104 protein-coding genes, 1 pseudogene and 1 riboswitch (1 of these 106 only partly in view) are annotated in these 110,661 nt (G+C 68.7%); of the genes and pseudogenes, 60 read left to right on the forward strand and 45 right to left on the reverse strand.

The genetic code is table 11. The features are described 5' to 3' along the window. From AC1DW3_RS12205 to AC1DW3_RS12215, 3 genes are all read left to right on the forward strand, one after another. Positions 1-813: MORN repeat-containing protein (locus AC1DW3_RS12205; RefSeq protein WP_477931579.1), on the forward strand; the 813-nt coding region annotated here is incomplete at its 5' end. A gap of 51 nt (positions 814-864) precedes the next feature. Further along, on the forward strand, positions 865-1,053 hold the full coding sequence (locus tag AC1DW3_RS12210; RefSeq protein ID WP_477931580.1) for a hypothetical protein: 189 nt from the start codon (positions 865-867) through the stop codon (positions 1,051-1,053). A gap of 184 nt (positions 1,054-1,237) precedes the next feature. Next, a complete protein-coding gene (locus AC1DW3_RS12215; RefSeq protein WP_477931581.1) occupies positions 1,238-3,163 on the forward strand; it encodes a M61 family metallopeptidase in 1,926 nt (641 codons plus the stop codon). Between the two features lie 6 nt (positions 3,164-3,169). On the opposite strand, the gene metW is transcribed toward AC1DW3_RS12215, so the two are convergent. The 3 genes from metW to AC1DW3_RS12230 all read right to left on the reverse strand — a co-directional run bounded on the left by metW (position 3,170) and on the right by AC1DW3_RS12230 (position 6,620). Further along, on the reverse strand, positions 3,170-3,745 hold the full coding sequence (gene metW / locus AC1DW3_RS12220) for a methionine biosynthesis protein MetW (RefSeq protein WP_477931582.1): 576 nt from the start codon (positions 3,743-3,745) through the stop codon (positions 3,170-3,172). Next, the gene (metX, locus tag AC1DW3_RS12225; protein WP_477931583.1) at positions 3,742-4,923 is read right to left on the reverse strand and encodes a homoserine O-succinyltransferase MetX; all 1,182 of its coding nucleotides are present in this window, start codon (positions 4,921-4,923) and stop codon (positions 3,742-3,744) included. The genes metW and metX overlap by 4 nt, the downstream gene beginning before the upstream one ends. A 46-nt stretch (positions 4,924-4,969) precedes the next feature. After that, positions 4,970-5,045, reverse strand: a riboswitch (SAM riboswitch). Between the two features lie 3 nt (positions 5,046-5,048). Beyond that, entirely contained in the window at positions 5,049-6,620 is a 1,572-nt protein-coding gene (locus tag AC1DW3_RS12230; RefSeq protein ID WP_477931584.1) for a methyl-accepting chemotaxis protein, read from the reverse strand. A gap of 129 nt (positions 6,621-6,749) precedes the next feature. Here AC1DW3_RS12230 and AC1DW3_RS12235 point away from each other — a divergent pair, with 129 nt between their 5' ends. The 4 genes and pseudogenes from AC1DW3_RS12235 to AC1DW3_RS12250 all read left to right on the forward strand — a co-directional run bounded on the left by AC1DW3_RS12235 (position 6,750) and on the right by AC1DW3_RS12250 (position 10,438). Continuing rightward, complete coding sequence (locus AC1DW3_RS12235) at positions 6,750-7,379, forward strand: TetR/AcrR family transcriptional regulator (protein WP_477931585.1); 630 nt, start codon at positions 6,750-6,752, stop codon at positions 7,377-7,379. 11 nt (positions 7,380-7,390) lie between these two features. Next, on the forward strand, positions 7,391-8,332 hold the full coding sequence (locus tag AC1DW3_RS12240) for an HlyD family secretion protein (RefSeq protein ID WP_477931586.1): 942 nt from the start codon (positions 7,391-7,393) through the stop codon (positions 8,330-8,332). Next, positions 8,329-9,003, forward strand: a pseudogene (ccmA, locus tag AC1DW3_RS12245) (heme ABC exporter ATP-binding protein CcmA); the annotation flags it as partial. The gene AC1DW3_RS12240 and the pseudogene ccmA, both read left to right, overlap by 4 nt. A 307-nt stretch (positions 9,004-9,310) precedes the next feature. Next, positions 9,311-10,438: an ABC transporter permease gene (locus AC1DW3_RS12250; RefSeq protein WP_477931587.1), complete on the forward strand. Its 1,128-nt coding sequence runs from the start codon at positions 9,311-9,313 to the stop codon at positions 10,436-10,438. Between the two features lies 1 nt (position 10,439). Here the strand turns inward: AC1DW3_RS12250 and AC1DW3_RS12255 are convergent, their stop codons facing one another. Continuing rightward, positions 10,440-11,066: a glutathione S-transferase family protein gene (locus tag AC1DW3_RS12255; protein ID WP_477931588.1), complete on the reverse strand. Its 627-nt coding sequence runs from the start codon at positions 11,064-11,066 to the stop codon at positions 10,440-10,442. A 121-nt stretch (positions 11,067-11,187) separates the two neighbouring features. Between AC1DW3_RS12255 and AC1DW3_RS12260 the strand changes: the two genes are divergently transcribed. Then, positions 11,188-11,823 (forward strand): DUF6515 family protein, encoded by a 636-nt coding sequence (locus tag AC1DW3_RS12260; protein WP_477931589.1) that lies wholly within the window; start codon positions 11,188-11,190, stop codon positions 11,821-11,823. Between the two features lie 150 nt (positions 11,824-11,973). Here AC1DW3_RS12260 and AC1DW3_RS12265 read toward each other — a convergent pair whose 3' ends face one another. Then, positions 11,974-12,954: an XdhC family protein gene (locus AC1DW3_RS12265; RefSeq protein WP_477931590.1), complete on the reverse strand. Its 981-nt coding sequence runs from the start codon at positions 12,952-12,954 to the stop codon at positions 11,974-11,976. A gap of 99 nt (positions 12,955-13,053) precedes the next feature. Here AC1DW3_RS12265 and AC1DW3_RS12270 point away from each other — a divergent pair, with 99 nt between their 5' ends. From AC1DW3_RS12270 to AC1DW3_RS12280, 3 genes are read left to right on the forward strand one after another with little or no spacing between them, the layout of a single operon-like run. Continuing rightward, entirely contained in the window at positions 13,054-13,524 is a 471-nt protein-coding gene (locus tag AC1DW3_RS12270) for a (2Fe-2S)-binding protein (protein ID WP_477931591.1), read from the forward strand. A 1-nt stretch (position 13,525) separates the two neighbouring features. After that, positions 13,526-15,883: a xanthine dehydrogenase family protein molybdopterin-binding subunit gene (locus AC1DW3_RS12275; RefSeq protein WP_477931592.1), complete on the forward strand. Its 2,358-nt coding sequence runs from the start codon at positions 13,526-13,528 to the stop codon at positions 15,881-15,883. Between the two features lie 13 nt (positions 15,884-15,896). Continuing rightward, positions 15,897-16,667 carry an FAD binding domain-containing protein gene (locus AC1DW3_RS12280; RefSeq protein ID WP_477931593.1) on the forward strand — a complete coding sequence of 257 codons (771 nt, stop codon included), beginning with the start codon at positions 15,897-15,899 and terminating at the stop codon, positions 16,665-16,667. On the opposite strand, the gene yidD is transcribed toward AC1DW3_RS12280, so the two are convergent. Next, positions 16,668-17,063, reverse strand: a complete 396-nt coding sequence (gene yidD / locus AC1DW3_RS12285; RefSeq protein WP_477931594.1) for a membrane protein insertion efficiency factor YidD — start codon at positions 17,061-17,063, stop codon at positions 16,668-16,670. It lies immediately after the preceding gene. Continuing rightward, positions 17,063-17,731 (reverse strand): alpha/beta hydrolase family protein, encoded by a 669-nt coding sequence (locus tag AC1DW3_RS12290; protein ID WP_477931595.1) that lies wholly within the window; start codon positions 17,729-17,731, stop codon positions 17,063-17,065. The genes yidD and AC1DW3_RS12290 overlap by 1 nt, the downstream gene beginning before the upstream one ends. 72 nt (positions 17,732-17,803) lie before the next feature. On the opposite strand from AC1DW3_RS12290, the gene AC1DW3_RS12295 reads away from it, so the two are divergent. The 6 genes from AC1DW3_RS12295 to AC1DW3_RS12320 all read left to right on the forward strand — a co-directional run bounded on the left by AC1DW3_RS12295 (position 17,804) and on the right by AC1DW3_RS12320 (position 30,436). Then, the gene (locus AC1DW3_RS12295) at positions 17,804-18,268 is read left to right on the forward strand and encodes a (2Fe-2S)-binding protein (protein WP_477931596.1); all 465 of its coding nucleotides are present in this window, start codon (positions 17,804-17,806) and stop codon (positions 18,266-18,268) included. Beyond that, complete coding sequence (locus AC1DW3_RS12300) at positions 18,265-20,595, forward strand: xanthine dehydrogenase family protein molybdopterin-binding subunit (protein WP_477931597.1); 2,331 nt, start codon at positions 18,265-18,267, stop codon at positions 20,593-20,595. The genes AC1DW3_RS12295 and AC1DW3_RS12300 overlap by 4 nt, the downstream gene beginning before the upstream one ends. Positions 20,596-20,876: 281 nt before the next feature. Then, on the forward strand, positions 20,877-23,858 hold the full coding sequence (locus AC1DW3_RS12305; protein WP_477931598.1) for a TonB-dependent receptor plug domain-containing protein: 2,982 nt from the start codon (positions 20,877-20,879) through the stop codon (positions 23,856-23,858). Positions 23,859-24,094: 236 nt separating this feature from the next. Next, positions 24,095-24,796: a PEP-CTERM sorting domain-containing protein gene (locus AC1DW3_RS12310; RefSeq protein WP_477931599.1), complete on the forward strand. Its 702-nt coding sequence runs from the start codon at positions 24,095-24,097 to the stop codon at positions 24,794-24,796. Between the two features lie 496 nt (positions 24,797-25,292). Beyond that, positions 25,293-28,307, forward strand: a complete 3,015-nt coding sequence (locus AC1DW3_RS12315; RefSeq protein ID WP_477931600.1) for a TonB-dependent receptor domain-containing protein — start codon at positions 25,293-25,295, stop codon at positions 28,305-28,307. Positions 28,308-28,372: 65 nt separating this feature from the next. Then, positions 28,373-30,436 (forward strand): alpha/beta hydrolase family protein, encoded by a 2,064-nt coding sequence (locus tag AC1DW3_RS12320; RefSeq protein WP_477931601.1) that lies wholly within the window; start codon positions 28,373-28,375, stop codon positions 30,434-30,436. A gap of 65 nt (positions 30,437-30,501) precedes the next feature. On the opposite strand, the gene AC1DW3_RS12325 is transcribed toward AC1DW3_RS12320, so the two are convergent. Genes AC1DW3_RS12325 through AC1DW3_RS12350 form a run of 6 tightly spaced genes read right to left on the reverse strand, consistent with a single transcriptional unit; the run spans position 30,502 to position 38,049 of the window. Continuing rightward, positions 30,502-30,633, reverse strand: a complete 132-nt coding sequence (locus AC1DW3_RS12325) for a hypothetical protein (RefSeq protein WP_477931602.1) — start codon at positions 30,631-30,633, stop codon at positions 30,502-30,504. A gap of 44 nt (positions 30,634-30,677) precedes the next feature. Beyond that, positions 30,678-30,947, reverse strand: coding sequence for a hypothetical protein (locus tag AC1DW3_RS12330; protein ID WP_477931603.1), 270 nt, complete (start codon positions 30,945-30,947; stop codon positions 30,678-30,680). A gap of 23 nt (positions 30,948-30,970) precedes the next feature. Continuing rightward, a complete protein-coding gene (locus AC1DW3_RS12335) occupies positions 30,971-31,684 on the reverse strand; it encodes a queuosine precursor transporter (protein WP_477931604.1) in 714 nt (237 codons plus the stop codon). A 28-nt stretch (positions 31,685-31,712) separates the two neighbouring features. After that, a complete protein-coding gene (locus AC1DW3_RS12340) occupies positions 31,713-35,018 on the reverse strand; it encodes a PAS domain S-box protein (RefSeq protein ID WP_477931605.1) in 3,306 nt (1,101 codons plus the stop codon). Positions 35,019-35,020: 2 nt separating this feature from the next. Beyond that, on the reverse strand, positions 35,021-35,824 hold the full coding sequence (pyrF, locus tag AC1DW3_RS12345) for an orotidine-5'-phosphate decarboxylase (RefSeq protein WP_477931606.1): 804 nt from the start codon (positions 35,822-35,824) through the stop codon (positions 35,021-35,023). Then, a complete protein-coding gene (locus AC1DW3_RS12350) occupies positions 35,824-38,049 on the reverse strand; it encodes a putative bifunctional diguanylate cyclase/phosphodiesterase (protein ID WP_477931607.1) in 2,226 nt (741 codons plus the stop codon). Before AC1DW3_RS12350 ends, pyrF begins: the two co-directional genes overlap by 1 nt. Positions 38,050-38,122: 73 nt before the next feature. Here AC1DW3_RS12350 and AC1DW3_RS12355 point away from each other — a divergent pair, with 73 nt between their 5' ends. Continuing rightward, on the forward strand, positions 38,123-38,632 hold the full coding sequence (locus tag AC1DW3_RS12355) for a GNAT family N-acetyltransferase (protein ID WP_477931608.1): 510 nt from the start codon (positions 38,123-38,125) through the stop codon (positions 38,630-38,632). Between the two features lie 115 nt (positions 38,633-38,747). Here the strand turns inward: AC1DW3_RS12355 and purB are convergent, their stop codons facing one another. The 3 genes from purB to AC1DW3_RS12370 all read right to left on the reverse strand — a co-directional run bounded on the left by purB (position 38,748) and on the right by AC1DW3_RS12370 (position 42,645). Continuing rightward, complete coding sequence (purB, locus tag AC1DW3_RS12360; RefSeq protein ID WP_477931609.1) at positions 38,748-40,124, reverse strand: adenylosuccinate lyase; 1,377 nt, start codon at positions 40,122-40,124, stop codon at positions 38,748-38,750. A 308-nt stretch (positions 40,125-40,432) separates the two neighbouring features. Further along, positions 40,433-41,461 (reverse strand): M48 family metallopeptidase, encoded by a 1,029-nt coding sequence (locus AC1DW3_RS12365; RefSeq protein WP_477931610.1) that lies wholly within the window; start codon positions 41,459-41,461, stop codon positions 40,433-40,435. Continuing rightward, positions 41,461-42,645 carry a YjgN family protein gene (locus tag AC1DW3_RS12370; RefSeq protein WP_477931611.1) on the reverse strand — a complete coding sequence of 395 codons (1,185 nt, stop codon included), beginning with the start codon at positions 42,643-42,645 and terminating at the stop codon, positions 41,461-41,463. Before AC1DW3_RS12370 ends, AC1DW3_RS12365 begins: the two co-directional genes overlap by 1 nt. A gap of 193 nt (positions 42,646-42,838) precedes the next feature. Here AC1DW3_RS12370 and AC1DW3_RS12375 point away from each other — a divergent pair, with 193 nt between their 5' ends. Then, positions 42,839-43,489 (forward strand): glutathione S-transferase family protein, encoded by a 651-nt coding sequence (locus AC1DW3_RS12375; protein WP_477931704.1) that lies wholly within the window; start codon positions 42,839-42,841, stop codon positions 43,487-43,489. Between the two features lie 4 nt (positions 43,490-43,493). Here AC1DW3_RS12375 and AC1DW3_RS12380 read toward each other — a convergent pair whose 3' ends face one another. Both AC1DW3_RS12380 and AC1DW3_RS12385 read right to left on the reverse strand, forming a co-directional pair. Beyond that, positions 43,494-44,141 carry a response regulator gene (locus AC1DW3_RS12380; RefSeq protein WP_477931612.1) on the reverse strand — a complete coding sequence of 216 codons (648 nt, stop codon included), beginning with the start codon at positions 44,139-44,141 and terminating at the stop codon, positions 43,494-43,496. Between the two features lie 286 nt (positions 44,142-44,427). After that, positions 44,428-46,089, reverse strand: coding sequence for an FMN-binding glutamate synthase family protein (locus AC1DW3_RS12385; RefSeq protein WP_477931613.1), 1,662 nt, complete (start codon positions 46,087-46,089; stop codon positions 44,428-44,430). Positions 46,090-46,351: 262 nt separating this feature from the next. Here AC1DW3_RS12385 and sppA point away from each other — a divergent pair, with 262 nt between their 5' ends. Next, on the forward strand, positions 46,352-48,220 hold the full coding sequence (gene sppA / locus AC1DW3_RS12390; protein WP_477931614.1) for a signal peptide peptidase SppA: 1,869 nt from the start codon (positions 46,352-46,354) through the stop codon (positions 48,218-48,220). Between the two features lie 9 nt (positions 48,221-48,229). On the opposite strand, the gene AC1DW3_RS12395 is transcribed toward sppA, so the two are convergent. Beyond that, the gene (locus AC1DW3_RS12395; protein ID WP_477931615.1) at positions 48,230-48,637 is read right to left on the reverse strand and encodes a nuclear transport factor 2 family protein; all 408 of its coding nucleotides are present in this window, start codon (positions 48,635-48,637) and stop codon (positions 48,230-48,232) included. Positions 48,638-48,645: 8 nt separating this feature from the next. Next, on the reverse strand, positions 48,646-49,266 hold the full coding sequence (locus tag AC1DW3_RS12400; protein WP_477931616.1) for a glutathione S-transferase family protein: 621 nt from the start codon (positions 49,264-49,266) through the stop codon (positions 48,646-48,648). A gap of 93 nt (positions 49,267-49,359) precedes the next feature. On the opposite strand from AC1DW3_RS12400, the gene AC1DW3_RS12405 reads away from it, so the two are divergent. Genes AC1DW3_RS12405 through AC1DW3_RS12415 form a run of 3 tightly spaced genes read left to right on the forward strand, consistent with a single transcriptional unit; the run spans position 49,360 to position 51,816 of the window. Further along, on the forward strand, positions 49,360-49,797 hold the full coding sequence (locus AC1DW3_RS12405; RefSeq protein WP_477931617.1) for a hypothetical protein: 438 nt from the start codon (positions 49,360-49,362) through the stop codon (positions 49,795-49,797). Further along, complete coding sequence (locus tag AC1DW3_RS12410; RefSeq protein WP_477931618.1) at positions 49,797-51,281, forward strand: hypothetical protein; 1,485 nt, start codon at positions 49,797-49,799, stop codon at positions 51,279-51,281. Before AC1DW3_RS12405 ends, AC1DW3_RS12410 begins: the two co-directional genes overlap by 1 nt. Positions 51,282-51,330: 49 nt before the next feature. Beyond that, positions 51,331-51,816 carry a hypothetical protein gene (locus tag AC1DW3_RS12415; protein WP_477931619.1) on the forward strand — a complete coding sequence of 162 codons (486 nt, stop codon included), beginning with the start codon at positions 51,331-51,333 and terminating at the stop codon, positions 51,814-51,816. A gap of 12 nt (positions 51,817-51,828) precedes the next feature. On the opposite strand, the gene AC1DW3_RS12420 is transcribed toward AC1DW3_RS12415, so the two are convergent. The 6 genes from AC1DW3_RS12420 to bufA2 form a co-directional block, all read right to left on the reverse strand. Then, positions 51,829-52,131, reverse strand: a complete 303-nt coding sequence (locus tag AC1DW3_RS12420) for a putative quinol monooxygenase (RefSeq protein ID WP_477931620.1) — start codon at positions 52,129-52,131, stop codon at positions 51,829-51,831. 11 nt (positions 52,132-52,142) lie between these two features. Further along, positions 52,143-53,513, reverse strand: coding sequence for an amidase (locus tag AC1DW3_RS12425; RefSeq protein WP_477931705.1), 1,371 nt, complete (start codon positions 53,511-53,513; stop codon positions 52,143-52,145). Further along, a complete protein-coding gene (locus AC1DW3_RS12430; RefSeq protein ID WP_477931621.1) occupies positions 53,513-54,043 on the reverse strand; it encodes a peroxiredoxin in 531 nt (176 codons plus the stop codon). Before AC1DW3_RS12430 ends, AC1DW3_RS12425 begins: the two co-directional genes overlap by 1 nt. Before the next feature lie 65 nt (positions 54,044-54,108). Further along, the gene (locus tag AC1DW3_RS12435; RefSeq protein ID WP_477931622.1) at positions 54,109-54,888 is read right to left on the reverse strand and encodes an HvfC/BufC family peptide modification chaperone; all 780 of its coding nucleotides are present in this window, start codon (positions 54,886-54,888) and stop codon (positions 54,109-54,111) included. Next, positions 54,885-55,706 (reverse strand): MNIO family bufferin maturase, encoded by an 822-nt coding sequence (gene bufB, locus AC1DW3_RS12440; protein WP_477931623.1) that lies wholly within the window; start codon positions 55,704-55,706, stop codon positions 54,885-54,887. The genes AC1DW3_RS12435 and bufB overlap by 4 nt, the downstream gene beginning before the upstream one ends. Before the next feature lie 126 nt (positions 55,707-55,832). Next, entirely contained in the window at positions 55,833-56,087 is a 255-nt protein-coding gene (gene bufA2, locus AC1DW3_RS12445) for a BufA2 family periplasmic bufferin-type metallophore (RefSeq protein ID WP_477931624.1), read from the reverse strand. Between the two features lie 226 nt (positions 56,088-56,313). On the opposite strand from bufA2, the gene AC1DW3_RS12450 reads away from it, so the two are divergent. The 4 genes from AC1DW3_RS12450 to AC1DW3_RS12465 are packed head-to-tail and all read left to right on the forward strand — an operon-like array spanning position 56,314 to position 60,952. Then, entirely contained in the window at positions 56,314-57,195 is an 882-nt protein-coding gene (locus AC1DW3_RS12450; protein WP_477931625.1) for an N-acetylmuramic acid 6-phosphate etherase, read from the forward strand. Further along, complete coding sequence (locus tag AC1DW3_RS12455; protein WP_477931626.1) at positions 57,192-58,547, forward strand: MFS transporter; 1,356 nt, start codon at positions 57,192-57,194, stop codon at positions 58,545-58,547. The genes AC1DW3_RS12450 and AC1DW3_RS12455 overlap by 4 nt, the downstream gene beginning before the upstream one ends. Beyond that, positions 58,544-59,677 carry an acyltransferase family protein gene (locus tag AC1DW3_RS12460; RefSeq protein ID WP_477931627.1) on the forward strand — a complete coding sequence of 378 codons (1,134 nt, stop codon included), beginning with the start codon at positions 58,544-58,546 and terminating at the stop codon, positions 59,675-59,677. The genes AC1DW3_RS12455 and AC1DW3_RS12460 overlap by 4 nt, the downstream gene beginning before the upstream one ends. Positions 59,678-59,680: 3 nt before the next feature. After that, on the forward strand, positions 59,681-60,952 hold the full coding sequence (locus tag AC1DW3_RS12465) for a glycoside hydrolase family 10-like protein (RefSeq protein WP_477931628.1): 1,272 nt from the start codon (positions 59,681-59,683) through the stop codon (positions 60,950-60,952). A 9-nt stretch (positions 60,953-60,961) separates the two neighbouring features. On the opposite strand, the gene AC1DW3_RS12470 is transcribed toward AC1DW3_RS12465, so the two are convergent. Further along, a complete protein-coding gene (locus AC1DW3_RS12470; RefSeq protein WP_477931629.1) occupies positions 60,962-62,749 on the reverse strand; it encodes a S8 family peptidase in 1,788 nt (595 codons plus the stop codon). 190 nt (positions 62,750-62,939) lie between these two features. Between AC1DW3_RS12470 and AC1DW3_RS12475 the strand changes: the two genes are divergently transcribed. Continuing rightward, on the forward strand, positions 62,940-64,196 hold the full coding sequence (locus AC1DW3_RS12475; protein WP_477931630.1) for a glycerophosphodiester phosphodiesterase family protein: 1,257 nt from the start codon (positions 62,940-62,942) through the stop codon (positions 64,194-64,196). A 22-nt stretch (positions 64,197-64,218) separates the two neighbouring features. On the opposite strand, the gene AC1DW3_RS12480 is transcribed toward AC1DW3_RS12475, so the two are convergent. Then, a complete protein-coding gene (locus tag AC1DW3_RS12480; RefSeq protein WP_477931631.1) occupies positions 64,219-65,670 on the reverse strand; it encodes a CotH kinase family protein in 1,452 nt (483 codons plus the stop codon). Positions 65,671-65,815: 145 nt separating this feature from the next. Between AC1DW3_RS12480 and AC1DW3_RS12485 the strand changes: the two genes are divergently transcribed. Next, positions 65,816-66,598, forward strand: a complete 783-nt coding sequence (locus AC1DW3_RS12485) for a substrate-binding periplasmic protein (RefSeq protein ID WP_477931632.1) — start codon at positions 65,816-65,818, stop codon at positions 66,596-66,598. Positions 66,599-66,608: 10 nt separating this feature from the next. Here AC1DW3_RS12485 and AC1DW3_RS12490 read toward each other — a convergent pair whose 3' ends face one another. After that, positions 66,609-67,175 (reverse strand): flavodoxin family protein, encoded by a 567-nt coding sequence (locus tag AC1DW3_RS12490; protein ID WP_477931633.1) that lies wholly within the window; start codon positions 67,173-67,175, stop codon positions 66,609-66,611. Between the two features lie 174 nt (positions 67,176-67,349). Here AC1DW3_RS12490 and AC1DW3_RS12495 point away from each other — a divergent pair, with 174 nt between their 5' ends. After that, a complete protein-coding gene (locus tag AC1DW3_RS12495; RefSeq protein ID WP_477931634.1) occupies positions 67,350-68,006 on the forward strand; it encodes a hypothetical protein in 657 nt (218 codons plus the stop codon). A 1-nt stretch (position 68,007) separates the two neighbouring features. On the opposite strand, the gene AC1DW3_RS12500 is transcribed toward AC1DW3_RS12495, so the two are convergent. Together AC1DW3_RS12500 and exaC are read right to left on the reverse strand one after the other, a co-directional pair. Then, positions 68,008-68,385, reverse strand: a complete 378-nt coding sequence (locus AC1DW3_RS12500) for a DUF779 domain-containing protein (RefSeq protein WP_477931635.1) — start codon at positions 68,383-68,385, stop codon at positions 68,008-68,010. A 47-nt stretch (positions 68,386-68,432) separates the two neighbouring features. Further along, positions 68,433-69,956 (reverse strand): acetaldehyde dehydrogenase ExaC, encoded by a 1,524-nt coding sequence (gene exaC / locus AC1DW3_RS12505; protein WP_477931636.1) that lies wholly within the window; start codon positions 69,954-69,956, stop codon positions 68,433-68,435. Positions 69,957-70,358: 402 nt separating this feature from the next. On the opposite strand from exaC, the gene AC1DW3_RS12510 reads away from it, so the two are divergent. Next, positions 70,359-72,107 carry a PQQ-dependent methanol/ethanol family dehydrogenase gene (locus AC1DW3_RS12510; protein ID WP_477931637.1) on the forward strand — a complete coding sequence of 583 codons (1,749 nt, stop codon included), beginning with the start codon at positions 70,359-70,361 and terminating at the stop codon, positions 72,105-72,107. Positions 72,108-72,175: 68 nt separating this feature from the next. Beyond that, positions 72,176-72,487, forward strand: coding sequence for a high-potential iron-sulfur protein (locus tag AC1DW3_RS12515; RefSeq protein WP_477931638.1), 312 nt, complete (start codon positions 72,176-72,178; stop codon positions 72,485-72,487). A gap of 7 nt (positions 72,488-72,494) precedes the next feature. Here AC1DW3_RS12515 and AC1DW3_RS12520 read toward each other — a convergent pair whose 3' ends face one another. From AC1DW3_RS12520 to AC1DW3_RS12545, 6 genes are all read right to left on the reverse strand, one after another. Continuing rightward, the gene (locus AC1DW3_RS12520; RefSeq protein ID WP_477931639.1) at positions 72,495-73,196 is read right to left on the reverse strand and encodes a hypothetical protein; all 702 of its coding nucleotides are present in this window, start codon (positions 73,194-73,196) and stop codon (positions 72,495-72,497) included. A 2-nt stretch (positions 73,197-73,198) separates the two neighbouring features. Continuing rightward, positions 73,199-73,693, reverse strand: coding sequence for a hypothetical protein (locus AC1DW3_RS12525; protein WP_477931640.1), 495 nt, complete (start codon positions 73,691-73,693; stop codon positions 73,199-73,201). After that, positions 73,690-74,301: a hypothetical protein gene (locus AC1DW3_RS12530; protein ID WP_477931641.1), complete on the reverse strand. Its 612-nt coding sequence runs from the start codon at positions 74,299-74,301 to the stop codon at positions 73,690-73,692. Before AC1DW3_RS12530 ends, AC1DW3_RS12525 begins: the two co-directional genes overlap by 4 nt. Further along, a complete protein-coding gene (locus AC1DW3_RS12535; RefSeq protein ID WP_477931642.1) occupies positions 74,289-74,942 on the reverse strand; it encodes a hypothetical protein in 654 nt (217 codons plus the stop codon). The genes AC1DW3_RS12530 and AC1DW3_RS12535 overlap by 13 nt, the downstream gene beginning before the upstream one ends. Continuing rightward, entirely contained in the window at positions 74,939-75,874 is a 936-nt protein-coding gene (gene pqqB, locus AC1DW3_RS12540; protein WP_477931643.1) for a pyrroloquinoline quinone biosynthesis protein PqqB, read from the reverse strand. The genes AC1DW3_RS12535 and pqqB overlap by 4 nt, the downstream gene beginning before the upstream one ends. A 202-nt stretch (positions 75,875-76,076) precedes the next feature. Continuing rightward, on the reverse strand, positions 76,077-78,164 hold the full coding sequence (locus AC1DW3_RS12545) for a sigma-54-dependent Fis family transcriptional regulator (RefSeq protein ID WP_477931644.1): 2,088 nt from the start codon (positions 78,162-78,164) through the stop codon (positions 76,077-76,079). Positions 78,165-78,443: 279 nt separating this feature from the next. Here AC1DW3_RS12545 and pedF point away from each other — a divergent pair, with 279 nt between their 5' ends. The 8 genes from pedF to AC1DW3_RS12585 all read left to right on the forward strand — a co-directional run bounded on the left by pedF (position 78,444) and on the right by AC1DW3_RS12585 (position 88,824). Beyond that, a complete protein-coding gene (gene pedF, locus AC1DW3_RS12550) occupies positions 78,444-78,857 on the forward strand; it encodes a cytochrome c-550 PedF (RefSeq protein WP_477931706.1) in 414 nt (137 codons plus the stop codon). Beyond that, complete coding sequence (locus tag AC1DW3_RS12555) at positions 78,854-79,675, forward strand: substrate-binding periplasmic protein (protein WP_477931645.1); 822 nt, start codon at positions 78,854-78,856, stop codon at positions 79,673-79,675. Before pedF ends, AC1DW3_RS12555 begins: the two co-directional genes overlap by 4 nt. A gap of 27 nt (positions 79,676-79,702) precedes the next feature. After that, positions 79,703-81,823, forward strand: coding sequence for a TonB-dependent receptor family protein (locus tag AC1DW3_RS12560; protein WP_477931646.1), 2,121 nt, complete (start codon positions 79,703-79,705; stop codon positions 81,821-81,823). 10 nt (positions 81,824-81,833) lie between these two features. After that, positions 81,834-82,775, forward strand: coding sequence for a beta-propeller fold lactonase family protein (locus AC1DW3_RS12565; protein ID WP_477931647.1), 942 nt, complete (start codon positions 81,834-81,836; stop codon positions 82,773-82,775). Between the two features lie 23 nt (positions 82,776-82,798). Continuing rightward, a complete protein-coding gene (locus AC1DW3_RS12570) occupies positions 82,799-85,288 on the forward strand; it encodes a TonB-dependent receptor (RefSeq protein ID WP_477931648.1) in 2,490 nt (829 codons plus the stop codon). Between the two features lie 212 nt (positions 85,289-85,500). Then, positions 85,501-86,631 carry a porin gene (locus tag AC1DW3_RS12575; RefSeq protein ID WP_477931649.1) on the forward strand — a complete coding sequence of 377 codons (1,131 nt, stop codon included), beginning with the start codon at positions 85,501-85,503 and terminating at the stop codon, positions 86,629-86,631. Between the two features lie 146 nt (positions 86,632-86,777). Continuing rightward, on the forward strand, positions 86,778-88,052 hold the full coding sequence (locus tag AC1DW3_RS12580) for a phospholipase D-like domain-containing protein (RefSeq protein WP_477931650.1): 1,275 nt from the start codon (positions 86,778-86,780) through the stop codon (positions 88,050-88,052). Between the two features lie 106 nt (positions 88,053-88,158). After that, positions 88,159-88,824, forward strand: coding sequence for a type 1 glutamine amidotransferase domain-containing protein (locus AC1DW3_RS12585; RefSeq protein WP_477931651.1), 666 nt, complete (start codon positions 88,159-88,161; stop codon positions 88,822-88,824). Between the two features lie 28 nt (positions 88,825-88,852). On the opposite strand, the gene AC1DW3_RS12590 is transcribed toward AC1DW3_RS12585, so the two are convergent. Continuing rightward, the gene (locus AC1DW3_RS12590) at positions 88,853-89,413 is read right to left on the reverse strand and encodes a cytochrome b (RefSeq protein ID WP_477931652.1); all 561 of its coding nucleotides are present in this window, start codon (positions 89,411-89,413) and stop codon (positions 88,853-88,855) included. Between the two features lie 295 nt (positions 89,414-89,708). Between AC1DW3_RS12590 and AC1DW3_RS12595 the strand changes: the two genes are divergently transcribed. The 3 genes from AC1DW3_RS12595 (at position 89,709) to AC1DW3_RS12605 (ending at position 91,862) form a co-directional block, all read left to right on the forward strand. Next, positions 89,709-90,158: a hypothetical protein gene (locus tag AC1DW3_RS12595; RefSeq protein ID WP_477931653.1), complete on the forward strand. Its 450-nt coding sequence runs from the start codon at positions 89,709-89,711 to the stop codon at positions 90,156-90,158. Between the two features lie 373 nt (positions 90,159-90,531). Beyond that, entirely contained in the window at positions 90,532-91,137 is a 606-nt protein-coding gene (locus AC1DW3_RS12600) for a hypothetical protein (RefSeq protein WP_477931654.1), read from the forward strand. A gap of 239 nt (positions 91,138-91,376) precedes the next feature. Then, positions 91,377-91,862 (forward strand): DUF1203 domain-containing protein, encoded by a 486-nt coding sequence (locus tag AC1DW3_RS12605; RefSeq protein ID WP_477931655.1) that lies wholly within the window; start codon positions 91,377-91,379, stop codon positions 91,860-91,862. 18 nt (positions 91,863-91,880) lie between these two features. Here the strand turns inward: AC1DW3_RS12605 and AC1DW3_RS12610 are convergent, their stop codons facing one another. Then, positions 91,881-92,600 carry a hypothetical protein gene (locus AC1DW3_RS12610; protein ID WP_477931656.1) on the reverse strand — a complete coding sequence of 240 codons (720 nt, stop codon included), beginning with the start codon at positions 92,598-92,600 and terminating at the stop codon, positions 91,881-91,883. Between AC1DW3_RS12610 and AC1DW3_RS12615 the strand changes: the two genes are divergently transcribed. Beyond that, complete coding sequence (locus AC1DW3_RS12615) at positions 92,599-92,790, forward strand: hypothetical protein (RefSeq protein WP_477931657.1); 192 nt, start codon at positions 92,599-92,601, stop codon at positions 92,788-92,790. The genes AC1DW3_RS12610 and AC1DW3_RS12615 overlap by 2 nt on opposite strands. A 28-nt stretch (positions 92,791-92,818) precedes the next feature. On the opposite strand, the gene AC1DW3_RS12620 is transcribed toward AC1DW3_RS12615, so the two are convergent. Next, complete coding sequence (locus tag AC1DW3_RS12620) at positions 92,819-93,082, reverse strand: hypothetical protein (protein ID WP_477931658.1); 264 nt, start codon at positions 93,080-93,082, stop codon at positions 92,819-92,821. Positions 93,083-93,309: 227 nt separating this feature from the next. On the opposite strand from AC1DW3_RS12620, the gene AC1DW3_RS12625 reads away from it, so the two are divergent. From AC1DW3_RS12625 to AC1DW3_RS12635, 3 genes are all read left to right on the forward strand, one after another. Further along, the gene (locus AC1DW3_RS12625; RefSeq protein ID WP_477931659.1) at positions 93,310-93,756 is read left to right on the forward strand and encodes a hypothetical protein; all 447 of its coding nucleotides are present in this window, start codon (positions 93,310-93,312) and stop codon (positions 93,754-93,756) included. A gap of 153 nt (positions 93,757-93,909) precedes the next feature. Continuing rightward, positions 93,910-94,572, forward strand: a complete 663-nt coding sequence (gene trhA / locus AC1DW3_RS12630; protein WP_477931660.1) for a PAQR family membrane homeostasis protein TrhA — start codon at positions 93,910-93,912, stop codon at positions 94,570-94,572. A gap of 35 nt (positions 94,573-94,607) precedes the next feature. Continuing rightward, positions 94,608-94,913, forward strand: coding sequence for a DUF1330 domain-containing protein (locus AC1DW3_RS12635; protein ID WP_477931661.1), 306 nt, complete (start codon positions 94,608-94,610; stop codon positions 94,911-94,913). Positions 94,914-94,924: 11 nt separating this feature from the next. Here AC1DW3_RS12635 and AC1DW3_RS12640 read toward each other — a convergent pair whose 3' ends face one another. After that, positions 94,925-95,710 carry a hypothetical protein gene (locus tag AC1DW3_RS12640; protein WP_477931662.1) on the reverse strand — a complete coding sequence of 262 codons (786 nt, stop codon included), beginning with the start codon at positions 95,708-95,710 and terminating at the stop codon, positions 94,925-94,927. A gap of 376 nt (positions 95,711-96,086) precedes the next feature. Here AC1DW3_RS12640 and AC1DW3_RS12645 point away from each other — a divergent pair, with 376 nt between their 5' ends. The 4 genes from AC1DW3_RS12645 to AC1DW3_RS12660 all read left to right on the forward strand — a co-directional run bounded on the left by AC1DW3_RS12645 (position 96,087) and on the right by AC1DW3_RS12660 (position 97,936). After that, a complete protein-coding gene (locus tag AC1DW3_RS12645; RefSeq protein ID WP_477931663.1) occupies positions 96,087-96,299 on the forward strand; it encodes a cold-shock protein in 213 nt (70 codons plus the stop codon). Between the two features lie 77 nt (positions 96,300-96,376). Then, positions 96,377-96,592 (forward strand): hypothetical protein, encoded by a 216-nt coding sequence (locus AC1DW3_RS12650; protein ID WP_477931664.1) that lies wholly within the window; start codon positions 96,377-96,379, stop codon positions 96,590-96,592. Positions 96,593-96,682: 90 nt separating this feature from the next. Beyond that, the gene (gene infA / locus AC1DW3_RS12655) at positions 96,683-96,940 is read left to right on the forward strand and encodes a translation initiation factor IF-1 (protein WP_477931665.1); all 258 of its coding nucleotides are present in this window, start codon (positions 96,683-96,685) and stop codon (positions 96,938-96,940) included. Between the two features lie 117 nt (positions 96,941-97,057). Beyond that, positions 97,058-97,936 carry an alpha/beta hydrolase gene (locus AC1DW3_RS12660; RefSeq protein ID WP_477931666.1) on the forward strand — a complete coding sequence of 293 codons (879 nt, stop codon included), beginning with the start codon at positions 97,058-97,060 and terminating at the stop codon, positions 97,934-97,936. Here AC1DW3_RS12660 and AC1DW3_RS12665 read toward each other — a convergent pair. Beyond that, positions 97,914-99,038 (reverse strand): threonine aldolase family protein, encoded by a 1,125-nt coding sequence (locus AC1DW3_RS12665; protein ID WP_477931667.1) that lies wholly within the window; start codon positions 99,036-99,038, stop codon positions 97,914-97,916. The genes AC1DW3_RS12660 and AC1DW3_RS12665 overlap by 23 nt on opposite strands. A 98-nt stretch (positions 99,039-99,136) precedes the next feature. Between AC1DW3_RS12665 and AC1DW3_RS12670 the strand changes: the two genes are divergently transcribed. The 5 genes from AC1DW3_RS12670 to AC1DW3_RS12690 all read left to right on the forward strand — a co-directional run bounded on the left by AC1DW3_RS12670 (position 99,137) and on the right by AC1DW3_RS12690 (position 104,084). Further along, on the forward strand, positions 99,137-99,811 hold the full coding sequence (locus tag AC1DW3_RS12670) for a DUF3348 family protein (protein WP_477931668.1): 675 nt from the start codon (positions 99,137-99,139) through the stop codon (positions 99,809-99,811). Continuing rightward, positions 99,811-102,198, forward strand: coding sequence for a coiled-coil domain-containing protein (locus AC1DW3_RS12675; RefSeq protein ID WP_477931669.1), 2,388 nt, complete (start codon positions 99,811-99,813; stop codon positions 102,196-102,198). The genes AC1DW3_RS12670 and AC1DW3_RS12675 overlap by 1 nt, the downstream gene beginning before the upstream one ends. Next, positions 102,191-102,844: an OmpA family protein gene (locus AC1DW3_RS12680; RefSeq protein WP_477931670.1), complete on the forward strand. Its 654-nt coding sequence runs from the start codon at positions 102,191-102,193 to the stop codon at positions 102,842-102,844. Before AC1DW3_RS12675 ends, AC1DW3_RS12680 begins: the two co-directional genes overlap by 8 nt. Then, a complete protein-coding gene (locus tag AC1DW3_RS12685) occupies positions 102,844-103,356 on the forward strand; it encodes a DUF2894 domain-containing protein (protein ID WP_477931671.1) in 513 nt (170 codons plus the stop codon). Before AC1DW3_RS12680 ends, AC1DW3_RS12685 begins: the two co-directional genes overlap by 1 nt. An 83-nt stretch (positions 103,357-103,439) precedes the next feature. Next, the gene (locus tag AC1DW3_RS12690; RefSeq protein ID WP_477931672.1) at positions 103,440-104,084 is read left to right on the forward strand and encodes a glutathione S-transferase family protein; all 645 of its coding nucleotides are present in this window, start codon (positions 103,440-103,442) and stop codon (positions 104,082-104,084) included. Between the two features lie 525 nt (positions 104,085-104,609). Here AC1DW3_RS12690 and AC1DW3_RS12695 read toward each other — a convergent pair. The 3 genes from AC1DW3_RS12695 to AC1DW3_RS12705 all read right to left on the reverse strand — a co-directional run bounded on the left by AC1DW3_RS12695 (position 104,610) and on the right by AC1DW3_RS12705 (position 107,474). Then, entirely contained in the window at positions 104,610-105,311 is a 702-nt protein-coding gene (locus AC1DW3_RS12695; protein ID WP_477931673.1) for a creatininase family protein, read from the reverse strand. Next, positions 105,308-106,885 carry an ABC transporter substrate-binding protein gene (locus AC1DW3_RS12700; RefSeq protein ID WP_477931674.1) on the reverse strand — a complete coding sequence of 526 codons (1,578 nt, stop codon included), beginning with the start codon at positions 106,883-106,885 and terminating at the stop codon, positions 105,308-105,310. The genes AC1DW3_RS12695 and AC1DW3_RS12700 overlap by 4 nt, the downstream gene beginning before the upstream one ends. Before the next feature lie 172 nt (positions 106,886-107,057). Beyond that, positions 107,058-107,474 (reverse strand): GNAT family N-acetyltransferase, encoded by a 417-nt coding sequence (locus AC1DW3_RS12705; RefSeq protein WP_477931675.1) that lies wholly within the window; start codon positions 107,472-107,474, stop codon positions 107,058-107,060. 134 nt (positions 107,475-107,608) lie between these two features. Between AC1DW3_RS12705 and AC1DW3_RS12710 the strand changes: the two genes are divergently transcribed. The 4 genes in view from AC1DW3_RS12710 to AC1DW3_RS12725 are tightly spaced (at most 7 nt apart) and all read left to right on the forward strand, a layout consistent with a single transcriptional unit that may run on beyond the window. Continuing rightward, a complete protein-coding gene (locus AC1DW3_RS12710; RefSeq protein ID WP_477931676.1) occupies positions 107,609-108,541 on the forward strand; it encodes an N-acetylmuramoyl-L-alanine amidase in 933 nt (310 codons plus the stop codon). Further along, complete coding sequence (locus AC1DW3_RS12715) at positions 108,541-109,554, forward strand: ABC transporter permease (protein WP_477931677.1); 1,014 nt, start codon at positions 108,541-108,543, stop codon at positions 109,552-109,554. Before AC1DW3_RS12710 ends, AC1DW3_RS12715 begins: the two co-directional genes overlap by 1 nt. Positions 109,555-109,561: 7 nt before the next feature. Beyond that, positions 109,562-110,029, forward strand: a complete 468-nt coding sequence (locus AC1DW3_RS12720) for a hypothetical protein (RefSeq protein WP_477931678.1) — start codon at positions 109,562-109,564, stop codon at positions 110,027-110,029. Then, positions 110,026-110,661 carry the 5' portion of an ABC transporter permease subunit gene (locus AC1DW3_RS12725; RefSeq protein ID WP_477931679.1) on the forward strand. It continues 261 nt past the right edge of the window, so the window shows 636 of its 897 coding nt (coding positions 1-636); its start codon is at positions 110,026-110,028; its stop codon lies beyond the right edge, outside the window. The genes AC1DW3_RS12720 and AC1DW3_RS12725 overlap by 4 nt, the downstream gene beginning before the upstream one ends.

Consider the following 110,661-nt stretch of genomic DNA (forward strand, 5'->3'; position numbering starts at 1 on the left):
CCGCCGCGCCAGGCGGCCACGCCGACCACGCCGCCGGCGCAGGCCGCTGCTGCCGTGCCGGTGCCTGCACCCGCACCCGAGCCCAAGCTCTTCGACCGCACCGCCGGCGACACGCGCTATGTCGGCCAGTTCGTCCGCAATGACGACGACACCGTCAGCGGCACCGGCCGCGTCGAATGGAAGAACGGCGATGTCTACGAAGGCCCGTTGCTGCGCAGCCAGCGCCAGGGCGTCGGCGAGATCCGCTGGGCCGGCGGCCAACGCTACAGGGGAGACTGGGTGACCGACCGCGCCACCGGCAAGGGCGTCATGAGCTTCGCCAACGGCAACCTGTACGAGGGCACGCTGGTGGACGGCCAGCCCGAAGGCGAAGGCAAGCTCACCTATGCCTCCGGCGACGTCTACACCGGCCAGATCCGCCAGGGCCTGCCGCATGGCCGCGGCAGCTATGCCTGGATCAGCGGCCAGCGCTTCGAGGGCGACTGGGTCAACGACAAGCCCCAGGGCCAGGGCAAGATGCGCTTCGCCAACGGCAACCAGTACGAGGGCCAGATGGCGGCCGGCCTGCCCCAGGGCAGCGGCCGCATGGTCTTTCCCAACGGCGACGTCTACGAAGGCCAGTTCGAGGCCGGCAAGGCCCACGGCCAGGGCAAATATGCCTGGAAGAGCGGCGAACGCTACGACGGCGCGTGGGCGCGCGGCCTCAAGCACGGCCAGGGCGTCTTCCACTGGCCCAGCGGCGACCGCTGGGAGGGTGTGTTCAAGGATGACGAACGCACCGACGACGGTGTCGTCGTCCGCAAAGGCAGCTGACTGAAGGCTGGCTCCGCTACGCTCACCCCATCTAATTTTTGGAGCTCCACGATGAAAGCCCTGCTCACCGCCCTCGTCACCGCCATCGCCATCGCCGCCCCGGCCGCCGAGGCCCGCGTGGCCCCGCACCACAAGACCAGCCAGGTCAGCAGCGGCGTGCACGCCAAGACCGCCGCCAAGAAGACCGCCAAGGCCAAGCACAAGAAGGCCGCCAAGAAGGGCCACAAGAAGTCGGCCTGATCACGGCCTGACGACGCGCGCGCCGGGAGGGCGCGCGCCACCTCCGCCCGAGGCGAGCCTTTGCATCCGCGCCGTCGCGCCGCGCGATGTCCGGTTCGCCCGCCGCTCTCCGTCTGAATCAGCAGGACGAGGTTCAGGGCAGCGTCGCCGCCCGCCTCTTCGTCTGCCAAGGGGAGCGGAGCGCATGTCAAACCAGGTTTCCAAATGGTCGGCCGGCTGGCTGGCGGCACTGCTGGGCGCCCTCATCGCCTGGACCGGCCCGGGCACGGCAAGCGCCGCGACCGACGACACCTCGCCCCGGCCCGCCATGACCGTTCGCGTCGATGCCAGCAACACGGCGCAATGGATCTTCCAGGTCCACGCCACCATCCCGGCCACGCCGGGGCCGCTGCGCCTGCTCTACCCGCGCTGGCTTCCCGGCCATCACGGCCCGGTGGGCGACGTCGCCCAGCTCGCCGGCCTGACCGTGCGCGTGGGCGGGCAGCGCCTGCTGTGGACGCGTGCGCCCGATGAACTGCAGGGATTCGACGTGCAGGTGCCTGCCGGCGCGCAGGCGGTGGACGTCCACTACCAGTGGCTGGGCCCGAGCAAGGGTGCGCTGAGCGACAGCCTGCTGACGCGCGACGCGCTCGCGCTGACCTGGCCTGCGCTGCTGCTCTATCCCGCCGGCCGGCCGCTTGCCGAGATCGAGGTGGCCAGCCAGGTCAAGCTGCCCGCCGGCTGGCAATGGGGCAGCGCGTTGCGGGCAGCGACGAAGACGGTGGCCGGCGAAGCCTGGGTGGCCTTCCAGACCGAGACGCTGGAGACGCTGCTGGACTCGCCCGTCTACGCAGGCGCCAACTACCGCCGCGTCGAGCTGGACCCGCCCGGCACGGCGCGACCCGCCACGCTGCACCTGTTCCGCAAGCGCGAGGGCGGCACGGCGCCCAGCGACGAGCAGATCGACGCCCACCGCCGCCTGCTGCAGCAGGCCGAGAAGCTGTTCGGCTTCCGACCCTGGCGGCACTACGACCTGCTGCTGGCCGACGGCAAGGGCTTCGGCCATATCGCGCTGGAACACCATGAGTCCAGCGAGAACAGCTACGACGGCAACTACTTCGACGATTGGGCCGCTGCCAGCCGCTCGCGCGACGACCTGGCCCACGAGCTGACGCATGCCTGGAACGGCAAGTTCCGCCGCCCGCTGGGGCTGGAGCAGCGCGACCTGAACTCGCCGACGCGCAACGAACTGCTGTGGGTCTACGAGGGCCTGACGCAGTATTGGGGCCAGGTGCTGGCCGCGCGCAGCGGGCTGGTGACGGTGGAGCAGATGCGCCAGGAACTGGCCTGGGCCGGCGCACGCACGGCGGAGCTGCCCGGCCGCCAGTGGCGCGATCTGCAGGACACGACGAACTCGCCCGCGCTGGCCTCGGACGGCACGCAGAAGTGGTGGGACTGGACGCGCGGCTACGACTACTACTGGGACGCGGCGCTGCTGATCTGGCTGGACGCCGACACGCTGATCCGCGAGCGCAGCGGCGGCCAGCGCTCGCTGGACGACTTTGCACGGCGCTTCCTTGTCGGCCAGGATGGCGACAAGGGTCCCAGCCTCTACGGCTTCGACGATGTCGTGGCGGCCCTGAATGCCGTGCAGCCGCTGGACTGGCGCGCCTTCCTGCGCGCGCGGCTGGACCATCGCCTGCCGGCGACGACGCTCGACGGCCTCGCGCGCAGCGGCTGGGCTGTCGGCTTTGTCGACCAGCGCACGCCGTTGCAGCTCGCTTCACTGAGCGCCAAGAAGCCGGTGTTCTCAATGCGCTACTCGGCAGGCCTGAGCGTGGATGCCGACGGCGGCGTGGCCGCCGTCAACTGGGCCTCACCCGCCTTCGACGCCGGGCTGGCGCCCGACGACAAGCTGCTGGCCGTTCAAGGCATGGCCTACACGCCGGAGCGCGCCGAAGCCGCGTTGAAGGCCAACCGCGGCGGTGACAAGCCCCTGCAGCTGCTGATCCGCCGCGACGACGAGTTCCGCACCGTCACACTGGACGTGCGTACCGGCCCGCGTCACCCGGTGCTGGAGCGTGTGGAGGGACGGCCGGATCTGCTCGAAGCCATCTTCAAGCCGCGGTAAGGGGGATCACTCTCTTTCGAATTTGAAGACCGCCACGCTGGCCATCAGGTTCGGCATCGAGCGCACCACACCCCCATCCTGCAGGCCGAAGCTGTCCAGGATCTTGAGCCGGTTCTTGCGCGCCAGCACGCCGAAGTCGGCAAAGGTACCGACGCGGATATTGGGCGTGTCGTACCACTCGTAGGGCAGGGCTCGCGTCACCGGCATGCGGCCGAACAGCACCTGCAGCCGGTTGGGCCAGTGGGCGAAGTTGGGGAAGCTGACGATGCCGATCTTGCCGACGCGCGCCGTCTCCTTCAGCATGGCCTCGGCATTGCGCAGGTTCTGCAGCGTCTCCAACTGCAGCACGACGTCGAAGCTCTGGTCCTCGAAGATGGCCAGGCCTTCTTCCAGGTTGCGCTGGATGACATTGACGCCGCGCTTCACGCAGGCCAGCAGGTTGGCGTCGTCCAGCTCCACGCCGTAGCCGCTGCAGCCCTTGTGCTTGATGAGGTGCTCGAGCAGCTCGCCGGTGCCGCAGCCCAGGTCGAGCACGCGCGAGCCGGGCGGCACGAGGGCCGCGATGGCCGGGTCGAAGCTCATACCGCCACCCCCTTCAGCTGCAGGCCGGCGGGCCGCTCCAGGCTCGTGGCAACGCGTTCGAAATAGGCCCTCAGCACGCCGTGATAGCGCGGGTCATCGAGCAGGAAGGCGTCGTGGCCATGCGGCGCGTCGATCTCGGCATAGGTCACGTCCAGCCGGTTGTCGAGCAAGGCCTTGACGATCTCGCGCGAGCGGTCGGGCGAGAAGCGCCAGTCGGTCGTGAAGCTGGCGATGAGGAATTTGGCCCGCGCCGTGGCGAAGGCCAGGCTCAGGTCGCCGCCATGCTCGGACGCCGGGTCGAAGTAGTCCAGCGCGCGCGTGATGAGCAGATAGGTGTTGGCGTCGAAGTAGTCGCTGAACTTGTCGCCCTGGTAGCGCAGATAGCTCTCGATCTGGAACTCGATCTCCTGCGTCGAATAGCCCAAGGCACCGTCCTTGCCGCCCTTGAGCTCGCGGCCGAACTTCTCGGCCATCACGTCGTCGCTCAGATAGGTGATGTGGCCGATCATGCGCGCCACGCGCAGGCCGCGCTTGGGCACGACGCCATGGGCATAGAAATGGCCGCCGTGGAAGTCGGGGTCGGTGACGATCGCGCGCCGCGCCACCTCGTTGAAGGCGATGTTCTGCGCCGACAGATTGGGCGCCGTCGCGATGGCGATGCAATGGGCCACGCGCTCGGGGTAGCGCAGCGCCCAGTCCAGCGCCTGCATGCCGCCGAGCGAGCCGCCGAGCACGGCCGCGAGCTTCAGGATGCCGAAGCGCTCGACGAGACGCGCCTGCGCATCGACCCAGTCCTGCACGGTGACGACGGGGAAGTCCGCCCCCCAGGCTTGGCCCGTCGCCGGGTTGATGTGCATGGGGCCGGTGGAGCCGAAGCAGGAGCCGAGGTTGTTGACGCCGATGACGAAGAACTTGTCGGTGTCCAGCGGCTTGCCCGGGCCGATGAGGTTGTCCCACCAACCTTCGCTCCTGGCCTCGCCGGCGTGGGTACCGGCCACATGGTGGCTGGCATTCAGCGCATGGCAGACCAGCACCGCATTGCTGCGCTCGGCATTGAGCTGGCCATAGGTCTCGACCATCAGGTCGTAGGCCGGCAGGCTGGCCCCACTGCGCAGCGGCAGTGGTTCGTCGAAATGAAAACTCTGCGGCGACACGTCACCGACGCTACGGCCCGTCATGGCCTTACTCCAGAAAAACAAAACCCGGCGGCCACTTGCGGGACGCCGGTTGATCTCGGAGCCCTGTTTAGCGGCATTTATTGAGCGCCCGCAATCCGGAACAAATCGGCGCTATGCGGCGGATTCTAGGCGTTCTCGTCGAGCCTGAACTGCGCCACCGCCCCGGTCAGCAGCTGCAGCTGCTGCTTCAGGCTGTCGGCGGCCGCGGCGGACTCCTCCACCAGCGCCGCGTTCTGCTGCGTCATGTGGTCGAGCTGGCTGACGGCGCCGTTGATCTGACCGATGCGTGAGCTCTGGTCGGCCGCACCCGTGGCCACCTCGCCGATCATGTCGCTGACCTTCTGCACGTTGTCGACGATCTCCTGCATGGTGTGGCCGGCATGCTGGACCAGGCGCGCCCCGGTCTCGGTGCGCTCGACGCTGGCGGCGATCAGCGACTTGATCTCGCGCGCCGCGCCGGCCGAGCGCTGGGCCAGCGCTCTCACCTCGCTGGCGACGACGGCAAAGCCGCGCCCCTGCTCACCCGCGCGCGCCGCCTCGACGGCCGCGTTCAGCGCCAGGATGTTGGTCTGGAAGGCGATGCTGTCGATGAGGCCGACGATGTCGCCGATGCGGCGCGAGCCGTCGTTGATCTGGTCCATGGTCGTGACGACCTCGGCCACCTCCTTGCCGCCGCGGCGCGCGACCTCGGCCGCGCCCTCGGCGAGCTGGCGGGCCTTGCCGGCGGCATCGGCGCCATGGCGCACGCCGCTGGTCAGGTCTTCCATCGAGCTGGTCGTCTGCTGCAGGCTGGACGCCGCCTGCTCGGTGCGCTGGCTCAGGTCCTGGTTGCCCGAGGCAACCTCGCTGCTGGCGGTCTCTATGCTCTGCGCCGAGGTCTTCACCTGCCGGACCAGGTCGCGCAGGCTGGCCTGCATCGCGTCGAGGGCGCGCAGCAGCTCCGAGGCCTCGTCGCGGCCGACGATGCGGATGTCGTTGTTCAGGTCGCCCCCGGCAATCGACTGGGCCAAGCTGCCGGCATAGCGCATCGGGCTGGTGATGGTGGACGAGTTGATCAGCGTCAGCGGCACGACCAGCACCATGACGGCGACCAGCACCGCCAGCGAGCGCCAGCCGATGCGGCCGATCTCGGCGCCGAACTCGGCCTCGGTGGCCTTGGCCTGGGCCTCGATCAACGCGGCGATGGTCTCGACGCGTTTCTCGATCTCGCGCATCGCCGCCTTGGGGCGGTTCAGCATGCGGTCGGCCACCTTGGCGGTGTCGAAGCCGCCCGCCTCGATCTGGTTGAGCACCGGCTGGGCCGCCGTGCGGTAGTCCTGCAGGAACTTCAGCGCCTCGGCGGCGGCCGCCTTGTTCTCTGCCTGCTTGCCTTCCTGCAGGCCCTGCAGAGGCTGGGTCAGGCGCTGCGCCGCGGCATCCCAGCGCTGGCGGAACTGCTTGACCTGCTCGGGCTCCTCATAAGCGATGACCATTTGCTTCTCCTCCAGCCGCACATCGGCCAGGGCCTGGCGGATGGCAGCGAGGTGGCGCAGGTCCTGCATCGCATGCGTCGTGACGTCGACATTGAGCGCCATCAGCTGGCGGCCGCCCATCAGGCCGGTCAGGCCCAGGGCCGCGAACATCAGCAGCACCAGCACGATGGCCCCGTGCATGCGGGTGCGGATGGTGAAGCTGCGCATCCAGGTGGCGAGGTCCATGGGCATGTCTCCTAGCTGGGCCGTCAGGGCGCGGCCTCGTTGCCTGCATGCTAGTGAAGCGGCCGGTGATGGCAAGCGACCTTTTGCCGCAACTTGCCGTTACTGAACACTTGACCAATAATTGCCGGCATGCCCCGCCCCAGCCAGGACCAGGACCAGGCCTTGCTCGCCGCCGGCGCCGCCCTCTACCCGGCACTCGGCTGCGCGGGCCTGTCGGTGCGCCGCGTGGCCGAGGCCGCCGGCGTCAACCCGGCCATGGTGCATTACCACTTCGGCAGCAAGGACGCCTTCCTGCGCGCCCTGCTGCAGCAGCACTACGAGGAGATGTTCGGCGCCTTGTCACTGAACAGCCAGGGTGAGGCCGACGTCATGGAGCGCCTGGCCGTCGCCCTGCTGGGCGTGGCGCGCTTTGTGCGCGAGCACCGGCCGCTGATTGCCCGCGTCTGGGCCGATGCCCAGGGTGGCCAGGCGGTGGCCCAGGACTTCCTGCGCACGAATGCGCCGCGCCACCTGGCCGTGCTGCTGGCCCTGCTGCAGGAAGCCGAAGCCCTCGGCCGGCTGCCGCAGCAGCCGCTGCTGACGCGCTTCTCGTTCCTGATGGGCGCCGTCATTGCGCCGCTGATCCTGGTTGGCGGCATGAAGGCCATAGCCGCCGTGCCGCCCGCCTTGCTGGCCGCGGTGGACGACGAAGTGCTGTCTGACGCGGCGCTGCAGCGCCGCATCGAATGGGCCTTGCTGGGCCTGGCAGGTGGTGTGTGATGGAGATGCCGATGAGAGTTGYGTTGTGGATGATCCCCTGCCTGCTGGCCGGCTGCGGTGACAAGCCCCCCGAGGGTTGGACGGGCTATGCCGAGGCCGAGCTGGTCTATATCGCACCGCCGGTGGCCGGGCGACTGACGACGCTGGCCGTGCGCTCCGGCGAGGCGGTCACCACCGGCCAGGCACTGTTCGAGCTGGACGCGACGCCCGAGGTCGCCGCCGACGCGGAGGCCAGCGCACGCGCGAGAAGCGCCCAGGCCCAGGCGCAGGACGCCGACAAGGGCCGGCGCCTGCCCGAGCTGGCCATCACCAAGGCCCAGCTCGACCAGGCCCGCGCCGCCGAGCGCCTGGCCAGCATCGACCTGACGCGCCAGCAGGAGCTGCGGGCCCAGGGCTTCGTCGCCCAGGCCCGCGTGGATGACGCCGCCACCGTGCTGGCCCAGGCCCGCGCCCGCGTGATGGAACTGGATGCCGCGCTGCAGGTCGGCCGCCTGCCCGCGCGCGACGACGAGCGCAACGCCGCCCGCGCCCTCGCGCAGGCGGCCGAGAGCGGCCGCGCGCAGACGGCCTGGCGCGTCGAGCAAAAGCGCCAGAGCGCACCCATGCCGGCCCGCGTGCAGGACGTCTTCATGCGGCCCGGCGAATGGGTAGGGGCCGGACAGCCGGTGCTGGCCCTGCTGCCGCCGGCCAACCGCAAGGCACGCTTCTATGTGCCGCAGTCGGTGGTCGGCTCGCTGAAGCTGGATACGCCGGTCAACCTGCACTGCGACGGCTGCGGCGCGGCCATTCCCGCGCGCATCAGCTTCATCGCGGCCGGCCCGGAATACACGCCGCCGGTCATCTACTCCAACCAGCAGCGCGACAAGCTGGTGTTTCTCGTCGAAGCGCGGCCGGTGAAGGCGGAGGATGCGGAGAGGCTGCATCCGGGGCAGCCCTTGGATGTCACGCAATGACAGAGCTTGCGATCGACGTCCGGGGCCTGAGCAAGTCCTACGGCGGCCGCAAGGTCGTGGACGGCGTCGACATGCAGGTCGCCACCGGCCGCATCGTCGGCTTCCTCGGCCCCAACGGCAGCGGCAAGACGACGTCGCTGCGCATGCTCTGCGGCCTGCTGACGCCCGATGCCGGCGAGGGCAAGGTGCTGGGCCTGGACTTCCGCCGCCAGGCACCCGAGGTCAAGCGCCAGGTCGGCTATATGACGCAGAAGTTCGGTCTCTACGAAGACCTGTCCATCCGCGAGAACCTGGACTTCATCGCGCGCCTGTTCTCGATGGAGAACCGCCGGCAGGCCGTCGATGGCGCGCTGGAGCGCCTGGGGCTGAAGAGCCGCGAGAAACAGCTCGCCGGCGCGCTGTCCGGTGGCTGGAAGCAGCGCCTGGCCCTGGCCGCCTGCCTGCTGCACAAACCCCGGCTGCTGCTGCTGGATGAGCCCACCGCCGGCGTCGATCCCAAGGCGCGGCGCGAGTTCTGGGACCAGATCCACCAGCTCGCGCAGGAGGGCATCACCGTCCTCGTTTCCACGCACTACATGGACGAGGCCGAGCGCTGCGACGAGCTGGTCTATATCGCCTATGGCCGTGTGCTGGCACGCGGCACGGCGGCGTCCATCGTGAAGGAGGCGGGCGCCAGCGATCTCGAAGACGCCTTCGTCAAACTCGTCGGCCAGGCCACCGACAACTTCGCGGAAGCCAGGGCCTAAGTCCGGCGGTTGACCGCTCCCTACTCATCGAAAGTCATGTTCCATCAAAACCTTGCGGCATTGACCGCCTTCACCACTTCGTTGTCCACCGCTGCGCGCCCGCTGGTCTGGCGCTTCGGGCCGCCCGCTGCGTTGCTCCTCCTCGTGGGCACAAGCCCACTTCGTCGTCGCGCCTTGCTGGCAACCCGCTTCGCCAGTCCCTCGGGCGCGCCCAACCACCGGATTTAGGCCGATGCAAGCCCTGGCCCGCATGTTCGCCATCGCGCTGAAGGAAGTGCAGCAGATGCTGCGCGACAAGCTGACCTTCGCGATGGCCGTCGGCGTGCCCATCATGCAGCTGGTGCTGTTCGGCTATGCCATCAACACCGACCCCAAGGGCCTGCCCACGGCCATCGTGTCGCAGGACGCGAGCCCGATGGCGCGCAGCCTGGTGGCCGCGCTGCAGACGAGTGGCTATTTCCATGTCGTCGAGAGCGGCATCGCGGAGTCGCGCGGCGACGCGCTGCTGCAGAACGGCGACATCCAGTTCCTCGTCGTCGTGCCCGACGACTTCGGCGCCCGCGTCGTGCGCGGCGAGAAGCCCGCCGTGCTGATCGCGGCTGACGCCACCGACCCATCCGCCGGCGGCAATGCCATGGCCGCGCTGAGCCAGCTGGGTCAGACGGCGCTGAACCGCGACCTGCGCGGCGCGCTGGCCTCACGGGCGCCTCAAGGGCTGCCCTTCGAGGTGCGCATCCAGCGCCGCTACAACCCGGAAGGCCTGTCCCGCTACAACATCGTGCCCGGCCTGGTCGGCACCATCCTGACGATGACCATGGTCATGCTGACGGCGCTGGCGATGACGCGCGAACGCGAGCGCGGCACGATGGAGAACCTGCTGGCCACGCCGGTGCGGCCCTTCGAGGTGATGGCCGGCAAGATCCTGCCCTATGTCGTGTTGGGCTATGTGCAGTTGGGCGTCATCCTCGGCGCCGCCTTTGCGCTGTTCAACGTGCCCATGGTGGGCAGCGTGAGCTTGCTGCTGGCCATGATCGGCGTCTTCATGCTGGCCAATCTCGGTGTCGGCTTCACCTTCTCGACGCTGGCCAAGAACCAGCTCCAGGCCCTGCAGCTGACCTTCTTCTTCTTTCTGCCGTCCATGCTGCTGTCGGGCTTCATGTTCCCTTTTCGCGGCATGCCGCAATGGGCGCAATATCTGGGCGAGGTGCTGCCGCTGACGCATTTCCTGCGTATCGTGCGCGGCGTCATGCTCAAGGGCTCGGGTGCGGCGGAGCTGCTGCCGGAGGTCTGGCCGATGCTGGCCTTCCTGGCTGTCGCCGGCAGCGTGGCCTTGCTGCGCTACCGGCGAACGCTGGACTGACTCAGAAAACGGGATCCGGCAGCTTTTCCTTGGCCACGACGCGCTGCGTCGCCGGCCGGTCGAAGACGCGCTTCAGATAGGCGCCCAGGGCCGGCCGCGTCTTGGCCGGGTTGGCCTGCATGCGCGTCCAGCGGCACAGCATGAAAGCCAGCGCGTCGACGGCGGTGTACTGCTCGCCGAGGAACCAGTCACCGCCATGGCGGGCCAGTTCGGCCTCCATCTGGTCCAGCATCGGCGCGATCTGCGCCTCGGCGCGCGCCTTGACCTCGTCGGCGTTGGCGGCCATGCGGTCCGGGTAGAAGTAGTGGATCAACATGGCCTGCAGGGTGTTGGTCAGCCAGACCATCCACTTGTAATACTGGGCCCGCTCGGCGCTGCCGGGCGCCGGTGCAAAACCGGGGTGGCAGTCGGCCAGATGCATCAGGATGGCGGCCGTTTCGTACAGCACCAGGTCACCGTCGAGCAGCACCGGGATCACGCCGTTCGGATTCAGCTTCAGATAGGCCGGCGACTTGTGCTCGTTGTTGGCCCGGTCCACCTGGCGCAGCGTGTAGGGGATGCCCATCTCCTCGAGCAGGATGTGGGGGGCGAAGCTGGCGTTGCTGGGGTAGTAAAGCAGTTCGATCATGGCGGCGACAGGCTGTGGACAGGAGGAGGCGCTGAACTTTACGTGGCCGCAACGCCCCCGCAGTGCACCCACGCGAGGCTGCTGGCGTTGGCAATCCACCCCTGACTTCGGGTTGAAGACGATGAAGACTTCCCTGCTCCACTCCACCGCCGCGGCCGCACTCGCGCTGTGCGCCGCCTTCTCAGCCCCATCCGCCCATGCCGACGTGCGCGTCCGCGCCAACATCGGCATGGTGTTCGACAACCGCTACCACCACGACCACTACTACCCGGCCCCGGGCTATGTCGCGCCCCATGTGCCCTATGGCGCCGTCGTCGTCGGTGCCGGCCCGGGCCGCTACTGGTTCCACGGCGGCGTCTGGTACCAGCCCTACGGCCCGCGCTACCGCGTCGTGCTGCCGCCCGTCGGCATCGTCATCCCGCTGCTGCCGCCGGCCTATGTGACGCTGACGCTGGGCGGCCTGCCCTATTACTACGCCAACGGCGTCTACTACCGGGCCGTGCCCGAGGGCTATGCCGTCGTCACGCCGCCGCCCGAGGCCGCCACGGCCCAGGTCATGCCCGCTCCGGCGCCCCCGGCGCCCAGGGCCGAGCCCATCATCTACCCCCGCAACGGCCAGTCGACCGAACAGCTGGAGAACGACCGCCGCGACTGCAACCGCTGGGCGACGACCCAGCCGAATGCGCAGGCCGACAGCAGCGTGTTCAATCGCGCGGTGGAAGCTTGTATGGACGGCCGCGGCTACACGATGAAATAGAAGCCCCTCGTCCGGTCGCGCCTCGCTGCACGCGGGCGAGCCCAGTCGGTCCCCCGAGGGGACGGCGATGCTTGCCGGATTGACCGGCAAGCACATCGCCAGAGCGGGCCGGCTCGGGAGCGGCCCAGCGCTCGGCCCGAAATACCCGACTCAAACGATACAGCCGGCCTCAGGACGAGCGCCGGCCGCGCGGTAGCGCACCGCTGTCATCTCGGCCAGGATGCTCAGCGCAATCTCCGGCGGTGTGCGTGCGCCGATGTCCAGGCCCACCGGGCCGTGCAGGCGGTCCAGCTCCGCCTCGGTCAGCCCGAAGTGTTCTCCCAGCCGTGCGCGGCGCTTGGCCTGGTTGACACGCGAGCCGATGGCGCCGACGTAGAACGCCGCGCCCTTCAAGGCCTCCATCAGCGCGAGGTCGTCGAGCTTGGGGTCGTGCGTCAGCGCGACGATGGCCGTGGCGCCGTCGGGCTTGAAGGCGATGACGACGTCGTCGGGCATGTCGCGCGTCAGCGTGACGCCGGCGAGCGCAAAACCGTCGGCGTACTCGGCACGCGGGTCGCAGACGGTCACGCCGTAGCCCAGGGCCAGCGCCATCTGGGCGAGGTAGTCGGTCATCTGACCGGCGCCGATGACGAGCAGGCGCCATTGCGGGCCATGGTGGCTGATGAGCTGGCTGTCATTCAAGCTCAGCGTGTCGGCGCCCGGCTCGGCATCGGCCAGCGTCGCGCTTCCGGTGGTCAGGTCCAGCGTGCGGCGTACGCGCTCGCCGCGCTCCAGCCGCACCAGCAATTCGTCCAGGCCCGACTGCGGCCCCAACGGCTCCAGCATCAGCTCCAGCGTGCCGCCGCAGGGCAGGCCGAAGCGGCGCGCCTCCTCGGCCCCAACGCCGTAACGCAGCGGCGTGGGACGCTCGACCGCCAGGCTGCCGGCGCGCAGCTGGGCGACGAGGTCGTCCTCAATGCAGCCACCCGACACCGAGCCTGTAATCAAGCCGTCATCCCGCACGGCGACAAGGGAGCCCACCGGCCGCGGCGCCGAGCCCCAGGTGCGCGTGATCGTGCCCAGCACCACGCTGCGCGACTCGGCACGCCAGCCGGCGGCCGTGCGCAGCACGCTCAGGTCGAGGTTGTCCATCGCTCGCGTATCCCCAGCTTGTATTTCCACTAGGGTAATCGGCAATCACAAGCGCTGCAGGCAGGAACAGCATCGTCCCCAACCTCAAGGAGACAAGCGATGAAGATCCAGCTCACGGTCAATGGCCGTGCGGTCAGACGCGAAGTGACTCCCGACCAGCTGCTGGTGCAGTGGCTGCGCGAAGACCTGGCCCTGACCGGCACCCATGTCGGCTGCGACACCGCCCAGTGCGGCGCCTGCACCATCCACCTCAACGGCCGCGCCGTGAAGGCCTGCAGCATGCTGGCCGTGCAGGCCGATGGCGCCAGCATCACGACCATCGAAGGCCTGGCGGCCAACGACGGCACGCTGCACCCCATGCAGGCAGCCTTCAAGGAGTGTCACGGCCTGCAATGCGGCTTCTGTACACCGGGCATGGTCATGAGCGCCATCGACCTCGTGCAGCACCACGACTGTTCCAGCGAGACCGCCATCCGCGAAGGGCTGGAGGGCAATATCTGCCGCTGCACGGGCTACCAGAACATCGTCCGCGCGGTGCAGTCTGGTGCTCAAGCCATGAAGGGGGTGTGACATGAACTCGCCCAAGGAAGGTTTCATCGGCCAGAGCGTCAAGCGCCGCGAGGACGCGCGCTTCCTGACCGGCCGCGGCCAGTACACCGACGACATCGTGCTACCGAGGCAGACCTATGGCGTCTTCGTGCGCAGCAGCTATGCGCATGCCCGGCTCAAGCGCGTGGACACGGCAGCCGCGAAGGCCGCCGAGGGTGTGCTCGGCGTCTACACCGGCGAACACTTCCGCGATGTCGGCGGCCTGCCCTGCGGCTGGCTGATCAACAGCATCGACGGCACGCCGATGAAGGAGCCCAAGCACCCCATCCTGGCGGACGGCAAGGTGCGCTACGTGGGCGATGCGCTGGCCCTGGTCGTGGCCGAAACACTCGCCGAGGCCAAGGCCGCGGCGGCGCTGGTGGAGGTGGATTACGAAGAGTTGCCCGCCGTCGCCGACACCGCCACCGCGGCCGGCCACGCGGCGTCGGTGCATGACGAAGCCGCCGACAACCGCTGCTACACCTGGGGCTGCGGCGACAAGGCCGCAACCGATGCCGCAATGGCCGCCGCCGCCCACGTCACCAAGCTGAGCTTCCGCAACAACCGCCTCATCCCCAACGCCATCGAGCCGCGCGCCGCCAACGCGAGCTACAGCCCGGCGGACGAGAACTACACGCTCTACGTCTCCAACCAGAACCCGCATGTCGAGCGCCTCTTGATGTGCGCCTTCGTGCTCGGCATTCCCGAGCACCGGCTGCGCGTCGTGGCGCCCGACGTCGGCGGCGGCTTCGGCTCCAAGATCTTCCTGTATGCCGAGGAGACGGCACTGGTCTGGGCCAGCAAGCAGCTGGGCCGGCCGATCAAGTGGACGGCCGAGCGCAGCGAGAGCTTCCTCAGTGACGCCCACGGCCGCGACCATGTGACGACGGCCGAGCTGGCCACCGACAAGGACGGCCGCTTCCTGGCCATGCGTGTGGCCACGACGGCCAACCTCGGCGCCTATCTGTCCACCTTCGCCTCCTGCGTGCCGACCATCCTGTACGCGACGCTGCTGGCCGGCCAGTACAAGACGCCCAGGATCTATGCCGAGGTCACCGGCGTGTTCACCAACACCGCGCCGGTGGACGCCTACCGCGGCGCCGGCCGGCCCGAGGCCACCTATGTCGTCGAGCGCCTCGTCGAGACGGCCGCGCACGAACTCGGCATCGCCCCTGCCGAGATCCGCCGCCGCAACTTCATCAAGGAGTTTCCGTACGCGACACCGGTGGGCCTGACCTATGACACCGGCGATTACGACGCGACGCTGACGCAAGTCGAGCAGCTCGCCGACGTGGCCGGTTACGCGGCGCGCAAGGCGGTCAGCGAGGCCAAAGGGCTCAAGCGCGGCATCGGCTACTCGACCTATATCGAGGCCTGCGGCCTGGCGCCGAGCAACGTCGCCGGCGCCCTGGGCGCCCGCGCCGGCCTGTTCGAGGCCAGCGAGGTGCGCGTGCACCCGACCGGCAAGGTGACCGTCTTCACCGGCAGCCATTCCCATGGCCAGGGCCACGAGACGACCTTTGCGCAGGTCGTCGCCGACCGCCTGGGCATTCCGCTGGAGGATGTGGACATCCAGCATGGCGACACCGGCAAGGTGCTGTTCGGCATGGGCACCTATGGCAGCCGCTCGCTGGCCGTCGGAGGCTCGGCCATCATCAAGGCGCTGGACAAGGTCATCGCCAAGGGCAAGAAGATCGCCGCCCATCTGCTGGAAGCCGGCGAAGGCGACATCGAGTTCAAGGACGGCGAATACCGCATCGCCGGCACCGACCGCGTCATCCCCTTCGCACAGGTCTCGCTGACGGCCTATGTGCCGCACAACTACCCGCTGGACAAGCTGGAGCCCGGCCTCAACGAGAACGCCTTCTACGACCCCAGCAACTTCACCTACCCGGCCGGCAGCTATGTCTGCGAGGTCGAGGTGGACCCGGCCACCGGCGTCGTGCGCATCGACCGCTTCAGCGCGGTGGACGACTTCGGCAACATCGTCAACCCGATGATCGTCGAGGGCCAGGTGCATGGCGGGCTGGCGCAGGGCATCGGCCAGGCGCTGCTGGAGCATGGCGTGTATGACGCCGAAAGCGGCCAGCTGCTGACCGGCAGCTATATGGACTACGCGATGCCACGTGCCGACGACCTGCCCAGCTTCCGGGTGCAGACGGCCAAGGGCACGCCCTGCACGCACAACCCGCTGGGTGTGAAGGGCTGCGGCGAGGCCGGCGCCATCGGCTCGCCGGCGGCGGTGATGAACGCCGTCTGCAACGCCATCGGCGTCAAGGACCTGGCCATGCCGGCAACGCCCTGCACGGTCTGGACGGCGATGCAATCGGCCAAGGCCTGAGGAGACGACCGCCATGAACTACCAAGCCGCATCCTCCCTTGCCGCCGCCCGCCTCGGCGCGGATGACAAATTCCTGGCCGGTGGCCAGTCCCTGCTCGGTGCCATCAAGCTCGGCCTGGCCGCGCCCAGCGGCCTGGTCGACGTGAGACGACTACCCGACCTGCAGGGCATCACGGTCGATGGCAAGAGCGTGCGCATCGGCGCCGCCACGACGCACGCCATGGTGGCCGCGTCGGCCGATGTGCAAAGCGCCATTCCTGCCCTGGCCGACCTGGCCGGCCGCATCGGCGACCGCCAGGTGCGCAACGTCGGCACGCTGGGCGGCAGCCTGGCCAACAACGACCCCGCGGCCTGCTACCCGGCGGCGACGCTAGGCTTGGGGGCAACCATCCACACCAGCAGCCGCCAGATCGCCGCCGACGACTTCTTCCAGGGCCTGTTCACGACCGCCCTGCAGGACGGCGAGCTGATCACCGCCGTCAGCTTCCCGATTCCGAAAGCGGCCGCCTGGCAGAAGTTCAAGCAGCCGGCCTCACGCTTCTCGCTGGTGGGCGTGTTCGTGGCGCGCCTGGACGCCGGCGTGCGCGTGGCTGTCACGGGTGCCGGGCCGGGCGTTTTCCGCTGCAGCGAGCTGGAGACCGCGTTGACGAGGGACTGGAGCCCGGCGGCGGCGCGGGCGGTCAAGGTCAGCGCGGATGGCCTGAACAGCGACCTGCATGGCACGGCGGCCTACCGAGCGGCGCTGATTCCGGAACTGGCAGCGCGGGCTGTCGCGGCTGCCTGATCACGTATCGCGGCGGCTGCCGCGATCGCTGTCGCGCTGCTTCCTGGCGGTCGGCTTGTCCTTGCGCTTGCGATCCGGCCCATCGCAGGCGTCGCAGCCATCACAGACATCACAGCCGTCGCCAGGTCCATCGCAGCCGAGGTCGCAGTCACCGCGTTGCGCCGCCAGCGGCCGTGGCCCAGCAGGATGGAATTGCCGGTGCACCTCGCCACAGCGCCTCATCCGCTGGCGCAGCAGCACACCGCCCGCCAGCAGCCCGTGGCGCCGGATGACCCGCGCGCCCAGCGCCGAGCAGCTCGCCCCACCGGTGTGGGCGCGGTAGGCGCAGCAAAAGCCCTTGTAGGGTGACACATAGCGCTGGTAGACGCCAATCGCGGCCAGGGCCAGCTCGCGCATCAGTCGGCGGGCCTTTCGCTCTCCTGAGCGGCCACCACCGCCTCGCGCCACAGCCTGGCCGGGATGAAGGTGCGCAGCTGCTCCATGGCCTTGTCGATCAGCGCCGGGTGCAGGCCGTGGTCGAGATGGGGCAGCAGGTCGGCCGTCACGTCGGCGCCGAGGTCGACCAGGGACTGGGCCGCGTCGACAAGGTGGCGGTAGTTGAAGCGCTCGTCGGCCAGGCCGTGCAGCAGGTGGATGCAGACATCCTGCGGCGCATGCTCGGGCCGGGCCAGATAGCCGCCGGCAAAGGCCAGCACGCGCCCCACCAGCTCAGGCTCGGCCTGCACGGCTTCCAGGGCCAGCAGCGCGCCGTCGCCGACGCCGGCCAGGGCCACGCGCTGCCAGGGCAGGTCGAGCTTGCGGGCTTGCGTGCGCAGGCGGTCGATCAGCTGCGGCAGGGCCGCATTGACGCCATCGGCTGTGGGCTGGTCGCCCGGCCACCAGCGGCAACGGCCTTCGGCATCGCGCAAGGGCGGGTGCAGGTTCAGCGTGACGGCACGCGGGTATTGCGCATGCAGGGCGGCGGCCAGCGGGGCCAGCGTGTCGGGGCCGTCGGGCGCAATGCCACTGTCGGTCAGCAGGGCGAACAGCAGGTCGGGCGCTGTTTCATCTTGGGGAGAACTCATGCCGGTATTTTCGGTCTTGGCCGCTATCCTGGGCTGCTGTTTTGATGTTTCGCCCCACCCGGGCTTGCCTCGATGGAACTGAAAGTAAATGGCCAGGTCGCGACGCTGCCGGACATCGCCAGCGACCCGGCGATGCCGCTGCTGTGGGCCTTGCGCGATGGCCTGAGCCTGACCGGCACCAAATTCGGCTGCGGCATCGCGGCCTGTGGCGCCTGCACGGTGCATGTCGACGGCCAGGCGACGCGCTCCTGCGTGACGCCGTTGGGCGCCGTGGCCGGCAAGGCCATCACGACCATCGAGGGGCTGGGCAGCAAGGACCACCCGCATGCGCTGCAGCTCGCCTGGCTGGCCGAGCAGGTGCCGCAGTGTGGCTATTGCCAGAGCGGCATGCTGATGGCCGCCGCGGCCCTGCTGGCGAAGAACAAGAACCCGAGCGACGCCGACATCGACGCGGCGATGACCAACCTCTGCCGCTGCGGCACCTACCCGCGCGTGCGGGCCGCCATCAAACAGGCTTCCAAGGGGCTGAAGAAGTGAAGCGGCGCACGCTGCTTTTGACCGGCGCCGGTGCGCTCGGCGCCCTCATCGTCGGCTGGGGCCTGATGCCGCCGCGCTCGCGCCTGGGCAACTCGCACACGCTGCCGCCGGTCGACGGCGAGGTGGGCCTGAACGGCTGGATCAAGATCGCTGCCGACGGCACGGTGCTGCTGGCCATGAACCGCAGCGAGATGGGCCAGRGCGTGCACACGGGGTTGGCCCAACTGGTGGCCGAGGAGCTGGACGTGGCGCTGCACACGGTGCGGCTGACCGAAGCCGGCCATGACGCCATCTACGGCAATGTCGCCGCCTCCCTGGGCAATATGCCCTTCGGCCCGCGCGACGCGCAACGCCGCGCCTTCAAGTTCTCGTCCTGGGTCACGGCCAAGGTGGCGCGCGAGCTGGGGCTGAACCTGACCGGGGGCTCGTCGACCACCGCCGATGCCTGGGATGCGCTGCGCCTGGCCGCTGCCACGGCGCGTGCGCAGCTGTTGGGCGCCGCGGCGCTGAAGCACAAGCTGCCGGTGACGGAGCTGTCGGTCAAGGCCGGCGTCATCCACCACGCCAGCGGCGCGCTGAGCCATTACGGCGCCCTCGCCGCCCAGGCCGCGCTGACGCCGCCGGGCGACGTCGTGTTGAAGCCGCGCAGCCAATGGACACAGATCGGCCAGGCCCTGCCGCGCCTGGACCTGGCTGCCAAGGTCGACGGCAGCGCGCGCTACGGCCTGGACGTTCGCGAGCACGGCCAGGTCTTTGCCGCCATCCGCCACTGCCCCATGCTGGGCGGCGGCCTGGGGCCGGCCAATGTCGACGCCGTGCGCGCGCGGTCCGGCGTGCTGCGCGTGGTGGCCCTCGGCCCCCTCGCCGGCTCGACCGCCGCCTATGCCGTCGTCGCTCGAACGACCTGGCATGCCCTCGACGCCGCCAGGGCGCTGGAGGTGCAATGGCAGGCACCACCTAATGGCAAGCTGGAATCCAAGGCCATCCTCGCGTCGCTGGAGAGCGAGGCGCGCCGCGCCCACGCGGCCGGCGAGGGCTTCGCCTTCCTGGATCAGGGTGACGCGAAAGCCGCGCTGGCTGGCGCCGCGACCCGGGTGGAGGCCGTCTACAGCGCGCCTCATCTCGCTCACGTCACGATGGAGCCGATGAACTGCACGGTGCAGGTGCTGGACGGCCATGTCACCGTGTGGGCGCCGACCCAGGTGCCGGGCTTTGCACGCGACGTCGCCGCGCGCGTGGCCGGTGTGGCGCCCGAAGCCGTGACCGTGCACGTGACCTATCTCGGCGGCGGCTTCGGCCGGCGCCTGGACGTGGACTTCATCGCCCAGGCCGTGCGCATCGCGCTGGAGATGGGCGGGCTGCCGGTGCAGCTCGTCTGGTCGCGCGAGGAGGACATGACGCATGACTTCTACCGCCCCGCCGAGGTGGCGGTGCTGCAGGGCGGGCTGGACGCCGCGGGCAAGCCGGTGGCGCTGGCCATCACGAACGCGGCCGACGCCATGCTGCCGCGCTGGGTCGAGCGCGTCGCACCGGGCCTGGCGCCGACGCTGGACGTGCTCAACCGCAACGCCTTCCCCGACGGCCGCGCGCCGGCCGCCCTCTTCAAGCGCGGTGATGCGCCGGACAAGACGGCGTCCGAAGGCCTTTTCGACCTGGCCTATGCCATCCCGAACGCGCGCGTCGCCCACCAGGCCATGCGCAGCGGCGTGCCGGTCGGCATGTGGCGTGCGGTGGGGCACTCCCACCACGCCTTCTTCAAGGAGGGCTTCATCGACGAGCTGGCCCATGCGGCCAAGGCCGACCCGGTGACCTTCCGGCTTGCACTGCTGGAGGGCCTGCCGCGCCACCAGGCGGTGCTGAAACGCGCCGCCGAGGCGGCCGGCTGGCGCCAGCCGCTGCCCGCAGGTGTCGCTCGTGGCGTGGCCGTGCACGAAAGCTTTGGCAGCGTCGTGGCGCAGGTCATCGAAGTGACGAAACAGGACGGCAAGCCGCGCGTGAAGCGCGTCGTCTGCGCCATCGACTGCGGCACCGTCGTCAACCCCGGCATCGTCGTTCGCCAGATGGAGAGCTGCATCGTCTTCGGCCTGACGGCCGCGCTGTGGGGGCGCATCGACATCGTGGGCGGCGAGGTGCAGCAGAAGAGCTTCCCTGATCACCCCCTGATGACGCTGGCGCAATGCCCCGTCATCGAGACTCATCTCATGCCGAGCGAGGGCCCGCCCACCGGCGTGGGTGAACCGGGCCTGCCGCCGGTGGCGCCGGCACTGGCCAATGCCTGGTATGCGCTGACGGGCGAGCGGCGGCGCAGCCTGCCATTGGCCAGCTGACTGCCCCCACGTCGCAGGCGCGAGCAAACCGCATCGTCATGCGTTGCCTATTGACCACGTTTACATCCTCGCGACGTCCATAGCGCGAGTGGGGTCGATTCAAGTGATCGACCCGATCCGAGGATCGTTGCCCCCCTTTATCAGAGGCGCCCCAGATTCGCGTTCTGACTCGCAAAGAACGGGAAATGGCGTACAGCCTTGTCAAGGGGGCATACCTGACTTTGTCCACGGCGAAGGCCGGCAGCAGACTGCGATGACGTATTTCACCTGCCTTAACTGCCATGAAATCCTCCGGACACATTCCAAAGCTCGCCATCACGCTCACCGCACTGGCGGCTCAGGCCCTCTGTGTGCAGGCCATTGCGCAGACGCAAGCCGCCCAGCTTGAGCGCGTCGAAGTCACCGGTACCAACATCAAGCGCATTTCGCGCGAGACCGAATCGCCCATCGACGTCATCACGGCCAAGGACATCCAGGCCAGCGGCGCCCGCACGGCGCTGGAAGTGATGAAGTTGATCCCGGCGATCGGCAACGACGGCTACAACGACACGGCCACGCAGAACGGCTTCTCTCGCGGCGTCGCAACGGTTTCGCTGCGCAACCAGACCGCCACGTCCACGCTGGTGCTGATCAACGGTCGCCGCATGACGCCGTCGGCCTATGCCAACCCGAACAACGGCACGACCACGCTGTACGACCTGAACTCGATCCCGGTGTCGGCGATCGACCGCATCGAAGTGCTGAAGGACGGCGCGTCCGCCGTCTATGGCTCTGACGCGATGGCCGGCGTGATCAACTTCATCACGCGCAAGGACTACCAAGGCTTCCAGGTCAAAGTCCTGGCCGCAGCCAACGATGCCGGCGAATACAAGCGCCAGACCGTCAGCGCCACGGCCGGTTTCGGCGATTTCGCAACCACGGGCTACAACGTCTTCGTAGGCATCGACTTCACCCACAAGGGCCGCAGCATGGTCGGCGACTCGACCGACGAAGATATCCAGGCGGCCGACTACCGTGCCATCAACCTGCGCCGCAACCCCTACGGCAGCTTCCTCTACAACAACCAGCCCTGGTTCATCAAGGAAAATGGCGCTACCGGCTCGCGCAGCTTCCCGCAGACCGCCGCAGTGCCTGCGACCAACACGGTCAACAACTCGTCCTGCTCGGACGCCGAGAAGATCGTTGGCGAAACCGCTCGCTACAACATCACGACCAACCACCTGCTCGGCCGCACCTTCTGCAACTACAACCTCGACCAGTTCGCCGAGATGCAGAGCCCGGGTGATGATCTGAACCTGCTGGGGCGCGGCACCGCCAAGCTCGGCGGGACCGTGGAAGGCTTCGCCGAGTTCATGTACAGCCGCAGCAAGCGCCAGTACCTCGGCGCGCCGCGCACCATCAACGGCCTGAGCCCGTCCAACAACTTCAACGGCACCGGCCTGGCCGCGAGCTTCCAGCCTATCCTGGAAGTCGGCCACCCCGACAACCCATTCCCAACTGCCCGCGCTGCCGTGCAGTTGCGCTTCCCGAGCGCCCCGGGCGGCTTCGATCTGACAAACACCGGCACGCGTGCGCTGGCCGGCGTGCGTGGCACCGTCGGTGCCGACATCGATTGGGAGTCCGGCCTGCTGTGGAACAAATCGGACCGCGACGAGTACTACTACGGCTTCCTGCGCCTGCCGGTGCTGCGCCAGATGCTGGGCACCGCCTTTGGCGGCACGAACCGCTCGCTGGCCTCGATCGCGGCTGACCCGGACCTGTCGCGCCCGCTGCTCAACAGCGGCTCGGCCGAAGTGCTGCAATGGGATGCCAAGGCCAGCACCACGTTCGGCAAGCTGCCTGGCGGTGCCATCGGCCTGGCAGGCGGTATCGAGATTCGCCGCGAAGCCATCGATATCAAGCCGGATCCCGAGAACGCCGCCGGCAACGTCCTGGGCCTGGCTAACACGGCCGTGAAGGRCTCCCGCGTCGTCAAGTCGGCCTTCGTCGAAGTCGTCGCCCCGGTGCTCAAGGGCCTGGAGTTGAACCTCGCCGGGCGCGTCGACAAGTACCCGACGCTGAAGACCAACTTTGTGCCGAAGTTTGGCGTCAAGTGGCAGGCGCTGGACACGCTGGCCTTCCGCAGCAGCTATTCCGAAGGCTTCCGCGCCCCGTCGGTGTCGCAGGTGAGCCCTGGCGGTGCCCAGTTCTTCCTGAACAACCTGCGTGACCCGGTCCGCTGCAACACCGAAGCCACACCGCCTGTGCCGAAGCCGGGCGCCGAAACCGCCGACTGCGCCAAGAGCGTGGCCGGCCTGGGCGGCGGCAACCCGACCCTGAAGCCCGAGAACTCGTACAACACCTCGGCGGGCCTGATCTTCAGCCCGACCACCGGCGTGGACCTCGTGCTCGGTTATTGGAAGATCCGCAAGAACAACGAAGTGGCCCTGACCGACGGCCAGTCCGTGATCGATCATCCGGAGGCCTATCCGCCCGGCACGGTGGTTCGTGACACCAACCCGAACCTGCTGCTGAACGGCGTGGCCGGCACCGGCCCGCTGCTGACCGTGTCCACGCCCTGGGTCAACCAGGGCACGACGATGACCTCGGGTATCGACTTCGAGGCCCGAGTGGCGGCCACCGTGATGGACGGCGTACGCTGGACCAACTCGCTGAATGGCCAGTACACGCTGAAATACGAGCGCATCGAGCACCCCGGGTACGCCAAGAACAATCTGGTGGGCACCCGCGGTGGTCTTGCCGACTGGTCGACTTCGGCGCCCGACGTGCCGCGCTTGAAGATGCGCTTTACGTCAGCGTTCGAAAGTGGCTCGCACACGCTGAGCGGCGCGATGAACTACGTCAGCGGCCTGTCCTTCATCCGCCAGATGGACGGCACCAACATCCCGGCCGCCGGCAACACGCCCGCTGTCGTGCCGCTGTACTACTCGGGCACGACCTGCCATTACGGTGGCGCGTTGAACGACCAGAACCTGTTCAGCCGCGCCGTGCTGGGTGTCGCACCCACCTCAACCAACGGCCGCGACCTCTATATCAACCGCTACCCGAGCTGCTCGATGTCCAAGTGGATCACTTTCGATGTGGGCTACACGTACCGGGGCTTCAAGGATCTGACGCTGAGCCTGAACATCCAGAACTTCACCGACGAGAAGGCTCCTTACGATCCCATCGGCGCGACGGGGTCGCAGCTGGGCTACAACACCGGCCTGCACAACCCGTACGGCCGCTACTTCACGGTGTCGGCAAACTACAAGTTCTGGTGATCCAGACGCTGCCTCGCAGCAAGCACGAAGGGCACCGCGAGGTGCCCTTTCTTTTTTGGCAAAGCTACCAACGCGGGCGCGGCTTCCCACGACATACCGCCCCCTGTTTGCGGGTGTCGCCTCAGCTGACAGTGGCGTTCCTCGCTGCAGGCGGGCGTCGTTGTCGGCCCAGGGGAACAGGGGCTATGGCGCGAAGTTTGCAAGTCCTTGATCATTTATTCGTCGGGACCTGCATCATGAAAGCTCTTCGGCATTTCCTCGCCACTGCTCTCGTCGCAGGCACCGCGCTTGCCCAGGCCAATCCGGTCTACTGGACCGACTGGCAGAGCAACAATCCCAACGCCGCCGGCTTCCAGGGCAATGGCGTCATCACGACGAGCAGCTCGACGGTCAATGTGACCTACACCAACCGCCAGGGCATCGGCTTCTACGACACCGGCAGCGGCTTCGACTACTGGGCCGCCGGCAACCCCTACACCAGCAGCGTCGTCGACAACCGCCCCACGGGCTCGGACCAGATCGCACTGGCCTACGCCGGCTCCCAGACCCTGCATTTCTCGCAGGCCGTCGCCAACCCGGTGTTCGCCTTCATCAGCCTGAACGGCAACGGCTACGGCTTCGACCAGGACTTCGACATCCTCAGCGTCGGCTGCGGCTACTGGGGCTGCGGCAATGTGACCAAGAACGTCATCGACCATGGCGGCGGCGTGTTCGAGTACCAGCTCATCGGCACGGGCGAACCCCATGGCGCCATCCGCTTCAAGGGCAGCTTCGACACCGTCACCTGGAACAGCCTGACCAACGAGTTCTGGAACGGCTTCACGGTCGGCGTGCAGGGCACGGCGGTCGAGGTCTTCGGCGTGCCCGAGCCCACGGGCCTGGCGCTGACTGGCCTGGCACTGGCGCTGGCAGCCGGCGCGCGCCGCCGCCGCAGCTGAAGCGCCCGAAACCCGAAAAACGGCGGTCCACGGGGCCGCCGTTTGCATTTCCGGGCCGCCTGGAAACCCCCTCGGCTGGACAGCGAAACCCTAATTGCGGCCGCAAATTCAACACGGCCCCAAATCTTTCCAACCAGTAATGAATCGGATCCGACGCGGATATTCCCGCGCGCCCGAATCGCCCCGTTTCCGTCACCAAGCTGACGAATGTAAAGGTTTCCATTGACAGTTTCCGGACGGCAGTCCCGATCGCGCTGACGCGGGCGCCACGCATCGCCTTGCTGCGCTTCTGCCCAACCCAAGTGTTGGACTGCTGCAACGGCACGGTCAAGAACTGGTTAAGCGACGGACTTGTTAAATCAGTGATGACCCTAGGTCGGCGCCCTGACCCCAGCCCGAAGGGGGTCGTATCCCTAACATGAAGTTTCGAGCCTGATGGCCGCGCCGCCCCACCCGGGTGGGGCTGGGCTCGAAACACCCCTTTGACGGACCATTTATGCCCACGCCTTTCTCCCATTTCAAACCTGCCCGCAAACCCATTGCGCTCGCAGTCCTTGGTTTGATCCTGGCGCAGCACGCTGCTGCGCAACAAACCCCGGCCGACGACAACAAGTCGACTCCCGCTGCAGAAACTGCCGCTCAGAAAACTGAGCCGCAAAAGCTGGAAACGGTCTTCGTTACTTCCGGCTCCCGCATCAAGCGCGACAACTACAGCACCGCAGCCCCGCTGCTGGTCGTGAAGTCCGAAGACGCCGCACTGGCCGGCTACAGCTCCACCACCCAGATCCTGCAGGGCACGGCCGTCACCGGCGGCCAGGGCCAGGTCAACAATGCCTTCGGTGGCTACGTCACCGACGGCGGCCCGGGCGCCAACACCATCGGCCTGCGCGGCTTCGCCCCGACGCGTTCGCTGGTGCTGCTGAACGGCCGCCGCATGTCGCCTTCGGGCACGCGCGGCTCCGTCGGTGCCGCCGACCTGAACACGCTGCCCAACTCCATCGTCGACCGCATCGAAGTGCTGAAGGACGGCGCATCGTCCATCTACGGCTCCGACGCCGTGGCCGGTGTGATCAACATCATCACCAAGAAGGACCTGACCTCCATCACCGTGGATGGCTCGATGTCCCGCACGGTGGACGGCGGTGCCAACACCTACAACTTCTCCGTTGCCGGTGGCCTGGTGACGGACCGCACGCGCTTCCTGGCCTCGTACAACTACAACGAGCTGAGCAGCATGACGCTGGCCCAGCGTGACTGGACCACCTGCAATACCGACTACCGCCGCACCAGCGTCAACGGCGTGGTGGGCGAGTGGGGCAGCAGCGACACCATCGACCCGCTGACCGGCAAGGCCAAGTGCTACCCCATCACGGGCACGGGCTCCAACGGCGTCACCATCAACACCATCGGCACCAACACCATGACCGGTGTCGGCGCCGTCAACGCGACGGGCACGAGCTTCAACCGCTGGCGTCCGAACTCGGCCGTCACGACGGGCCTGGTGGGCTTCGAAGGCGTGGGCGGTGGCCAGACCACCAACACCAATATCCGCGACACCTTCGATCCGCGCACGCTGAACCGCACGCTGATCTCGCCGGTGCGCAACCACAACCTCTACGCACAGGGCGGCGTCGACCTGCAGGCCCTGGGTGATGCCGAGCTGTACTACGAAGTGCTGCTGAACCGCCGCGAGTCCTCGCAGGTCGGCTATCGCCAGCTGTCGCTGGACTACATCAAGGGCAGCCCCCTGATCCCGTCCAACCTGGCCTCCAGCACCTTCTCGGGCCCGGTCAACACCAGCAACGGCCAGAACGTCGGCGTGCGCGCCTTCATCGGCTTCGGCAACGACAGCAGCAGCCAGAACGTGGACTTCGTGCGCACGGCCGTCGGCCTGCGCGGCGCCATCCCGGCCATCAACTGGGACTACGACGCGTCGTGGACCCACGCCGAAAGCCGTGGCAGCTACAACCAGCAATCCTTCCTGACCGACCGTCTGGCCAACAGCCTGAACGTGGTCGCCAGCGGCAGCGGCTTCGCCTGCGCGAATGGCGCCGCCGGTTGCGTGGCCGCGCCCAAGCTGACCTCCGCCGTCATCGGCGGCCAGCTGCCGCAGGCCTGGGTCGACTACGTCTGGCAGAACGTCACGGGCCTGACCAAGTACAAGGAAGACGTCGTGACCGCCTCGGTCACGGGTTCGCTGTTCAAGCTGCCCTACGGTGAAGTGAAGGCCGCCTTCGGCGCCGAGTTCCGCAGCAACAAGATCGACGACACGCCGTCGCTGGATTCGCAGAACAACAACCTGTACAACCTGACCTCGTCCACGCCGACGCGCGGCAGCGACAAGGCCACGGACTTCTTCGGCGAGCTGGAAATCCCGGTGCTGAAGAACGTGCCCCTGGCCAAGGAACTGACGCTGAACGCCTCGACGCGTTACGCCGACTACAAGTCCTATGGCTCGGACTCGACGTACAAGTTCGGCGCCGTCTGGGCTCCCGCCAGCTGGATCTCGCTGCGCGGCACCAACGGCACCTCCTACCGCGCCCCGGCGCTGTATGAGCAGTTCCTTGGCGCCACCACCGGCTTCCTGAGCAGCGCCGGCGACCCCTGCAACAGCTGGGACGATCCGGCCAAGGCCGGCACGCCCCGCGCCAAGAACTGCGCCGCTGAAGGTCTGCCCGCGGGCTACCAGGCCACGTCCAGCATCACCGTCGTCAACTCCGGCGGCCGCGCTGCCGGCCTGAAGGCCGAGACGTCCAAGAACGCCTCCTGGGGCATCGTGCTGCAGCCCACCCTGCCGACCGGCATGGGCTCGCTGTCGCTGGCCGTCGACCGCTTCGACCTGAAGGTGGACAACGGCGTGTCGCGCGCCGGCACGGGCGCCATCCTGCAGCGCTGCTACGACGATCCGCAGTTCCGCCAGGGTGGCGGCTTCTGCCGTCTGGTCAACGCTCGCAACCCCACCTCCAACGCACTGACGGTGAACGACAGCTATGTGAACCTGGCCACGGACATCGTCCGCGGCTTCGATTACACGGCCCAGTACACCAACGAGATCGGCACCGGCAAGCTGAAGGTGGACCTGTCGCTGACGCAGTACAAGTCGCAGGCCAGCAAGCTGTTCGCCGAAGACGCGCTGGATGACACCAACGGCAACGTCGGCACGCCGAAGTGGTCGGGTCAGCTGGACGTCAAGTACACGCTGAAGAACTGGAGCGTCTTCTACGGCCTGGAGTGGATCGACAAGACGTCGAGCTACGCCTACTACGAGGAAGATCCGGCGACCAGCCGCTTCAAGCTGAACACGCCGGCCTACTTCCTGCACTCGATGTCGCTGACCTACAGCGACACCGTGAGCAAGTGGAAGGCCACCGTCGGCGTGCGCAACCTGATGGACAAGAAGCCCCCGACGATTTCCTCGGGCGTCTACAACCTCGTGGGCAACGCACCGCTGTACAGCGGCTATGACTACATGGGCCGCCGCGTCTTCGTGAACGTCTCGAAGACCTTCTGATCGATCTGACGGTCTGATGCCCTGGCAACTGCGGTTGCCAGGGCTTTTCTTTAGGTGCCACACCCATGAAAACCTGCTTGAACAAGATGGGCCGGCTGCTTGCGATCGCAGCCGCCGTCGCCCTGTCCCAGCCGGCCCTGGCCGCCGATGCGCCGCCCCCGATCCGTGTCCCCAGCGTCGAGACGCTGGCGCAGTTCCCGGGCATGACGGGCTTCCGCATCTCGCCCGACGGCAAGCACATGATTGCCGTCCAGAGCCAGGGCGACAACCGCAGCATCCTGGTCTGGAAGCTGGCCGACCTCGCGGCCAAGCCGACCGTGATCGGCGCCAAGAACATGCAGATCAGCAGCGCCTCGTTCCTGAAGAACGACATGCTGCAGGTCACGATGACGCAGCCCTACGACTGGCGTGGGGACGAGATCACCAAGACCTTCATCTCCAAGCTGTTGTTCACCGACCTCGAGGGCAAGAACTGGATCGAGCCGACGGTGTCGGGCGACGTGCCCCGCTCCGAGGCTGCCAAGAAGGTCGCCGCGCTGGCCAACCCGACGGTGCTCAACCGGCTGCTGTCCGACCCCGACAACATCATCATCCAAAGCGGCTCGCGCACCGAAGGCCGCGACATCTACCGCTACAACCTGCGCACTAACAAGGCCTCGCGCATCATGCGGCTGGGGGAGTGGGACAACACCGTGCGCGTGAATAGCGCCGGCCAGCCCTGGGCCAAGTCGCGGGCCGGCATCGACGCGGAAGGCGCGTTCGTCGCCATCGACCTGCGCAACGCCGATGGCGAATGGGCCGAGCATTTCCGCAGCTACGTGAAGAACCGCGACGTCGTGGACGTCGTCTCGCTGGGCAGCAAGCCCGGCACGGCCATCATCCGCAGCAATGTGGGCCGCGAGTTCACGGGCCTGTACGAGTACGACATCGCCAGCCGCAAGGTGGGTGCCGCCGTGTTCGAGCACAAATACTTCGACGCCACCGGCGTGCGCTCCTTCCGCGACGACGACGCGCCCGCTGGCGAAGGCTTCGACGGCTACGCCTTCGACGGGCAGCTGGGCGGCGATGAGCACTGGGACAACCCCAAGCTGGACGCGGCCGTGCGCGGCGTGGCGCAGGCGCTGGGCATCAAGGACATCAACCAGGAGCTCGTCGCTGTCGGCAGCGGTGAGCGCGCGACGATCCGCGCCTTCGACGGCGTGCAGGTGCGGCTCGTCTCCTACATCGGCGGTGAAACGCCCACCTACCTGATCCGCGTCAGCGGCCTGACCTACCCCACCGAGCACTATCTGCTGCGCGGCCAGAGCATCCAGTTGCTGGCCAAGGAGTACCCCGAGGTCGACAAGCGTGCGCTGGGCACGGCCCGCTTCGTCTACTACAAGGCCCGCGACGGCCTCAACATCCCGGCCTACCTGACGGTGCCCAATCCGCAGCTGTGCGGCCCGGGCCCCTACGCCACCGTCATCCATCCGCACGGCGGCCCATGGGCGCGTGACACGATGGACTACGACCGCTCGGGCTGGGTGCCGCTGTTGGTGTCGCAGTGCCGCGTCGTGCTGCAGCCGCAGTTCCGCGGCTCGGCGGGCTGGGGCCGCACGCTCTGGTACGCCGGCGACCGCGAGTGGGGCCAGAAGATGCAGGACGACAAGGACGACGGCGCCAAGTGGCTGGTCAGCGAGAAGCTGGCCGACCCCAAGCGCATCGCCATGTTCGGCTTCTCCTATGGCGGCTACTCGGCGTTTGCCGCCGCGGTGCGGCCCAACGGCCTGTACAAATGCGCCATCGCCGGTGCCGGCGTGTCCGACATCGAGCGCATCGGCGCGCGCCTGTTCACCAACCCCTTCTTCCAGTCGGCCCAGGAGCCCACCATGCGTGGCCTGAATCCGCTCGCGAAGGCAGACAAGATCGAGATTCCGATCATGGTCTACCACGGTGACCGGGACCAGACCGTGCCGCTGATCCAGTCGGAACTCTTCGTCGACAAGGCCAAGGCCGCCGGCAAGCCCGTGGAATATCACGTGCTGCAGGACTACGCCCACGGCCCCGCCTGGACGCGCAAGACCAATGCCGATCAGCTGAACCTGATCAGCAGCTATCTGGCAACGGGCTGCGGCAAGGGCGGTCTCTGATCGGCTGACGCACCTGCCAACAAAAAACGGCGGCCCGAGGGCCGCCGTTTCCTTTCGGGCCTGGCTTACAGGCAGCAGGCCATCAGCTGCTGCATGCAGCAGGCCAGGTCGCCGCAGCAGTTCTGGGCGGCGAAGGCGACGGCCGAGGCCGACAGCAGGGCGACCGCAGCAGCGGCGCGGATCAGTTTGGATTTCATGAATGTCCTTTGAAGTTGGATGAGAGAAGCGAAGACGCTCGCGCCTAGTCGGGCGGCGTCCAGATCTCGTCAATCCAATCGTCAAAGGCCACGGCCAGGGCCACCGGGCCGAGGCGGGCTGGGGCAGTAGCGAACTGCAGCGGTTCGGGCGCGGGCAGCGCCGCGGGGCTGGTGGCGCACAGCGCGCAGACGGCGACGCAGGCCGGCATCGCATCGCAGCCGCCCTGCTCGCAGCAGGGCTGGCTGGCGCGCGCCAGCGGCACCAGGGCCAGGCCGGCGAGCAGCATCAGCACGAGGGCGAAGCGGCGCAGCATGGGTGGACTCTAGCGCCGCAGCCTCAGACCTTCATGGAGAAGGGGTTGAAGTTGGTGCCGCGGTCGTAATGGTCTTCGCCCTCGACGCGCTTCAGGAAAGCCACGACCTTGGCCGTCAGCGGGTACATGACGGCCTCCCAGATGGTCTTGAAAAGATATTGGGTGACGATGACGGCGAAGAGCTGGTCGTTGGGCCAGATGCCGTAGAAGGCGATCAGGAAGAAGACGCCGGTGTCGACGAGCTGGCCGACGACGGTAGAGCCGACGATGCGCGCCCACAGGAAGCGACCGGCCGTTGCGATCTTCATCTTGGCCAGCACGAAGCTGTTGGCAAAGCTGCCGCAGGCGAAGGCGATCATGGAGCCGGCCACGATGCGCCAGGTGTTGCCAAAGACGGCGTCCAGGTGCGGCTGGTAGGCCGCCATGAAGTCGTTCTGCGCCGGCGGCAGGTTGACGACGACGAAGGCCATGAAGGCCGAGAACACCAGCGCGCCGAAGCCGGCCCAGACGACGCGGCGGTCGCGCCCATAGCCGTAGACCTCGGTCAGGATGTCGCCAAAGATGTAGCTGATCGGGAAGAAGAACAGGTCGGCGCCGAAGGTGACGGTGCCGATGACGGGCAGCGTCAGCTGGGCCGCCTTGGCCGCGCCGATCAGGTTGGAGCACAGCAGCACGCAGACGAAGGCCGCCATGATCAAGTCGTAGTACTTGAAGCTGCGGGGCGCTGATGGGGTCATGGGGCTCCTCCTGTTGGAGCCGGCATTGTCAGCGCGCGCCGGTGAGGCGCAAGAGCGTCTGGTGCAGCTTGGGCGTGTCGATGGGCTTGGTCAGGAAGTCGTTCATGCCCGCCGCGAAGGCGTCGTCGCGCTCGGAGATCAGCGCCGCCGCCGTCAGCGCGACGATGGGCAGCTCCGACGCCTTGAAGTGCTTGCGCAGCTCGCGCGTCGCGTCATGCCCGCCCATGACGGGCATCTGCACGTCCATCAGCACGATGTCGAAGGGCTTGCCGACGCTGGCCGCGGCCAGCACGGCCTCGATGGCCTGACGGCCGTCGCTGGCCTGGGCGACCTCCATGCCCCACTGCTCGAGCTGGGCCACGGCAATGAGCATGTTGACCGGGTGGTCTTCGGCGATCAGCACGCGCCGGCCATGCAGGGCCTCGTGGGCCGCGCTCTGGGCGCGCGTCTCGCGCGGCTGGTGGGCCATGGGCGCCGGCGCGGCGGGCAGGGGCAATTCGGCCCAGAAGGCCGAGCCCTCGCCCGGTGCGCTGTTGACGCCGACCTCGCCGCCCATCAGCGTGGCGAGCTCGCGGCAGATGGACAGGCCCAGACCCGTGCCGCCGAAGCGCCGCGTCGTCGACTCGTCGGCCTGGGTGAAGGGCTGGAAGAGGCGGCCCTGCTGCTCGAGCGCGATGCCGGGGCCGGTGTCGCGCACCTCGACATGCACCCATTCGCCGGCGCTGCCGCGCGCGTTGGCGGGCAGGGCGCGCACGCTGACGGTGACGCCACCGGTCTCGGTGAACTTCAGCGCGTTGGTCAGGTAGTTGGACAGGATCTGGCGCGTGCGCAGCGGGTCGCCGAAGACCCAGCTCGGCAGGGCCGGGTCGATCTCGACGGCAAAGGTCAGGCCGCGCGCCTGCGCCAGCGTCAGATAGGCCAGGCGGATGGAGCCGAGCAGCTCGCGCAGCGAGAAGGGCTGGGTCTCCAGCGTCAGGCGGCCGGCCTCGATCTTGGACAGGTCGAGGATGTCGGAGATCAGGCCGGACAGGCTCTCGGCGCTGTCCATCATCTGGTTCAGGTAGTCGCGCCGCTGCTCCGGCGAGATGTCGGGCTGCTGGGCCAGCCGGCCGAGGCCGAGCAGGCCGTTGAGCGGCGTGCGGATCTCGTGGCTGGTGTTGGCCAGGAAGGCGCTCTTGGCGCGGCTGGCGGCCTGGGCCTCGTCCTTGGCGTGGGCAAGCTGGTCCTCGACGCGGCGGCGCTCGGTGACGTCCTCGATGATCCAGATGGTGCCGCCGCGGCTGGGGTGGGCGGTGTCGACCACCTGGGCCAGCAGGCGGGCCAGGAAGGTGGAGCCGTCGCGGCGGCGCATGGTGCGCTCGGCCTCGACCTGCTCGCCGTTGGCCAGGCGCGGCCCCAGGTCGCGGCCGACGGACTGCCAGTCTTCGACGCTGGGCCAGACGACGCTGCCATGCTGGCCGATCAAGGCGCCGCGCTCCCAGCCGAACATGGCCTCGACGCGCGGGTTGGCCAGCACGAACTGCTGGTCGCGCGTGAGGGCAATGCCGATGGACGCGTTCTCGAGGATGGCACCGTGCACGAGGCGGGTGCGTTCGCTCTCCGACACGTCGCGCGCATACAGCACGAGGTAGTTCTGCCCGTCCATCTCGAAGGGCGCGACCGACACCAGCATGGAGACGGCGCTGCCGTCCTTGCGGCGGAAGCTGATGGGCACATTGCTGGCGATGCCGTCACGGCGGACGGATTCGCGCACGGCCGTGCGGTCGGCCGCGTTGTGCCAGATGCCGATCTCCTCGGACGTGCGGCCCAGCACCTCGGTGCTGTTCCAGCCGGTCAGGGATTCGAAGGCCTTGTTGACCATCGCGTAGCGGCCGCTCTCGGCCTCGGTCAACGTGATGAGGTCGGGGCTGGTGGCGACGAGATGGGACAGCAGGCCTTCACTGCGGCGCAGCGCGTCCTGGGCCCGGCTCTGCTCGGTCTGGTCGGTGAAGAAGGTCAGCGTGGCCGGGCCGCTGGCCGTCTCGACCCGCACGCTGGTGGCCTGCACGAGGCGGCGGCGGCGCGACAGCGTGCGCAGCCGGTACTCGGCCATGGGCTGCATGGCGCCCGGGGCCATGCCTTCCAGGCGCGCGGCCTGCTGGCGGGCCGTCTCGTCGTCGCCCGGCTCGTAGTGGCTGAACAGGTCCTGGCCGATCATGCTGGAGCGCTGCGCATAGCCGAACATGGCCATGGCGGCGGGGTTGGCGTCGACGACGCGGCCCCAGCGGTGCAGCACCAGCGGGCTGGGCGAGCGGCGGAACAACTCGCGGTAGCGTGTCTCGGTGGCCTGCACGGTCTGCTCGGCGGCCACTTCGCCCGTCACGTCACGGCCCACGCCCCAGTAGCCGCGGAAATTGCCCTGCGCGTCGAAGCGCGGCTCGCCGCTGATGGAGACCCAGCGCGGGTTGCCGTCGACACCGACGCGGCGCGCCACCATGCCGTGGAAGGGCCGGTGCGATTCGAGGTCGGCACGGTGGGCATCGAGCTCATCGTCGTTCAGCCCCATGCCGTCGAGTTCCCAGGGCGTCTTGCCCAGGCGGCAATTCAGGTCCAGGCCCGAGGCACCGGGTCTCTCCTCGGCGACATGGGTGAAGCGGAACTCGCGGTCCATCTCCCAGTACCAGTCCACCGCCATGCCGAGCAGGCCGCGAAAGCGCGCAGTGCGCTCGTCGGCCTCGGCAAGGGAGCGCTTGACCATCTTCAGCAGGCCCAGGCCCGCCACCAGGCCCGAGCCCAGCAGGCTGAACTGCACGATGGCCCGCAGCGCGAGGCTGGACGAGGCCATGGGATGGGTGGCCCAGCCCAGCGCCTCGCCAGCGCCCAGGCCGGCCAGGGCAAGCACCCCGAGAAGCGTCAACACGACGCCGGCGGACAGGCCCAGCAGCCCGGTTGCGAAGGCGACGACCAGGCTCATCAGCGGCAGGCTCAGCGACCACAGGCCGAGGTCGCGCGACACCGCGGCGGCCACCGGCAGGGCCAGCACCAGCGTCATCATGCCCAGTGCGATGAGGGGCTGCTCCTTGCGGCGCGGCGCGCGCGTCAGCACCACCAGGCGCAGCAGGGCCAGCACCGCGATCAGCAGCGCCAGCGCCGCGGGCGGCCAGCCGTCCAGCCACTCACCGGGCTGGCGTGTGAACCACAGCAGGAAGGCCACCGGCACGAAGACCGGCCCGCAGGCCAGCAGGAAGACCCGCGAGGCCTGCCAGCGCATGCTGCTTTGCAAACGTTCCCGCTGCTCTTCGGCCGGTTCGGCGTGCCCGACGAGGCTGCTGAGTTCGTCGCCGGTCCGCCCCATGTTCAGGCGAGGGCTCTGCGGGTGGCTTCAGCGACGGCGCGGGCGCGCTCGGCGAAGTCGGCACCGCTGCTGGCGTAGAGGATGGCGCGCGAGGAGTTCACGGCCAGCGGCGCGCTGCGGCCGGCGGCCTGCACGACGGCGGCCGCATCACCGCCCTGGGCGCCAACGCCGGGCACCAACAGGGGCAGCGTGGGCGCGAGTTCGCGCACGCGGGCGATCTCGCCGGGGTAGGTGGCACCGACGACCAGGCCGAGCTGGCCGTTGCGGTTCCACTGCGTCTCGGCCAGATGGGCCAGGTGCTCGAACAGGCGCGGCTGGCCGGGCACGTCGGCCAGGCGCTGCATCTGCCAGTCGTCGCCGCCCTTGTTGGAGGTGCGGCACAGCAGGATGGCGCCCTTGCCCTCATAGGCGAGGTAGGGCTCGACGGAGTCGAAACCCATGAAGGGCGACAGCGTGACGGCGTCGGCCTGGTAGCGCACGAAGGCCTCGCGGGCGTACTGCTCGGCCGTGGAGCCGATGTCGCCGCGCTTGGCGTCGAGGATGACCGGCACGCCGGGCGCGACCTCGTGGATGTGTGAGATGAGGCGCTCGAGCTGAGCCTCCGCGCCGTGGGCGGCGAAGTAGGCGATCTGCGGCTTGAAGGCGCAGACGAGGTCCTTGGTGGCGTCGACGATGGCCGCGCAGAAATCGTAGAACTTCGACGCATCACCCGCCCAGGCACCCGGCAACCTGGACGGCTCCGGGTCGAGGCCGACACACAGGCGCGATTGGGGAGTCAGGGCTTGGAGCTGGGCAACGAAGGTCATCAGTAAGCGGAGATGGGAATGGTGCGGGCGAGCACGAATTCTGCAAAAGCTTCGGCCGGCAGCGGCCGGCTGAACAGATAGCCCTGCACGGCCTGGCAGCCCTGGCGGCGCAAGAAGGCGAGCTGGCCCTCGGTCTCGACGCCTTCGGCCAGCGTCTGCAGGCCCAGGGCGCCGGCCATGCGGATGACGGCGTCGACGATGGCACGGTCTTCGGCGTCATCGGTCAGGTCGCGCACGAAGGACTGGTCGATCTTGAGCTTGCTGACGCGGAATTTCTTCAGATAGGACAGCGACGAATACCCGGTGCCGAAGTCGTCGATGGACAGATGCACGCCGCGGGCATGCAGCTCGTTCATGACGGTGATGGCGACGGCCGGGTTGTCCATGGCGGCGCCCTCGGTCAGCTCCAGCTCCAGGCGCTCGGCCGGCATGCCGACTTCATCGAGCACGCGACCGACGAGTTCGGGCAGGTCGTCATGGCGGAACTGCACGGCCGACAGGTTGACGGCCATGGTCAGCTCGGGGAGGCCTGCGGCATCCCAGCGGCGCAGCTGGCCCAGCGCCTCGCGCAGCACCCATTCGCCGATGGGCAGGATGAGGCCGGAGGTCTCGGCGACGGGAATGAATTCAGCCGGCGACACCCAGCCCAGCTCGGGATGGTTCCAGCGCAGCAGCGCTTCGGCGCCGACGATGTGGCTCTCGCCGCCGGCATCCAGCGCGAACTGCGGCTGGTAATGCAGGCTGAGCTGGTTGCGCTCCTGGGCGCGCCGCAATGCGTTCTCCAGCTGCAGCGTGCGAGCCGACTGGGCCTGCATCTCGCTCGTGAAGAAGCGGTAGGCGTTGCGGCCGTCCTTCTTGGCACGGTACATGGCCGCGTCGGCGCATTTGCACAGGGTGTCGAAATCGTCGCCGTCGGTCGGGAACATCGCGATGCCCATGGACGGCGTGACGGTCAGCTCCTGCTGGTCGACATGGAAGGGCGCGCTGGCCAGCGCCATCAGCTTGGTGGCCAGGTGGGCGGCACCGGCGATGTCGGTCAGCGGCAGCACGAGGACGAATTCGTCGCCGCCCATGCGGGCCACGGTGTCCTGCTCGCGCACGGCGCCGCGCAGCCGGCCGGCCAGCTGGTTCAGCAGGCTGTCGCCGACGCGGTGGCCGAGGGAGTCGTTGACGTTCTTGAAGTGGTCCAGGTCGAGGAAGAGCACGGCCAGCGGCTCGTCACCGCGGCGCGCGATGTCGATGGCCTGGCTGGCACGGTCGGCCAGCAGGTGGCGGTTGGGCAGGCCGGTCAAGCCGTCGAACAGCGCCAGGCGCTCGGCGCGGGCCTCGGCGGCCTGCTGCTCGGCCACCTTGAGCTCCAGCGCCGTGACGGTCTGGCTGAGCTGCTGGGTGCGCTGCTCGACCAGGGCCTCGAGCTGGGCCTTGGCCTGCACCAGCTCCAGCTCGGCCTGCTTGCGGGCGCTGATGTCCTGGGTGATCCAGATGGAGCCGCGCGACAGGTCGCTGCGGTCGATGGCCTTGCTGCGCACTTCGCAATAGATGGAGCTGCCATCCTTGCGGGCCAGCAGCATCTCGGCATGGAAGGAGTCGCCGCGCGACAGCGGTTCATAGCAGAGGTCGCCGGCGGCCTTCCAGTCCTCGTCGCTCAGGTACCAGGCGCGCGACAGCTGGCCGTCGAGCTCGCCCGGCTCGTAGCCGAACAGCTGCTCGAAGGCGCGGTTGCAACGCGTCACGCGGCGGCCGCGCAGGAAGACGATGCCGACCATGGCGTGGTCGAAGATGAGCTGCTGCTCGGCGTGCAGGTCCTGAAGCGCGGCGTCGGCCTGCTTGCGCTCGCTGATGTCGTCGACGATCCAGATCGAACCGTCGGCCGGATCGTCGGCATTGATGAGGCGGCCGGTCAGATGGGCCCAGAACAGCTCGCCGTTCTGGCGCCGCATCAGCTGCTCGCCGCGGAAGGTCTCGCCGGCGGCCAGCACCGGGTAGGCCCGGGCGCCCAGGCCGCGCGCGTCCTGCTCGGTTTCGTAGAGCTCGTGGCTGCTCTTGCCGACGGCCGCTTCCGGGCTGTCGAAGCCGTAGATCTCGGCGTAGCGCTGGTTGCAGCGCACCAGGGTGCGCGCCTTCACGAAGACGACACCGACGCCCGCGTTGGCCAGGATGACGTCCAGCTCGCGCAGCACTTGGCTGAGCGCAGGGTTGTCGCTGGAGTCGGGCGCGAGGCTCATGAAACGGCTATGCGGCGGCGGTGGTCTGACAGGCAGAAGGGGAGCGGAGCATGACCGGTTATTGTCTGGTCTCATGCACATCCTGGATACCGAACGCCTGTCGCTGCGTGAATTCACACCGCAAGACGCACCCTTCCTGCTCCGCCTTGTCAACGAACCGGGCTGGATACGCAACATCAACGACCCCGGCGTGCGCAGCGTCGAGGACGCCCTGGCCTGGGCCGAAGGGCGGCTCTTCAAGGCCTACCGGGAGCTCGGCCACGGCTTCTGGGCGCTGGAGCGCCGCGCGGACGGCGTGCTGGTCGGCATGTGCGGCCTGTTCAGGCGCCCCGCCCTGCCCGAGCCCGACCTCGGCTACGCGCTGCTGGCCGAGCACGAGGGCCAGGGCTATGCCGTCGAGGCCGCGCGCGCCTGCGTAGCCCACGCCAAGGCCGTACTGGGCTGGCCGGTGCTGATGGCCATCACGGCCGTCGACAACGAACCCAGCGTGGCATTGCTGGGCAAGCTGGGTTTCGTCGAGGGAGCTCAGGAGCAGCTCGAGGGCTACAACGAGCCCTCGAGGGTTTTCAAGCTCGTGCTCTGATCAGTTGAGGACAGAGCTACTCGCTGCGCTCGGGCGGTCTGTCCCGCAAAGCGTCTCTAATCGGTTGGGGACAGAGCTACTCGCTTGCGCTCGCTCGGTCTGTCCCGCAAAGCCATTAGATTCGCTTGGCCAGGTCTTGCGCCAGGCCCGTGTAGCTGCCCGGCGTCATCTTCAGCAGCCGCGCCTTCTCGGCCTTGGGCAGGTCCAGGCCCTCGATGAACGCGCGGATGGACTCCTGGGTGATGGCCTTGCCGCGCGTCAGCTCCTTGAGCTGCTCATAGGGGTTGGGCAGGCCGAAGCGGCGCATGACGGTCTGGATGGGTTCGGCCAGCACTTCCCAGGCGGCGTCGAGGTCGTCGGCAAGTGCGGTTTCGTTGAGCTCCAGCTTGCCCAGGCCCTTGGCCAGCGATTCATAGGCCAGCAACGCGTAGCCCAGGCCCACGCCCATGTTGCGCAGCACCGTGGAGTCGGTCAGGTCGCGCTGCCAGCGGCTCACGGGCAGCTTCTGGCTCAGGTGGGTCAGCACCGCGCTGGCGAGACCGAAGTTGCCTTCCGCGTTCTCGAAGTCGATGGGGTTGACCTTGTGCGGCATCGTCGAGCTGCCGATCTCGCCGGCCTTGGTCTTCTGCTTGAAGTAGCCCAGCGAGATATAGCCCCAGACGTCCCGCGACCAGTCGATCAGGATGGTGTTGGCGCGCGTGAAGGCGTCGAACAGCTCGGCCATGTAGTCGTGCGGCTCGATCTGGATGGTGTAGGGGTTGAACGTGAGCTTCAGCTGCTTCTCGATGACGCCCTTGGAGAACTTCTCCCAGTCATGCTTGGGCCAGGCCGACAGATGGGCGTTGAAGTTGCCGACGGCGCCGTTCATCTTGGCCAGCGGCTTGACGGCCGCGATGCGGGCCCGCGCCGTCACGAGGCGGGCCACGACGTTGGCGATCTCCTTGCCCACCGTCGTCGGGCTGGCCGTCTGGCCATGCGTGCGCGACAGCATCGGCACGGCCGCGAACTGGTGGGCCATCTTGCGCAGCGTGGCGACGATGCCGTCCAGGGCCGGCAGCATGACCTCGTCGCGCGCGGCCTTCAGCATCAGCGCATGGCTGGTGTTGTTGATGTCCTCGCTGGTGCAGGCGAAGTGCACGAACTCGCTGGCGGCCAGCAGTTCCGGCTGGCTTTCGAAGCTGCGCTTGATCCAGTACTCGACGGCCTTGACGTCGTGGTTGGTCGTGCGCTCGATGGCCTTGATCTCCTCGGCATCGGCCTCGCTGAACTTCTTGACGAGGCGGCGCAGGCGCGAACGCGAGGCACTGGACAGCGGCTTGAACTCCTTGAAGCCGGCGTCGGACAGCGCGATGAACCACTCCACCTCGACCTGCACGCGGCGGTGCATCAGGCCGTACTCGGACAGCAGCGGGCGCAGGGCCGCGACCTTGGCGGCATAGCGGCCGTCCAGCGGCGAGAGGGCGCTGATGGCGGAGTATTCGGAAGTGGACATGGCGGGCCGGGCGGATCGTGGAAAACCCGCAATTCTAGGGAGGGTCTGCAAGGCCCCTGGGTGTCGCGGCGAGGTCTTTGCCGGATGCTGGGCCAGGCGCGGGCCGCCGCCCAGGCTTTTCTGCCTGGGCAAGGGTCGCAACGCCGACCAGCGCCGGCAAAGCCACGCCCCGAAGGGTTTGCGACAGAACCGGCCCGCGCGGGTGTTGCCCCGCTCGCTGGGGCAGCAGCCCCAGCTTCGCAGCACGCCTACTCGCGGGCCAGTTCTGCCGCAAACGCGGCACCCAGGGGCCTTGCAGACCCTCCCGTTCAGCGCTCGCTGAAGAACCGCACCCGCTCTTCGTCAGCCGGATGGGTCGAGATCGCGATGGCCAAAGGGCTGTTTTCCACCGTCGCCTTGTGCTTCTCGGCCAGGCGCTTGAAGAAGGCTGCCATGCGCGCGGTGTCGGCGCCGCCGGCGCGCGCCAGCGCCCGGCCGTATTGGTCGGCCTCGCGCTCGTTGTCGCGCGAATAGGCATTGCCCGCCAGCACGGCCGGCGCGGAGGCCAGCAGGGCCGAGAAGTCGCCGACGATGACCGAGGCCACGATGCTGACCGCACCGGCGCGCAGCATCAGCCGCAGGCCATGGCGGTGGCGCACATGGCCGATCTCGTGGGCCAGCACCGTCATCACCGCATCGGGCTCGTCGGCCAGCAGTTCCAGCAATTCGTCGGTGATGACGATGTCGCCGCCGGGCAGTGCAAAGGCGTTCGGGCCCAGGGTCTTGCCGCCATCGCGGAAGTGGATCTCGAAGCGCTCGGGCAGGGTCGGCCCACCGCCGCTGCGCGCCCTCGCGACGGCGCTGTCCCAGCGCCCGCGCCAGGCCTGCTGCTGCGCGGCCGATAGCCGGCTGGGCCTGAGCCACTCGCCCTCCAGGCTGTTCAGCACATGCTCGCCGAGGCGGCGTTCGGCCGCCAGCGGCATGGCGTTGACCGCCGTGTCCACCGCCCAGGGCAGCCCCCAACGGTAGGCCGCGGCCAAGCCGGCCACCAGCAGCACCAGGGACAGCGCGGCCAGCCGCCAGCTCTGCTGCCAGCGCACGACGACGCTGTCGCCGCGGCCCGAAGCCTGCGCCCAGGCATCGAAGGCTGGCGCGTCGGCGAAGCTCAGCAGGCCGCCGCCGGGCAGCAGGATCTGACGCTGGCCGTGGCGCTGGCGCTCGGGCCAGGTCAGGCTGGACACGGCGGCGCTGTGCTCGCCGTAATGCAGCATCGCACCGTCCAGCCAGACCTCCACCGGCCGCGCACGCGCGCTGCGGCCATCGAACCAATCGGCGGCGAGGCGGGGAGAGCTGTCCATCACAGGCCCATGTCGATGCCGAAGAAGTCGCCTGCGATGTCGCCGGTCGCATCCGCATGCCCATGCTGGCTGGCGGCCACCCAGTCGGCGGGGTCGTCATCGCAGCCGATGCTGACCGCTTCCAGGCGCAGCCGCGCCGTGGCGACGGCCGCGAAGGGGCGGTACAGGCTCAGCGTCAGCGCCGTCAGCAGCCAGTTCTTCAGCGTCAGCGTGAACAGCGAGCGGAACTTCAGCCGGCTCTTGAAGCCCAGCGCCTCGCTGCGTGTGCCATTCCACGCCAGGTTCTGCATGCGGGCCGCCCCGTAGGGAAAGACGGCGGCGAAGGTCAGCAGATAGCTGAGCGTGAGCCCGATGGTCACCAGCACGGCACCGGTGGCGCCGCGTCCGGTGCCTCCCATGGCCCGCGCCAGCACGAACATCACCGCCACGATCGTGCCGGCCACGGCCATCGCCAGCAGCGCGATGCCGACGGTCTTCAGCGACAGCAGATAGACCTTGGCCACCGACAGCTTCACGCGGCCATGCTGGCCGGCAATGCGATACCCATTGTGCTGGTAGCGCTTGAACAGCGTCAGCGACCAGGGCGTGAACAGCATCATGCACAGCGCGCCGATGGAGTACAGCGCCATGCCCGGCGTGAAGCCGCCGCCGGCCTTGATGGCCTCGGGGTCCAGCGCCGACGCGCCGCCGACCAGGGCGATGGCCGGCAGATAGCTGGGTGCACAGCTCAGGTAGGCGTCACGCAATGAGCCGTCGAAGCGCATGCGCAGGCCGCGCCAGCTGGTGTTGCCCAGGCGGAACTGCAGCGAGGCCCGCCACAGCGCGGGCCAGACGGCGCACAGGATCAGGAAGGCGATGAAGGCCGCCGTGGTGGAGAAACGGCCCGCGCCGCTGTAGACCCCCATCAGCAGCACCAGCAGCAGGAAGCCGCGGAACATCTTCCACGGGTCGCCATGGAAGCTCAGCGCCTGGCCGTCGACCAGCGTGTTGGCGTAGAAGTAGCGGATGCGCCTGGCCTTGGCAAAAGGCAGATAGAGCCCGAACGTGACCAGGGTGAGCAGCAGATTGACGGCCCAGATGCGGAAATATTCGCTGCCCGAACCCGTGAAGCGGATTTCGAGGACACGCGGCACGGGCGGCAACGGCGAAGGAGCCGCATCGGTGGCGGCATTGATGTCGAGCATGAGCACTCCCTGGATGATGGCCACCGTCTACTGCAGTGGGCCGGGCGACACTCTGGCGGCCCGGGGCCGGGCTGGCAACCCCTGGCTGCGGTGGCTGTCGGCCCCAGCCGACAGGCCTTTTTCACGGGCGGCCGCCCCCGGGGCGCTGGCTAGAATCGTTTCGACTTGTGATCCCCTTGCCTGCCCTATGACGATGAAGTTGATCGGTTCTCTCGCCAGCCCTTACGTGCGCAAGGTGCGCATCGTGATGGCCGAGAAGAAGCTCGATTACCAATTGGTGCTCGAAGACGTCTGGGGCAGCGACGCCATCCTGAAGATGAACCCGCTGGGCAAGGTGCCCTGCCTGGTCATGGAAGGCCAGGACTCCATCACCGGCGCCGTCTTCGACTCGCGCGTCATCGTCGAGTACGTGGACACGCTGTCGCCGGTGGGCAAGCTCATCCCCGAGCGCGGCCGCGAGCGTTGCGAGGTGCGCACCTGGGAAGCCCTGGCCGACGGCATCGTCGACGCGGCCATCCTCGTGCGCCTGGAGCGCACCTGGGCCCATCGCCCCGCCGAACAGCGCAACCAGGCCTGGATCGACCGCCACCTGACCAAGGTCACCGCCGCGCTGGCCGCGATGAGCCAGGGCCTGGGCGAGAAGCCCTGGTGCTCGGGCAATCACTTCTCGCTGGCCGACATCGCCGTCGGCTGCGCGCTGGGCTGGCTGGAGTTCCGCTTCCCCGAGATCAACTGGCGCGAGGCGCACCCGAACCTGGCCCGTCACATGGACAAGCTGTCACAGCGCCAGAGCTTTGCGGACTCGGTCCCCTCGGCCCAAGCGCCGGTGCCCGTGCCGGCCTGACTGATCAGGCGATCAGCAGTTCGCGCGAGCGGACGTGCAGCAGTCGCACCAGGCGCCAGATGCGGCGCTCGATCTCGGCGACCTCCAGCTTCCACAGCGTGGCGATCTCCGCCAGCAGCAGGCCCTGAGCCAGCAGTGTCAGCAGATGACGGCTGGCCTGGTCGATCTGTCGGCCGGCGGGGCTGGCGTCCAGCGGTGCGGCATCCTGACGCGCCATGGTCAGCGGGCTGCGCTCGATGCCGAAGGCGGCCAGGGCCTGGCGGGCCAGCTGCGGGTTGAACATGGCGCGCCGGTCATGCAGCCTGGTCAGCGCTTCGACCAGGCCCGCACCGCTGCCGTCATCGACGTGATAGGCGTTGGCACCGGCACTCAGCGCCGCGAACAGCTGCAGGTCGTCGGCGGTGGGCGTCAGCAGCAGCAGCTGGGGTCGCACCGGCAGGCGGCCGAGTTCGTGGGCGACACGCATGGCGTGGCTGTCGACCAGGCGCAGGTCGGTGGCGACGATGTCGGGCGCCAGCGCGCCCAGCTCCTCCAGCGCATCGGCCAGCACGGTGCTGCTGCCGGCCAACTCCACGCCTTGGGCCTGCAACAGCAATGAGCGGGTGCGTTGGAGCGTGGGCGCACTGAGACGGAGAAGATAGACGGTGGGCATGGTGCGCGGATGTAACCGGGCCAATTGTGCGCGTTTTGGCCGTCACCCCCCTAATTTGTAGTCGCCCTCCCCCGTGACTGCGCGCCCCTCGTCCAAGGAGTACCTTGGCCGACCTTGCAGACCGCGCAGCCGGCAAGCGACTGCTCTTCGGCAGGCACGACAAGTCCACAGGACTTGCCGTGTCCGGCCTCAGCCCCCGAGGGGACGGCGATGCTTGCCGGATTGACCGGCAAGCACATCGCCAACGCGGGCCGGCTAGGGAGCGGCCCGTCGCTCGGCCCGAAATTCAAGCAGCAGCTGCGGTGCGTTCAATGGCGCCCTGGGGCGCAAAGCTGTGCGCGCTGGCCAGCGGCCAGTAGATCCTGAAGGTGTTGTGGGGCATGTCGCCGCGCAGCAGCGAGCCGGGCTCGACGAAGGGCAGCAGATTGGCCAGCAGCCGCACTTCGTGCTTGTCCAGGCGGTGCACGATGTGCTGGGCCGTGATCTCCTGCGGGTGGCACAGGCCGGCGGCCTCGACGAGTTCCTTCAGCGCCTTCAGCGTGCCCTGGTGGAAATTGGCGACGCGCTGGGCCTTGTCGGGCACGACGATGGCGCGCTGGCGCACCGGGTCCTGCGTCGTCACGCCGGTCGGGCAGTGGCCGGTGTGGCAGGCCTGGGCCTGGATGCAGCCCAGGGCGAACATGAAGCCGCGCCCAGCATTGCACCAGTCCGCGCCCAGGGCCATCAGGCGCACGATGTCGAAGGCCGTCGTCACCTTGCCGGCGCAGCCGATCTTGATCTTGTCGCGCAGGTTCAGGCCGACCAGCGAGTTGTGCACCAGCAGCAGCCCCTCCTGCAGCGGCGCGCCGACATAGTTGGTGAACTCCAGCGGCGCCGCGCCCGTGCCGCCCTCGGCGCCATCCACGACGATGAAGTCCGGCGTGATGCCGGTCTCCAGCATGGCCTTGCACAGGGCGAACCATTCCCAGGGGTGGCCGATGCAGAGCTTGAAGCCGGTGGGCTTGCCGCCCGACAAAGCGCGCAGCTTGTCGATGAACTGCATCATCTCCACGGGTGTCGAGAAGGCGCTGTGCCGGGCCGGCGAGATGCAGGCCACGCCCTCGGGCACGCCGCGCGCGGCGGCGATCTCCGCCGTCACCTTGGGGCCAGGCAGCACGCCGCCGTGGCCGGGCTTGGCACCCTGGCTCAGCTTGAGCTCGATCATCTTCACCTGCGGGTCGCGGGCACTGGCCTCGAACTTCTCGGCGCTGAACGAGCCGTCGTCATTTCGGCAGCCGAAATAACCCGAGCCGATTTCCCAGATCAGGTCGCCGCCATGCACGCGGTGGTGGGCGCTGATGGAGCCCTCGCCCGTGTCATGTGCAAAGCCGCCGGTCTTGGCGCCCTTGTTCAGGGCCAGGATGGCATTGGCGCTCAAGGCGCCGAAGCTCATCGCCGAGATGTTGAAGACGCTGGCCGAATAGGGCTGGGCGCGGCTGGCACCGATGGTGATGCGGAAGTCGTGGCTGGTGAGATGCGTCGGCGCCAGCGAGTGGTTGATCCATTCGTAGCCGCGGGCACTCACGTCGAGCTGGGTGCCGAAGGGGCGCTGGTCGGCCTCGCCCTTGGCGCGCTGGTAGACGATGGAGCGCTGGGCGCGCGAAAACGGCGCGGCGTCGTTGTCGCCCTCCAGGAAATATTGGCGGATCTCGGGGCGGATGAACTCCAGCAGGAAGCGCAGATGCCCGATGACGGGATAGTTGCGCAGGATGGAGTGACGGGTCTGGCGCACATCGCGCAGGCCCAGCAGCGCCAGCGCCAGGAAGACGAGCACCAGCACGCCATCGACCAGGCCGGCCGTCCAGACGACGGCGAAGAACAGCGCGAGCAGGCCACACAGCACCCAGGTCAGATAGCGCAGCGGGAAATGCTCGTTGATGCGTCGGGTCCAGCTGGGCCAGGCAAGCATGTGGGGTCCTTACAAACCGTGACCGGCGGATGCTAAGGCCGAAGGAGCCTGAGCGGCGGCGGGCGTGGCTTGCGTTGAGACTGGCAAGGGCGCAGGCTAGGCGCGAGGAGGCAGCGGGTGCGCACCCGCAACGACGAGCAACAACGCCTGCGCCCTTGCCAGTCCCAACCCGCAGGGCCGAGGCGAGTTGCGGGGCCAGGCCAGGCGCCGCTCAGGCTCCTGCCTTCACAATTGCCCGCATCAACCCTCAAGGTAGTTGTCGATGAAGTCCTTTTTCTCCACGCTCGGCTGGCTGTTCTCCAAGGCCTGGTGGTTGCTCGACGGCACGCGCCGCGCGTTGATGAACCTGCTGGTGCTGCTGCTCATCATCATTTTCGTGATCGCGGTCATGAGCCGTGGCCCCAAGCCGCTGGCCGACAAGACCACGCTGGTGCTCAAGCTCGACGGCAACCTCGTCGAGCAGTTCTCCGGCAGCCCGCGCGAGCAGCTGACCGCCCAGGCCCGCGGCCAGAGCGTGCCGCACCAGACGCGGCTGCGCGACGTGCTCGCCGTGCTGGAGCAGGCAGCCATGGACGACAAGATCGGCGCCCTGCTGCTGGACGTCGAGGACCTGCATGGTGCGGGCCTGGCCGGCCTGCACGAGGTGGTCGCCGCGGTGCAGCGCTTCAAGAAGAGTGGCAAGCCCGTGCTCGCCTATGCCGACAGCTACAGCCAGCGCGGCTATTTCGTCGCCGCCCAGGCCGGCGAGGTCTATCTGCATCCCATGGGCATGGTCAGCATCGAAGGCTTCGGCCGCTACCGCACCTACTACAAGGACGCCCTGGATCGCATCGGCGTGACGCCCCATGTCATCAAGGCCGGCACCTTCAAGAACTTTGCCGAGACCTACACGGCCAACGGCCCCAGCCCGGCGACGCTGGAGTCCGAGGGCCTGGTCTATGGCGAGCTGTGGAGCGGCTTCACCGGCAGCATCGAGACGGCTCGCAAGCTCGAGGCCGGCAGCATCGCCAGGGACATCGCCGACCTGCCCAGGCTGATGGCGGCCGTCCAGGGCGACGTCGCCAAGCTGGCCCTGCAGGCCAAGCTCGTCGACGGCCTGAAGACGCGCGACCAGATGCGCGAACTCCTTATCGCCAAGGGCGCCAAGGATGACGAGAGCAAGAGCTTCCGCCAGGTGTCCATGGGCCAGTACATGGCCTATGTGAAGGACGCCGGCACGCCGAACAAGCTGCAGCCGGGCATCGGCATCGTCGTGGCCGAGGGCGAGATCGTCGACGGCGATGCCGGCCCGGGCCGCATCGGCGGCGACTCCACCGCCCGCCTGATCCGCAAGGCCCGCGAGGACGACGCCATCAAGGCCCTGGTGCTGCGCGTGAACTCGCCCGGCGGCAGCGCCTTCGCCTCCGAGATCGTGCGCCGCGAGCTGGAGCTGACGCGCCAGGCCGGCAAGCCCATCGTCGTCTCCATGGGCGACGTGGCGGCCTCGGGCGGCTACTGGATCTCGATGGCCAGCGATGCCGTCATCGCCGACGCCGGCACCATCACCGGCAGCATCGGCGTGTTCGGCATGCTGCCCACCGCCGAGGGCCTGATGGACAAGTTGTCGCTGCACACCGGTGGCGTCACGACGACCTGGCTGGCCGGCGGCTATGACCCGCGCCGCCCGCTGGATCCGCGCCTGAAGGCCGCCATCCAGGCCAGCATCGACCACACCTACAGCCGCTTCACCACCCTCGCGGCCCAGGCGCGCAAGAGCACGCCGGAAAAGATTGACGCCGTCGCGCAGGGTCGTATCTGGACCGGCTCGCAGGCCAAGGAGCGCGGCCTCGTCGACCGCCTGGGCAGCTTCGACGACGCCGTGCAGACAGCCGTCCAGCTCGCCAAGCTCGAAGTGAAGGCCGGCGAGAAGCCGCGCCTGGCCTATGTGGAGCGTGACCTCAGCCGCAGCGAGCGCCTGCTCGCCTCGCTGACCGACACGCTGGCGCCGTCCATCGCGACCTCCCTCGGCCTGGACGCCCTGCCCGCGCCGGTGCGCGAGGAGCTCGCCTTGCTGAAGGAGCTGTCGCAGTTCGCCGCCCGCAGCCAGTGGGACAAGGCCGCCGCGGTGCACTGCCTTTGCGGCGCGCCCTGATGCCTTGAACTAGGCGGAAGACCCGGGCTGCTGCTGCATCTGCGCCAGCAGCTCGGCCATCTTCTGCTGCACCGCCTGGATGGCCTTCAGCGGCCGGATCATGACCTTGAAGTCGATGATCTGGCCGGCTTCGTTCCAGCGGATCAGGTCGACGCCGTTGACCGCCACGCCAGCCAGCTCCAGCTCGAACTCCAGCACGGCGTCGCCGTCGCCACGGATCTCGCGCACATAGCGGAAGCTCTCGTTGCCCAGGATCATCAGCGCCGCGCTGAGGTATTGGGTGGCCAGCTGCCGGCCGCGCTGCGGCGTGTGCACGACGGGCGAGTGGAAGACGACGTCGTCGGCCAGCAGAGCGGCCAGGGCGCGGGGGTTGCGGGCTTTCGCCAGCGCGTGCCAGGCGTCGATGGGATGGGTCATGGGAATCCTTAAGGCCAGTGGCGTTGAAAGACCGCCGCGACTTCCGGGTGTTGCTCCACACGCAGCAACTGCGCATGGAAGCTCGGCCGCTCGGTCTGCAGCATGGGTCGCGAACCGGACCACTTGGACACCACCGTCGCCAGCAGCTCCAGCGCGCCGGGCGAGCCGGCCTCGAAGCCGATCTCGAACTGGTCGGCAAACAGCCGCCAATGCTCGTGCAGGCGCGCTCGCGTGCCGGCGCGGATCTGCGCCTTCATCGCGTCATCGCAGGGCTCGCACCAGCGCTCCGGGTAGTCGATGACGCTGATGGCGGCGTAGCAATTCGAGGCCACGTAGACGAGACCCCGGATGACACGCGCCCGCGCGCTGGCATCGGTGGGCAGCAGCAGGCCCGGCGCCGCCGTCAGACCCAGGTGGATGAGGATGGCTGCGCTCTCCGTCAGCACCGTGCCGTCGGCGAGCAGCAGCGTCGGGATCTGGCCCAGCGGGTTGACGCGCAGCAGCTCGTCCCGCCCCGGGCCGGGGTTCCAGGAGGCCGCGTCCACGCCCGTGTAGGCCAGGCCGGCCCGCGCCAGCGCCGCCTCGATGGCGGCCGAGCCCGAACCCTTGGTGCCGTACAAGGTCAACATTGCCATGACTCCTTCATCGAGCGTGCCCTCAAGCGTGCAAAATCGTCTCACATCATGAGCCCCGGCCCTTCACTTCCCCCTTCCCGCCACCCCGTGATCAAGCCCAGCTTCGGCCGAGTCAGCGTCGGCGTGCATGGGCGCGTCATGGTGTCGGTGGCCGAAGGCCCCTTCGACGCGCCGCTGATGGCGGCCGTCAAGCGCGCCATCGCACTGGCCGGCAAACGCCTGCCGGCGGATCGCCGCTTCGGCGACCTGCTCGAGATCCGCGGCAGCCTGCAGATGGACGCCGATGCGCTGCAGGAACTGCGCGCCAGCATCGACGCCTTCGGCTCGCGCGGCATCGTCGCCCTGTCCACCGTCTTCCTGGTGCGCCCCGGCATCCCCGGCATCGAGCGCCTGCCCGCGCTGATGGACATCTGGCGCGCCAGCCGCCCGGTGCGCCGCGCCGCCAACTTCGAGTCCGCCTGGGCCCTGGTCAACGCCGACCTGGCTGCGGCGGGCCTGCCCACCCAAGAACCGCCACCCCGTTGATGAGCGACGCCGCCGGCCTGCAGTGGCCCCTCGACGCCAAAGGCAAGCGCGCCACCGGTGCGCCGGGCCAGCGCATCGTCGCGGCGGCGCTGCGCGGACTGGATTCAAGTGCCGCGGATGCCGCCATCGCCGAACGCGACTGGCGCCACGCCTACCCGGCCCATTGGCGCGCCCTGGTGCAGGCCCAGGCGGCGCAACCCGTCAGCGCCGTCGCGTCGGCACGCGCTGGCCTCGCCGCGGCCTGGAGCGAGCTGCCCTTTGTGCGCGCTGGCCAGCCGCTCGCCCTGGCCGACGCGATGCGCACGCCGCAGCGCCGCCTCCAGACCGTGCAATTGCGCGGCAGCGGCGATGCGGCACCGGCGCGCTGGTCCGTGCCCCACCAGGGCCGCGAGCTGAGCGGCGACGCCCTCGCCCGCCAGATCGACCGCTGGGAAAAGGCCGGCGTCTGCGAGGCGGCCCATGCCGCGGCGCTGCGTGACTGCATCGCTCACCCGGAATGGTTCGACCTGTCCGACCAGCACCTCGTGCTGCTCGGCGCCGGCAGCGAGGCCGGGCCGCTGGCCTGGCTGGCCAGGTGGCGCGCCAATCTCGTCGGCATCGACCTCGCCCGCGCCGCGACCTGGAAGCGCATCGCCGCCACCATCACCACTGGCAACGCCACGCTGACTGCGCCCGTCGCGCCGGGCCAGCCACTGGACGCCGCCCACGCCGGTGCCGACCTGCTCGCCGACACGCCCGAAATCGCCGCCTGGCTGGCCTCTCTCGGCACATCAACGTCGAACGGGCTGTCCATCGCCAACCTCGCCTATCTGGATGGCGAGCGCCATGTGCGCGTGTCCCTCGCCATGGACGCCATCAGCGCGACGCTGTGCGCCGCCGACGCCCGCACCCAGCTCGCCTACATGGCCACGCCGACCGATGTCTTCGCCGTGCCGCAGGAGCTGGCGCGCGACGTCATGCGCCGTTATGCCGAGCGTGGCCTCGTCAAGAAGCTGGCCCAGCTGGGCGCGCGGCTCGGCAGTGGTGGACGCGGCTTCGCACCACATATCGAGGGCCTCATCGACGCCGGCGACTTCGGCCACTGGGGGCTGGTCGATGCTCTCGTCGTCGAGCAGGGCCCCAACTACGCGCTGGCCAAGCGACTGCAGCAGTGGCGGGCCCTGGTCGCCCGCGCCGACAGGCATCGCATCGCCTTCAATGTCGCGCCCAGCACCACGACGGCCTCGGTCGTCTCCAACCCGCTGCTGGCGGCGGGCTTTCGCGGCGCCAAGGCCTTTGGCGTCGAAGTCTTCGCGCCGGCGACGACGAATGCGCTGATGGCCGCGATGTGGGTGCACCAGCTGCGCAGCCCGCCGCGCGACTTCGCCCACCCGCTCAAGCTGCTGGTGCACACCGCCAACCACGGCGGCCTGTGGCGCCTGCCCTATCTGCCGCGCTCGGTGCTGCCGATTGCGGCGCTCTTGGGCTTCGTCAAGCGGCGGTAAGCTCGACCGCCGGGCCCAGGCGCAGAATCTGCGGGACGCCCGACGTCCCATGAACTCCCCAGGCACCGCCCCCCTGCACGAGCAGCCCGACACCCACGGTTTCGGCCGCGTCACGGTGGGCTTCCTGGGTCGGGTCATGCACTACATCGCCCAGGGGCCGTTCGACGCAGCGCTGATGGCTGCAGCCAAGCGTGGCACCAACATCGCGGCAGAGCGCATCCCGGCGGACAGGCGCTATGTCAGCCTCATGGAATTTCGCCGGCCGCTCGGCATGGACGACGAGGGCTTGCGCGAATTCAAGGAGACGGTGGGCGGCTTCGTGGAGCGCCAGACGGTGCCGCTGGCCACCATCCTGCTCGTCGCGCCGGGCGACGAAGACGCCGCCATGGTGCTCGACATGGCGGCCGTCTACCGGCAGAGCCGCCCCTTCCAGGTCTGCACGGACGCCCCCGCCGCTTGGGACGAAGTCAACCGCGTGTTGCGTGAGGCCGGCCTGCCGGAGCAGCCGTTTCCTCAGAGCCTGGCGCGCGGGTGACCACCCGCCTTTTCAGCCCGCCGCGTTGACCTCTGCGGCCTCATGGATCTCCAGCCCCGGTGGCTCGGACGCCAGCGTCGCCAGCGCCTTGCCGAACTCCCGCGAGGCCGGCACGCGGAAGTGGAGCTGCAGGGCCGCCATGTCGGCCCATTTCTCGACGAAGACCAGGCGCAGCGGGTTCTCGGTGTCGCGGTGCACGGCATGGGCGATGCAGCCCGGCTCGGCGCGCGAGCGCTGGACATGCTGCTGGCTGAGCTTGAGCACTTCGTCGAAATGCTCGGAGCGGGCGGTGACATGGCCAAGGACCAGGATCATGGGGGGCTTTCTCAGAAGGGCCAGGGGCGCTGGGCCGGCCGCAGCTGCTCCCACAGCGCGCCCAGGGCCAGCACGCCGGCGTCATCGAAGCGGCGGCCAATGATCTGCAGGCCGATGGGCAAGCCGGCCGACGTGTAGCCGGCGTTGATGGACAGGGCCGGCTGCTCGCTCATGTTGTAGGGCAGCGTGAAGGCGATGTGCTCGAAGGGCCGGGCCGGGTCGTGCAGCGGGCTGGCGAGATGGGCCGGATAGGCCGGCATGGGCGCGACGGGCGACAACACGAAATCGAAGGGTTCGCAGGCCGCATTGGCGGCTTCGCGCAAGGCCTGCATCTGGCTGTAGCCGCGAAACACCGTGCCACCGTCATAGTTGGCCGCGGGCGCCACCCAGTCGAGGATGTAGGGCAGCACCTTGGCGCGGCGCTCGGGTGCCAGCGCCGAGATGTCCAGCCAGGAGCGCATGCGCCAGAAGCGGTCGATGCCATCGGCCATCTCGCGGGTCTGGAAAGCGGCCAGCGGCTCGACGACGGCGCCGGCCTGCTCGAAGGCGCGCGCCGCGGCGGTGATGGCGGCCGCGACCTCGGGTTGGACGGCGTCGCCCCAGCCGGCATCGAGCAGCAAGCCGATGCGCAAGCCGCGCAGTTCAAGGTCGCGGCGCAAAGCGGGCGAGGACGGCAGCTGGGTCGGATCACGCGCATCGGGCTGGGCCAGCACGTCGAGCATCAGCGCTGTGTCCGCCACCGTACGTGTCAGCGGCCCGGCCACGCGGCCCGCATAGCCCGGCTTGATGGGCACGCGGCCATGGCTGGGCTTGAGGCCGACCAGGCCGCACCAGCCCGCCGGCAGGCGGATGGAGCCGCCGATGTCGGTACCCAGGTGCAGCGGGCCATAGCCGGCCGCCGCCGCAGCCGCCGCGCCCGCGCTGGAGCCGCCGGGTGTCATCGCCTTGTCCCAGGGGTTGCGCGCCGGCTCGGCATACAGGCTGGACCGGCCCGAGCTCAGCATGCCGTAGTCGGGCATGGTGGTGCGTGCCCACGCAATGGCGCCGGCCTCGCGCAGCCGCGCCGCGGGCGGTGCCTCGAAGTCGGCCGTCGCATCGGCCCCCGTCGCGGCCGTGCCCAGGCGGTAGCTCGCACCCGGCACGGCGATGTTTTCCTTCAGCGTGACGGGCAGGCCGTCCAGCGCCAGCGGCGTGCCGGCACGCCAACGCGCTTCACTGGCACGGGCGGCAGCCAAGGCGCCTTCGGCATTGACGGCGCACAGCGCGTGCAGCTCGCCTTCTCGCCTTGCGGCCTGGTCGAGCACGGCCCGCATGGCGTCGACGGGCGACAGCTCGCCCGAGCGATAGGCCGCCAGCAGCGCGGCCGCGTCGAGGCCGGGGATCACTTCTTGAATTTCTCGGCGGCCTTCAGCATCGCGTCGATGTGGCCATCGGGGTTCATGCTGGCATGCACGGCGGCGACCTTGCCGTCGGGAGCGATCAGATAGGAGACGCGGTCGGCCATGGTGCCGGGCACCATCTTCAGCGTGACGTCATAGTCCTTGATGACCTTGCCCGCGGCGTCGGCGGCCACGGCGAACTTGCTGCGGCAGGCCTCGACGCTGAACTTCTTCAGCGTGTCGATGTTGTCGTTGGACATGCCGATGACGGTCGTGTTCAGCGCCTTGAACTTGTCGGTCGCCTCGGCGAACTGATGCGCCTCGACGGTGCAGCCGCTGGTGAAGGCCTTGGGATAGAAGTACAGCACCACCGGGCCCTTCTTGAGCGCCTCGGCCAGCTTGAACTTGAAGGGCTCGCCACCGACGGCGGCGTCGGCGCTGAAGTCGGGTGCCGGTGCGCCGACGCTGAGCGCGGCCTGGGCGGAGGGGATGAAGGCGGCGGCAAGCAGGGCCGTCAGCAGCAGTCGAGACATGGTGAACCTTAGGTGTAGCGTGGGCGCAGGATAGCCAAGCGGCCATGACCCATCACTTCGGTCGGTCAAGTCCCGCGCAACAAGCCGTCAGCCAGCCAGCGTTGCAGGGCGCCGATCACAGCGGGAGCTGCGGCCTCGGCATCGTCCAGCTCGGCCGCGGCGCGTTCGCAAAGTAGTGCAAAGGGCGCGCCTTCGGCCACTGCATCGAGCAGCGCCGCCTCCAGTGGTTCCAGCGAGCGCCAGCGGGTTTCTCCAGCCTGGCGCCAGGCCAGCAGCGTGTGTTCATGCGGCACCGGCTCGGGCAATTCGGGTTGATCGTCGCCAGACTCGGGCTCCCACTCGCGCAGAACCCGCCAGGCAGGTTCAATGGCATGCGTCAGCACCACCCGCTGCGCGCTGGGCTGCAGATGCAGCACCAGGCCGGCCCAGTCGTCGGGGCTCATGGCGGCCAGCGTTGACGGGTCCAGCGGCAGCGCTTCGGCGGCATCGAAGGCGCCGCGCAGGGCCCAGTCCATGCGGGCGAAGTCGGCGAGGCTGGCATGGGGCACCAGCTCCTCGTCCGCTTCGGACATGAAGCCTGCCAGCTCGTGGCCGAACCAGCGGATGGACGGGTGCTGGCTGGGTTGCGCGGCGAGATAGGCCTGGCCCAGGGCCTCGAAAGCCTCGTCTCCCAGAGCCCGAGCGAGTACGGTGTAGTTGTCGGTCAGCGCTGCCACCAGGCGGGCGCGGTAGGCGTGGCGATAGACCTCCAGGCCCAGGGCAGGGTCGCCGGCCAGCAGGCCGGTCGCATCGGCGCCGTCGCGGATGGCGGCGGCCAGCAGATGCTGTTGTTGGATCACGCTCATGCTTCAGCAGCCAGGCGGCGCGCCACGTTCAGCTCGGCCAGCAGGCTGTCCAGCGGCGGGATGTGGTCGTCGCGCTCGATCATGGTCGGCACGGCACCAAAGCGCTTCACGGCATGCTGGTAGAGCGCCCAGACCTCGTCGCGCACCGGGTGGTCGTGGGTGTCGATGACGATGTCGCCGCGGTCCTCATGGCCGGCGAGATGGATCTGGCGCACGGGCTCGACGGGAATCGCGTCGAGGTAGGCGATGGGGTCGAAGCCGTGGTTGCGGCCGGAGACATAGACGTTGTTGACGTCCAGCAGCAGCTGGGCGCCGGTGGCCTTGAGCAGCTGGGCGATGAAGTCCCATTCCGTCATCTCGTCGGCTTTGAATCGCACATAGCTGGACACGTTCTCCAGCACCAACGGCCGGCCCAGAATGTCCTGCACCTGGGCAATGCGGCCGCCGACATGATCGAGAGCGGCGCGCGTCAGCGGCACCGGCAGCAGGTCATGGAGCTGGCTGTGGGCGTCGGCGCTCCAGCAGAGGTGGTCTGACACCCAGCCCGGCTGCAAGCGATCGGCCAGGGCCTTCAGTTCCTGCAGATAGCCGAAGTCCAGCGGCGCCGGTCCGGCGACGGACAGCGACACGCCGTGCATGACGAGCGGGTAGTCGGCCCGGATGCGCTCCAGATGCGCCAGCGGCGGCCCGCCGGGCACCATGTAGTTCTCGGAAATGATCTCCAGCCAGTCGGGCCGCACGGCGGCATCGACGCCGGCCTCGAAGGCCGCGTAATGCTCGACGCGCAAGCCGAGGCCAAAGCCTTGAATCTTGGTCATGTCGGAAGAGAAAACGGCGCGGCGCCTCCGGCGTCGCGCCTTATCGCGCAGCACCGGCGGAGCCGGCTTTGCCGGGCCGCCTGGTGCGCCCCCTCGGGGGGCCGGCGTCAGCCGGTACGGGGGGTCTTATTTCTCAACCTTGCCACCGGCCTTGGTGCATTCGTCGGCGGTCTTCTTGCTGACCCAGCCCTGGCCCTTGCAGCCGTTGTGGCCCTTGCAATCGCTCTTGGCGGTCTTGCACTCGGAGGTGCCCTTGCAGCCGTTCACGCCGGAGCACTTGACCATGCCGTCGGCGGCCATGGCGGTCGTCGGCACGGCGGTGGCGAACAGGGCGGCAGCGGCGGCAGCGATGCCCAGGCCAGTCTTGAGGGATGCGTTCATATCGAGTCTCCAGGAGATAAAAGTGGATGAATGTGAGAGGTTTCACCACAGGCCGATTCCGGATGCATCCGACATCGACTTGCCAGCTTCTGTCGGGGGCCATGCCCAACTCCTTACAACCGACAGGCAGATTCTGATTACCTGACGTTATGACTGCAATGGCGCGTGGCATTCGTCATGGTCCGGCGCCAGCCGCTAGAGTCCGTCAGCTTCGCTTCCGATCCCCATGCTGAACACCGAAACCCCGAGCACCCGGCATCCCGACCTGGACACTTACGCCACGCCGGCACTGCTGGATGCATTCATCGCCGATCAGCTCGATGCCGTCGCAGCCGTCAAGGCCGCCGCGCCCCAGCTCGCCGCCGCCGTGGACGCCGCGCTGCCGCGCATCCGTGCCGGCGGCCGGCTGCTGTACGCCGGCGCCGGCACCTCCGGCCGCCTGGGCGTGCTGGACAGCGTGGAGCTCTACCCCACCTTCTCCTGGCCACGCGAGCGGGCTGTCGCCGTCATCGCCGGTGGCCAGGGCGCGATGTTCGTCGCCGTCGAAGGTGCCGAGGACGACCGCGCGCAAGGGGCCGCGGACCTGAACGCCTTGAACCCCGGCCCGAATGACGTCGCCCTGCTGCTGGCCGCGTCTGGCGGCACGCCCTATGTGCTGGGTGCCATCGAGGCCGCCCGCGCGGCCGGCGCGCTGACCATAGGCTTCGCCAACAACCCCGGTGCGCCGGTCACGCAGCAGGCCGAGATCGGCATCACGCTGGACACCGGTGCCGAGGTCATCTCCGGCAGCACGCGCCTCAAGGCCGGCACCTCGCAGAAGATCGCGCTGAACACCTTCTCGTCGGCGCTGATGGTCAGGCTGAACAAGGTCTACGGCAATCTGATGGTGGACCTGAAGGCAACCAATGTGAAGCTCGTCAAGCGCGCTGTCGCATTGACCGTGCGTGCCTCGGGTGCCAGCGAGGCGGACGCGCAGGCGGCCCTCGCGCAGTGCGATCACCATGTGAAGACGGCACTGGTCATGCTCAAGCGCGGCGTGGGTGCCGACGCGGCGCGCGCGCTGCTGGACGCGCAGGACGGCAACGTGGGCCGCGCGCTGTCCGCATGAACCGATCGCCCTGGGCCTGGATCCCCAGCCTCTACTTCGCGCAGGCCGTTCCCTTTGTCGTCGTGATGACCCTGTCGGTCATCATGTACAAGAACCTCGGCATCTCCAATACCGATATCGCGCTGTACACGAGCTGGCTCTACCTGCCCTGGGTGCTCAAGCCGCTGTGGTCGCCGGTGGCCGAGCTGTTCAGCATCAAGCGACGCTGGATCGTCGTGCTGCAGTTCCTGGTCGGCGCAGCATTCGCCTGCGTGGCGCTGGCGATCCCGACCGACCGCGTCGTGCAGATGTCGCTGGCGCTGCTGTTCCTGATGGCGTTCGCGTCGGCATCGCACGACATCGCGGCCGATGGCTTCTACATGCTGGCCCTGCCGCAGCATCAGCAGGCGGCCTTCGTCGGCGTGCGCTCGGCCTTCTACCGCCTCGCCAACATCGCCGGACAGGGTGGCCTGGTCTACCTTGCTGGCGAGTTGACCGAGCGCACCGGCAGCGCCGCGGCGGCCTGGAGCCAGGTGTTCTGGCTGATCGCCGCCGCGTTTGTCGCGCTGACACTCTGGCATGCCTGGGCGCTGCCGCGGCCCGCCGCGGATACGCCCGGCCCCGGCTGGGCCGCCTCCAGCAAACTCATCAGCGAGTTCTTCGCCATCTTCGGGAAGTTCTTCAAGAAGCCCGGCATCGCGGTCACGCTGGGCTTCCTGCTGCTGTACCGCTTCCCGGAGGCGCAGCTGCTCAAGCTCGCCTCGCCCTTCCTGCTCGACGCCGTCGACAAGGGCGGCCTCGGACTCAGCACCGCCACCGTGGGCCTGGTCTACGGCGGCGTCGGTCTGTGCGCGCTGACGCTGGGCGGCCTGCTGGGCGGTTGGATCATCTCGAAAGTCGGGCTGAAGAAGGCCTTGTGGCCTCTCGTGGCGGCCATGCACGTGCCCAACGTCGCCTTCCTCATCCTGGCCATGACCCACCCGACCAGCCTGGTCGCCATCAGCGCTGCGCTGGCCGTCGAGCAATTCGGTTATGGCCTGGGGTTCACGGCCTATCTGATGTACATGATCCTTGTCGCCAACGGACCGCAGGAGCCGGCGACGGGCCGCCCCGAGCCGGCTCAGCCCCCTCGGGGGGTGGCACAGCAGGCGCCTGCGCCTGCGAAGCCTGGGGGCCCGGTCACGGCGCACTACGCGATCTGCACGGGCTTCATGGCCCTGGGCATGATGATCCCCGGCATGTGGAGCGGCTGGCTGCAGGACCACATCGGCTATGTGCCCTTCTTCGGCTGGGTGCTGGTGGCCACCCTGCCAAGCGTCGTGATGGCCGCGCTGATCAAGATCCCGGAGAACTTCGGGAAGAAGGTCGAGTGAAGGACAGGCTGCTCTCTCTTGATGCCTTCCGCGGCTTCGCGATCGCGGCCATGCTGCTCGTCAACAACCCGGGTGACTGGGGCCATGTCTACGCGCCGCTGCTGCATGCGCACTGGAACGGCTGGACCTTCACCGACTGGGTCTTCCCCTTCTTCGTCTTCATCAGCGGCATGGCGATGACGCTCAGTCTGGCGCGCCGCGCCCAGGCCGGTGCCGACAAGACCGCCCTGCTGCTGAACACCTCGCGCCGGGCCCTCGTCATCATCGGCATCGGCCTGCTGCTCAACCTCATCCCGAACTTCAATTTCGAGACGCTGCGCATCCCCGGCGTGCTGCAGCGCCTGGGCCTGTGCACGCTGGCCGCGGCGCCCATCGTCATCTGGTGCGGCCGGCGCGGCGTGGCGCTGTGGGCCTTGCTGCTGATGGCGATCTACTCGGTCGTGCAGCTCTGCCTGCCGGTGCCCGACGCAGAGGGCGTTGTCCATGTCGGCCTGCTGGAACCCGGCAAGGACGCCGGGGCCTGGCTGGACCGCCTGCTGCTGGACGGCCATCTGTGGAAGCAGGCCAAGACCTGGGACCCCGAAGGCCTGCTGTCGACGCTGCCCGCCGTGGCGACACAGCTGCTCGGCGTGCTGGCCGGCTATGTGCTGGCTTCCAACCGACAACCTGCCGAGAAGACCATGACCTGGGTCCTGGCCGGCCTGGCCTCGCTGTGGCTGGGCCAGGGGCTTGACGCCTTGCTGATGCCCATCAACAAGTCACTGTGGACACCGTCCTATGTCTTCGCGATGGCCGGCTGGGCGCTGCTCGTCTTCGCCGTCTTCTACTGGCTGCTGGACGCCATGCCGCAACCTCTGGCGCGCCAGCGCTGGGCCCGGGTGCTGCATCCGCTCGTCGTCTTCGGCATGAACGCCCTCTTCCTGTTCGCGCTGTCGGGCCTGGTCGCCAAGCTGCTCTACACCGTCAAGCTGGCGGACGGCGGCAGCCTCGGCCGCGCGCTGTATGCGCCGCTGCGCGACTCGGGCCTGGCGCCCGTCAACGCCTCCCTGCTGCACGCCATCGCCTTCGTGCTCGTCATGTACGCCATCGCCTGGCTCATGTACCGCAAGCACTGGTTCATCAAGGTCTAAGCCATGAAACGTCGCGATCTGCTCAGTCTCGCCTCCATCCCGCTGCTCACCGCCTGCGCGACGCCGCCGGCACCGGCGCCCATGGTGCCGCCCAGCGAAGGCGCCCTGGCGCCGACGCCAGCGGCCTCCGCACCCGCCGTCGCCGCGTCCACGACGCCACCGCCACCGCGCGAATGGCGGGCCGCGTGGATCGCCACCGTCGCCAACATCGACTGGCCCAGCAAGCCCGGCCTCAGCGCCGAGGTGCAGCAGGCCGAGATCAAGGCCCTGTGCGACACGGCCGTGCGCATCGGCCTCAATGCGCTGATCCTGCAGGTGCGCACCGCTGCCGATGCCCTCTACGACTCCAAGCTCGAGCCCTGGAGCGAGTACCTCACCGGCACCCAGGGCCAGCACCCGGGCTACGACCCGCTGGCCGTCTGGCTCACCGAGGCCCGCGCGCGCGGCCTGGAGCTGCATGCCTGGATCAACCCCTACCGCGCCCGCCACAGCTCGGCCAAGTCCGCCATGGCCGAGAGCCACATCGGCCGCAGCCGCGATTGGGTCAAGCGTTATGGCGACCAGCTCTGGATGGACCCGGGCGACGCCGCCGCCGCCGAGCAGACCCTGGCCGTGGTGCGCGACATCCTGAGCCGCTACGCCGTCGACGGCATCCACATCGACGACTACTTCTACCCCTACCCCATCAACGACCCCACCACCAAGCAGGAGGTCGACTTCCCCGACGAGACGAGCTGGCAGCGCTACACGGCCAAGGGCGGGTCTCTGAGCCGCCACGACTGGCGCCGCTACAACGTCAACACGCTGGTGCAGCGCATGTACGCGCTGGCCCACGAGGTGCGGCCCGGCACGCGCGTCGGCGTCAGCCCCTTCGGCATTCCCAAGCCCGGCGCGCGGCCGCCCGGCATCAGCGGCTTCAGCCAGTACGACAAGCTCTACGCCGACGTCGAGCTGTGGCTGCGCGAGGGCTGGATGGACTATCTCGCGCCCCAGCTCTACTGGCCGCGCGCGCAAACGGCCCAGTCCTTCGAACCGCTGCTGCAGGCCTGGCGCGCGTCCAACCCCCTGGGCCGGCCCATCCATCCGGGCCTGTTCACCAGCCGCATCAACGACACCGACAAGAGCTGGCAGCCCGACGAGGTGCTGGCACAGATCGACATCATCCGGCGCGCCTCGCCGGGCAGCGGCCACATCCACTTCAGCATGGCGGCGCTGGCGCAGAACCGCAAGGGCATTGCCGACGCGCTGCGAGCCGGGCCCTACGCCCAGCCCTGAGCCCGCGCTTCAGTAGGCGTAGGCAATCTTGCGCAACTGCACCTCGTAGCCGCGGTCGCTGGTGCTCAGCGACGACAAGGTGCTCTTCACGCGCAGATAGACCGCCAGCGTCTTGCCCGTCGCGTTGAAGTAGTTGACCTCGGTCTTGCCGTTGACGATGGCGGCGGCCTTGATCAGCTTGCCGCTGGCGTCCAGCAGCTCCATCGTCGCGTTGAAGGGGAAGATATCCAGCAGCGTCGGCGGGTCCAGCGTCAGCGTGGTCTGCAGCGTCGTCGAGGCGGCCAGGTTGATCGAGTAGATGTCGACGAACTGCGGGTAGGCCGGCTGCAGCGTGCCGCGCACCCGCGCCGGGAACACGTTCAGGTACTGGGCCTGGGCCAGCGTGTCGTTGGGCTCCTTCTCAAGACGCAGGCCCCGCGCCGCGATGATGGCCTGCTCGGCGTCGACGATGCCGGCGCCACAACCCGTGCAGCTGCCCGGGAAGGTGCGCGCGGTGGACCGCATCAAGGAGGCCATGTCCGACGGCAGCACCGTCGAGTTGACGGCCGCCATCAGCGCGGCCACGCCGGCGACATGGGGCGCCGCCATCGACGTGCCGCGCAGCCAGCTGTAGCCGTCGGCCACCGGGCCGTTCATGCCGCTGTTGGACAGCGACAGCACGTTGCCGTAGGTCGCGTCGCCGCCCGGCGCCGCGATGTCCACCATGTCGCCGTAGTTGGAATAGCTGGAGCGCGCGCCGACCTTGTTCGTCGCGGCCACGGCCATCACATGCTTGCAGTTGGCCGGCGTCTGCTTGGCGACGTCCTGGTTGTCGTTGCCGGCTGCGACGACGATCAGCGCCCCCTTGTTGTAGGCGTAGTTGATGGCCGACTGCGTGATGCTGGCGCAGGCCGCCTCGCCGCCCAGCGACAGGTTCAGGATCAGCGCCGGGTTGGCGTTGGCCGGCACGCCGGCCACCGAGCCGCCCGCGGCCCAGACGATGCCGTCGGCGATGTCCGACGTGGCCCCGCCGCACTTGCCCAGCACGCGCACCGGCACGATCCTGGCCTTGGGCGCCACGCCGGTGACGCCCAGCGCGTTGTTGCCCACGGCGGCGATGGTGCCGGCGACATGGGTGCCGTGCCAGCTGCTGTTCTGGGCCGGTTTGTCCGCACCGCACTGGTCGGCGGTGACGTTGTCGCCGGGGTCGCTGGCATTGCTGTCGCGGCCGCCACCGTCGCCGGCACGGGTGCTGTCGGTGATGAAGTCATAGCCCGGCAGCAGGTTGGCCGCGATGTCGGCATGCGGCAGCACGCCGGTGTCCAGCACCGCCACGCGCACGCCAGAGCCCATGCCGATGTCCCAGGCCTTGGGCGCGTTGATGCCACCGGTCGGGTCGCTCATGTCCCACTGGTTGGCCCAGTTCGTGTCATTGGGCGTGAAGGTGGGACGCATGACGTGGTCGATCTCGACGGACTCGATGCTCGGGTCCGACAGCTGGATGTCGCGCGCCAGCTGGGCCAGCGCGCTGGCCGGCACGCGCTGGGCGAGGCGAATGACGCGATGGCCGAGTGCGCTCTCGCGATCGAAGGCCACGCGCTGGCCGCGCGCCTCGCTCATGGCGCGAAAGCCCTGCAGCGCGGCCTTGGCCGCCACCGGCGTGCGCGCGCCGTCGCGGAACTTGATGATGAGGCCGGCGGCCTGGGGCTCGGCTCGGCTCATCGCGACCTGGGCCTGAGCCTCGGTGACGGCCGGGTTCAGGCCGAACAGCGCAGCAGCGACGAGGCTCAGTGCGAAAGTCTTGCGGGTCGAATGCATGAAAGTGGCTCCGTGTTGAAAGTGCCCTCATGCTCGACAGCGCCGGTTGCAGCGCCGCTTCAATGCTGGCGGCGTTTGGTTTCGTTTGTTTCTCAGCGCCGACCCCTAACTCGCAATTTCGTGGCCCGATGTCATGCAGGCTTCATGCTGCCTGCCTAGCGTGCCGGGCATGCAACCCCAAGGACTGACCATGCCCCGCACCTTCGCCCGCCTCGCCCTGCTGGCCCTGGCCGCCACCAGCCTGACCGCCCTGGCCCACGACGGCGATCGCCGCGACGGCATCGCCAGCGTGCAGCTCGGCCCGCGCCCCTTCTTCCTGGTCAACGACATGGCCGACAGCCCGCTGAAGAAGCGGCTGCAGCATTGCGCCGCCACGCGCGAGAACTACCGCCCCACGCTGTTCTCCATCGGCCATCGCGGCGCGGCGCTGCAGTTCCCGGAGCACACCAAGGAGAGCTATGAGGCCGCCGCGCGCATGGGCGCCGGCATCGTCGAGTGCGACGTGACCTTCACCAAGGACAAGGAACTCGTCTGCCGCCACGCGCAGAACGATCTGCACACGACGACCAACATCCTCGCCACGCCACTGGCGAGCAAGTGCATCAAGCCCTTCACGCCGGCCGCCTTCGACGCCGCCGGCAACCTGGCCGCGGCGGCCGCCGCCGAGTGCCGCACCAGCGAGCTGACGCTGGCCGAGTTCAAGACSCWGCGCGGCAAGATGGACGCCTTCAACCCGCGCGGCCGCACGGTAGCCGAGTACATGGCCGGCACGCCCAACTGGCGCACCGACCTCTATGCCGGGCCCAGCAGCGGCACGCTGCTGACGCTGAAGGAAGCCATCGCGCTGTTCAAGAAGCTCGACGTGAAGATGACGCCGGAGCTGAAGGCGCCCAGCGTGGTCATGCCCTTCGATGGCTTCACCCAGGCCGCCTATGCGCAGAAGATGATCGACGAGCACAAGGCCGCCGGCGTGCCGGCGCGCGACGTCTGGGCGCAGAGCTTCGACCTCAACGACATCCTCTACTGGGTCAAGAACGAGCCGGCTTTCGGCCGCCAGGCCGTCTACCTGGACGACGCCAACGTGCCGGCCGACCTGCCCACCGCCGAGCAGCTCAAGGCCTACCGCGCCCAGGGCGTGCGCATCGTCGCGCCGCCGCTGTGGGTGCTGCTCGCGGCTGACACCAGCGGCAACCTGCTGCCTTCGCAATACGCACGCAATGCCAAGGCCGCCGGCCTGGACATCATCACGTGGTCGCTGGAGCGCAGCGGCATCCTGGCCGACGGCAGCAACGGCTCCTACTACCAGACCTTCGACAGCGCCATCACCCGCGAGGGCGACATGTTCCGCATGCTGGACGTGCTGGCCCAGGACATCGGCGTGATCGGCGTGTTCTCGGACTGGCCGGCCACCGTCAGCTTCTACGCCAACTGCACGGGCCAGCGCTGAGCCGTGGTGCGCGGCGCCGGGCTCACTTGCTGAGTTCGGCGTCCATCCAGGCCAGGCGTTCGCGCTGCCAGCGCAGCATCTCCCTGACCTCGCCGTCATAGCTGCCCATGGCGATGCGGGTGTACCAGCTCACCCAGTCGAAGATCGGCCACTTGACGAAGTTCTTCTGCTGGCCCTTGGTCATCCAGGCGGCGCGGGCCTCGGCGTAGTTGAGGATCTGCTCGAACTTGCCATCGGCCTTCAAGGCCAGCCAGCGCGCCTTGACCTTGGCGGCGAAGGCCGGGTCCTCGAACAGGCGGGCGAACCACGGGTACTGGCGCAGATGCCAGCCCGCCGTCTTGTCCACGTTGTTGTAGCCGGCGTTGCCGAAGGCGAGGTCGAAGTCCCAGATGGGGCCGAAGTGGAGCTTGCCGTCACGCTTCTTGGCCATGAAGAAGCTCGCGATGGCGCCGTCGACGTTCTTGGCGAACTCGTTGATGAGGTAGTAGTCGATGACCGAATCGACGTCCAGGTATTTGGCATAGCCCGTGGCCGGGTCCTTGAAGTCGGCGCCGAACAGCGCGGCTTCCGCATCGGCAAAGTACTTCTCGAGATAGGCCCGCTGCGCCGCCCACTCGGGCCTGTACATGTCCTCGGGCTCCTTCACGCAGAAGGGCGCGCTGCGCGTCGAATCCACGCAGTACTGCGTGTCGCGCTGGGTGTTGACGCCGTTGACGCAGAAGGTCGAGAACGCCGCCGCATCCGGGTCCCGGCAGTAGTCCTTGTGCATGCGGAAGTCCACCTCGATGAGGTAGCCGCCGGAGATCTTGTCGGGCGCGGTGTCGCCGGCCTTGAGCTCGGGGATGTCGACGCGGTCCTTGGCCACGCGGATCTGCTCCGCCAACTGGTAGAGGCCACGGTACTCGCCGTTCAGCGTCACCTCCACGACCTGGTCGCGCACCGTGTAGGCCATGCCGAGGCTGCGGCTCAGCGAGAAGGCCATGTCGTTGCGCATCAGCGTCTTGTCCGCGTAGTTGGCCAGCAGCACCCAGTGCTTGCTGGACGGCATGCCCGCCAGCGCCGTCGCATTGCCCAGCTTGATGCGATAGGGCTTCTTGGGCCAGTCCCAGGTCGAGTTGCCGCGGCCGCGGATCTCCAGCGCGCCCTCGGCCGCCGCCAGGCCGGCGCCGGCGAGCTTGAAGCTGCCCTTCACATAGTCCTCGCGATTGAGGATGGGGGCAGCGTTGGTGGTCGTGATCTCCAACTGCGCGAAGGACTCCGCCGTGCCGGTGGGGAACCACGCCGGGGGCGGCGCGGGCGCGGGGGCCGGGGCCGGAGCGGGTGCGGGCGCCGGGGTCGGCGCTGGGGCAGGTGCGGGCGCTGGAGCGGGGGCAGGAGGTGGTGGCGTGGAACCGCCTCCACCGCCGCCGCAGCCGGCGACCAGCCATCCGGCCGCAGCAGCGGCCAGCCATTTGTTGTTGTTGTTCTTCGTCATCCCTGCCATCTCCGTGCAGATCCGCCGCGAACGCGACGGCGCACGAGTTTAGGCAGGGCTCGCCGCGCCGTGGTTACGGCTGGGGTACGGGCGCAAGGCCGGGCGAAGGGCTACATTGCACGAGAAGCCCGCACCTCATCCCGGCATGCGCTCCGTCGTCCGCCTCTTGTGCCTCGTCCTCGCCCTGCCCGGCGCGTTCGCGTCGGCCTGCGAGCTGCGCATGACCTGGAAGCATGAACCGCCCTACCAGTACGAGGACGAGCAGCGCCGGCTCACAGGCCTGGAGGTCGAAGTCGCGCGTGCGGCCCTGGCGCGCATGGCCTGCCGGCTGGTCCCCGTGGAGCTGCCCTTCGCCCGCGCGATGGCGGAGCTCGAAGCCGGCCGCATCGACATCGTTCCCGGCGTGCTGGCCCGCCCCGAGCGCGAGCGCTATGCCCGCTTTTCGCTGCCGGGCGTGCGCACGCGCAACCTCGTGTTCCTGCGCAGCGACCTCGGCCCCGGCCAGCGCATCGCCACGCTGGACGAGCTGCGCGCGTCGGACCTGCGCGTGGGGGTGGAGCGCGGCACGGCCTACCGGGCCGAGTTGAAGGCCCGGCTCGCGCGGCCGGGCATGGAGCGCCGGCTGGAGGAGGCCACCAGCCTCGAAGGCCTGCTGCGCATGCTGCAGATGCAGCGCATCGATGCCTTCGTGGCCGACGAGTATTCGGCCAGTTTCCTGGCCCGCCAGCTCGGCCTCGGCTCGGCGATGCAGGCCAGCGCCATCGTCATCGATGAAGACGCGCCGGTGTTCGCCTTCTCGCGGATCAGCGTAAAGCCGGCTCTGGTGGAGCGCTTCAACGAAGCCCTCGACGCCCTGCAGCGCGACGGCACCCTCAAGCGGCTGGAGACCCAGTTCCTGCACCCACCGCCGACCTCGCGCCGCCCTTGAGCGTGGCGGATCAACTCAGCAGCAGCTTGGCCGCCGCGGTCATCGCGGCTTCGTCCTTCAGCACGTCGCCAGGCCGGCTGCCGTCGCCCAGCACGGCACCGCCCCAGCGCATCTTCATGTAGTCGGCGCTGAAGCGCAGGCTGTCCACCAGCGGCGCCGCCAGGTGGGGCGCCTCGCCGCTGCTGGTGGCGCACAGCACATACATCGCCTTGCCGGCCATCTGCGACTTGAAGTCCAGGCCGGGCACGCGCATGAAGGCGCTCCAGTGGTCGAGATAGAGCTTGAGCGGCGCCGGCAGGCTGTACCAGTACAGCGGCGCGGCGACGAGCATGTCCGTGGCCCAGAGGGTGTCCTTCAGGGCACGGCCGAGATCGCCCTCGGGCTCGGGGTATTGGCCGCTGCCCTCGTGGCGCACGTCCACAAAGGGCGGCATGGCCAGTTCAGCAAGACGCAGCCAGCGCACTTCCACGTCGCCGGGAAGGCCTTGCGTGGCCGCGCGGGCCATCAACTCGGCATTGCCATCGGCTCGCGTGCTGGCGAGCAGGACGAGCACACGGCGGGCGGCGGATTCGGTCATGGCAGGCGAAGGGTCTGGGGCAGAGGCCGCATCTTGTCCCGGGACGGCAACCCCTTGCCGGACTAGCCCTTTGGCGCTGGACCCCTCCATCTGCGGGGCGCCCCCAAGTCTTTGGGGTGGGCATGGCCTGCCGTCAGGCAGCCAATGGCCAAACCGCTTTTTCGGGAGACCCCCATGCGCCGAGCTCTCATTGCCTTCGCCTTGTCAGCCCTGGGCTCTGCCCACGCGGCGAGCGTGTCCGTCTACGCCTCGCTGGCAGCCTGGCAGGGCGCCGTCAGCGGCGCCATCCAGACCCAGGATTTCTCCGGCTACGCGACGGGCACCGACCTCACCGGCGTGCAGGTGCTGCCCGGCGTCACGCTGTCCAGCAACATCGGCCCCGTGGAGGTTTTCAGCGCCGCTGACCACCGCGCCAGCGCCTTCGGCCCGCAGCGCGCCCAGGGTGACGGCTACTACCAAGGCCAGTACGCCCTGCCCTTCCTCGCCGCGGCGCTGGACATCACGAGCTTCGAGGCCATCCCGGGCAATGCGTCCACGGCCATCGACGACGGCGTGCTGTCCTTCCTGTTCAGCGACGGCAGCACCCAGAGCATGAACATCTCCGGCAACCCCACCGGCGCGGCGATCTTCATCGGCATCGTGTCGGACGTGTCCATCACCTCCTTGCGCTGGACGGAGGCGCATGAGGGCAACGGCGGCAACGAAGAGACCGGGCTCGACAACCTGCGCGTGGCCATGCGCGCCGTCAACCAGCTGCCACTGCCGGGCACGCTGCCGCTGGCGATGCTGGCCCTGGGCATGCTGCCGCTGCTGCGAAACCGCAGGCGCTGAATCAGACGGGGCCGATAGGCGCCAGCCGCGCCACCTCCTCGTCGGCCCACAACCGGAAGTGGGCGACGAAATGCTGGCCCGAGCCGTCTTCCAGCCCGAAGCTGCCGCTGTTGCCGGGCGCCACGTCCAGCGTCATCTGCAGGCCGGCGAGGTAGTCGCACTGGGCCTCGCTGGCGTACACCGGCACCTCGGCCACTTCGCCCAAGCGGCGATCCCCGGCGCTCAGCTTCAGCTCGTGCACGGCAAAGCACATCGGCGCGCTGCCGGCGCAGCAGCCATGCGATTGGTAGAACAGCAGCTCGCCGTGCCGTCGCTTTAGCTCGCCGATCAAAGCCAGCGCGGCCTCGGTGGCCTGCACGCGTGGAATCAAGGCCGTCATGGTGAGAAGGGGCGACCGAGGCCGCCCCCTGGCTTGCGCCGTTCCGCTCAGAAGAAGCCCAGTGCGTTGGGGCTGTAGCTGACCAGCAGATTCTTGGTTTGCTGGTAGTGGTCGAGCATGGCCTTGTGGGTCTCGCGGCCGATGCCCGATTCCTTGTAGCCACCGAAGGCAGCGTGCGCCGGGTAGGCGTGATAGCAATTGGTCCAGACGCGGCCGGCCTGGATGGCGCGGCCCATGCGGTAGGCGCGGCTGCCGTCGCGGCTCCACACGCCGGCGCCCAGGCCATAGGGCGTGTCGTTGGCGATCTGCAGCGCCTCGGCCTCGGTCTTGAAGGTGGTCACGGCCAGCACCGGGCCGAAGATCTCCTCGCGGAAGATGCGCATATTGTTGTTGCCCTGGAAGAGGGTCGGCTGGATGTAGTAGCCGCCCGCCAGGTCGCCACCCAGCTGGGCTCGGTCGCCGCCGATCAGCACCTTGGCGCCTTCTTCCTTGCCCAGCGCCAGATAGGTCTGGATCTTGTCCATCTGCATGGCCGAGGCCTGCGCGCCCATCATGGTGTCGGTGTCCAGCGGGTTGCCTTGCTTGATGGCGGCCACGCGCTTCAAGGCACGCTCCATGAACTTGTCGTAGATCGACTCCTGGATCAGCGCGCGGCTGGGGCAGGTGCAGACCTCGCCCTGGTTGAAGGCGAACAGCACCAGGCCCTCGATGGCCTTGTCCAGGAAGGCGTCGTCTTCGGCCATCACATCCTCGAAGAAGATGTTGGGGCTCTTGCCACCCAGCTCCAGCGTGGCCGGGATCAGGTTGCTGGCCGCCGCCTGGGCGATGACCTTGCCGGTGGCCGTGGAGCCGGTGAAGGCGATCTTGGCGATGCGCTTGCTGGTGGCCAGCGGCATGCCGGCCTCGCGACCGAAACCGTTGACGATGTTCAGCACGCCCGCCGGCAGCAGGTCGGCGATCAGCTCGGCCATCAGCAGGATGCTGATGGGCGTGCTCTCCGCGGGCTTGAGCACGACGCAGTTGCCCGCGCCGATCGCCGGCGCCAGCTTCCAGGCGGCCATCAGGATCGGGAAGTTCCACGGAATGATCTGGCCCACCACGCCCAGCGGCTCCTGGAAGTGATACGCGATGGTGTTGCCGTCGATCTCGCTGAGCGCGCCTTCCTGCGCACGCACGCAGCCGGCGAAATAGCGGAAGTGATCCACCGTCAGCGGGATGTCGGCGTTCAGCGTCTCGCGGATGGGCTTGCCGTTGTCCACGCTCTCGGCATAGGCCAGCAGCTCCAGGTTCTGCTCGATGCGGTCGGCGATCTTCAGCAGGATGTTGGCCCGCTCGGCCGGCGGCGTGGCGCCCCACTTGGCCGCGGCGGCATGCGCGGCGTCCAGCGCCAGCTCAACGTCCGCAGCGCCCGAGCGCGCAGCCTGGGTATAGACCTTGCCGTTGATCGGCGAGATCACGTCGAAATACTGGCCCTCGACAGGCGGTACGAACTTGCCACCGATGAAGTTGTCGTAGCGGGGCTTGTAGGCGATCTTGGCGCCGGCGGCGCCGGGGGCGGCATAAACAGTCATGGCTTGTCTCCTGCAATGGGTTGAGGCAAGTCCATCAACGCAGAACCCGTGCCAGCACGCGCCGAGCCCGCCATGGCCTGCTGCAGGGGCCGCAGCCAAGGGAAATCACCCGCCGGTTGTTGCAGGCTGGAGCAGTTCGGCACAGGAAGGCACACCTCGCCGGGCGCCCTTCCCGCCGCGGCGGCCGGCAGTGCTCCAACGGCCCGCTGTCACAGCACGGCGCAGCCTGTTCACGGCGCTGAACACCGCCCCCGGTGCAACCCTGCGTCCGGCCGGTCGCTGGACCCCGCGACTGCTCCATCTCGCGGCGATTTCGATTGGCATGGAGCTTGCGCCTTGGCAGGCCATCCGCTCGCCGCATCGGCATGGCGGTGCAAATCCATCAACAAAGGAGACAACGCCATGCAACTCAAACCTCTCGCCGCACTGCTGTCCGTGAGCTTGGGCCTGATGGCCGCCGGCAGCGCCAGCGCCGCCGTGACCGACCAGATGATCGAGGCCTCGTCCAAGTCGGGCCAGGAAGTGCTGTCCTGGGGCCTGGGCACGCAGGGCCAGCGCCACTCGACGCTCAAGCAGGTCAACGTCGGCAACGTGGCCAAGCTGGCGCCGGTCTGGGCCTTCTCCTTCGGCGGCGAGAAGCAGCGCGGCCAGGAATCGCAACCGCTGATCCACAACGGCAAGATGTTCGTGACGGCCTCCTACTCGCGCATCTTTGCGCTGGACGCCGCCACCGGCGCCAAGCTGTGGAAGTACGAGCACCGCCTGCCCGACGGCATCATGCCCTGCTGCGACGTCGTCAACCGCGGCGCGGCCTTGTTCGACAACCTCGTCATCTTCGCCACGCTGGACGCCCAGATCGTGGCCCTGGACCAGGCCACCGGCGACGTGGTCTGGAAGGAAAAGATCGACGACTACGCCGCCGGCTACTCGGCCACGGCCGCGCCCATCATTGCCCAGGGCCTGCTGCTGACGGGCGTGTCGGGCGGCGAGTTCGGCGTGGTGGGCCGCGTCGAGGCGCGTGACCCCAGGACCGGCAAGATGGTCTGGAGCCGCCCCACCGTCGAAGGCCATATGGGCTACACCTGGGACAAGGCCGGCGTGAAGCACGAGAACGGCATCTCCGGCACGCAGGGCAAGAGCTGGCCCGGCGACCTGTGGAAGACCGGCGGCGCGGCCACCTGGCTGGGCGGCACCTACGACCCCAAGACCGGCCTGGCCTATTTCGGCACCGGCAACCCCGCGCCTTGGAACAGCCATCTGCGCCAGGGCGACAACCTGTTCTCCTGCTCCACCGTCGCCATCGACGTGAAGACCGGCCAGATCAAGTGGCACTACCAGGGCACGCCCAACGACGGCTGGGACTTCGACGGCGTCAACGAATTCATCACCTTCGACCAGGACGGCAAGCGCATGGGCGCCAAGGCCGACCGCAACGGCTTCTTCTACGTGCTGGACGCCGCCAACGGCCAGCTCGCCAACGCCTTCCCCTTCGTCAAGAAGATCAGCTGGGCCACCGGCATCGACCTCAAGACCGGCCGGCCCAACTTCGTCCCCGAGAACCGCCCCGGCGACCCGACCGCGGGTGCCGACGGCAAGAAGGGCAACTCGGTGTTCTCGTCGCCCTCCTTCCTGGGCGGCAAGAACCAGATGCCGATGGCCTACAGCCCCGACACCAAGCTCTTCTACGTGCCCGCCAACGAATGGGGCATGGAGATCTGGAACGAGCCCATCGCCTACAAGAAGGGCGCCGCCTACCTGGGCGCCGGCTTCACGATCAAGACGCTCAACGACGACTACATCGGCGCCCTGCGCGCGGTGGACCCCAAGACCGGCAAGATCGTCTGGGAGGTCAAGAACAACGCGCCGCTGTGGGGCGGTGTGCTGACCACCGCCGGCAACCTGGTGTTCTGGGGCACGCCCGAGGGCTACCTGAAGGCTGCTGACGCCAAGACCGGCAAGGTCGTCTGGCAGTTCCAGACCGGCTCGGGCGTCGTCGCGCCGCCGGTGTCCTGGCAGCAGAACGGCGAGCAGTACATCAGCGTCGTCTCCGGCTGGGGCGGTGCCGTGCCGCTGTGGGGCGGTGACGTGGCCAAGAAGGTCAGCTTCCTGGAGCAGGGCGGCATGGTCTGGGTGTTCAAGCTGCCCAAGTAAACCGCTCGTTTCGTCGTGACGGCGCCGGCCTGTGCAGGCCGGTGCCACGTTCATTCCCCGAGGTTCCCATGCATCCCACCCGCCGCATCTTCATGCTTCAGGCCACCACGGCCTGCCTCGCCTGCCCGGCCGTGGCCCAGACGACCACGCCCGTCGACGAGGCCAGTGAAACCGCCGTGGCCCTGGGTTACAGGCACGACACGACCAAGGTCGACGCCGCCAAATACCCCAAGCACCAAACCAGCCAGCACTGCGCCAACTGCCAGTTCTGGCAGGCCAAGCCGACCGACGCGTGGAGCCCATGCGCGATGTTCGGCCGCAAGGCGCAAGTGGCCAAGAACGGCTGGTGTGCCGCCTGGGTCAAAGCTCCGGGGGGCTGAGCCCTCTCTAGTTCCACGACTCCAGCGCCAGCGTGCGCGAGCCGCCCACCAGCATCGGCGAGGTGGACGGCTCGCTGCGTTCCAGCTTCACCAGGCCCACGCCGCGGCAGTACCACTCCACGGTCGTCAACGGCTGGTCCTTGAAGCCGCTGATGGCGTCGACGAAGACCCGCACCGTGGCGCTGCCGCGCACGCGCAGGCAGGGCGAGAACTTGCCGGCCGGCGCCTGCACCTCGTCGGCCACGGCCTCGATCTCGTAGAGCATGGGAATGCTGGGATGGCTGTGCTTGATCTCGCGCGGGTACTCGGCGGTGCGCATCAGCAAATAGGCCGTCGTCGGCGCCTGCCATTGCGTGCCCACGGCGAACGGCGCCTTCAGCACATAGCGGCCCGGCGCATCGGCCACCGGGTCGGCCTGCATGTCGCTCTTGCTGGCCACGCGATAGATGCCGCTGTCGTCCGCTCGCAGCCAGTAGTTGACGCCGCTGTCGCTGCGGCGCTGCCAGGCGGGCTTGTCGTCGAGCACCAGGGTCTCGGAGCCGAGCGTGCGCAGCGTCAGGCTCTCGCGCTCGGACGTGTCGGCACCGCTGCGCGTGGTGACGGTGTACGTCCAGCGATGGCCGCTTTCGAGCGGAAACCATGACTGCCCTTCGGGCGCGCGGCTGCAACCGGTCAGGGCCATCAGCGTGAACAGAAGACTGCGTCGCATGCTCATTTTTCCGGTAGTTGCGGCAGCGGCATGTCGCGCAGCTTCACCTGCTGCTCGTCGCTGCCCGGGCGCAGCCAGGCCAGGCCCTTGCGGCCCACCTTGGGCTCGGCCGTGCCCAGCTGGGCGATGCCGTTGCGCACCTTCTTCAGGCCCTCGTTCAGCAGGCCATGCAGGTCCTTGCTGTAGGGCAGCAGATAGGCCCGTGGCTGGGCGGCGGGCTTGCCGTCCTCCACCGCGTTGACCCACACATAGAGGGCCCCGTCCCGCTTCGGGCCGGGTTCCTCGATGACGGCGGCCAGCAACACGAAGCGCTCGGGCAGCGGGTCGCCGCTGGGCCAGCCCCACAGCGTGTGGATGGCCGCCTCGCCGTAGAAGTAGAAGCTGGTGACGCCCACCACCAGCAGGCCGCGCAGCCAGGCGGGCCAGCGCGAGTGCAGCAGGGCAAGCAGACACAGCAGCAGCAGGGCGGCGAAGCTGAGGATGATGGGCAGGGTCATGACGGTCTTTGCATCAGGCTCTTGGGCAAGGTGTTGACGTTGACGACGCTGCCGTCGGGCAGCAGCGTGAAGCGCACGGCGGTGGCTTCGTCGCCCTGACGGGCCAGCTTGACGGTGCCGTAGAAAACGACGTCGGCGCGGGGGTTGACCTTGATGACGGTGACGGTCACCGGCACCGGCTGGCCGTCGTGCGACTGGTAGTACTGGGCGTTGACCACGTGCTCGCCCGGCACCAGGCCGCGCAGCGTCACCACCTCCTGGCGGAAGGGACTCTGGATGCGCTGGCCGTTGATGATGGTGGAGGCGTTGCCTTCGCCGCGGTCATCGCGGTCCAGGTACATCAGCCCTGCCTCGCGCTGGCGGAACCACACCAGGTTGCCGCCGGGGTCCTGCACCCAGGTGTCGATGTCGTTGGGGCTGTTGTCGGGCCAGGCAACGTTGATGAGGTACTCGGCCTTGGACGGCACGTCGCCGGCCTTGGTGGCGCGCGGGTTCATGGCCAGCAAGGCGACGATGAAGCAGAAGACGAAGCCGATCAGCAGGTTGAACAGCATGTCGTAGAAGGGGTCGACCTCGGCCTCGCGAGAGCCTCGTCTCAGGCGGCGCATGACGCACCGTCCTTCTTCAGCGCTGCACGCTGAATGTCGGCGACCAGGGCGTCAGCAAAGCGATCCAGCCTGGTGAGTTGAAGACCCAAGAGGATGTTCCCGACCAGCCCAACCATGGTCGTCAGCAGCGCCACGCCCAGGCCCGCCGTCAGGCTGCGCAACAGCTCCTGCGACTGCGAGGGATCAAAGCTCTGCACCTTGCCGATGGACAGGGCCAGCATCGAGAAGCCGATGACCTTGCCCAGCAGCCCCAGCTTGAGCTGGATCCCATTGACCCACCAGGCCGTGCCATGCGGGCCGTGGCTGTGCTCCAGCAGCAGGTCGGTCGCCAGGTCGCCGGGCGCGCCGAGGTAATCCGCCGCCCAGCAGGCCTCGTCGGCGCGAGCCAGCCGCGGGTCGGCGAGCAAGACACGCTGGCGCTGCAGCTCGCGCGAACGTTGGCCACACCACAGCGTCGAACACAGGAAGACGGCCATGATGACCAGCGTCAGCCCGGTCGGGTCAGCGCCCAGCAGCAGGGCCCAGACGCCGCGCACGCCCAGCAGCCAGGTGCAGAAGGCCAGGCCACCGCACAGCGTCAGCCACTCCAGCCACAGCGGCTCGGCCGGGCGCGATGGGCGGGTGAGGGGAACGGCGCTCACAGCTCGATCACCATGCCGTCGTGCGCCACCTCGATGCCCCGCTCGGCCAGCTCGCGGTGCTGGGCGCCGCGCCGGTCGAGGATGGGGTTGCTGTGGTGGACGTGGGTCAGCACCTTGCGCGGTGCGCCGCTGGCCTGCAGCACCTCGATCATGCCGGCGCGCTCGCCATGGCGGCTCTGCGGCAGATGGCCCTTGTCGCTGGCGCTGACGCTGCCCACACCGGCCTGCTGCATGCCGTGTTCGGTCCAGAAGGTGCCGTCGACGACGGCGCAGTCGGCCTGGCGCATCCAGGCCAGCTCGGCCTCGCCGACGTTGGCCAGGGCTGGTGACAGGAACAGCCGCCGGCCGGTGCGCAGGTCCTGCACCTGCAGCGCGATGCATTCGCCCGCGGCTTCGCTGCGCAGGCGGGCATGGCGCGGCGCCTGCGCCGGCACGGCCACGGCGGAGAAGCTCAACGCCGGGAAGCCCGGGATCTCGAAGCTCGCGCTGCGCGTGTCGCCGGCGATGGGCAGCATGCGCCAGCGCACCCGGCAGTAGCTTTCCAGCACATGCAGCAGCGGCAGCTCGGCGGTCAGGTCCTCGAACACCAGCGGCGTGGCGTAGATCTCCAGCTCGCGGCTCTCGCGCAAGGAGAGCAGGCCCGCGACGTGATGCAGCCGCGAGTCCAGCAGCACGACGGCGCGGATGGGCATGTCACCCGCATGCGCCGGCTGCAGCGCCGGCGTGGCGCGGATCTGCTGCGGCAGGTCGGGCGAGGCGTTGATGAGCAGCCAGCCCTCGCCGGGCCGGCCGTCCTGGGAGATGGCGATGGAGCTCTGCGTGCGCGCGCTGGCGTCGAGCTCGCCGCGGCGAAAGGCGCTGCACAGCCGGCAATGGCAGTTCCACAACGGGAAGCCGCCGCCCGCGCCGGAACCGAGCACAAGGAGCTTCATGAGAAGCGTCCAAAGGAAAGACGGGGCATGGGTGCAAGGAGTCGAGTCAATGCACCCATGGGTGCAAGACCCGTGCCTTGCGAAAACACCGCTCCAGGCGGCGTCAATCAGGGGTTTTGCTCCAGTTCGGCACAGCGCCGCGCAGCAGTCTCCCCGGGAAAGTCCCGGGCCTGGTTTGAGGCCCGGGAACAACGCCAAACGCCTACGCCGGCCGCTCGGCGCTGTTCCAGCGCAGCTTGCGATAGATGGTGTTGCGGCTGATGCCCAGCTGCTTGGAGGCCAGCGAGATATTGCCGCCCACCGCATCCAGCGTCGCGCGGATCATGTCGATCTCGGCCTGCTCCAGCGTGCGCGCGGTAGCCACCGCCTCTGCAGCCGCCGCTACGGGCGGGCGGGCCGGGGATGCCTCGAAGGCCGGCCAGCCCGGCGTCGCCGCACAGTCCTGCACCGGCCGCGGCATGGAGAGAGCCGGTGCCGTCAACACGCCGCCGACAGTGCGCTGCATGTCTTCGAGGAAGTCGTCCGACAGATGGGCCTGCGTGACCAGATGCTCGCCGGCCGACATCACCGCCGCCGTGCGCAGCACATTGGCCAGCTGGCGGATGTTGCCCGGCCACTGGTAGCGGCGGAACATGCCCAGCACCTGGGGGCTCAGCTCCGGCGTGTCCTGCGGGCGCTCGGCCTGCAGGATGCGGCGCACGATGGCCTCGATGTCGGTGCGCTCGCGCAGCGCCGGCAGGCGCAGGGCCAGGCCGTTGAGGCGGTAGTAGAGGTCCTCGCGGAAGGACTGCGCGGCGATCATGTCGCGCAGGTTGCGGTGGGTGGCGCCGATGACGGCGATGTCCACCGCGATGGACTTGGTGCTGCCCAGCGGCGTCACGCTGCGCTCCTGCAGCGCGCGCAGCAATCGCGCCTGCAAGGGCAGCGGCATGTCGCCGATCTCATCGAGGAACAGCGTGCCGCCATTGGCCTGCACCAACCGCCCCGGCGCGCCCTTGCGCCGCGCGCCGGTGAAGGCGCCCTCCTCATAGCCGAACAGCTCGGCCTCGATCAGGCTCTCGGGAATCGACGCGCAGTTGACGGCCACGAAGGGCTGGCGTGAACGGGCCGAGTCGTGGTGCACGGCGCGGGCCAGCAGCTCCTTGCCGGTGCCGGTTTCGCCCAGCACCAGCAGCGGGATGCCCTTGTCCAGCACGCGCTTGACCTTCTGGATGACGGTCTCCAGCTGCGGGTCGCCGGTGCGCAGGTATTGCAGGCCCGAGAAGCGCTGCGCGCCGTTGGCCGTGGCCACGTCGGCCATCACCGCCGGGGCGGCGACGTCGCTCACGTCGGACACCTCGGTCGCCTCCACCGTGTCGCCGCGCAGCCCCGACACCACCGGCCGCGACGGCCAGTCAAAGCGCGCCCGCACATAGAAGCTCTGCCCCGTCGACAGGCTCAGCTGCATGGGCGGCGACATGGGCATGCGGAAGTGGTCGTACACGGCCGCCGGCGTCGTGCCGAGCAGGCTGCTCAGGCTGCGCGAGCGCAGCTCCGCGCCGCTGACGCCGAGCTGGTCCAACGCCGCGCGGTTGCCGCCCAGCAGCTTGCCCTCGGGTGACACGACGAGGATACCTTCGAGCAGGGTGCCGATGAACTCGGGCCGGCTGTGGAAGTGCAGGCGCAGGCGGTTGTTGTAGTCGTCCGAGAGCCAGTGGTTCTCGATCATGCGGGCCGACATGCGCACCAGACCCATGGTGTGCTGGTGGTAGCCGCGGTGGTCGCCGGTCACGTCCAGCACGCCCAGCATGTTGCCGCGCGGGTCGAAGATCGGCGAGGCCGAGCAGGTCAGGAAGTTGTTGGCGTGGATGAAGTGCTCGCCGCCATGCACGAGGGTGGGCACCTCCTCGAACAGCGCCGTGCCGATGGCGTTGGTGCCCTTGGCATGCTCGGCCCAGTTCTCGCCCGGGGCCAGCGCCACGCGCTGGGCGCGGATCAGGAAACCGTCGTCGCCTACCGAGTGCAGGATGGTGCCCTGCGCGTCGGTCAGCACGATCATGCTTTCGGTATTGACGATCTGCTCGTAGAGCAGCTGCATCACCGGCGCGGCATGCGTGTACAGGCGGTGGTTGCGCTCGCGTGCGAGGTTGAGGTCGCTGCGGATCATCGGGTCGAGATCGCATTTCTCATGGCGCTTCAGGCCCAGCGCTTCGCTGCGCTGATGGCTGCGCTCGATGAAGGCCTGGCGTGGCGGCGCCTGTGGCACCGCGCCAACCGGCTCTTCGGTCTGGATGGACATAGAGGCTTTCATGGGACCTGCCTCCGCAGGCTTGTCTCCGGGGTGAGCGGTCGTGGCCGCACTTGTCTTTGAATCATCGTGTCCCAAACCGATCCGTCTGTCCATGACACCGATCAAGCGCGGATCACGCCACTGTTCCAAGTTGGAGCAATCCCGTCCTGGCATGTCGATTGCAGAAAGAAGGCCAAGCCCAGCGGGCGGACAGATCACGACCACAACGGAGACAGCCTCATGAAACCCCATCCCCTTGTCATTGGCGGCATCCTCTGCCTGGCCGCCGTCGCCGCGACCATGCAGGCCTGGGCCCACGGCGACGTCACGCCGCAAGCCGTGGACACCTCCACCCTGCCGCCGCTGGGAGAGGCCTGGCGCCCCGAGAACCCCTACCGCGGCAACGAGGCCGCCATCAAGGTCGGCACCTCGGCCTTCAACCAGAACTGCGCCCGCTGCCACGGCCTGGAAGCCATCTCGGGCGGCATCGCCCCCGACCTGCGCCGCCTGGACAACGACTGCACCACGCTGAAGGACGCCGCCAAGAAGGCCGCCTGCGTGAAGGAGAACGACGACTACTTCCTGAACACCGTGCGCCACGGCCGCAGCCGCAACGGCGCCGTCTACATGCCGCCCTTCGAAGGCGTGTTCAACCAGGAAGCCATGTGGGCCGTGAAGACCTATCTGGAAACGCGCCGGGAGAAGCCGCTGTGAGGCGCCGTGAACTGCTGGCCTGGGGCGCCGCAGCGGCCGCCTGGAGCAACGGCGCCGGTGCCGCCACGCTCGCCCAGGTGCGCGAACGCGGCCGCCTCGTCGTCGGTCTGTACGAGGACATGCCGCCCTTCCACGTCAAGGGCCAGGGCATCGACATGGAGCTGGGCAAGGCCCTGGCCGAGGCGCTGGGCGTCAAGTTCTCGCCGCTGCCCTTCAATGCCGACGAGAACATGAACGACGACCTGCGCAACATGGTCTGGAAGGGCCATTACCTCGGCTACGGCCCGGCCGACGTGCTGCTGCATGTGCCGGTGGACCGCCCGCTGATCGACGCCACGCCGCAGGCCACCATCTTCGGCCCCTATTACCGTGAACGCGTCATGCTGGCGCGCCGCGTCGACGAGCTGCCCACGCTGGATGCGCTGTCCCAGCTCGGCAAGCGCCGCGTCGCCGTGCCGGGCCAGACGCTGGCGGGCTGGCTGATGATCGGCGCGGACGGCGGCGCCTACCGCGAGCAGTTGCTGACGCAGTTCAAGGACGGCTGTGAAGCGGCCCGCGCGCTGCAGCGCGGCGAGGTGGCCGCGGCGGCCGGCCTGGCCTCGGAACTGGAGGCGGTGCTGGCCGGGGATACTGCCTACCGCATCGAGCCCCTGCCTTCGCCCCGGGCGCCGCGCGACGGCTGGGCTGCCGGCATGGCCGTGAAGCGCGACGCCACCGACCTCGCCCAGGCCCTGCAGCAAGCGCTCAACGGCCTGGTGCAACAAGGCCGCGTGGCCGAGATCTTTGCCCAGCACAAGGTGGCCTGGCGCTCGCCCTGAGCCGAACGACAGCCCCAGGAGACAAACATGAACCGACATCGATTCGCGCACCTGACGCGAAGGACCGCCCTCGCACTCGCTGCCGCCAGCGCCACGGCTTATGCAGCACCCGTGCCGACCGTGCTCGAACCCGTCCTCGTCACCGCCACGCGCACCGAAGCCGCGCCTTTCGACGTGCCCGCCTCCATCGATCGCATCGACGGCGACGCACTGCGCGCCGGCCGTGCCCAGGTCAATATCTCCGAGGGCCTGGGCGCCGTGCCGGGCCTGCTGGCGCGCGACCGCCAGAACTACGCCCAGGACGTGCAGATCTCGGTGCGCGGCTTCGGCGCACGGGCCAGCTTCGGCATCCGCGGCGTGCGCGTCTATGTGGACGACATCCCCGCCACCCTGCCCGACGGCCAGGGCCAGATCACCAATGTCGAGATCGGCACCGTGGGCCGCGTGGAGGTGCTGCGCGGGCCGTTCTCGGCGCTGTACGGCAATTCCTCGGGCGGCGTCATCAGCATCTATTCCGAGAACCCCGCCGGCCCGCCGCGCCTGGACGCCGGCGTCAGCTTCGGCAGCGACGGCCTGCGTCGCGTGGCCGCCTCCAGCAGCGGCAAGGCCGGCGCCATCGGCTACACGCTGGGCGCCAGCCGCTTCGAGACCGACGGCTACCGCCAGCACAGCCAGACCGAAAGGCGCCTGGGCAATGCGCGACTGAACTTCAAGCTCGGCGCCGACACCCAGCTGACCCTCATCGCCAACAGCGTCGAGCTGCCCGAGGCCCAGGACCCGCTGGGCCTGACCCGCGCCCAGTGGCAGGCCGACCCGCGCGGTGTCGACCCCGGCGCGCTGAGCTTCGACACCCGCAAGACGATGAAGCAGGCCCAGGGCGGCCTGGTGCTGGAGCACGGCATCGACGCCAGCAACTCGCTGCGCGTGATGGTCTACCAGGGCCACCGCACAACGACGCAGTTCCAGTCCATCCCGGTCGCCACGCAGGCCAGCCCCCTGCACCCCGGCGGCGTCATCGACCTGGCCCGCGACTACCAGGGCGCCGATGTGCGCTGGCGCTGGAAGAGCGCCACGGCCAGCGTCATCGCCGGCATCGCCGCCGATGAGCTGAGTGAGCACCGCGTCGGTTACCAGAACTTCATCGGCACGACCCTTGGCGTGCAAGGCGCCCTGCGCCGCGACGAGACCAACCACGTCAGCAATGCCGACCCCTATCTGCAGGCCGAATGGCGGCCCACGCCGGCCTGGCTGCTCAGCGCCGGCGTGAGGCGCAGCAAGGTCGACTTCCGCTCGACCGACGCCTACATCACCAAGACCAACCCCGACGACAGCGGCGCCGCCAGCTACGCGGCCAACCTGCCGGTGCTGGGCGCCAGCTACGCCGTCGACGACAGGCTGCGCGTCTACGCCACCGCCGGCCGCGGCTTCGAGACGCCCACGCTCAACGAGCTGGCCTACCGCCCCAGCGGTGGCACGGGCCTGAACTTCGGCCTGCAGGCCTCGCTGAGCCGCAGCATCGAAGCCGGCATCAAGGCCAAGCCCTGGGACGGCAGCGAACTCACGCTGGCGCTGTTCCAGACCGGCACCGAGCACGAGATCGTCACGCAGACCAATCTCGGCGGCCGCGCCACCTACCAGAACGCCGGCGCCACCCGCCGCCGCGGCCTGGAGGCGTCAGCTGCCTTCCAGCTCGGCACCACGCTGCAGGCGCAAGTCGCTGCCACCTGGCTGGACGCGCGCTACCGCGACGGCTTCCTGACCTGCACGGCCACGCCCTGCGCCGCGGCCTCCAGCCAAGTCAACGCCGACAACCGCATCCCCGGCATCGCCCGCACCGCGGTCTATGGCGCGCTGACCTGGCAGCCGATCAGTGGCTGGCGCACCGGCCTGGAGGCGCGCGCACTGAGCAAGGTCTATGTCAACGACCTCAACAACGACGCCGCCCCCGGCTACGCGACGCTGGCCGCCCACGTCGGCTACCAGTTCAGCCTCGGCCCCTGGGACCTCGGCGCCCTGCTGCGCGTGGACAACCTGGGCGACCGCCGCTACGCCGGCTCCGTCATCGTCAACGACGGCAACGGCCGCTTCTTCGAGCCCGCACCGGGTCGCACCTTCCTCGCCAGTGCCAACGCGAGCTATCGCTTCTAGGAGAGCCGCCATGCACCGCCTCCTGCCCACGCTGACCCTGCTCGTCACGGCCATTGCCTCGGCGCATGCCGGCCCGCTGGCTTACGTCTCCAACGAGGGCTCGGGCACGCTCAGCGTCATCGACACCGCCACCGACGCCGTGCTCTACGAACTGCCCGCCGGCGCCAAGCCACGCGGCGCCGTCATCAGCCCCGATGGCCGCCGTGCCTATGTCAGCGACCAGCCCGGCAACCGCCTTGTCGTGCTCGACCTCGCCGCGCGCCGCCAGGCCGGCGAGATCCCGCTCGGCGAGTCACCCGAAGGCCTGGGCCAGTCCCCCGACGGCCGCTGGGTCGTGGCCGCCGTCGAAGAGGCCAACGAGATCGTCTTCGTCGACACGCGCACCATGGCCCGCAGCTTCGCCGTCAAGGTGAAGGGCAAGAACCCCGAGCACGCCGTCTTCAGCCCCGATGGGCGCTGGGTATTGGTCAGCGCGGAGGAAGGCAGCGCCGTGGACGTCATCGACGTGGACAAGCGCGCCCAGGTCGCGCAGATCCCCGTCGGCACACGGCCGCGCGGCATCGGCTTCTCGCCGGACGGCAAGCGCGCCTTTGTCGCCGCCGAGATGTCCAGCGAGATCTATGTCATCAACACCCTGACCTTCACCGTGTTGAACAAGCTCCAGGCCGGCGCCAAGAGCAACGGCATCAGCGTGCACCCCGACGGCCGGCGCGTCTTCATCTCCAACGGCGGCGAGGCCAGTGTCTCGGTGCTGGACCTGGCGAGCATGACGCTGGTTGCCACCATCCCGGTCGGCCAGCGGCCCTGGAACATGGCGCTGACGCCCGACGGCAGCAAGCTCTACGTGGCCTGCGGGCGCTCCGGCGCCGTGTCGGTGATCGACACCGAGACCCAGCAGCGCGTGGCCGACGTGGCCGTGGGCAAGCTGCCGTGGGGCGTCGTGATCCGCTAGCAGCGGCCCCCACAAGGAACACCATGACTCACCGCCACAGCAGATGCTGGGCGGCGCTGGCACTCGCCTATGCGTCCGCCTCCCACGCCCAGATCCACCAGCTCGAAAGGGTCGAGGTCGTCGCGCTGTCGCCGGTGCCGGGCGTGGATGTGCCGCGCGACTGGATCCCGTCGGCCGTGCAGACCGCCCGCGCTGCCGACCTCGAGCGCAGCCAGGCCCTGGACCTGAGCAGCTTCATGAACCGGCGCCTGGGCAGCGTCTACCTCAACGAGGTGCAGGGCAACCCGCTGCAGCCGGACCTGAATTTCCGCGGCTACACGGCCTCGCCGCTGCTGGGCTCGCAGCAGGGCCTGTCGCTGTATCTGGACGGTGTGCGCCTCAACCAGCCCTTCGGCGATGTCGTCAGCTGGGACCTGCTGCCCAAGTCGGCCATCGCCGCCGTCGCGCTCAACCCGGGCTCCAACCCGCTGTTCGGCCTCAACACGCTGGGCGGCGCGCTGGCGGTACAGACCAAGGATGGGCTGAAGCACCCCGGCAGCTCGCTGCAACTGCTGGCCGGCTCGCACCGCCGCAGCGCCGTCGAGTTCGAGCATGGCGGCGCCGACGCCGAAGGCCGGCACTGGTTCATCACCGGCAACCAGTTCAACGAGCGCGGCTGGCGGGCCGACTCGCCGTCCCACGTGAGCCAGCTCTTCGCCAAGCTCGGTCGGCGCAGCGGCGACACCGACGTCGCCCTCACCGCCGCGCTGGCCCGCACCAGCCTGAACGGCAACGGCCTGCAGGAACAGCGCTTTCTCGACCGCGCCCGCGCCAGCGTCTACACCCGGCCCGACAACACCAGGAACCGCTCGGTCCTGCTCAATCTCGCGCTGTCGCAGAGCCTGAACGCGCAGTGGACGCTGAGCGGCAACGCCTACGCGCGGCTGATCCGCACCCGCACCTACAACGGCGACCTCAACGACGACGCGCTGGACCAGTCCCTCTACCAGCCCAGCGCCGCCGAACGCGCGGCCCTCGCCAGCGCGGGCTATACCGGCTTCCCGACCGCCGGCGAGAGCGCGGCCAACACGCCGTTCCCGAAGTGGCGCTGCATCGCCCAGGCCCTGCTGAAGGACGAGCCGGCCGAGAAGTGCAATGGCGTCATCAACCAGACCCGCACCCACCAGCACAACCAGGGCTTCACCGCCCAGCTCGGCCACGACGGCCCGCTGTTCGGCCTCAAGAGCCAGTCCCTCATCGGCGCCGCGGCCGACTTCAGCCGCAGCCACTTCATGCAGGGCTCAGAGCTGGGCTATCTCAACGCCGACCGCGGCATCGCCGGTGTCGGCGCCTTCGGTGACGGCATCAGCGGCGGCGAAGTGGATGGCGCGCCCTACGACACGCGCGTCGACCTGGCCGGCCGCACGCGCACGCTCAGCGTCTTCGCCAGCACGGTGCTGGGCATCGCCGACGGCACGCACCTGACGCTGTCGGGCCGCTACAACCAAAGCACGGTGCGCAACCGCGATGCCATCACGCCCGGTGGCAGCGCGGGTTCGCTGGACGGCGACCACCGCTTCAGCCGCTTCAACCCCGCCATCGGCCTGACCTTCACGCCGGTGGCCGGCATCAACGCCTGGGTGGGCGTCAACCAGGGCAGCCGCGACCCGTCGTCCATCGAACTCGGCTGCGCCGACCCCGCCAACCCCTGCAAGCTGCCCAATGCCTTCGCCGGCGACCCGCCGCTCAAGCAGGTCGTCACGACGACTGCCGAGGCGGGCATCCGCAGCGCATCAGGCGGCCCGCTGGCCTGGAGCGTCGGCGTGTTCCGCTCCGACAACCGCGACGACCTGCTCTTCGTTGCCGACGACGCGGCCGGCTTTGGCTACTTCAAGAACTTCGGCAAGACGCGCCGCCAGGGCGTCGAGCTGGGCCTGTGCAGCCAGCCGGCCAAGGGCCTGACGGCGGGCGTGAATCTCACGTTGCTGGACGCCAGCTACCGCACGGCCGAGGTCGTCAACGGCGCGTCCAACAGCAGCAACGATGCGGCGCTGGCGGGCCTGCCCGGCGTGGACGGCAATATCCAGATCAGCCCCGGTGATCGCATCCCGCTGGTGCCACGCAAGATGCTCAAGCTCTATGCCGATCTCGACCTCGGCGAGGCCTGGAGCCTCGGTGCGGACGCCATTGCGATGGGCGGCTCGACGGCGCGCGGCAACGAGAACGGCCAGCACCGGCCCGCCGGCAGCCACTACCTCGGCGCGGGTCGCAGTGCCGGCTACGCGGTGCTGAACATCACTGCGGCCTGGAAGCCGAGCAAGGGGCTGAAGCTGTTCGCCCAGGTCAACAACCTGCTCGACCGCGCCTACGCCACCGCCGCCCAGCTCGGGCCCACGGGCTTCAACGAGGCGGGCAACTTCCAGAGCCGGCCCTTTGCGGCCAACGCCAACGGTGACCGGCCGTTGCGCCACGCGACCTTCTACGCGCCGGGTGCGCCGCGGGCTGTGTCGGTCGGCGTGAAGTACGAGTACTAGCCCTCGGGCGTTGCTACACGCGGGCACAACGCGCCCGGGGCGCACGCAACAGCGCACCTGCGTACACACCCGCAACAGCGTGCCCCCTTGGCACGCCCGACTGCTCCCACTGCGCCGCGCGGCAACGCCCACGTGTGCCTTTCGCTCCAGGCCGGTACTGGCACAGCGCTTGCGCAAAGCGCTTCGGCCACATCACCACAACTGGAGACAACATGAACACGACTCGTACCCTTATCGCCACCGCGATCGCCGCAACAAGCACGGTTGCCCATGCCGCCGACTTCAAGGCCGGCGAATGGGACCTGAGCCTGGGCGGCATCGTCAACGCCTACTACACCCATACCAGCTGCTCCGGCTCGCAGGCCGTCGGCGGCGTGGCGCTGGCGACCAAGGGCCTGGGCTGCGGCGGCACTGACGGCCGCACCGTCATCGGCAACGGCCTGCTGCCCAATGCCCTCACCACCACGGCCAAGACGCGCCAGGACGGCTACGACATCCAGGCCACGCTGATGATCGGCGCCGCCGTCGCCTCGGGCGACGCGATCTCCAACAACAGCAACGTCGACGTGCGCCAGGGCTTCGTCACCTTCGGCAATGCCGACATGGGCACGGTCAAGCTCGGCCGCGACTACGGCCTGTTCGGCTCGTCGGCCATCCTCGGCGACATGACCCTGCTCGGCGCCGGCGCGCCCGTCGCCGCCACCCAGCGCAACCGCGTCACGCTGGGCCACATCGGCTCCGGCTACACCTACCTCGGCACCTACGGCCAGATCGCCTACAGCCTGCCCGCCAGCGGCGGCTTCTCCGCCACGGTGGCGCTGATGAGCCCCGTCGACGCTGGCGCCTCCATCGGCCGCAACGAGCCGCAGCTCCAGGCGCTGGCGACAGCCAAGTTCGACGGCGGCAAGCTGTGGGTGGGCGTGAAGCGCCAGAAGTTCGAAGGCACGGGCGGCGCGGCCAGCTTCACGATGAATGCGGCCGAGGTCGGCGCCAGCGTCAGCGTCGGCGCGCTGGGCTTTGCGGCCAATCTGCAATCGGGCAAGGGCCTGGGCGTGCTGTCCGACGGCGACAGCGGCAACCGCAAGCAGACCAACCTGCTGCTGCAAGCCACCTGGCAGGCCACGGCCAAGACCAAGTTCGGGCTGAACTGGGGCGAGAGCAAGCTGAAGGATGGCGCAGCGGCCGACTTGCGCAGCAACACCAATGTGACGGCCGGCCTGTACTACGGGCTGACCAAGAGCGTGACGCTGGTGGGGGAGCTGAGCCGGACGACGTCCAAGCCTGTGGCGGGTGCCGACGCGCGGATGAACGGGGTGGCGTTGGGCGGCATCGTGTTCTTCTGACGCCTGATCGCGGCGCCTCGGCCTACGGCGCCGCGCATGGATCGTTCCTAACATCGTCGCTCTGAAGCTGGCAAGGGCCGGCTTCGTCAACACGGGACGGCCCGCCTGCCGGGCCGTTGGCGGAACAGGCGATGCACAAGGGCACCATGGCTTCCTATCTGGCGGTCGCACTGGCCACGACGGTGCTGACCCTGTTGGGCGTGCTCGTCTACCAGAACCTGGCGGGCCGCGAGAAGAAGATCGAGCAGCAGTTGCCCAAGCTGTACGAGACCGATGACGCGGAGTTCCGCCGTGCGCTGGGCGCGTTGCTCGGCCCGCAGATCGTCGAGGGCAACCAGGTCGAGACCCTGCTCAACGGCGACGAGATCTTCCCCGCCATGCTGGCCGCCATCCGCTCGGCCCGCACGACCATCACCTTCGAGACCTACATCTACTGGTCGGGCAGCATCGGCCGCGAGTTCGTCGAGGCGCTGACGGAACGCGCCCGCGCCGGCGTCAAGGTGCACGTGCTGCTGGACTGGGTGGGCAGCATGAAGATGGACGCGGCGCTCGTGCAGGAGATGAAGGACGGCGGCGTGGAATGCGTGCGCTTTCACGAGCCGCGCTTTGCCAACTGGGGCCAGCTGAACAACCGCACCCACCGCAAGCTGCTGGTGGTGGACGGGCGCGTGGGCTTCACCGGCGGCGTCGGCATCGCCGACCAATGGCGCGGCAAGGCACGCGACAAGAGCGAGTGGCGCGACACGCACTACCGCGTCGAGGGCCCGGTGGTGGCGCAGATGCAGTCGGTGTTCCTGGACAACTGGATGCGCGCCACCGGCAAGGTGCTGCACGGCGAAAACTACTTCCCGGCGCTGAAGCCCGCCGGCCCCTACGCCGCGCAGATGTTCAGCAGCTCGCCCAGCGGCGGCAGCGAAAGCATGCAGCTGATGTACCTGCTGGCCATCACCGCCGCCCGCAGGAGCATCGACCTGGCCAACTCCTACTTCGTGCCCGACGAGCTGACGGTCCGGACCCTCATCGACGCCGCCAAGCGCGGCGTCAAGATCCGCGTGGTGACCCCCAGCGAGCACATCGATTCAGAGGTGGTGCGCCTGGCCTCGCGCAGCGACTGGGGCCCCATGCTGGAGGCCGGCATCCAGTTCGCCGAGTACCAGCCCACCATGTTCCATGTGAAGGGCATCGTCGTGGACGGCATCTTCTCGTCGGTGGGCTCGACGAACTTCGACAACCGCTCCTTCCGCCTCAATGACGAGGCCAACCTCAATGTGTTGAGCGCGGACTTTGGCCGCGTCCAGCAGCAGGTGTTCGAGGCCGACTGGGCCAAGGCGCGCCGCATCACGCTGGACGACTGGCGCCACCGCCCCTGGACCGAGAGGCTGCTGGAACACGCGGCCAAGGCGCTGCACACCCAGCTCTGAAGGCGGCGTCTTTCAGGCCTGCGCGTCGTCGCGCGCGGCATTGCCGCCTACACGGGGCGCGCGAGCGACCGCCTAGATTGGGGCATTGCCCATTTGAAAGCCCGCCATGCGCGCCCTCTTCGTCACCACCAGCGCCACCCAGCTCGCGCCCGACCATCCCACCGGCCTGTGGCTGGAGGAATTCGCCGTGCCCTATCTGGCAGCCACCGAGGCCGGCATCACCGTCACGGTCGCATCGCCCCAGGGCGGCTCCGTGCCGCTGGACCCCAAGACCGAACCGACCGACAAGCAGCGCGACACCTGGGCCAGGCCTCTGGAAGCGCTGCGGCACAGCGTTACGCTGGCGTCCATGCGGGACGAGACCTTCGACGCCATCTTCATCCCCGGCGGCCATGGCCCGATGGTGGACCTGGCCCAGGACGCCACCCTGCACGCCCTGGTAGCGCGGCACGATGCGAACGGCAAGGTGATCGCCGCCGTCTGCCACGGCCCGGCCGCGCTGGTGCATGCCAAGCGCGCCGATGGCCAGCCCTTCTTCCAGGGCCGCCGCGCCACCGGCTTCACCAATGCCGAGGAGTTCCTGGCGCGCCTGAAGGACGTCGTCCCCTTCCTGCTGGAAGACGAGATGAAGGCCGCCGGCGCCGATTTCCATTCCGCGCTGCTGCCCCTGCTCAGCCACGTCGAGCAGGACGGCAACCTCATCACCGGCCAGAACCCGAACTCCAGCGAAGCCGTGGCCAAGGCCCTGGTCGGGGCGCTGTCGCGGCGCTGACCCGCGCGTCCCTGATGGCCCCCGCGCCTCAGCGCCGGGTCTGCCAGGGCAGCATGGCCGCCAGCACGCCGTCGCGGCGCACGAAGTGGTGATACAGCGCGGCCAGCGCATGCAGGCCGGCCAGCCACATCAAGGCGTCGCCCAGCACTTCATGCACCTCGCCCCAGTCCGCCGCCTGGGCCAGGCGCGAGCCGGCGATCCAAGGGAACTCGTCCACCCGCACGCCGCCCAGCAGCGTCAGCGGATGGTGCTCGCTGCCCAGGGCCAGCAGGGCCGTGATCGGCAGGGCCAGCATCAGGGCCCACAGCGCGATGTGCGTCAGCTTTGACAGGGCCTGCATCCACGCCGCCATCTCGAAGCGCGGCTTGTCGGGCCGCAGCGCCACCCACACGAGGCGCAGCAGCGTGAGTGCCAGCACCAGCAGGCCCAGGGATTCATGCCAGACGATGTCCAGCCGCGTGGCCGGGTCGATGCCTTGGCGCGTCAGCCGCCCGAAACCGCCCGGCCCCAGGATGAACGCGACGGTCACGGCGATGGCGGTCACCCAGTGCAGGGCGCGGCTGAGGGGGTCGTAGCGAGGGGTGGGCATGGGGGGCGGACGCGCGAGCCAGATTGCCGGGATTGTGGCGGGGGCGGATTGATGGGGAGTTGACGGGCGACAAGGTTCGGGGCGTGCTGGGCCGGACGCCGTCCAAGCCGGTGGCGGGGACTCGGCGCGGATGAATGGCGTCCGCTTGAGGCGATCCCCCGGCCAAGCTGGGTTTGCCAGAGTCCGGCCACGAAGCCAGGCGTGGCAACATGAATCGGCCTGGCTAGCAACCCAAGCCGCCGATCGAACGGCTCGCGCTGGGCAGTTCACCATCCATTTCGAAAGGGAGTCTCCAATGGCCACATACGGCGAGAAGAAGTCGTTCCTGGACAGCTTCAGCTTTCACGACAGGGAGTCCTGCGCGAAGGCCATCAAGACCGGAGGCGTCGCCGCTCTGATCTCAGCGGGACTCACCTTGGCATTTGGCATCGCCAGTCTCTTGACGACGTCGGAGAACAAGGAGCTGGCTTACGTGCTGGACCCAGCCGTGTTCGTGGATGCCGTGCTGCTCGTCGTGCTTGCGATCTTCGTGTTTCGCAAGAGCCGAGTGGCCTCAACGCTGCTTTTCATCTACTTCGTCATCAGCAAGCTGACGATGTGGTACGAGACGGGCAAGGTGTCCGGCGCGCTGCTGACCATCGTCTTCTTCCTCTTCTACCTGACGGCCATGAAAGCCACCTATGCCTGGCACTCGAAGTACCGAGACGCCGATGAAGAGGTTCCCGCGGAGCATGCTTCGGCCTGAGGCAGCTGCTCCTTCGAAGTTATCAACGAATCAGCCTTTGATGACTTCGGGTCAATAAAGGCTTGAACCCTGACTCCGAACCTCGACCCAATCTTACGGACTAAATTTTGATAATGAGAAGCTCGCGCATATTGTTGCGATTTTCCGCACTGTTAGGCGCACACAGTTCGGCGTGGGCCATGGGCGGCGAAGGGCTTGTCGCAGACTTCCTTACCCTTTTTTCTTGGTTCATTCTATGGCTCATTTTTGCAATTATTAGCTTCATTCCAAAACGAAGCCAAAATCTGTTGAAAGATATTTCGCTTGGTTAATTCGACTAAGCTTTCCAATATATATCGCATCAAGCATTCTGTACGTCATTTATATTGAACCAATGATCCTTGCGCGCGACCGCCAGCTGAATGAAAATCTCAAGACTCAGGCACAGCAAGAATTTCTTAGCATTTGCAGCAAGCACATTCCAAAGGCTACACACATCCTGAAAACGGTGAGAGATAATGTGCCAAAACGCATTTTTATTGACCCACCCGAAGAATCATTTGGACTTGAAATCGGTCGAAAATTATCGGAATGCGTAGCTAACGGAGCCACCACTGCATGTAGTCGAATTAAGCTCGATACCGTCGAATTGGCATGGGTCTTAAGCAATAACGCCGGTCACTGCAAGACCGGCTTCATACCGGATGCTGATAAATGCTTTCGCAAGTACAGCCACTATAAGCTTGCCGCAGGAAACATTGGATACGCCGAGATTGAAGGGCCAACCTCGGAATATGCATTCCATATTGACAGTGCAAGTGAAACCGGAGGGTCAGGATTTACAGCCATAAGGAGATGGCAAATCTCACTCGTTTCCAAAGAATCAGATCAACCACTTGCGACAACTGAAATACTTGCGAATTGGGCTGAATCTGACCCGTGTCCGAGCCCAGAAAACGAATTGGCAGAAATATTGTCGAGAGTGTTTCTGTCACGCTGAAGATCGGAGAAAGTCCGGCAGGTCGCACGGATTCGGGGTCAGGTCTCAAATCTGTGGGGCCACATCTAAGTTCGAAGTTCGGAGTCAAGTCTTAAATCTGAACCCTTCCTCCGCTCCTCGAGTCACAGCATGCTTGCAGCCAAACTGCATGTCCGCTCCCAGCCAGCACTGGGCCCATCCCACTGCTGCAATCCCGCCCGTCATCCACAGCGGCACACCCGCCGCCAAGAACGGGCCCCATGCAGACCTTCGCTTCCACCACCCCACTCCTCGTCCGCGGCATCCCCACCACGCGCGCTGACGCACTACGCGCCGGCGGCCCCGACGCCCACGGCCAAGCGCCAATCCAGGCAACCGCCCACGGCCTGGGCAACCCCTGCCGGCATTGCTTGAACCTGATCGCGGAGGGCGACACCAAGCTCATCCTGGCGTATCGCCCCTTCGGCCACGCCCAGCCCTACGCCGAGACCGGCCCGATCTTTCTGCATGCGGCCGACTGCGAGCGCTACGAGGCCCATGCGCTGCCGGCCTGGTTCACCCATCTCGCGCCGGCCCTGGTGCGCGGCTACGACGCCAAGGACTGGATCGTCTACGAGACCGGCCGCGTCGTGCCAGGCCACGAGCTGGCCGAGGCCTGCCGTGCCATCCTCGCCCGCGAGGACGTGGCTTACGTCCACATCCGATCGAAGTTCAACTGCTTCCAGTGCCGCGTGGAGCGCGGCTGAGCCAGTCGCGCTCCACGCTCAGCGCTTCGCGCGATGCAGGATGGTGGCGATGACCGAGCGATCGTCGGGCCCGGTGGCAGAGGTGCTGACGCCCGAGAAGTTCGGACCCCACCAAGGCTGTTGGGCGATCTGGCCGACGGTGCCGCCCCAGCGCTGGGCCGCGCCCGGCCCGACGCCGAACAGGCGCAACTCGCACAGGGTGCGGCGGCACTCCACCGCGAGCAGCTCCAGGCCCTTCTGCACGCCGGCATCCTGCAGCGATTGTCGCAACTGCGTCTCCATCTGCCGGGACCAGTCCGGGTCCAGCGGCTCACCGGCAAAGCGGGCATGCAGTTCCTGCAGCGAGGGCGGCCGGTCGCTCATGTCGAGCAGCAATTTGGCATGTTCGCTCGACAGCGCGACGGCGGGCACGTCCACGCGCAGGGCGGCGGGCGCCACGGCGGAGGCGGCGGTCTTGCGCGGGTCGGCCGCGGCCAGCACGGGCGGGCAGGCCGCTGCAGGCGTGACGGCGACAGGCGCACCGCCGTGGCTGCTTGCCGATGCCACCTGGCTGGCGGCCACCGCAGCGGCAGGCGCCGAGGTCGGCTGAGGCACGAGGGCTGGGGCCAGCGGCGCGCTGGTTGAAGCAAGGGCAGGCGCGGCCACCGGGCCGGCCGACGCACCGCTGAAGTAGTGGGTTGCGATGACGGCGAGGGCCGCGCCCGTGACGCCACCGATGACAAGGTCTCGAATATTCATGGCTCCCTTGCCGCCAGCGGGCTTGCCGCGCTGGGCGCGGTCTGGGGCTGTACGGCTGCGGCGCAGCATAAGGGCGGCGCCGGGGTGGCGCGAGAAGCTCGAAAACCTGGGCTGGCGTGTGACACGCCTGGCCCACATCAGCGACTATTTCTGGGCTCCGGCCTTCGTGCTGGTGGCCGAGGCGGCCTGACTGACGCGAAACCGCGCTGCGCGCGGGCTCAGTGTGCGTGCGAGGCCGCGCCTGCGGGCGCCTCCGCCCGGGCCTTGCAGTGCTTGTCCATCATGCTGTCGGGCGCACTGGCGGCGCGCCCGGGCTCGGCGGCGTGGCGCTTGCACATCTCGTCCATCATGCCGCCTCCCTTGGCGGCGTCCTTGGGGGCGCCTTCAGCCGCGGAGGCGTGAGCGGTGTGGCCCTGCGGCCCGGGGGCGGCGCAACCAGCCAGGGCCAGCGCCAGGACGAGAACGGGGGCGAGTGGCTTCATGCGGGATCCTCCAACAGCTTCGCGCCAGCATGCGCCGCCGTGGCCGCGCGGCGCTTGACGAGGATCAACCCCGCTGGCCTGCACCCCCCGAGCATCCTGAAGATGAAGGACGCTTCGCCGCCCTGACGCCGCCGGTCTCACCGCAAACAGGGCCGCGGGCGCACAGTGCGCCGGCGCACCACCGCGCGAACGCATTCACCGGCGTCGACGGTGAGGAGGACTTCAAAATGAACTACGCGAAGCACATGCTGACGGGGCTGCTGGCGGCAGGTTTGACGATGGTTGGCGCTGCGGCATTCGCCCAGGACTCCAGCTACAAGCCGAGCACGGTGTGGAACTTCTCCCATATCAAGATCGAGCCCGGGCAGTTCGAGAACTACATGGACTTCCTGGCCAAGACCTGGAAGAAGTCCAACGAGTTCGGCAAGAAGGAGGGCTACATCCTGTCCTACCACGTGTTCGCGGTGAACAACCCTCGCGAGGGCGAGCCCGACCTGATCCTGGCCATCGAGTCCAAGGATTACATGACCACCGCGCAGCAGCTGGACGTGCAGAAGAAGTACGAGGCCTTCATGGCCATGGACCCGCACAAGCAGGACGCGGCCTCCGGCGAGCGCAAGGTGATGCGCAAGCTGGCGGGCAGCATGGAGTTGCAGGAGCTGGTGCTGAAGTAGGTGGGCGGGGCCCGGGCTCCCATCTGAGCTCGGCCTTCTTCAGCGGCCCGCGCGGCGGCCTCATGCTTTTTCAACCCCCTCAAACCTTGGGTCGGAACCGTCACGCCACGCTGGCATGCTTGGTCCATCTCTCAGCAGTACGAGACGACCATCATGTTGCACCTCACCCCCACCCCCGACCGCGACCAGACCCTCGGTGAAGAGATCGCCAATGCCATCAGCCACGGCCTGGGCGTGGTGCTGGCCATCGCGGCCCTGCCCATCCTCGTGACGCGGGCGGTCAGCGCCGGCAGCGCGGCCGATGTCGTGGGCGCTGCCGTCTTTGCGGCCACGATGATCCTGCTGTACGGCATTTCCACGCTGTACCACGCCTTACCTGTGGGCGGCCGCGCCAAGGCGGTGCTGCTGCGGCTGGACCATGCGGCCATCTACGTCTTCATCGCTGGCAGCTACACGCCCTTCACGCTCGGCGTGCTGAATACCGGCCCGGGCACGACGCTGCTGATCGCCGTCTGGGCCGCGGCGGCCTTCGGTGTGGCCATCAAGCTGCTGAACCGGCTCAAGCACCGCTTCGTGTCCACGGGCCTTTACCTGGCCATGGGCTGGGTGGTGGTCTTCGCGGCCGGGCCGCTGGTGTCGCGCCTGCCGGCGGCGGGCCTGACGCTGCTGATCGCCGGCGGCCTGAGCTACACGCTGGGCGCCTTCGTCTTCCTGCTGGACAACAAGGTGCGCTACTCGCACTTCGTCTGGCATCTGTTCGTGCTGGGCGGCAGCGTCTGCCACTTCTTCGCGGCGCTCTGGTACGCCTATGGTTGAGGGCGCGACACTGGGCCCCTCAGCAAGGAGTGCCCATGCCCAAGGCCTACTGGATCGCCCGCGTCGACGTCAGCGACGCCGAGACCTACAAGCTCTATGTGCAGCGCAATGACGCGGTGTTCGCCAAGTTCGGCGGCCGCTTTCTCGTGCGGGCCGGCCAGTTCGAGAACCCCGAGGGCGCCAGCCGCGGCCGCAATGTGGTGATCGAGTTCCCGAGCTACGAGGTGGCGCAGGCCTGCTACCGCTCGCCCGAGTACGCGCCGCAGATCGCGCTGCGCCAGTCCTGCGCCGAGGCGGACATCGTCATCGTCGAGGGCTACGACGGGCCGCAGCCGGGCTGAACCGCAAGGGCTCAGCTGCTGCGCCGCCGCGCGAGAGCGAGCAGCGCCGCGAGGCCACCCACCCACAGCCAAGCGGTGCCGGGCTCCGGCACGGGCGCGTTGGCCACGCCCGGGCTGACGGTCACGGTGTAGAGATTGGCGTTCGGAAAGCTCAGGTCGACGAAGAAGAAGGGGTCGGCCGAGGCCGAAGCGAACTCGTCGACGAAGCTGGCACCCGCGGCGGCGGTGATGGCCAGGTGAACCGTGCCATTGGGCCCGCCAGACTTCATCGGCAGCGACAGCACGCCATGGAATGACGGGCCGCCGCCGCAATTCAGGTCCGGCGCGCAGGCCGCCACGCCGATGCCCTGGCCGAGGCCGTTGGCGACGTTGAGCGTGGCGATGGCCCAGGCCTTGGAGCTGTCCCGGCCCAGGGCGTCCAGGTGGGTGGCGATGGAGATGGGCACCATGTCGCCCGGGTTGCCGCCGGTGACCTGGAACTCGTAATCCAGCCACGCGGTGACGCTCGCTCCCACCGCATTGGCCGGGAAGCCATAGGCGCTGGCCTGCCCCGACAGCAGCACGAAGGGCGCCATGCCGACACTGCCCGACGCGCTGAGCGCCCCGCCGCCGCCCAGGCTGCAGCCGGAGGTGCTGGTTTGCAGCCCGTGGTTACCCGGCTCGTCGGTGCGGCACTGGATGAACGACGCCGGGGCCGCGAGCGGCACTGCCGCCGCAGGCGGCGCCAGCACGGTGAGACCGGCCACCATGAGGCCGCTGGCGAGCCCGGCCAGGCGCATGCGCTTGATGAATCTCATGGCGGCCTCCCTGGCCTGGCCAAAGAACCAACTTAGGCGGGGGCCGTGGCGGCCGCCATCCCCAGTTGAGCAGGGCTCGGGCAGCGCCGGCCACGCAACGCGGGGGCGCCAACCGTGACCTAACCCCGCCGCAGGCGGGCTTGCAGCCTCGCGTCCTACAAGGGTTTAGAGGCCGCGTGGTACATTCGGCGCATAGATTCGCACAAGACCGTTTCCTCAAGGTCTTATCTGCAGCCCCGCTGGCCATCCCCTGGCCCTTCTTGCGAGCGGCTCGCTTCAGCAACTCCCGGTGAGTGTTCTTGAGTGTTTCTGTCTCCGCGCGGCATGACGCTGGCGGAGTATTTTTTCCATCTATACATTTCCCAAAGGAAACACCATGACTACAGAAACCGGCACCGTGAAGTGGTTCGACGACGGCAAGGGCTTCGGCTTCATCACGCCTGACAACGGCGGCAAGGACCTGTTCGCTCACCACAGCGAAATCAAGAACGCCGGCGGCTTCCGCTCGCTGGCCGAAGGCGCCAAGGTTTCGTTCGAAGCCACGCAGGGCGCCAAGGGCCCGCAGGCTTCCAACATCCGCACGCTGTAATTTGTGCACGGGCGCCTCGTGCGCCCAAGGCCGCCGCCAGCTCGATCTGGCGCGGCACCACCAAAAAGAAGAAAAATATGAACAACAACAATATCGAGGTGGGACGCTTTCTGGTTTCACCCATGACCCAGGCCCGCGCGGGCGGCGGTTTCGACGCCTTGGTGTCGATCCGCTCCGGTCGCGGCATGGCCAGCGTGGATCGCGTCATGCGTTTCACGCCGCAGTTCATCAGCCCGCAGGCAGCATTGCACTACGCTCGGACTGAAGGCCTTGCCTGGGCGCGCTGCCATTGAGGAGCGCGCGCGGTCACCGGCCGCACCAACAAGTGCCGGCACGGCCACGTGCTCGGCCTCCCGTCTAACTTTCGCAACGGAGCCCAACACTTGGCCAAAGAAGAACTGATCGAAATGCAAGGCGTCGTGGATGAAATCCTGCCCGACTCGCGCTTCCGCGTGACGCTGACGAATGGCCACAAGGTCATCGCCTACACGGGCGGCAAGATGCGCAAGCATCACATCCGCATCCTGGCTGGCGACAACGTGTCGCTGGAGATGTCGCCCTATGACCTGAGCAAGGGCCGCATCACCTTCCGTCACCTGGGCGGTCCGCGCCCCGCGCCCACGGGCGCCCAGCGCCGCTAAGCCCTCGCGGCTCAGCCACCCCCGATCGGCCGCCCGGCATGCCCTGGCGGCCGATACTTTTTGTGCGGCCCGTGCACACGCCGACATCCAGCGGCCGCCCCAGCGCGTAGGCTCCGCATGCCCATGTTGAAAGCCGGCCTCTTCCTGCTTGGCGCCCTGCTGCTGGCGGGCGTGCTGGTGGCCTGCGCGCCGGTGAAGGCGCTGAATGCCCTCGCACCCCGCCACACGCACACGCTGACGACCGGTGTGGCCTACGGGCCGGGGCCGCGCCAGCAGCTGGACGTGTACCAGCCGGCGCGCGCGGCGCCGCGCGACGGCTGGCCGGTGGTGGTGTTCTTCTACGGCGGCTCCTGGAACCGCGGCAAGCGGGGCGACTACGCCTTCGTCGGCGAGGCGCTGGCCTCGCGCGGCATCCTGACGCTGGTGGCCGACTACCGCCTCTACCCGGAGGTGCGCTATCCCGACTTCCTGCGCGACAGCGCTGCGGCGCTGGCCTGGGGCCTAAGCCATGCCCAGGGCCTGGGCGGCAACCCGCGGCGCGTCTTCGTCATGGGCCACAGCGCCGGCGCCTACAACGCCGCCATGCTGGCGCTGGACGCGCGCTGGCTGCAGCCGACCGGCCACACGCCGCGCGAGCTGGCCGGTTTCATCGGCCTGGCCGGGCCCTACGACTTCCTGCCCATCACCAACCCCGACGCCAAGCCGGTGTTCTTCCACCCCGACTACCCGCCGCGCACGCAGCCGCTGGAGCACGCTGGCAAGGGCGCGCCACGCAGCTTCCTGGGCGCGGCCAAGGACGACGAGCTGGTGAACCCGCAGCGCAACACGCAGGGCCTGGCCACCAAGCTGCAGACGCTCGGCGTGCCGGTGACGGTGAAGCTCTATGACCGCGTCGGCCACATGACGCTGATCGCGGCCTTCGGCGCGCCGCTGCGCTGGCTGGCGCCGGCGCTGGAAGACGTGACGGCCTTCGTCAACGGGCCGCCTGGGCGCTGAGCACGGCGCGCCGCAGCGCGTCCAGCGCCTCGCCGTCACGCCAGCCCTCGGCCGCATCGCCGATGACCACCTCGACCATTGCCCCGCCTTCGACGAGATGCGAAGCCACGGCCCGCGCGCCGAGCCAGAAGCCGTCGCGCCGCGCCACTTCCAGCAGCCCCTCGCGCAGCGCCTCGGGCGCGGCGGGCAGGTGCAGCTGGAAGGCGTTGACCTGCGGCACCTCGGGCGCCACGCGCCAGCCGGGCTCGGCGGCCAGCACGGCGGCCAGGGCCTGGGCGCGCTCGCGATAGGCCGGCATGTGCGGCAACTGGGTGCGCAGGCCCTGCAGCGCGCTCAGCACGAAGGGATGGACGGTGAAGAGGTTGCCGGCCAGGCGGGTCTGCCAGGGCGCGAGCTGGGCGATGAAATCCTCGCTGCCGGCCAGCACGCAGCCGGCCAGGCCGCCCAGACCCTTGTAGAAGGACACATAGACGGAATCGGCCAGCGCGGCGATTTCGGCCAGCGGCCGGCCGTAGTGGGCCGAGGCTTCCCAGAGCCGGGCGCCGTCGAAGTGCAGCGGCACGCCGCGCTCCCGGCACCACCGGCTGAGGGCAACCAGGTCGTCCCACTCGGGCAGCACATAGCCGCCGCGGCGCAGCGGCAGTTCCACGGTGACGACGGCTGGCTGCTCCGGCGCAGCCATCACCTCCTCGATGCGGCTGGGTCGATCCGTGCGGCCGATGCGCAGGCCGCGCAGGCCCATCAGCTTCTCGAAGGCCTCGGCCTCGTCGATGGCGATATGGCTTTGCGGGTGCAGGGCCACCGGGCCGTCGCCCTCACCGCAGTGCACACGCAGGGCGGCCAGCTGGGCGGCCACACCCTTGTGCATGAAGCGCGCGGCCGGCTTGCCGAGCAGCGCCGCCACCTCGGCCTCCAGCGCCTGGATGGCCTGGCCCTGGCCATAGACGTCCAGCGGCAGCCCGGCCTCGGGCAGCTTGGCCAGGGCCAGCAGGGAGTCGCGCATGGACGTCAGCGGCCGGTGACCGTTGAGCCAGCGGGTGCAGCGGTTGCGCAGTTCGGCATCGGCGTGGAGGGTGGTGTTGGAGTAGCTTGCAGCGGGCATGGGCGCGAGTGTCACACCGGGCGGGAATGCCTTTCCGATCGGGGTTCACTAAACTCTCGCCCTTTTTCCTCGCGCGCTCGCACCAGCGAGACACCGCCATGCAAGCCCTCCCACCGCAGCCCATCGCCGCCGAGCCCCTGGCCCGGTTGCTGCTGCAATGGGGCGTCGCGCCGGCGCCGGCGGCTCCCGTGGCCGAGCGCCTGGGGGGCTGGCTGGGCTGGGCGGAGGCCATCGGGCTGTCCCAGTTGCTGGCCACCGCCCCCGCAGCCGGTGCCAACGCCGCCGCCCGCAGCGAAGGCCTGGCCTGGGCCGACGCCGCGCTGGCGCGCCTGCAGGAAGAGCTGACCGCAGCCTTCGACGACGCGCTGCTGGCACGCGAATCGGCCGAGCTGGCGCCGGAAAGCGTGCCGCTGGCCGACCTGCTGGCGCCCTACCGCCTGCACCACGCCCAGCAGCAGCGCAGCATGGCCGCCCGCGTGGCCAGCTTGCGTGAACGCCTGCGCCCGCGCCTGGCCGAGGCATCCGGCCCGCTGGCCCGCCTGGCGCAGCTGGACGCCGTGTTCGAGCGCGCCGTCGCGCAGCAGGAGCGCCCGCTGCTGGCCGGCCTGCCCGCGCTGCTGACCCGGCGTGCCGAAACACACCATGCCACCGACCCGCGCCGCTGGCGCGCCCGCTTCTGGGCCGACCTGCAGCGCGCGCTGCGGGCCGAGCTGGACCTGAGACTGCAACCGGTGCTGGGCCTCCTCGAAGCCCTGCACCAAGCCGATTCCTGATGAACCGTTTCCTGAACGCTCTCTACCCTCTCGCCCTGGCCGCCGGCCTCGCGGGCATTGCCGGCGCCGCGCTGGCCGCCGCGCGCCACCACCCGGTGGCGCTGGCGATGACGCTGCTGATCGCGGCCTTCTTCGCCATCGGCATCTGGGAACTGACGGCCTTCCGCCGCGCCAGCCGCGAACTGGATGCGGCGCTGGGCAGTGATGACTTCATCGCCAAGCTGCCCGCCACGCTGAACGCAGCCGTGCAGCAGCGCCTGGACGGTTTGCGCGTGGCCCTGCCGGGCCTGTCGCTGGCGCCAGCCCTGGCCGGCCTGCTGGTGCTGCTGGGCATGCTGGGCACCTTCATCGGCCTCGTCATCACACTGAGCAGCACGGCCAGCGCCCTGGGCCAGACGGCCGACCTGGCCGCGCTGCGCAACGCGCTGGGCGCACCCGTGCAGGGCCTGGGCCTGGCCTTCAGCGCCAGCGTGGCCGGCGTGACGGGCTCGGCCATGCTGGGCCTGATGGTGGCCCTGGCGCGCCGCGAACGCGCCGCCGTGGCAGCACAACTCGACACCGCCCTGCTGGGCAAGCTGCGCCCGCTGACCGCCGCCCACCGCCGCGCGCTGGAACGGCAGGCCGCCGAGGCCGCGGCCACCGAGGCGGCGCAGCAGCGCCAGCTCGAGCTCGTCGCCCAGCTGCAGCAATACGCCAAGCAGATGGCCGACCAGCTCGCGGCGCAGAATGATCGTTTCCACGGTGAGACGAGCAAGGCCTACACGGCCCTCGCCGCCAGCGTGGACACGACGCTGCGCAACAGCCTGGCCGAAAGCGCCCGCCTGGCCGGCGCCGCCATCCAGCCCGCCGCCGAAGCCGCCATGGCCGGCATCGCCCGCGAGGCCGCAGCCCTGCACGAGCGCGTGGGCACGCAGGTGGCCGGCCAGCTCGGCGCGCTCAGCCAGCGCTTTGAAGCCGGCGTGGCCCAGATCGCCCAGCAGGGCGAGTCCGCCGCCAAGGCCCAGGGCGAGGGCCTGGCCCAGCAGCGCGAGGCCGCGCTGAAGTTGCTGGCCGACACCCATGCCGCCACGCAGCAGGTCGTCGAGCGCCTGGGCGACCGCTGGGCCGGCGAAGCACAGGCCCTGCTCACCAAGCTGGGCGAGGCCGACGGCGCCCGCGCCGCGGCCCTGCGCAGCCAGGTCGATGCGATGGCCGAACAACGCCTCGCCGCCCAGCAGGCCGTGGCCGACACCGCCGAGCGCTTTGCCGCGCAGACGCAAGCCCTGCTCGACCGCGTGGCCGAGGCCCAGGCACGCCAGCAAGCCACCCAGGCCGAACAGCGCGATGCGGCCCAGCAGGTCATCACCGCCACGGCCGAGCGCTTTGCTGCGCAGACCCAGACGCTGCTCGACAGCATCGCCGAAGCGCAAGCCCGTCAGCAGGCGGCACTCGCCGAACAGGATGCCCAGCGACGCGCCGAGGCGCAGGCCGAAACACAGGCTCTGGCCCAGCAGCGCGCAGCCAACGAACAGCTGCTGGCCGCCAGTGGCGAGCGGGCCCAGAACGCCCTGACCGAGCTGGCCACTGGCTTCGCCACGCAGACCCGGGCCGCCGTCGCCGCCCTGGCCGAAGCGCATGGCCAGCTGCAGTCGGCCCATGGGGCGAACGACGCCGAACGCCTGGCCGCCTGGCGCGCCGAGCTGCAGGCCGCGGGCGCCGCCCAGCTGGCCCAGCAGCAGCAGCTCGCCGATGGCCTGCTGAGCCACACGCGCGATCTGGTGGCCCAGGGACAGGCCCAGGCGCAGACGGCGCTGACGGAGGCCGGCGCGCTGCTGAAGGCCGCTGGCGAAGCACCGCGCGCGGCCGTCGAGGTGGTGGCGGCCCTGCGCGAGCAGCTCGCGCAAAGCCAGGCCCAGGACCGCGCGGCCCTGACCGAACGCGCCGAGCTGATGCAGACGGTGTCGACGCTGCTGGCCTCGCTGCAGCAGGCGGCCGGCGAGCAGCGCGCCGCGCTCGACGGGCTGATCAGCAGCGCGGCGTCCCAGGTGGATGCGCTGGTGGGCAGTTCGGCCAGCCAGCTCGAAGCCCTGGGCCAGCGCTTCACGGAGCAGACCGCCGTGACCGGCCAGGCCCTGTCCGACGCGGCGACGACCATCGCCGCCAGCGCCGCCGAGATGGGCAGCCTGGGCGAGGGCTTCGGTGCCGCCGTCGAGCAGTTCCAGGGTGCCAACGCCCAGCTGGTGCAGCACCTGGCCGCGCTGGAGGAGCGCCTGGCCGGCGCGATGGCGCGCAGTGACGAGCAGTTGGGCTATTACGTGGCCCAGGCCCGCGAGGTCATCGACCTCTGCCTCGGCTCACAGAAGCAGGTGCTGGACGCGCTGCAGACCACGGCGGCCGCGAATGGATGAGCCGCTGGAGATCGAGCAGGAAGGCGTCGGCGCGCCCGCGTGGGCGGCCTTTGGCGACCTGATGGCCGGCGTGCTGGGCGCCTTCGTGCTGGTGCTTGCCGCGGCGCTGGTGGGTCAGCTGGACCTGGCCAACAAGCTGGAAGCCGAGGTGCAGCAGCGCCAGGCCGAACAGGCCCGCCGCGAGGCGCTGGAGCGCGCCCTGGCCGGCCCGTTGGCGGATGGGCGCATCACGCTGGTGGAAGGCCGCATTGGCATCAGCGGCGCGGTGCTGTTCGCCATCGGCTCGGACCAATTGCACGCCGACGGCCGCGCGCTGATCAAGAGCCTGGCTGTGCCGCTGCGCACCTATCTCGCGCAGCGCGACGAGATCCTGATGGTGAGCGGCTTCACCGATGACCGCGGCATGCTGGCCGGCAAGGGCGCATCCAAGTTCGCCGACAACTGGGAGCTGTCGGCCCAGCGCGCGCTGACCGTCACGCGCACGCTGATGGCCGAAGGCCTGCCGCCGGACGCCGTCTTCGCCGCCGCCTTCGGGCCGCAACAGCCGGTGGCGTCCAACGACGAGGCCGCCGGCCGCGCGCTGAACCGGCGCGTGGAGATCGCGCCCACGCCGCGGCCCAAGCGGGCAGCAGCCTCGGCACCGTGATGGACGATCCCGTCGCCTGGGTGCAGGCCCGCGCCGAGACCGACCCGGTGCGCCGGCGCGTGCTGGAGGGGCTGGCGCGGCGCGCATCTGCGCTGGAGGCGGGTGCGCTGCGTGAACGGCTGATAGCCAAGCTGGTGCAGCGCGCCGAAGCCGCGCCGGTTGCGCTGCCGGTGCGCTCGGCAGCCAATGCCCCAAGTCCGCTGACGGAACTTGTCGCCCAGCTGCAATCCGGCCCCGAGCTGCGCAATGTGCAGGCCCACCGCCGCACCTGGAGCGCGCTGCGCCTGACGCGCCGCATGGCCGAGGTCAGCGCGCCGGTGCCCGAGCACCTGGGCCCGCTGAACAGCCAGGTGCTGGTGGCCCGCGCGCTGCAGCAGGTCCAGGCCCTGTCGCCCGACTATCTCCAGCGCCTGATGACGCAGCTCGACGCGCTGGCCGCACTCGCGCCGCTGCAGGTTGCCGCCGAAAGCGATGCCAGGCCGGCCCGCAAGCCCGCCGCTCGGCGGCGTTGACGCGCACAGCAGTTCGCTGCTGACAGGATCTGACAGGGCTCAGGCGCGAAGATGACAACGCTGCCAACGCTCCAACCTGCCGCATGACGCCCATCCTCTACTTCTCCCGCAACCCCAACCCACGCCTGGCCGTCGCGGCGGCGAAGTATTTGGCCGCGCCGGTCACCTACGAGTTCGCCGCGCCGCTGGCGCCGGGCCAGGCCGACAAATACCGCCATCTCAACCCCTCGCTGCGCCTGCCCATCCTGGTCGAGGCCGACGGCAGCTCGCTGTTCGAGGCCGATGCCATCGCTTGCCGGCTGTCGCAGCTGGTGGGCTCGGAGTTCTGGCGCACCGGGCCCGAACTGCCGGACATGATCCGCTGGGTCAGCTGGAGCCGCGACAACTTCATGAACGCCTGCGACATGGTGCATTTCGAGCGCGGCACCAAGCAGCGCTACAAGCTGGGCGCGCTGGACGAGGGCCTGGTGGCGCGCGGCACCACGCGCTTCCATGAGACCGCGGCCATCCTGCAGGCCCATCTGGCCAAGCAGGAATGGTTGCTGGCCAGCGGCCTGAGCTATGCCGACTTCCGCATGGGCGTCTTCCTGCCCTTCAACGACGTGGCCAAGCTGCCGCTGGCCGACTACCCGGCCGTGGCCGCCTGGCATGAAAGGCTGATGGCGCTGCCGGCCTGGGCCGATCCCTTCGACGGCTTGAGCGCGCCCGAGCTGCCGCCTGTGGCTTAGGCTCGATGGGGTTCAGCTAGGGCAGTTGTCGACCCGTTGCAGACATCCACAACCACGATTGAGCTACCGACAAGCAGAAGCACAGCACCAAAAGCACAAGGTCACGCCAGCGGGTAAGAGGGATGGTGGAGACGGACGATGTTCAGGTCTTCCTCTCGTGAGGCAGGAGGGATTCCAAATGCCGAATGGCTGCGGGAGTAAGACCGAGAGGCTGGTCGCCACCACCAGTCAAGAACGCTGTGCACATGCCGAATGGTGGGTCTTCCACATGGCCAGTAGAGAGAATATTCAAGCTCTCGCATTCACCCCTGTAGTTGTGGCGAAACTCGGCAATATCCCGCTCCTCGCAACTGATCACGTATCCATACGAGCCGAAGTCTTTTCGAGGCTCGGCTCTGAGTCTGACTTTGTATGCCATGTTCATGAGTTCAAGATTGCGAGCGCCAGCCGGCTAGCCTATCCGAATGCGGTCGCTCACGACCACCCGCTTGTGGCCGAAAGCTGCTCTCCTTGAACCGAAATGGGCTAAGCCCAGGGCCCTTCTATCAGCGCCCGCGTCTCCTCGACGGCGATGCGCCACATCTCCAACACTTCTTCGTCGGGCCGCTCGTAGGCGCCGCCGAAGTTGCCATCGCCGGCCAGTTCGCGCGCCGCAGCGGGCGGCAGCACGGCATAGCGCTGGTAGTCGACCGGCGGCTTGCGGCCCTCGGGTTGGGTGACGCCGGCCAGGCGCGTCCACGGCAGGTTCTCCATCCACGAGGCATGGGCCGACTGCGGGTCCTTGGCCTTCACATAGGCCAGTGTCCTGGGCGAATTCCACCAGTTGTGGAAGCGCACGCGGGTGCGTGGGTGGGCGGCCATCCATTCGGCGACCGCTGCCGCGACAGGCTGGTTGCCGCCATGGCCATTGACGATGAGGATGCGCCTGAAGCCCTGGTGGTCCAGGCTGTCGAGCAGGTCCTGCACGACCCGCACCATGGTCTCGACCTTGAGCGTGACGGTGCCGGGATAGCTCATGAAGCTGGGTGTGATGCCGAAGGGTAGGACCGGGAACACCGGCACGCCCAGTGGCTCGGCCGCCTCGACGGCGACGCGCTCGGCCAGGATGGCGTCGACTGCGAGGCTGAGATACGCGTGCTGCTCGGTGCAGCCTATGGGCAGCAGGCAGCGGTCGTCGGCTTTCAGCCAAGCCTCGACCTGCATCCAGTTCATGTCGGCGATCTTCATTTCACGTCCACGTTGGCGTAGTTGTTGAGGCCGAAGGGGCTGACCTTCATGTTCACGACACGCTTGCTCGTGGCGATGGCCGTCGTCGGGTAGGTCAAGGGCACCCAGGGCGCATCGTCGCGATACAGGGCCTGGGCACGGCGGTAGAGCGCGTCGCGCTTTCCCTGATCGGCCACCTCGCGCGCCTCGGCCAGCAGGGCATCGAAATCCTTGCGGCACCAGCGCGCCACATTGCTGCCGCCGGCCACGGCCGCGCAGGCGAAGTTGGGCGTCAGGAAGTTGTCGGGGTCACCGTTGTCCGAGGCCCAGGCGAGCAGCGTCGCGTCATGCTCCCCGGCGCGGGTGCGCTTGAGCAGCTCGCCAAACTCCAGCGTGACGATCTCCACCTTGACGCCAATGCGCGCCCAGTCGGCCTGCAGCAGCTCGGCCGTCGCCTTGGGGTTGGGATTGGTGGCCCCGGCACCGGCACGTATCCAGAGCTTCAGCGCAAAGCCGTTGGCCAGGCCCGCGGCCTTGAGCAGCTCGCGCGCCTTGGCCAGGTCCTGCGGCGCCGGGCCGGCCTTGTCGTCATAGCTCCATTGCGAGGGTGGGTAGGGGTTGCCGGCCGGACTGGCAGCGCCGCCGTAGACGGCACGGGCGATCGATGCTCGGTCGGTCGCCAGCCCCAGGGCCTGGCGCACGCGGCGATCGTCCAAGGGCTTGTGCTCGACGTTCAGCCCGACAAAGGTCGTGACCAGGCCCGGGCCAGTCAGCAGCTGCAGCTTGCCATCGCGGCGAATCTCGTCCCAGGTCTGTGGCATGGGGTAGAGGCCGATGTCGCACTCGCCGGCCTTGAGGCGCTGCAGCCGGGTGGCGGAGTCGGGCGAGATGGAGAAGATGAGCTTGTCCAGCGCCACCTTGCCGCGGAAGTAGCCGGGGTGGGCGTCGTAGCGGACGACGGCGTCCTTCACATAGCTGCGGAACTGAAAAGGCCCCGTGCCGACCGGCTTGAGGTTCATGTCCTCCATGCGGCCGGCCGCCTGCAATGCTTCCGAGTATTCGGCCGACAGCACGCTGAGGAATCCCATGGCCACGTCGGCCAGAAAGGGCGCCTCGGGCCGCGTCAGCTCGATGCGCACCGTGCGCGCATTTACGGCCGTGACGCTCTTGACCAACTGGCCGAACTGCATCGCCGCCGCGTAGTACCAGCCTTGGCGGGGCTGGTTGTGCCAGCGGTGCCTGGGGTCGATCTGGCGCGTGAAGCTGTAGACGACGTCATCCGCCTGCAACGGCCGCGTCGGCTTGAACCAGGGCGTGGTGTGGAAGGCCACGCCGGCGCGCAGATGGAAGGTATAGGTCTTGCCGTCGGCGCTGATCTCCCAGCGCTCGGCCAGCGCCGGCACGAGCTTGGTGGTGCCGGGCTCGAACTCGACGAGGCGGTTGTAGAGGGCCTCGGAGGAGGCGTCGGCCGTGGAGTTGGCGTGGAAGAGGGAGTAGTCGAAGCCGTCGGGGCTGGCTTCGGTGCAGACGGTCAGCGTCTTGGCTTGAGCCGAGACCGAGGCGGCCACCAGCGCGAGCACGATCAGGCGTTTCATGTCAGTCATCCATTCACAAGCGAAACCGAGTATTCCGGGCCGAGCGCTGGGCCGCTCCCGAGCCGGCCCGCTTGGCGATGTGCGTGCGGCTCGATGCCGCAAGCATCGCCGTCCCCTCGGGGGACCAACCAGGGTTGCGCGCGTTCAGCGTCGCAAGACTGGGCGAGGGGCATCACGCTGTTCGCTTCCATGCCATGCCCAAGGTCGCGGGCGCGGTGTGCACGAAGCCGAACTGGGCATAGAGGGCGTCGGCCGGCACATCAGCCAGCAGGCTCACATAGCCCGTCTCAGGCACGTGGTCGCGCAGCCAGGCGGCGATCTCGCCCATGATGAGCTTGCCCAGGCCCCGGCCCTGGTGCTCGGGCAGCACGGCGATGTCGACGACCTGGAAGGCCGTGCCGCCGTCGCCGATGACGCGGCCCATGCCGATCGGCTCGCCGCCGTGCAGGATCTGCACCGCGAACAGGGTGCCAGGCAGCCCTTGCGCAGCCGCTTCAGCCGACTTGGGGCTGAGGCCGGAAGCGACGCGCAGTTGGCGGTAGGTGTCGGCCGTTGGGGTGGCGCGCAGGGTCGTGTAGTCATGACTCATGCGCGCATTCTGTGCCGGCCCATCACCTGCACTCATACCCGCAGCGCCCTCCGACATGGCCCCTGCGGGCTGGCCCGGGGCCGCCGGCGCGACCGCGCTGCAACAATCCGGGTCTGGCCACGCCCGTCCCACGCATGAAGTTCACCTCCCTCGTTGCTGCCTCCCTGGCCCTGCTGCTCAGTGCCTGCGCCAGCGTGGCACCCACGCCGCCCGGCACGGCCGCCACGCCGCCCGCTGCCTCCAAGGCGCCGATGGCTTCGACCGCGCCCGCCATCGCCGTGCGTGCGCCCAACATCGACCGCAGCTACACCTCGCAGAACCAGGACAGCCGGGCGCTGTACATCGTGCTGCACTACACCGTCATCGACTGGGAGAAGTCGCTGAAGGTGCTGACGACGGGCGGCCAGGTGTCGGCCCATTACCTGGTGCGCGACAACCCGGTGGCCAGCTACGCGCTGGTGGACGAGAACCGCCGCTCCTGGCATGCGGGCGCCAGCTACTGGGCCGGCAACACCAACCTGAATTCGGCCTCCATCGGCATCGAGATCGTCAACGCCGGCTATGTGGACGGGCCCGGCGGCCGCGTCTACGCGCCCTTCCCGCAGGCCCAGATCGATGAGGTCATCGCCCTGGTGCGCGACATCCAGAAGCGCCACAACGTCAAGCCCGACCGCATCATCGGCCACGCCGACATCGCGCCCGGCCGCAAGCAGGACCCGGGTCCGCAGTTCCCCTGGCGGCAGCTGGCCGACGCGGGCCTGATTCCTTGGCCGGACGGCCCCTTGGTCATCGTCAAGACGCTGGAGCATGAGGTCGCGCCGCGCGACGTGGCCTGGCTGCAGGAGCGTTTGGCGCGCATCGGCTACAACGTGTCGCGCTCGGGCCAGCTGGACGTGTTGACCAAGGAAGTCATCGCCACCTTCCAGATGAAGTACCGGCCGCGCGACATCTCCGGCACGCCGGACGCCGAGACGGCCGCGCTGATCGAGGTCGCCTCCACGCCCACCGCGATGCGCGTGGCCGGCGGCGGCGACGTCGAGACGCGGCCCTACACCTCGCGCTGGTGATGCTCGCCTTCCTGCTCAAACGTCTCGCGACCCTGGTGCCGACATTGATCGGCATCACCCTCGTTGCCTTCGGCCTGATCCGCCTTGTGCCCGGAGACCCCATCGAGGTCATGATGGGCGAGCGCCGGCTGGACCCCGAGGCGCATGCGGCCCTCGTCAAGCGCATGGGCCTGGACCAGCCGCTGCCGGTGCAATACGCGGACTATGTGGGCAAGCTGCTGCACGGCGACCTGGGCCAGAGTCTGGTCAGCCGCGAACCGGTCAGCAAGGAGTTCGCAGCGCTGTTCCCGGCCACCGTCGAGCTGGCGACGGCGGCGCTGATCTTCGCGGTGGGCTTTGGCCTGCTGCTGGGCGTCAGCGCCGGGCTCAAGCGCGGCTCGCTGCTGGACCAGGGCGTGATGGGCACGGCGACCGTCGGCTATTCGATGCCGGTGTTCTGGTGGGGGCTGATCCTCATCATGTTCTTCTCGGTCAACCTGGGCTGGACGCCGGTGTCGGGCCGCATCGGCATCGAGTTCGACCCCGAACGCGTGACCGGCTTCATGCTGATCGACGCCTGGCTCAGCAACGAGGAAGGCGCCTTCAAGTCGGCGCTGATGCACCTCATCCTGCCGGCCCTGGTGCTGGGCACCAGCACGCTCGCCGTGGTGGCGCGCATGACGCGCTCGTCCATGCTGGAAGTGCTGCGCGAGGACTATGTGCGCACCGCGCGGGCCAAGGGCCTGTCACCGACTCGCGTGGTGGTGGTGCATGCACTGCGCAATGCGCTGATCCCGGTGCTGACGGTGGTCGGCCTGCAGACCGGCAGCCTCTTGGCCGGCGCCGTGCTGACCGAGACCATCTTCTCCTGGCCCGGCATCGGCAAATGGCTGATCGACTCCATCGGGCGGCGCGACTACCCGGTCGTGCAGGCCGGCATCCTGATCTCGGCGCTGACTTTCATCGGCGTGAACCTGATCGTGGATGTGCTGTATGGCGTGGTGAATCCGCGGATCAGGGGCGGGGGGCATTGAGGCAATCATGACTAGGGCGCTGCGTTCCGTGTCTGAGGTATGGGCCACTCTTGGCTTTGGCTGTTTGCTCGCCGCCGCCATGGGAGGCGGGCTGCTGGCATGGCAGCTGACGGCCTTGGATGGGCAACCTATCGAGCGCTCGAGTGGATTCGTTGCTGTCATGCAGCCTGAAAACAAGGGCTACGTTCTTCAAACCGCGGGCCGTAGTCGAATCAGCTGCACACGCGATTTCTGCGGATATCCCAGCTCAGCTCTCGACCTGGGTATCTCCCGCACCTACTACATGGTGGGGGGCCGTCTGATTGGCGTGGAGCGGGACGGAGAACTCATTGATCTGCGCGACGAACTGCGCGCGAAGTGGCGCGCCAGCTTATGGATACCAGAGGTTGCGGCAGCGTTGGCGATTCCGTGTTTCTGGGCGGCAATCAGATCGCGAAAAACCAAGCTGCCTGAATCGTCAAGGACTTCCGCTTGAATTCGACTTCCGTCATTGCCATCGAGCCGCCCGGCCCGCTGCGCGAGTTCTGGCTGGGCTTTGCCGCCAACCGCGGCGCCCTGGTCGCTCTGATCGTCTTCGCCGTCATCGCCCTGGCATCCCTGTTTGCGCCGCTGATCGCGCCCCACGACCCCATCGAGCAATACCGCGACTTCATGCTGACGCCACCGGTCTGGGCCGAAGGCGGCAACACGCGCTTCCTGTTGGGCACCGATGAGCTGGGCCGCGACATGCTGAGCCGCTTGCTGCATGGCGGCCGCGTGTCGCTGGGCATTGGCCTCGCTGCGGTCCTGATGTCGCTGCTGCCCGGCGTGCTGCTGGGCCTGCTGGCGGCCTTCTTCCAGCGCTGGCTGTCGCCGGCCATCATGCGCGTGATGGACATCGTGCTGGCCCTGCCGGCCCTGCTGCTGGCCATCTGCGTCATCACCATCCTCGGCCCCGGCCTGGTCAACACCGTCATCGCCATCGCCATCGGTGCGCTGCCCGGGTATGTGCGGCTGACGCGCGCCGCCGCCCTGGGCGAGATCGGCCGCGACTATGTGACGGCCAGCCGCGTGGCCGGCGCCCATGTGTGGCGATTGATGTTCATCACCGTGCTGCCCAACTGCATG

This window comes from Roseateles sp. P2_H4, from assembly GCF_056403315.1.

What these genes read in the sequence shown, in the direction of transcription:
- AC1DW3_RS12210 (WP_477931580.1), top strand. Translation starts at nt 865, where the DNA reads ATGAAAGCCCTGCTCACCGCCCTCGTCACCGCCATCGCCATCGCCGCC.
- AC1DW3_RS12215 (WP_477931581.1), top strand. Translation starts at nt 1,238, where the DNA reads ATGTCAAACCAGGTTTCCAAATGGTCGGCCGGCTGGCTGGCGGCACTG.
- metW (WP_477931582.1), bottom strand. Translation starts at nt 3,745, where the DNA reads ATGAGCTTCGACCCGGCCATCGCGGCCCTCGTGCCGCCCGGCTCGCGC.
- metX (WP_477931583.1), bottom strand. Translation starts at nt 4,923, where the DNA reads ATGACGGGCCGTAGCGTCGGTGACGTGTCGCCGCAGAGTTTTCATTTC.
- AC1DW3_RS12230 (WP_477931584.1), bottom strand. Translation starts at nt 6,620, where the DNA reads ATGGACCTCGCCACCTGGATGCGCAGCTTCACCATCCGCACCCGCATG.
- AC1DW3_RS12235 (WP_477931585.1), top strand. Translation starts at nt 6,750, where the DNA reads ATGCCCCGCCCCAGCCAGGACCAGGACCAGGCCTTGCTCGCCGCCGGC.
- AC1DW3_RS12250 (WP_477931587.1), top strand. Translation starts at nt 9,311, where the DNA reads ATGCAAGCCCTGGCCCGCATGTTCGCCATCGCGCTGAAGGAAGTGCAG.
- AC1DW3_RS12255 (WP_477931588.1), bottom strand. Translation starts at nt 11,066, where the DNA reads ATGATCGAACTGCTTTACTACCCCAGCAACGCCAGCTTCGCCCCCCAC.
- AC1DW3_RS12260 (WP_477931589.1), top strand. Translation starts at nt 11,188, where the DNA reads ATGAAGACTTCCCTGCTCCACTCCACCGCCGCGGCCGCACTCGCGCTG.
- AC1DW3_RS12265 (WP_477931590.1), bottom strand. Translation starts at nt 12,954, where the DNA reads ATGGACAACCTCGACCTGAGCGTGCTGCGCACGGCCGCCGGCTGGCGT.
- AC1DW3_RS12270 (WP_477931591.1), top strand. Translation starts at nt 13,054, where the DNA reads ATGAAGATCCAGCTCACGGTCAATGGCCGTGCGGTCAGACGCGAAGTG.
- AC1DW3_RS12275 (WP_477931592.1), top strand. Translation starts at nt 13,526, where the DNA reads ATGAACTCGCCCAAGGAAGGTTTCATCGGCCAGAGCGTCAAGCGCCGC.
- AC1DW3_RS12280 (WP_477931593.1), top strand. Translation starts at nt 15,897, where the DNA reads ATGAACTACCAAGCCGCATCCTCCCTTGCCGCCGCCCGCCTCGGCGCG.
- yidD (WP_477931594.1), bottom strand. Translation starts at nt 17,063, where the DNA reads ATGCGCGAGCTGGCCCTGGCCGCGATTGGCGTCTACCAGCGCTATGTG.
- AC1DW3_RS12290 (WP_477931595.1), bottom strand. Translation starts at nt 17,731, where the DNA reads ATGAGTTCTCCCCAAGATGAAACAGCGCCCGACCTGCTGTTCGCCCTG.
- AC1DW3_RS12295 (WP_477931596.1), top strand. Translation starts at nt 17,804, where the DNA reads ATGGAACTGAAAGTAAATGGCCAGGTCGCGACGCTGCCGGACATCGCC.
- AC1DW3_RS12310 (WP_477931599.1), top strand. Translation starts at nt 24,095, where the DNA reads ATGAAAGCTCTTCGGCATTTCCTCGCCACTGCTCTCGTCGCAGGCACC.
- AC1DW3_RS12315 (WP_477931600.1), top strand. Translation starts at nt 25,293, where the DNA reads ATGCCCACGCCTTTCTCCCATTTCAAACCTGCCCGCAAACCCATTGCG.
- AC1DW3_RS12320 (WP_477931601.1), top strand. Translation starts at nt 28,373, where the DNA reads ATGAAAACCTGCTTGAACAAGATGGGCCGGCTGCTTGCGATCGCAGCC.
- AC1DW3_RS12325 (WP_477931602.1), bottom strand. Translation starts at nt 30,633, where the DNA reads ATGAAATCCAAACTGATCCGCGCCGCTGCTGCGGTCGCCCTGCTGTCG.
- AC1DW3_RS12330 (WP_477931603.1), bottom strand. Translation starts at nt 30,947, where the DNA reads ATGCTGCGCCGCTTCGCCCTCGTGCTGATGCTGCTCGCCGGCCTGGCC.
- AC1DW3_RS12335 (WP_477931604.1), bottom strand. Translation starts at nt 31,684, where the DNA reads ATGACCCCATCAGCGCCCCGCAGCTTCAAGTACTACGACTTGATCATG.
- AC1DW3_RS12340 (WP_477931605.1), bottom strand. Translation starts at nt 35,018, where the DNA reads ATGGGGCGGACCGGCGACGAACTCAGCAGCCTCGTCGGGCACGCCGAA.
- pyrF (WP_477931606.1), bottom strand. Translation starts at nt 35,824, where the DNA reads ATGACCTTCGTTGCCCAGCTCCAAGCCCTGACTCCCCAATCGCGCCTG.
- AC1DW3_RS12350 (WP_477931607.1), bottom strand. Translation starts at nt 38,049, where the DNA reads ATGAGCCTCGCGCCCGACTCCAGCGACAACCCTGCGCTCAGCCAAGTG.
- AC1DW3_RS12355 (WP_477931608.1), top strand. Translation starts at nt 38,123, where the DNA reads ATGCACATCCTGGATACCGAACGCCTGTCGCTGCGTGAATTCACACCG.
- purB (WP_477931609.1), bottom strand. Translation starts at nt 40,124, where the DNA reads ATGTCCACTTCCGAATACTCCGCCATCAGCGCCCTCTCGCCGCTGGAC.
- AC1DW3_RS12365 (WP_477931610.1), bottom strand. Translation starts at nt 41,461, where the DNA reads ATGGACAGCTCTCCCCGCCTCGCCGCCGATTGGTTCGATGGCCGCAGC.
- AC1DW3_RS12370 (WP_477931611.1), bottom strand. Translation starts at nt 42,645, where the DNA reads ATGCTCGACATCAATGCCGCCACCGATGCGGCTCCTTCGCCGTTGCCG.
- AC1DW3_RS12375 (WP_477931704.1), top strand. Translation starts at nt 42,839, where the DNA reads ATGAAGTTGATCGGTTCTCTCGCCAGCCCTTACGTGCGCAAGGTGCGC.
- AC1DW3_RS12380 (WP_477931612.1), bottom strand. Translation starts at nt 44,141, where the DNA reads ATGCCCACCGTCTATCTTCTCCGTCTCAGTGCGCCCACGCTCCAACGC.
- AC1DW3_RS12385 (WP_477931613.1), bottom strand. Translation starts at nt 46,089, where the DNA reads ATGCTTGCCTGGCCCAGCTGGACCCGACGCATCAACGAGCATTTCCCG.
- sppA (WP_477931614.1), top strand. Translation starts at nt 46,352, where the DNA reads ATGAAGTCCTTTTTCTCCACGCTCGGCTGGCTGTTCTCCAAGGCCTGG.
- AC1DW3_RS12395 (WP_477931615.1), bottom strand. Translation starts at nt 48,637, where the DNA reads ATGACCCATCCCATCGACGCCTGGCACGCGCTGGCGAAAGCCCGCAAC.
- AC1DW3_RS12400 (WP_477931616.1), bottom strand. Translation starts at nt 49,266, where the DNA reads ATGTTGACCTTGTACGGCACCAAGGGTTCGGGCTCGGCCGCCATCGAG.
- AC1DW3_RS12410 (WP_477931618.1), top strand. Translation starts at nt 49,797, where the DNA reads ATGAGCGACGCCGCCGGCCTGCAGTGGCCCCTCGACGCCAAAGGCAAG.
- AC1DW3_RS12415 (WP_477931619.1), top strand. Translation starts at nt 51,331, where the DNA reads ATGAACTCCCCAGGCACCGCCCCCCTGCACGAGCAGCCCGACACCCAC.
- AC1DW3_RS12420 (WP_477931620.1), bottom strand. Translation starts at nt 52,131, where the DNA reads ATGATCCTGGTCCTTGGCCATGTCACCGCCCGCTCCGAGCATTTCGAC.
- AC1DW3_RS12430 (WP_477931621.1), bottom strand. Translation starts at nt 54,043, where the DNA reads ATGTCTCGACTGCTGCTGACGGCCCTGCTTGCCGCCGCCTTCATCCCC.
- AC1DW3_RS12435 (WP_477931622.1), bottom strand. Translation starts at nt 54,888, where the DNA reads ATGAGCGTGATCCAACAACAGCATCTGCTGGCCGCCGCCATCCGCGAC.
- bufB (WP_477931623.1), bottom strand. Translation starts at nt 55,706, where the DNA reads ATGACCAAGATTCAAGGCTTTGGCCTCGGCTTGCGCGTCGAGCATTAC.
- bufA2 (WP_477931624.1), bottom strand. Translation starts at nt 56,087, where the DNA reads ATGAACGCATCCCTCAAGACTGGCCTGGGCATCGCTGCCGCCGCTGCC.
- AC1DW3_RS12450 (WP_477931625.1), top strand. Translation starts at nt 56,314, where the DNA reads ATGCTGAACACCGAAACCCCGAGCACCCGGCATCCCGACCTGGACACT.
- AC1DW3_RS12455 (WP_477931626.1), top strand. Translation starts at nt 57,192, where the DNA reads ATGAACCGATCGCCCTGGGCCTGGATCCCCAGCCTCTACTTCGCGCAG.
- AC1DW3_RS12465 (WP_477931628.1), top strand. Translation starts at nt 59,681, where the DNA reads ATGAAACGTCGCGATCTGCTCAGTCTCGCCTCCATCCCGCTGCTCACC.
- AC1DW3_RS12470 (WP_477931629.1), bottom strand. Translation starts at nt 62,749, where the DNA reads ATGCATTCGACCCGCAAGACTTTCGCACTGAGCCTCGTCGCTGCTGCG.
- AC1DW3_RS12480 (WP_477931631.1), bottom strand. Translation starts at nt 65,670, where the DNA reads ATGACGAAGAACAACAACAACAAATGGCTGGCCGCTGCTGCGGCCGGA.
- AC1DW3_RS12485 (WP_477931632.1), top strand. Translation starts at nt 65,816, where the DNA reads ATGCGCTCCGTCGTCCGCCTCTTGTGCCTCGTCCTCGCCCTGCCCGGC.
- AC1DW3_RS12490 (WP_477931633.1), bottom strand. Translation starts at nt 67,175, where the DNA reads ATGACCGAATCCGCCGCCCGCCGTGTGCTCGTCCTGCTCGCCAGCACG.
- AC1DW3_RS12495 (WP_477931634.1), top strand. Translation starts at nt 67,350, where the DNA reads ATGCGCCGAGCTCTCATTGCCTTCGCCTTGTCAGCCCTGGGCTCTGCC.
- AC1DW3_RS12500 (WP_477931635.1), bottom strand. Translation starts at nt 68,385, where the DNA reads ATGACGGCCTTGATTCCACGCGTGCAGGCCACCGAGGCCGCGCTGGCT.
- exaC (WP_477931636.1), bottom strand. Translation starts at nt 69,956, where the DNA reads ATGACTGTTTATGCCGCCCCCGGCGCCGCCGGCGCCAAGATCGCCTAC.
- AC1DW3_RS12510 (WP_477931637.1), top strand. Translation starts at nt 70,359, where the DNA reads ATGCAACTCAAACCTCTCGCCGCACTGCTGTCCGTGAGCTTGGGCCTG.
- AC1DW3_RS12515 (WP_477931638.1), top strand. Translation starts at nt 72,176, where the DNA reads ATGCATCCCACCCGCCGCATCTTCATGCTTCAGGCCACCACGGCCTGC.
- AC1DW3_RS12520 (WP_477931639.1), bottom strand. Translation starts at nt 73,196, where the DNA reads ATGCGACGCAGTCTTCTGTTCACGCTGATGGCCCTGACCGGTTGCAGC.
- AC1DW3_RS12525 (WP_477931640.1), bottom strand. Translation starts at nt 73,693, where the DNA reads ATGACCCTGCCCATCATCCTCAGCTTCGCCGCCCTGCTGCTGCTGTGT.
- AC1DW3_RS12530 (WP_477931641.1), bottom strand. Translation starts at nt 74,301, where the DNA reads ATGCGCCGCCTGAGACGAGGCTCTCGCGAGGCCGAGGTCGACCCCTTC.
- pqqB (WP_477931643.1), bottom strand. Translation starts at nt 75,874, where the DNA reads ATGAAGCTCCTTGTGCTCGGTTCCGGCGCGGGCGGCGGCTTCCCGTTG.
- AC1DW3_RS12545 (WP_477931644.1), bottom strand. Translation starts at nt 78,164, where the DNA reads ATGAAAGCCTCTATGTCCATCCAGACCGAAGAGCCGGTTGGCGCGGTG.
- pedF (WP_477931706.1), top strand. Translation starts at nt 78,444, where the DNA reads ATGCAGGCCTGGGCCCACGGCGACGTCACGCCGCAAGCCGTGGACACC.
- AC1DW3_RS12560 (WP_477931646.1), top strand. Translation starts at nt 79,703, where the DNA reads ATGAACCGACATCGATTCGCGCACCTGACGCGAAGGACCGCCCTCGCA.
- AC1DW3_RS12565 (WP_477931647.1), top strand. Translation starts at nt 81,834, where the DNA reads ATGCACCGCCTCCTGCCCACGCTGACCCTGCTCGTCACGGCCATTGCC.
- AC1DW3_RS12570 (WP_477931648.1), top strand. Translation starts at nt 82,799, where the DNA reads ATGACTCACCGCCACAGCAGATGCTGGGCGGCGCTGGCACTCGCCTAT.
- AC1DW3_RS12575 (WP_477931649.1), top strand. Translation starts at nt 85,501, where the DNA reads ATGAACACGACTCGTACCCTTATCGCCACCGCGATCGCCGCAACAAGC.
- AC1DW3_RS12580 (WP_477931650.1), top strand. Translation starts at nt 86,778, where the DNA reads ATGGCTTCCTATCTGGCGGTCGCACTGGCCACGACGGTGCTGACCCTG.
- AC1DW3_RS12585 (WP_477931651.1), top strand. Translation starts at nt 88,159, where the DNA reads ATGCGCGCCCTCTTCGTCACCACCAGCGCCACCCAGCTCGCGCCCGAC.
- AC1DW3_RS12590 (WP_477931652.1), bottom strand. Translation starts at nt 89,413, where the DNA reads ATGCCCACCCCTCGCTACGACCCCCTCAGCCGCGCCCTGCACTGGGTG.
- AC1DW3_RS12595 (WP_477931653.1), top strand. Translation starts at nt 89,709, where the DNA reads ATGGCCACATACGGCGAGAAGAAGTCGTTCCTGGACAGCTTCAGCTTT.
- AC1DW3_RS12600 (WP_477931654.1), top strand. Translation starts at nt 90,532, where the DNA reads ATGATCCTTGCGCGCGACCGCCAGCTGAATGAAAATCTCAAGACTCAG.
- AC1DW3_RS12605 (WP_477931655.1), top strand. Translation starts at nt 91,377, where the DNA reads ATGCAGACCTTCGCTTCCACCACCCCACTCCTCGTCCGCGGCATCCCC.
- AC1DW3_RS12615 (WP_477931657.1), top strand. Translation starts at nt 92,599, where the DNA reads ATGGCTCCCTTGCCGCCAGCGGGCTTGCCGCGCTGGGCGCGGTCTGGG.
- AC1DW3_RS12610 (WP_477931656.1), bottom strand. Translation starts at nt 92,600, where the DNA reads ATGAATATTCGAGACCTTGTCATCGGTGGCGTCACGGGCGCGGCCCTC.
- AC1DW3_RS12620 (WP_477931658.1), bottom strand. Translation starts at nt 93,082, where the DNA reads ATGAAGCCACTCGCCCCCGTTCTCGTCCTGGCGCTGGCCCTGGCTGGT.
- AC1DW3_RS12625 (WP_477931659.1), top strand. Translation starts at nt 93,310, where the DNA reads ATGAACTACGCGAAGCACATGCTGACGGGGCTGCTGGCGGCAGGTTTG.
- trhA (WP_477931660.1), top strand. Translation starts at nt 93,910, where the DNA reads ATGTTGCACCTCACCCCCACCCCCGACCGCGACCAGACCCTCGGTGAA.
- AC1DW3_RS12635 (WP_477931661.1), top strand. Translation starts at nt 94,608, where the DNA reads ATGCCCAAGGCCTACTGGATCGCCCGCGTCGACGTCAGCGACGCCGAG.
- AC1DW3_RS12640 (WP_477931662.1), bottom strand. Translation starts at nt 95,710, where the DNA reads ATGAGATTCATCAAGCGCATGCGCCTGGCCGGGCTCGCCAGCGGCCTC.
- AC1DW3_RS12645 (WP_477931663.1), top strand. Translation starts at nt 96,087, where the DNA reads ATGACTACAGAAACCGGCACCGTGAAGTGGTTCGACGACGGCAAGGGC.
- AC1DW3_RS12650 (WP_477931664.1), top strand. Translation starts at nt 96,377, where the DNA reads ATGAACAACAACAATATCGAGGTGGGACGCTTTCTGGTTTCACCCATG.
- AC1DW3_RS12660 (WP_477931666.1), top strand. Translation starts at nt 97,058, where the DNA reads ATGCCCATGTTGAAAGCCGGCCTCTTCCTGCTTGGCGCCCTGCTGCTG.
- AC1DW3_RS12665 (WP_477931667.1), bottom strand. Translation starts at nt 99,038, where the DNA reads ATGCCCGCTGCAAGCTACTCCAACACCACCCTCCACGCCGATGCCGAA.
- AC1DW3_RS12670 (WP_477931668.1), top strand. Translation starts at nt 99,137, where the DNA reads ATGCAAGCCCTCCCACCGCAGCCCATCGCCGCCGAGCCCCTGGCCCGG.
- AC1DW3_RS12675 (WP_477931669.1), top strand. Translation starts at nt 99,811, where the DNA reads ATGAACCGTTTCCTGAACGCTCTCTACCCTCTCGCCCTGGCCGCCGGC.
- AC1DW3_RS12680 (WP_477931670.1), top strand. Translation starts at nt 102,191, where the DNA reads ATGGATGAGCCGCTGGAGATCGAGCAGGAAGGCGTCGGCGCGCCCGCG.
- AC1DW3_RS12685 (WP_477931671.1), top strand. Translation starts at nt 102,844, where the DNA reads ATGGACGATCCCGTCGCCTGGGTGCAGGCCCGCGCCGAGACCGACCCG.
- AC1DW3_RS12690 (WP_477931672.1), top strand. Translation starts at nt 103,440, where the DNA reads ATGACGCCCATCCTCTACTTCTCCCGCAACCCCAACCCACGCCTGGCC.
- AC1DW3_RS12695 (WP_477931673.1), bottom strand. Translation starts at nt 105,311, where the DNA reads ATGAAGATCGCCGACATGAACTGGATGCAGGTCGAGGCTTGGCTGAAA.
- AC1DW3_RS12700 (WP_477931674.1), bottom strand. Translation starts at nt 106,885, where the DNA reads ATGAAACGCCTGATCGTGCTCGCGCTGGTGGCCGCCTCGGTCTCGGCT.
- AC1DW3_RS12705 (WP_477931675.1), bottom strand. Translation starts at nt 107,474, where the DNA reads ATGAGTCATGACTACACGACCCTGCGCGCCACCCCAACGGCCGACACC.
- AC1DW3_RS12710 (WP_477931676.1), top strand. Translation starts at nt 107,609, where the DNA reads ATGAAGTTCACCTCCCTCGTTGCTGCCTCCCTGGCCCTGCTGCTCAGT.
- AC1DW3_RS12715 (WP_477931677.1), top strand. Translation starts at nt 108,541, where the DNA reads ATGCTCGCCTTCCTGCTCAAACGTCTCGCGACCCTGGTGCCGACATTG.
- AC1DW3_RS12720 (WP_477931678.1), top strand. Translation starts at nt 109,562, where the DNA reads ATGACTAGGGCGCTGCGTTCCGTGTCTGAGGTATGGGCCACTCTTGGC.